Below are 115,343 nucleotides of genomic sequence, written 5' to 3' on the forward strand. Positions count from 1 at the left end.
ATGAAAGGGATTTTAATGAGAGTGACAGGATCCATGCTGGGTCTTCCCATGTCTGAAGAATACTTATTTTCAACAAGATCATATATGAATGACCAGTCGATGGCTTTATCAATAAGCCTGAGCATGTGGTCCTGTGGAACCAGATCGTCCATGCTCACAAACTGCATCTGTTCGCGTTTTCTTTCGGTATTAGAAGTCATCATAAAGGCAATCCCCATCCCCAACTTTGATACTTCTATTATACCAGAAAAAGCGCCTCAAGCCCAGATAAATACTGAGTTTCCGGCACTTTTATAAAGAAAAATCCACGGCAGATGCCGTGGACTTTGTCTACAGTCTGACCCTTGCAGAGATCAATCTGCAAGGGTTTTCTTTATTTCATCTATATTGTCCAGGGACATTATTTTTTCTGTGAGCTCATCAGCATCTTTTTTATTCCATTTATGTATATCATGTCGGCATTTGAGAACAGAAGACGGGTCGACACTGAACTCCTTAAGACCAAAGGATATAAGAAGAGGTATAAGGAGAGGATCCGCTGCGGCTTCTCCGCACATCCCCACGGGAATTCCCGCATTTTTTCCGCAGCCTATAATATGCCTTACAGATCGCAGAACTGCAGGATGGAAGGGGGAGTCCAGATAGGACAGGCCGCTGTTTCCTCTGTCTGCGCACATGGTATATTGTATGAGGTCGTTGGTGCCAATGGAAAAGAAATCCGCTTCCCTGGCAAGGATATCCGCAATAAGGCTGGCGGAAGGGGTCTCTATCATGCAGCCGATCTCGATATTTTTATCGTAAGGAATATGCTGCCCATCAAGCTCAGTCTTAATGTCTTCCACCATGCTTTTTACAGAGCGAAGTTCTTCTATGCAGGTCACAAGAGGAATCATTATCTTGACCTTTCCGTAGGCGCTGGCCCGAAGAAGGGCCCTAAGCTGCAGGGAAAAGCGCTGCCTTTCTGCCAGGGAATACCTGATGGCCCTAAGTCCCAGAAAGGGATTTTCTTCCTTTTTAAGGTTGAGATAGGGGATATCCTTATCACCGCCCACATCCAGGGTTCTGACGATGACGGGCCGGCCCTCCATCATCTCCGCTATTTTCTTATAGGCTTCGAACTGTTCCTCCTCGGAGGGCTCTGCCTTTTTATCCATAAAAAGAAATTCTGACCTGAATAGACCTATGCCTTCGCCGCTTTGTTCAAGAACTCTGGCGGCTTCCTCAGGGGTTCCTATATTGCAGAAAAGGGAAAGCTTTTGGCCGTCGGCGGTTACGGTTTCTTTTCCAAGGTACTGGGAAAGACGGGCTATTTTCCGCTGCCTTTTTTGGAAGAGCTCGCTGTATTTATCCAGTTCCTCCCGGTCCGGATTTATAAGTGCCAGTCCCTGATCTCCGTCAACAATGGCTGTATCCCCATCCTTTGCTAATTCAAGGACCCTTTCTGCGCCGCAGACAAGTGGTATTTCCATTGCTCTTGCTATGATGGCGATGTGGGAGGTTCTGGTTCCTTCTTCTGTGATGATACCGTTTATGTTCTCCCTGACTATCTGCGAGGTCAGGGAAGGTGGCAGATCTCTGGCTACCAGGATTGAACCCTTGGGAACGGATGCTATATCCGTGTCCTTTAGGCCCAGAAGAAGCTTTAGCATGGAATTTCTCACGTCCAGAATATCCGCAGCCCTCTGGCACATCAGCTCATCATCCATACCGGAAAACATGCGGATAAAAATATTGCAGACACTGTCCACAGCTTCTTCGGCGCTATGACCTTCTGCGATAAGCCGAAGCATTTCATCCGACATGGAAGGATCGGAGATAAGAAGGAGCTGTCTGTCCAGGATAAGAGCTTCCTTGGGGCCTGCCTTTTCCTTCAGGCTGTCGGACTTTTCCAGAATTTTTTCTTTGAATGTATTTACTGCTTTTTCGAAGCGCTCTTTTTCGGCAGGAGCATCATTGCAGGTACCGGCTTCGTAGCTAAGGTCCGGGGAGGAAACAACAAATATTTTGCCTGTCCCGATACCGGCTGAAGCTGCCACTGCTGATAGCGTATGTGATGCCATTATCATGACTCCTTTCCTGAAATGAGATTGTAGAGAGCGGATATCTGATCAACTGTGGCAAGATCCTCTGAAAAGGCTGTGGCAGAGCCTGCCGCAGTGCCCATTTTAAGGGCTTCTTCATAGGAACCGCTCTTAAGATATCCTGCGATAAAGCCGGCAACCATGGAATCTCCAGCCCCTACGGAATTTTTGACAGTTCCCTTCGGTGCGGGCATGCTGTAGGCCTTACCCTCTTCTGTCAGAAGAAGAGCACCGTCACCGGCCATGGAAATAAGCACGTTCCTTGCGCCCATATCCCGGAGCTTTCCTGCGTATTCCTTATATTCTTCAATAGTTGTAAGGGTTTTACCGAACATTTCCCCCAGCTCATGGTTATTGGGCTTTATCAAAAAAGGTCGATACTTCAGGACTTTTTTTAGAAGGTCTCCGGTGGCATCCACCACGGTGCGGACATTTTTGCCCTCCAAAAAAGCCAGGATCCTTTCATAGATATCGCTGGGAAGTGAAGAGGGGATGCTGCCCGCCAGTATGAGAATATCCTCATCCTGAAGGCCTCTTATCTTATCAAACAGCTCATTGATGGCAAATTCCGGTATTACCGGACCCTGAGCGTTTATTTCCGTCTCTTCTTTTCCCTTAATTTTGACATTTATTCTGGAAATACCCTCCGGAAGGGTGATGAAATCGGCACCTATCCCGCGCTTTTTGACGCTTTCTTCTATGGCGGTGCCTGTAAAGCCCGCCACAAAGCCCAGGGCGGTGCTGTAATATCCTAAGTTCTTAAGAACAGTTGATACATTGATTCCTTTTCCTCCGAAATAGCACTCTTCGGAAAGGGTGCGGTTGGTCATACCCGCAAGAAGCTCATCTGACATGTGTACAACATAATCGATGGCCGGATTAAAGGTGACTGTGTAGATCATTTTTGCTCCTTTAGAAGACTTTATGCTTATAAAAGTATCTTAACACCTATTGATAACAAAATGGAAATATTCTTAAAAAAGCATAAAACTATAGCGCAATTACGTGAATTAAACTAAAATATTTAATATAGGCTAAATGTCTGAAATTATTTTGCTGCCATAAACCCAGAGTCCTTAAGGAGGCTTATCGTGGAAGAGTTTATTCTGAATAATGAACAGATAGATATTTTAGGTGAGATCGCCAATATCAGTATGGGAAATTCAGCCACTACTCTCAGTATGATGGTTAATAGAAAAGTCGATATCACGACTCCTAATGTAAAGGTCATTAAAAGGAGCGAAGCTCTTGATGACTATGAAAAGACCTGTATTTTTGTGCAGATTCATTATGTAAAGGGCCTTGAGGGAAATAACGTTCTGGTTCTTAAGGAGCATGACGTTAAGGTTATGACTGATCTTATGATGGGCGGCGACGGAACCAATACTGCCGGTGATATCTCAGACCTTCATCTGTCTGCGGCTTCCGAGGCCATGAACCAGATGATGGGTACCAGCGCAACATCCCTTTCATCAATGCTTGGGGTTGCAACGGACATCAGTACTCCCATTGTTAATCAGATAGATGTGGAGAGCATAAAAGTTTTTGAAAAAATGTTTGATACTACTTACGATAAATTTGTTAAAATAGCATTTAGGATGACAATCGGTGACCTGATCGATTCCGTTATGGTACAATTATATCCTACGGAGTTTGCACTGGATATGTGCCAAAAATTTATGAACAAAGGAAAATGATAATAACAAATGAATAAGGCAGAAACATTAGAGATCAAGAAACAGTTTACACCTGAAAGATGCACCATCGACCACATCTGCGCATGCCTTGTGGATCATGAAAAGAACAAGAGGCTTGTTTTCAAAAAGGCCTTCAGACAGCTGCCTGACGAGCAGATGTACAAGTATTTGGATATTTTCCAGCATACCCTTGCAGGAACATTTGGCAAGAACCTTATCAGTCTTGAGTTTCCTCTTGACCAGGAACAGCCGGGAGGTACTCAGGACTTTCTTTTGACCTTAAGAGATTCCCACTTGGAAGAAGACGAGATAATTGACGAGTTCTACGATAAGATAATCGCCAACTATATCAACGGCGAGAACTATCTTATCCTGCTTGTTCATGCCATCTACGACATTCCCGGAGTATCCTCCGACGGAATCCAGATGGAGGACGCTTCAGACAAAATTTATGACTATATTCTCTGCAGCATCTGTCCTGTGAAGCTTTCCAAGGCCGGCCTTGGCTATAACGAGAGCAAAAATGATATAGAGGAGAGATTCCGGGACTGGATCGTGGAGGGACCTTCCAAGGGCTTCCTTTTCCCGGCATTCATCGAGAGGGATATGGATATCCACAATATGCTCTACTTCACCAAGAAGCCCGATGACCTTCAGCCTGAGTTCGTGGAGGCAATGTTTGGAGGAATGGCTCCCATGCCTGCTCCCGAGCAGAAGAATCTCTTCGATGCCCTGGTTCAGGACAGCATCGGTGATGATGCAGACTACGATATCATGAGAAATATCCATGATAACTTAAATGATATGATCGAGGATCACGAGGGAGATCCGGAGCCACTGGAGCTCACCAAGAAGGATGTGAAGCAGCTTCTTGCAGACAGCGGAGTTCCCGCAGAGAGACTTGACTATTTTGACCAGAACTATGAGAGGACTGTGGGAGAAGAGGATGTACACCTTCTTGCCACCAACATCGCCAACACCAAGAAGTTCGATATCGAGACTCCCGATGTTGTGATCAAGGTTAAGCCCGACCGCGCAGATCTTGTAGAGTCCAAGATCATCGACGGCAGACAGTGCCTTGTCATCGCCGTGGATGACCATATCGAGGTCAACGGAATAAATGTTAGAACATTTATGAATAAATAAAAAGAGGCTGCCGTGCTATGTCGCGGCAGTTTTTTTAGTGGATATGAAAAATATGTAGTTGTGATACCCGGAAGATTCAAATCCGCTGAAAGTATAGAAACACCCTGGATATTGATATCAAGGGGCTTTCACGGCATATCCTCGCCAAAAAGCGGCTGCAGAAGTCTAAACTATTTCCGTGTTATACTGTGACAACTACATATTTTTTACATTACTTTTTGCTGTAAGAAAAGTTCTTTAAATCCCATGGTTGACAAATCTATGGTAATTGTTAAAATTTAAATGAACACGTTCATAAAAATAAAAAGGATGATTTCCCATGCCCAAGATTATCGAGAATTTAAGAGAACAGATAGTGGAAGAAGCCAAGAAGCAGCTGATGGAAGGCGGCTATGGCAAGACCACCATAAGAAGCGTAGCTTCTGCCTGCGGGATAGGCGTGGGCACGGTGTACAACTATTTTAAGTCCAAGGAGCTTCTTATCTCAGCCTTTATGCTGGATGACTGGTACAAGTGCACTATCAGGATGAGTGAACTGGACCCTTCGGATACAGATGGCTTTTTCAGGGGCGTTCTGGCAGAACTTAAGGGATTTTCAGAGAAATACAGTTATCTCTTTCAGGATAAGGATGCAGCCTCAGCCCTGTCTTCCGTATATACCGAAAGGCATGAACAGCTTCGCACCATGCTGGCAAGGCTTATAAAACCCGCCTGCAAAAAGGGCACCGGCAGATTTGAGGACGAGAACTTTCTTCCCGTTTACATAGCGGAATCCATCCTGTTTTTTACCATGTCAGAGACCTCAATAGAGGATCAGATGAAAGCACTCAGGCTGCTTGCCTGTGATGAATAATTAGTTATATGAGAAGGAGTAGTGTAATGAGTAGTTTTGAGAATCTTCGAATCGTTGATAACTTCTACCAGACATCACTGTTTTTCCCGATGCCCACTGTAGTTATCAGCACTATCTGTGAGGACGGCACCACCAATCTTGGTCCTTACTCACTGATCCAGCCCTATTATGTGGCCGGAAAGGATTACTACGCGATGCTTCTTAATTGCCGTAATTCTTCCAACACCGCCCAGAATATCTTAAGAACCGGCAAGTGTGCCATCAATTTTATCGACGACAATCCCAAGACCTTCAAAGAGGCAGTGAAGCTCTCATGGCCCGGGGATAAGCCATCAGAGAAGATGCCCAAATGTAATTTCAAATTGGAAAAGAGCCTTATTCAGGAGGAGAATCCCAGCGACATCCGTCCTATGGTAATGACAGATGCCATCGAGGTTCTGGAGTGTACCTGGATGAGAGAGCTGGACGGTGCCGACAAGGATCAGCCCGGCGTTCTTGAGGGCTATGAGGGACCTTATCATGATTTCAACGGAATCACCAGTAAGTTCGGAGCTCATTTCATTCTTAGAATAGACAAGATCCTTATGAAAAAGAAATATTCCGATGCCATTATCAACGGCGTAAAGGCCGGAGACTTCCCGCCTCTTCCCGTGGACTACGGCTACAGGGATTCCAAGAACTTCTGGTTCCACAGGAAAAAGCGCATGAGAGCGGAGCTTTTACAGGTTAGGGAGGCTTCACTTTCATCTGTGAGATATGCGGCAGACAGGGCAGACGACAAGATCAAATTCACCGATGACGCCCTTAAATGCCTTCTGGGAGTGCCCAGAGTATTCCTTCCCGCAGCCCTTAAGGGATGTGTAGAGTGGGCAAGAGAGAACAATGTAGAACTTGTAACCGAAGAGCACATGAAGATAATCAACGACAAGCGTGCTCAGGAAAAGAAAAAGAAATAAGAGGAGAGAAAATTATGAAAGTTGTACTTGCAGGCGCTTACGGCAATCTTGGCGCGGATATTTTCAGATCATTAGTTAAAGAGGGACACGAGGTTGTGGCCCTGGATATGGCTCAGAGAGACATCGGAGTTGATAAGAACTTTACCTTCAGGAAGGTGGATGTTACCAACCCTGAGACCCTGAAGGGAACCTGCGACGGAGCAGACGTTGTCATCACAACCGTAGGTCTTACCAAGACTTCAGCAACAGTTACCAACTACGAGATCGACTATCAGGGCAATCTCAATCTTCTGAATGAGGCTAAAAAGGCAGGAGTTAAGAACTTTACTTACATCTCCGTGATCAAGGCTGACAAGGCTCCCGATGTGCCCATGCTTCATGCAAAATACCTTTTTGAGGAGGAGCTCAAAAAGAGCGGCCTTACCTATGTTATCCACCGTCCTACAGGCTACTTCTACGATATCGTGAAGGTATTCCGTCCCATGGTAGAAAAGGGCCAGGTCACACTTCTTGGAAAGAAGCCTGTTCACGCCAATGTTATCTCCACTGAGGACTTCGGTGAGTTCATCGTTAAGCACATGATGGATGAGAACAAGAGCTACAACGTAGGCGGAAAAGAGACCTACTCCTACGAAGAGATCGCAAATATGTGCTTCGAGGCAGCAGGCAAGCCAGCTGTTATAAAGAGAGCTCCCGAGTGGCTCTTTGATGTTCTTGCCTTTGTTAACAAGCTCAAGAAAAACGGTAAGGAAGCTATCCTTAAGTTCTCCAAGTGGACCCTCACAGAGGAGATGGTGGGAGATACAACCTACGGCGATATGAGCTTCAAGCAGTATATCAAGGACAGCTTCAAGGCCTGATCGGTCCGTTAGAAATAATTAATAGAGAGGATAAGATATGTTCTGGAATTTATTACTTATTATCTGCATTGTATGTGCGATTTTATCATCTGTTGGATTTATCAAATACGTTTACTTTTTATCCATCGGTTATGGCTTTGCCATTGCCGGAGGCGGATTGACAATTCTTGTACTTGCCCTTAAAAACGGCTGGACCGACGGCGTTTTATGGCTTGCCATCCTTCAGGCAGTTCTTTTTGTGGCCTACGGAGCAAGACTTTCAGGCTTCCTCCTTGTAAGAGAGTTTAAGAGCGCCGGCTTCCAGAAGGCTGCCCAAACTGAAATTGAGGGCTTCAAAAAGCTCCCTATCTTCGTAAGCACTCCCATCTGGCTCTGCGTTGCTGTTCTTTACACAGCCCAGGTGAGCCCTATGCTCTACAGATACGCTAACGGCTCCAAGGATGTGACCCTTCCTGTTATCGGCATCGTTATTTCTGTGCTGGGACTTTTACTGGAGTCTCTTGCAGATAAGCAGAAATCCGAGCAGAAGAAGGTTAACCCCAAGATGGTAGCTACCCAGGGACTTTACAAGATCGTAAGATGCCCCAACTACCTTGGGGAGATCATCTTCTGGACAGGAGTATTCATCAGCGGAATCACAACCTACACAGGAATCGGCCAGTGGCTTATGGCTATCATCGCTTATGTCTGCATCGTTTATATCATGTTCAACGGTGCTCAGCGACTTGAGAAGAGACAGATGGCCCGCTACGGAAATGACAAGGAATACAACGACTACGCCGACAAGACACCTATCATTATTCCTTTCCTTCCCATCTATCATCTGAATAAAAAGGCATGATCTATGGAGGGTAAAAAGATGAAGGAATTTTCTGTTCCCATGGCACTGGTGGATTTCATTCCGGTGCTGCTGTTTGCGGTGGCAGCGATCATGCTCCAGAGAGATCTCTACAACAAAATGAGTAAGGGAGCCTTCGCTCTGTTTGCCACAGGCACCATTGATATTATTTTTGCCGGATTTTTAAAGGCTCTGTATAAGCTTCTTTATGCTACCGGAATCTGTGATTTCAAGCCTCTTTCTGAGATGTTTTTCCCGGTGCAGTCTCTGGGATTTCTTCTTGCAGGAATTGGTATTACTGCAATGCTTTTCCACAGACAGGGTGAGGGAGCGGCTCTTAGCGTTGTTCCGCCTGTTTTTTCAGGAACTCTCATATTTGTAACTGCTATGGTCCTTGGCGTTGCACTTATTTATTTTGTTCTTTGTGTTGTTGCAGTGAAAATGAAAAAGCCCCTTATTATAGTGCTCTTTTTCATATCTTTCCTGTGCTACTTATGTATGGGATATCTTTCAACAAGGGATTTTTCACAAAGTTACATGAACTGGATTGCTCAGGCTATCAATATCATTGGTCAGGGACTTCTTGTTACAGGGGTTATTCTTTTAAGAAAGTATGGGTTGGTGGATTTTGTATTAAAAAAATAAAATGACAAAGTGGGGAAAAAGTATGCACGACTTTTTAGTGTCAAATATTCAGCCGGTGTTGTGGGTGATAACCGGTCTTGAGTTTTTGTTTATTGTATTGTTTGCGGGATTATATAAAAGAACAAAAACGACTGTTGTTCTTTGCATGTTACTGACAACTGTGGGCCTGGTGGCAGATGCTTCCCTGATCGCTCTGGGAGGCGTTGTGGGAGAGATACCTCTTTTCCTGGCAAGGCTCAGATTCATCTTTCACGGAGCCCTGGTGCCCCTTATCTTTCCTATCTGCGGATACGGACTTAAGCTGGGGAAAAGAGCCATGTCAGCCCTTTGGGTTTTCACAGCCCTGGTGATGGTCCTTGGTATAGCCCATGCCTTCGGTGTGGACCTTGTTACAGCCTCTGTGGGAGCTAACATCAGACATACCTCCTCAGCCATGACCCCCGGATGGGCAGAAGCCATCAGCAGGCTTCTTTCCTTCGGAACCGTAATACCGCTTATCATCTCAGGTGTTGTGGTCTGGATCAGATTCAAAAATCAGAACCTGTTTTTCTCCGGACTTTTGATGTTTGTGTTCGCGGCTCTGGGCCCTGCAACGGGAAATATGGATCTTTTATTTGTAATCAGTATGTTTGGTGAGCTTTTTATGGTACTCTTTTATTATCTGTATGTTATCAAAGACGAGAAGTTAGAAGAGAATAATAAGAGCGAATACTATGACGAAGAAAAAGCTGTGTCTTGAGGTTATCAAAAGACTAAAAGAAGAATATCCCGACGCTGTCTGTACACTGGACTATTCCCAGGCCTGGCAGCTGCTTATCAGCGTGAGGCTGGCGGCTCAGTGTACGGATGCCAGGGTTGATCTTACAACCCCCAAGCTCTACGCCAAGTTCCCTACGGTAGAGGCCCTTGCTAATGCTGAGGTTTCAGAGATCGAGGAGATCATAAGGCCCTGCGGTCTTGGCAATTCCAAAGCCCGGGATATCTCAGCCTGTATGAAAGTCATCCATGAGAAGTATAATGACAATGTTCCGGACAATATGGAGGAACTCCTGGCCCTTCCCGGCGTTGGCAGAAAGAGCGCCAATCTCATCCTGGGGGATGTGTTTGGCAAGCCCGCCATTGTCACGGATACCCATTGCATAAGGCTTTGTAATCTAATTGGTCTTGTGGATGATGAGAAGGACCCTGCCAAGGTGGAGAAGGAGCTGTGGAAAATAGTTCCTCCCGAGGAGGGGAACAGCTTATGTCACAGATTTGTAACCCACGGCAGAGCGGTATGCGTAGCCAGAAGACCTGACTGCATTAATTGCTGCCTTAAAGATATTTGTAAAACCGGTCGATATATTAAATGAAGAAAAGTTTATAAAAACGTTATTTGACGTATTATTTCATCCTCTATAAAATATCACTTAGCTATTTGATTTTTTATGTGGGACAGATCAGAGAGGTTTTACATATGGATTCTAACGGACTTAGCCCAGAGCAGCAGGCTCTTTTAGCGAGTATAATGTCAAAATCCTCCCAGGCAGGCGGCGGAGGCGGCTTTTCGCCCTCCAGCGTACCGGCGGCAGGAGGAGCAGCGGCCCCGGCAGCAGCACCATCCCCGGCAGATTCCGGCAAGATGCTCAGCCAGGCTGAAATTGATGCCCTTATAGCATCCATGGGCAACTGAAAAATGTTTATTTCGGAAACGCACGTTTACAGTGCGTTTTTTTTTTATGACATCATAAAAAAAGCATAAAAAGAGTATTAAAACGGGTTTTGGCGAGTTGTCAGAATATAGTAAAAGTATTATCATTATATTGTTGAATATGATTGAATAATTCCAAAAATAGAGTCAGAAAGAGGTGAAGTGATGTATATTGCCATGCAGTGCGCTGACAGCAATGGAACACTTAATACAGAGATCTGCACTTTTTATGGGATTAAATACGATTCCAGGTACAGATCGGCTCTTATTTCCACGGAACATTTAAATCACGACTATGTGGTGCCCATCGATCCCAAGGACTATGAGGCAGCGGTTAAGCAGATAATGGCTGCAATGACCGCCCATGCGGATATGATAAATGTTTCGGAGGGCATCGTATGGCGCGGAAGAAAGGGTGAATCCCGTAACGTTAAGCCTCAGAAGATTACTATCACTTTTTAACCGGAATGTATTTAAGGAGATCATATGAGAAAAAATGCAATGGTATGTTATTTTTCAGCAAGCGGCGTAACTGCTACAGTGGCAAAGGATATTGCAGATGCTATCGGAGTAGTTACTTATGAGATAGAGCCAAAGGTAAAATATACCGCAGATGACCTTAACTGGCAGAAGGATGACTCGAGAAGCAACAGGGAAATGAATGATGTTAAGTCAAGACCTGAGATCGGCGGAGAGCCCGCAAATATTGACGGCATGGATGTAATTTTCCTGGGATTCCCCATCTGGTGGTATACCGCTCCGAGAATTATCAATACTTTCCTGGAAGAGTATGATTTCTCCGGCAAGCATGTAGTGCTATTTGCTACTTCAGGCGGCACAGATATAGAGAGGAGCATCAAGGATCTCCAGAATTCCTATACCCGTATCCATTTCGACGGAGGAAAGAAGCTCGATGTGGGAACTCCCAAGCAGGAACTCAGGGCCTGGGCTTCCAAATATGTGTCATAAATTCATTATGTAAGAACTTAAATTGATGGTGTGTTGTGGTTATATAGAAAAAAGGTGTAGTCGCTGGATGGCGTTACACCTTTTTCGCGTATTTGACAACATTTCATCATGATGTATAATTTTGTAGATAGTCTATTAATATAGCAGAGGAGTAAGCAGAGTATGTCAGAAGTTTATAACCATCACGCAATTGAAAAGAAGTGGCAGGAATATTGGGCAGCCAATGATACCTTTAAGACTGATGTTTGGGATTTTTCCAAGCCTAAGTATTATGCCCTGGATATGTTTCCCTATCCTTCAGGAGTAGGCCTGCATGCAGGACATCCCGAAGGCTATACTGCTACTGATATTATGTCCCGTATGAAGCGCATGCAGGGATATAATGTACTACACCCGATGGGATATGATTCTTTTGGCCTTCCTGCAGAGCAGTATGCGGTTACAACAGGTAACCACCCTGCAGGATTTACTGAGAAAAATATAGAGACCTTCTCCGGTCAGCTCAGAGAGCTTGGTTTCGATTATGACTGGTCCAAGATGATCGCCACCAGTGATCCCAAGTTCTACAAGTGGACCCAGTGGATCTTCAAGAAACTCTATGAGAAGGGCTATGCCAAGCATATCGATATGCCCGTTAACTGGTGTGAGGAGCTGGGAACAGTTCTTTCCAATGACGAGGTAATTGATGGAAAGTCAGAGCGTGGCGGATATCCTGTTGTTAAGAAGATGATGAAACAGTGGGTTATCGATCAGCAGGCTTTTGCTGAGGAGCTTCTTGACGGACTTAATGAGATCGACTGGCCCGAGTCCACCAAGGAGATCCAGCGCAACTGGATCGGCAAGTCCACCGGTGTTGAGGTTGATTTCAAGATCGTGGGCGGTGGAGAGTTCTCAATCTTCACAACCTGTATCGAGACTATCTACGGTATTACCTTCATGGTTCTTGCTCCCGACGGAGATATCGTCAAGGGACTTATGGACCGCGTTGAGAACCCTGAAGAGGTTCAGGCTTACATCGATGAGACTCTGAAGAAAAACGACCTTGATCGTACCGACCTTAACAAGACCAAGTCAGGATGCCCTCTTAAGGGTGTTTATGCTGTGAACCCTGTTAACGGCAAGGAAGTTCCGCTGTTTATCGGTGACTTCGTTCTTGCAAGCTACGGTACCGGCGCTGTTATGGCTGTACCTACACATGATCAGAGAGACTTTGAATATGCAGAGGTTCACGGACTTCCTCTTATTCAGGTTATCAACAATACAGAGGGAACTGTGGATGTTTCCGGACATGCCTTTGAGAAGCAGGATTACCTTGGCAAGGGATGCATCCTTATGAATTCTGAGGAATTCGACGGCATGGTTGTCGAGGATGCCAAGAAGGCTATTACTAAGAAGCTTGTGGATATGGGCGTTGCCAGAGAGAAGGTTAACTACCACTTCCGTGAGTGGATCTTTGCCAGACAGCGTTACTGGGGCGAGCCTGTTCCCTGCGTATACAAGGAGGATGGCACCATTGCATTCCTTGATGACTCTGAGCTTCCTGTTGTTCTTCCTGAGCTTGAGGATTACAAGGGACACGGCGGCAAGGCTCCTCTTGAGAATGCCACAGAGTGGAAGGCCTATGACAAGAACGGACTTAAGGGCACAAGAGAGACTTCAACCATGCCCGGCTCCGCAGGCTCTTCCTGGTACTATCTGAGATATATCGATCCTGACAACGACAATGAATTTGCCAATCAGGAGCTTTTGAAGCACTGGATGCCTGTTGATCTTTATATCGGTGGTCCTGAGCATGCAGTAGGACACCTTATTTATTCACGTATCTGGAACCGTTTCTTATATAACGAGGGACTTTCCCCTGTTAAGGAGCCCTTCAAGAAGCTTGTTCATCAGGGCATGATCCTTGGTGAGAACGGCATCAAGATGGGTAAGCGTTTCCCTGAGTTCGTTGTTAACCCCAGCGATATCGTTCGTGAGTACGGCGCTGATACCCTCAGACTCTATGAGATGTTCATGGGACCTCTTGAGGTATCCAAGCCTTGGAACGCAGCAGCAGTTACCGGCGCAAGGAAGTTCATCAACCGTGTATATACATTCTTTACAGAGGCTTCCAATATCGTAGATGAGAACAACGGCAATCTTGATAAAGTTTATCATCAGACTGTAAAGAAGGTTACATCAGACTTTGAGGCTCTTGGCTTCAACACAGCCATCGCCCAGATGATGATCTTTGTCAACGCAGTATACAAGGAAGGCAGCTGCCCAAGAGAGTACGCAGAGAACTTCATCAAGATGCTTTCCTGCATCTGCCCTCACGTAGGCGAGGAGATCTGGCAGGCTCTCGGCCATGACAAGACCATCGCATTCGAGCCCTGGCCTGTTTACGACGAGTCAAAGTGCGTAGAGGACACAGTAGAGATCGCAGTTCAGATCAACGGTAAGGTTAAGGCTACCCTTGCTATCGGCAAGGAGGATCCTAAGGACGAAGTAATTGCCAAGGGCAAGGAGCTCATCGCTGACAAGCTTGAAGGCAAGACAGTTGTAAAAGAGATCTATGTTCCCGGCAGAATCGTCAATATTGTAATTAAATAATATCGGATAAGAAAGGTGTTTCCCTTTGGGGAGGCACCTTTTTTTCATAGGTTCACAAAACCGTGGTATTATAACAATATGTGTAATTTTATTAATGACAGTAGGAGAGTAACTATGGCAGAAAACAATACAGCAGTTGAACGTGGCAAGGTCATCATAAGGACAAGTATTATAGGTATAGTGGTAAATGTGCTGCTTGCGGGATTTAAGGCGATAATTGGACTTGTTACCGGATCCATTGCAATTGTCCTGGATGCGGTAAATAACTTCAGTGATGCGCTTTCATCAGTCATCACTATTGTGGGAACAATGCTGGCAGGGAAGGCTCCCGACAAAAAGCATCCCTATGGCTACGGACGATTGGAATACTTAAGTGCCATGATCATCTCCGTAATAGTTTTATATGCAGGTATCACTTCTCTGGTGGAGTCCGTCAAGGCAATCTTCGCCCATGAAACCCCTAATTACAGCACCATCTCTCTGATAATTATTGCTGTGGCAATAGTGGTCAAGCTTGGTCTTGCAATATTTTTTATCGGAACAGGCAAAAAGATCAGATCAGAATCCCTGATAGCTTCAGGAACCGACGCAAGGTTTGATGCCATCATATCCCTTTCAACCCTGGTGGCAGCCATAATCTTTGTGTTTACAGGACTTTCACTGGAATCCTATCTCGGTGCCATCATTTCTGTTTTTCTTTTGAAAACAGCCTTTGAAATGCTCAGGGATACCATAAGCCAGATTCTTGGTGAGAGAATAGACGGAAACATCTCTAAGGCGGTTAAGAAGACAATCCTGTCAGAGGAAGGCGTTCAGGGTGCTTACGACCTTATCTTCTATGACTACGGTCCTGACAGAGTTATGGCATCAGTGCATATTGAGATACCGGACACTTTTACCGCGGACAGGATCGATGTCATCACAAGAAATGTCCAGGAGAAGGTGTTTCTTGAGCACAATGTGACCCTGGTATCCATAGGCATTTACTCCATCAACACCAAGGATGAGAAGATTGCCAAGGTAAGAAGCGATGTATCAAAGATCATTTCTGCACATAAGGAGATCCTTCAGATGCATGGCTTTTTCATTGATTTCGAGAAAAAGAATATCAGATTTGACCTGGTGGTGGATTTCTCTCCAAACAGAAGAGAGGCATTCCAGAAGGCAATTGATGAGATAAGAGCGGCTTATCCTGATTATAACGTAATTGCCAACATGGATTCAGATTACAGTGATTAATGATATACTATTTATATATGCTCTGAATTTCAGAGCTCAAATGGAGGAGATATTAAGAAAAAAGTATGGCGGGCGGAACTTACGATACCATTAACAGGATTTTTGACACCTTTGCGGTAACCTCAAGAAGCCGATATGTCTATGTTTATGATATGACCAAGAATATAGCGAGATGGTCTCCCAACGCAGTGGATTATTTCGGACTGACCGGGGAGTACGTCTACAATGCCGCTTCGGTGTGGGAGAACAGGATTCATCCTGATGACAGGGACAAGTATACCGAGTACGTGGGTCTTGTTTATGCAGGCAAAAAAGCGGAACCGACCTTTGAGTACAGAGCCAAGAACAAGAACGGTGAATATGTGGTCTGCTCCTGCAGAGGCGTGGTGATCAAGGACTATGCGGGAAGACCTGTGTTCTATGCCTGCTCAATGATCAACAAGGGAATTGTGGACAACAACGATCCCATAACTCTTTTGCCCAACCAGTATGAGCTGCTGAACTATATGAGACAGCTCAAGAACCGCAAAAAGCCCTATGCGATCCTGATGATCAATTTCATTGACTTTGCGGATGTAAACAGACGATACGGTTATATGACCGGTAACAATATCCTTCGGGCCACGGCTGCCAAGCTTATGCAGGAGACCAAGGACCAGGGAAGGACCTACAGGGGCGAGGGAACAATACTTGCCTTTGTGACAGACATCATGTCTGTTGATGATATAAAAAAGCTCTATGGCAGGATGAGGGCCTTCACCAGGGAATCCCTTGTGGTTTCCGGCAAAAAAGTGGGAGCTGAGATCGGCGGAGGCGTTATCTTTGCTGCGGATTTTGCCATAGATGAGCACTCGATATATACCAGCGCCAAGTATGCCCTGGACTATTCCAAGAACCAGAGACACGGCAACCTTATCATTTTCCATAATGATGAGCTGGACAATAAGAGAAGCAGTATCGAACTGGTAGACACCATCAGGAACTGCGTTCTTGAGGGAATGGACGGCTTCTACCTTGAGTATCAGCCCATCAAGGCTGCCAAGGACGGAAGGCTTGTGGGCATGGAAGTATTTGTCCGCTGGAAAAAGGAGCCCTTCGGAACGGTGCCTCCTTCGGAATTTGTTCCCTGGCTTGAGCAGGATCAGACCTTTTACACTCTGGGCAACTGGATACTGGAAAAATCCCTGCTGGATGCCATAGAGATCAGAAAGAATAACAGAGATTTTTACCTCAGCGTCAACCTGGCATTCATGCAGCTTGAGAGATCTGAGTTCAGAACAACTCTGCTGGAGATACTTAGGAAAACTTCCTATCCTGCTACAGGACTGTGCCTTCAGCTGACACAGGGCTCCAGGCAGCTTGGAATGGAACATCTGAAGAGTCAGGTGGAATTCCTGAAGTCCTGCGGTCTTAAGGTGGGACTGGACGTGGCTGATTTTGCTGCCCTGGATCTCACCAGACATCTGCCCATAGATGTTATCAATCTGTCACCGGCCCTTACAGGAGGTGTGACGGATAATCTCACCAGTAAATATGTGGTGGAGTGCATGACGAGCTTTGCCCACAGACTTGGGATCAGAACCTGTTTTACAGGTATAGAAGATGAAGAATCCGCCTTGACAGCAAGGCAGTATCCCATATCTGAGGTCATGGGATATTATTACGGACGCCCCTGCAGTATAGAGGATTTCAAAAAGCAATATCTTAAGAAAGTTATTTCATAGGAGGCTGTATGAGCAGGACCTTCAAGTACATACAATATGAAGATGTACTTAAGTCTTTCAGAGAGTTTCAGAAAACGATTCTGGCTGAAAGGCCTGTTTTCATTGCGCGTCATGGAGATTACGTTCTTCAGATGGAGAGTGTGGATGACAATACTCTCGGTCTTAAGATAATCAACAACGAGAAAAACAAGATAATCCAGAGCAGGACCTATGATGTGAATAAGACCACGGATGAGCTGGTGGCCAGAGGCGTAAGGCATGCCTGCCAGAAGATGTCAGAGCTCAGCGACCAGGAAGTAAACAGAAGGCGAATGCAGGTCTGGAAGTGGTACATCATGGAGTGGCAAAAGAAAAATGCTGATAATACCAAGGAGATGCTTAACAAGGAGCTCATCTGGTCCGAGGAGGGCACTGAGCTTGAGCAGGAGATCCTGGATATCGAGACTTTCCTTCACGGGGACTACCTGAATCTGGGCAACACTCTGGGACTTATAGACAAGTATCTCAATGATGAAAAGCAGAAGGAATGGTTTAAGAAGTTTGTCATTGCCGACATCATGGAGATGACCAGTGAGGATACCAGGGACAGATCCATTGCGGAGACGGAAGAGGCCAATCGTGAGGATGGTATCAAGATTCACACCTATCAGTTTACCGTCAGTGTTGAGGCCACAGACAAGGAACACGCCAGAGCCGCATTGCTGAGTTATCTGGCGGGAGACGAACGCATAAAAGTGCAGAAATAAGCGCTAAAAAATATAAACTTTTGTTTATACTATTTTAATGATTTATTAAGCTAAAGTGACGGTTTTTCCTCTATCTTTTATGAAATTAATGTTATATAATGTTCCCATTAAATGAAAATTTATTACGAAAGCGGCCGGGTTGAGGGGCCCACAAGCACTTTCAGTAAAATCATTTAATCAAAATTTTCTTATGAGATGGAGGAATTGAATAATGAGAAGTTCCGCAAAGACTAAAAAAGGCATGAGTCATGGATGCATCGAGATTATGACTGATGCGATCAAGGCAAAGGAGCAGAACCTATCATACGGTAAGTTTAAGGCTCTTGACATGTTAGGCATTGGAAGCATGCAGGACGAAGATTACAGTTCTGAGTATCATGTTCATTCCGGAAACATAGTTCGCCGCACAGAGCAGACTGAGAAGAAGAAAGCAGTTGCTTTCGTTAAGATCAGACAGGCTTGAGGATGATGAGCTTTACAACTGAATATGCGAATAATAAAAGAGACCACTGATTTCATAGGTCTCTTTTTTGATATCTGAGTATGGTTTTACAGATGGAAAACATGCTTGTTGAGGAACTTGCCCACAACTGTGATGACAGGTCCAAGGAAAAGAGCCATCAGCAGGATTCCGATATTGGGCTTTCCTCCAAGGACAACACCTACTACGATAACAAGAAGGTCATAGGCAATACGGATCACTGCGTAAGGAACCTTTTTCAGTACCTTCTCTGATATGATCTGGGGCATGGCATCATAGGGGGACACGCCCATATTGGCATTGATGTAGAAGGATACGGATATGATAAAGAACAAAAGCGCCAGCACAAAAATCACTGCTCTTGAGGGCATATCTGTGAAATAGTGCTCCGGAATCGTCTTTTCCCATAACCATTTGAAGAAATTGGCGATGTATCCGATAAATACCATGTTTGCAATGGTGCCAAGGCCTATCTGGTTTCTTCCGAAGAGTATTACAAAAATGAACAGGACTGAGTTAAGAAGAAGCTGCCAGGTTCCGAAGAGTATGCCAAGTCTCTCGGATACGGTCCAGTTCATAAAGGTGCAGGGGTCCGTTCCCAGGTCTACCTTTATCAGAAAAGATAAGAAGAATCCCATCAGGAAAACACCTACATTCATGACAATCAGTCGCTTTTTGAAATTGGGCTGATTAAAGTAATTCTTTACATTTTGCATTAAATTGTTCATTGATACTTCCTTTTCGTTATTCTTTACTCTGCTATGTGAAGCGCATAGTAGGAGTTTTTGTAGTTTATAAGGACAGGAGCGTTCACAAAGGCCTCATCTCCCACATAGCAGCGATCGGCCTCCTTGTCAAAGGTATAGGCCCTTCCGTCCGGATCATTGTCGTTGATTATGGCAAGAGCCTGCTCCAGGGTCTCGTCGCCTTTACAAAGATGTATTTTCATATACGTTTCCTTTTTTACAGAATCATGATAAATATAAAAAACAGCAATGGATAGTATAACACTTTACTTAGAGAAGGTTAATAGTTTTTTTACATGTGTTAAGTAAAGGATTGCAATAATGTATGATACAATAATACTAGTGTAGTGTGCCTTTGCGGACTTTTATTCGTAATAGCAATAATTTATTGACGGGATATCTATGGAACAGAAGGATATAAAAGAATTACTTGAAAATGTTAAAGATGGAAAATTGTCTGTAGAGGATGCTCTTTTGCATTTGAAAAAGGAACCCTTTGAGAATCTGGGGTATGCAAGACCGGACCACCACAGAGGCCTCAGACAGGGAAGGGCAGAGGTGATCTTTGGCCAGGGCAAGACCAGGGAGCAGATTGTTGGAATAACCGAGAACCTTATAGCTCACGGCCAAAAGAGCGTTCTGATAACGAGAATGAGCAGTGAAGCCGCTGCCTATTTCAGGGAGCATAAACCTGATTGCGTTTCGGAGTTTTCCTATGACGAAATGGGAAGAGTCGGAATAGCCGGGCAGCAGATAGATTCAGTCCCAAAGGAAGGAAAGATCGTTATTGCCACCGGCGGAACCAGTGATATTCCCGTGGCGGAGGAGGCTGCCAAGACCGCCGAGATCATGGGCAATAATGTGGTAAGGCTCTATGACGTGGGAGTTGCCGGGATTCACAGGCTCTTGGATAAGATTGCCATGGAAGAGATAATGACCGCCAGGGTAATAATCGCCATAGCGGGCATGGAGGGAGCACTGGCCAGCGTCGTTGGAGGACTGGCGGACTGTCCTGTTATCGCGGTTCCCACCAGTGTTGGATATGGAGCGTCCTTCGGCGGGCTTTCAGCCCTTTTATCAATGCTTAACTCCTGCGCCAGCGGAGTCAGCGTTGTCAATATCGATAACGGATTTGGGGCCGGTTACCTGGCCGGAATGATAAATCAAAAATAAGTTTGGGGAGTTTTTCAAAAATGGAGGTTTTACAGATCAGTATTTCAGGCATCATAAGCGGATTTCTTCTGGGACTGCTTATAGGATGCGCATTGGCGGCAGCCTGCTACACGGAGAAGTTTTTAGGTATTATCTTTAAGCCCGTGGAACTTGTTTTGGGGAAGTTTCCGGAGATAACACTGATACTTCCGGTGCTGTTTCATGATAACCCGGAAATTATCTTCTATGTTTGCACCATTGCCACCGCTGGATTTTTCTACGGAAAAATATATAAGGCCCTGGCAGGCACAGATGACAAGCTTCTTGAGATGGCACATATTTTCAGGATGCCCACAGACAGGAAGATCCAGTACATCTTTTTGCCGCAGATCCTGGGAGAACTTAAGGTTTCAGCCCTTATAGGAATTGTCAGGTGCTTCGTGATCGGCATTGCGGCCGGTGTCATCTGTAACATTTTATCTTGAAAAAAGCAGATTAAGTTGGGAGAGGACTAAAGGTGATAATTGAGGTTAAGGAGGTATCCAAATCCTACGGAGACAAGAAGGTTTTGGATAATTTCAGCTTACATATAGAATCAGAGCATACATATATAATTACAGGCCCCTCCGGAACAGGCAAAACAACGCTTCTTAGGCTGGTACTGGGGCTGGAAAAGCCTGATAAGGGCAAGGTCGGACTTCTTGGGGATTACAAGTATCCCTATATAGTCTCGGGCACTGTTTTCCAGGAAGACAGACTCATCGAGAATCTGGACGCCGTTACCAACTGCACCCTGGTCAGCAAGAAGATCTTCAGGGAGACGGTAACGGAGGAGCTTCTGAAGCTCCTTTCCGAGGAGGACATCAGAAAGCCTGTCAGTGAACTGGATGATGGGAAAAGACGTCTGGTGGCCATTGCCAGAGCCTGTTGTATTCCCAATGATGTTTTGATAATGGATGAGCCCTTTTTGGGACTGGATGAAAAGACCAGAGAAAAGGCCATCAGGTTTGTAAGAGACAAGCAGGGCTCGGGGCCCCTTGTAATAGCTACATCTTACACTGAGGGACTGGAGTTTGGCAGAATTATAGAGTTAGAGGGAGATTTTTATGGTAACAAATGATGAAAGCATGAACCGGTTTAAACACAACATTATGGAGCAGGTATGCCGCCTGGAGTGGGAGGGAAACAACGATCCGGAGCATATCGAGCAGCTTATTATGGACATTATTCCCGGTCCTAAGCCTACTTACAGATGCTGTGTATATAAGGAAAGGGAGATTGTAAGACAGAGGATCAGGCTTGCCATGGCCAAGAATCCTTCCTATAATCCGGATTCCAACAATATAGTACAGGTAATAGACCCTGCCTGCGATGAGTGTCCCATCGCGGCTTATTCCGTGACGGACAACTGCAGATTCTGCATGGGCAAGGCCTGCCTTAATTCCTGTAAATTCGGGGCCATCAGCCCCGGTGATACCCATATGCACATCGACCCTGCCAAGTGCAAGGAGTGCGGTATGTGTGCCAATGCCTGTCCTTACAATGCCATCGTGCATCTGGAGAGACCCTGCAAAAAGGCCTGTCCTGTAGGGGCCATCACCTATGATGAGTATGGCTATTGCAAGATAGATGAAGATAAATGTATCCAGTGCGGTCACTGCATTCACAGCTGTCCTTTCGCAGCCATCGGAAGCAAGACCTTCCTGGTGGATATCATCAAGGATATCAAGGCAGGAAAAGAGGTTATAGCCATGTGCGCTCCCGCCACCGAGGGTCAGTTCGGTGATGATATTTCCATGGCCTCCATTAAGGAGGGCTTAAAGAGACTGGGCTTTGCCGATATGGTGGAGGTAGGTCTTGGCGGAGATATGACTGCGGCTTATGAGTCCGCAGAGTGGGCAGAGGCCTACAGAGAGGGACGTAAGATGACCACCTCCTGTTGTCCCGCTTTTATCAATATGTTAAAAAAGCACTTCCCGGATCAGTACAGGGATAACATGTCTACAACAGTTTCTCCCATGTGTGCTATTTCCAGATACCTTAAGGCTACCAGGCCCGGATGTATCACTGTTTTCATCGGTCCCTGCATTGCCAAGAAATCCGAGGCTCAGGACAAGACTGTTTCCGGAAATGCTGATTATGTAGTTACCTATGGAGAACTCAGGGCTCTTATGAGATCCAAGGATGTTAAGTTTGGGCCTGTTTCCAATGAATATCAGGAATCCTCCATCTGGGGTAAGAGATTTGCCACCAGCGGTGGAGTGGCTGATGCTGTTATTGAGTGCATGAAGGAAAGAGGAGAAGATACCTCAGGACTTAAGCTGCATCGCGCCGCCGGAGGAAATGAGTGTAAGAAGGCTCTTACTCTTTTGAAGGTTGGAAAACTTCCTGAGGACTTCATAGAAGGAATGGTATGTCCCGGAGGCTGCGTTGGCGGACCTTCCAGACACAGACATATCACCGAGATCAACAAGGCAAGAGAGAACCTGTTATCTAAAGCGGATGACAGGAAGGTTCTGGAGAATTTAAAGAACTATCCTATGGACAAATTCTCCATGCACAGAGATGGACGATTGTAATTTTTGTTGATACTTTTGCTTTCGTCTTATGAGGCGCAGGTTTATGAAGAAAAGTAAAAATGAGATTGTTCGTGCTATATTCGGTACGTCAGATGATCCAAAGAAGATTGCGGTTAACTGTGTAATGGTCATTTCAACCGCTCTTTGGTCTATTGCCTACGGCTTTTTGATAATAAAGCTTTCTCCTTATCATAATATTTTTACAGGTTTGTTTTACGTACTGAAATATGTTCCGTTTATCCTGACGGCTGCCTTTGGAGGGGCAGTCCCGGGACTAATGGCTGTTCTTATTGTCTTTCTCCAGAAAACTGTGGTTCAGAGCAGTTTCTCTTATCTGACCTTTGCTTATCTTTTGGTGGTTATGGTCATAGAAGCTATGGCCAAGAAAGGATTCTTCAGAAAGTGGCAGACAACCATTCTGGCCGCTGTTATTCAGATGCTTGTTGCCGGAGTATTCTGGGGCGTTATATTGTGGCTCCTTTCCGGCAAACCCCTTTCTTCAATTGATTTCTTTGTTCTTGCCCAATGTTTCCTTAATGAGCTTCCTGACAGCTTCATTTCATGCTTCATTGTTTATTTTGTCTATAAAAAAATTCCGGTGGAAAGGAAGAGACTTATTAACAATGGTAAGTATTACATTGATCCGGAGCTTTTGACGGAAGAAGAAAGATATGAGGTGGGCAACAAGTCAAAGATCGGCAAAGTTATCCTGGGGATAGTTGTTTTTGAAGCTATTGTACTTGGAATTTCTACAGAGGTTGCTTCCAATACTCTGGTTCCAAGCATGAAGATTATCTATGCAGACAGTGAGCAGCCCGGTCCTGACGCTGAGTTCCCTGGGCAGAACAATGAGGACTACAGCCATGTTACCAATGCCGGTATCCTTGAGAGCCGGGTAAGCTTCAGGCTTGCCGCAGAGGCCAGGGATACAGTGGAAGCACAGAAGAATTATGCTCTGGAGGTGGGCTTTAGAAACATTCAGTTCAGCGTAAAGCTTGCAATGCTTATTTCCATTATTGTTATTCCGCTGGCTGCATTTGTGAACAGATATGCCCAAAGAAGAATTGCCGACCCCATCAGATCCCTTTCCAAGGCTGTATCAAGTATTTATAATTCCAGCGACCAGAAGATAAATACCAGTGTCAATGAACTTCACAATCTGGAGATCGATACAGATGATGAGATTGAGGATCTGTATCACTCAGTGGATCTTACCTTCTACAAGCTGGTGGAATATATCGAACTGGTTAAGTCCAGGCAGACCATTGAGGATCAGCTGATTTTGGAGAAGGCCGCAAATGAAGCCAAGTCCAGATTTCTTTCGAATATTTCCCATGAAATCAGAACTCCCATCAATGCGGTTCTTGGTTTTGATGAGATGATCCTTCGCCAGTCCAATGACCCGGAGGTCATCAGGTATGCCACAGATATCCAGAACTCAGGAAAAACTCTTTTGACCCTGATCAATGATATCCTTGATTTCTCTAAGATCGAAGCTGGTAAGATGGAGATAATCCCGGTGGAATATGAACTGGGCTCAGTTATCAATGATCTTGTAAATATGGCAAAGGTCAGGGCTGCAAGCAAGCAGCTTGAGTTTAAGGTGAACGTATCCGAGAGCATTCCTCATATTCTTTTCGGTGATGAGGTTCGTATAAGGCAGTGTGTTACCAACATCATAACCAACGCCATCAAGTACACGGAAAAAGGCAGTGTTACGCTGGATGTTGAATATGAGGATATAGAAACGGATAACCTTGATGAGAGTGATGAGGACAGAATCCTTCTTAAGATAAGGGTTACCGATACCGGAATCGGAATTAAGGAAGAGGATATAGACAAGCTCTCCACAGCTTTTGAGAGAATTGATGAAAAGAGAAACAGGACCATCGAAGGAACTGGCCTTGGCATAAATATCGTAAACAGCCTTCTTTCCATGATGGAATCAAAGCTGGATGTTAAGAGTGTCTACGGAGAGGGAAGCTGTTTTTCCTTTGAGGTTGTACAGAATGTTATAGACAGGGATCCTATAGGCGACTTTAGCAGCGCATACAGAGACAGCGTGGGCAAAACAGACAGGTACAAAGCTTCGTTCCATGCTCCTGATGCAAAGATCCTGGTTGTTGATGACACCAAGACCAATCTGACGGTTATAGAGGGACTTCTTAAACAGACCCAGCTCCAGGTGGATACCGCCACCAGCGGAAGACAGGCCCTTGAAATGGTAAAAGAGAATGTCTATGACATTATCTTCCTTGACCACAGAATGCCTGAGATGGATGGAATCCAGACTTTCCACGCCATGGAAGAGATGTCGGATAACCAAAGTAAGGGCAAGCCTATCATTGCTCTTACGGCCAATGCCATATCGGGATCCAGAGAGATGTACCTTCAGGAGGGCTTTACCGGTTATATGTCCAAGCCTGTTGATCCCGGCAAACTGGAAGAGATGATCATGTCTTATCTTCCTGAGGATAAGATATCCAAACCCGGAGATCCTGATTTTGTACAGGATGAAGAGGCCAATGCAAAAGAAGATGAGGCCATGCAGGAGCTCCTTAAGATAAACGGAATAGACGTTCAGGCAGCTATTTCCAGGTGTGGTTCCGCCACGGCAGCAATAGATGTTATGAATGACTTCATGCTTGCCATTGAAGACAGGGCCAACAATATCGAGCGGTACAAGAATGATGAGGATATAGCCAATTATACGATCTATGTACATGGTCTTAAGAGTTCTGCAAGAGCCATCGGTGCCACATCACTTTCAGAGAAGGCTGAGTATCTGGAAAAATGCGGAAACAAATATGATGTGGATGAGATAGATGCACTCACCGGAGAGCTTCTGGAACTTTACAGAAGCTATCTCACCAAACTGGCGCCTCTGTTTGAGAGAGAGGACGACGACAGAGAACTCATAGATGAAGGGGAACTGGAAGGTGCGTTTGCATCCATTAAAGAATTTGTTGAAGGATCCTATTTTGACAGTGCGGACGATATCATGAAGATGCTGGAAGAATACAGGATTCCCGAGACATCACAGGCCAAATATAAGGAAGTAAAAAGACTTCTTGCAGCGGTTGACAGAGACGGACTTTTAAATATACTTTAATAGTAGTGTCGAATGACGGAAGGGCAATAATATGGATAAGCGCGTTTTACTCATTGGTAATGGCAAAAGCTTTATGGTAAATGCAATTGTTAGAGGCCTTGAGAAGGAGAACTATGTTGTGGACAGCATTGGCTCCGATCCTGAAACCATCAAGACGCTGGAAAACAAGCCTAAGATATATATTCTCTATCTTGGAGATATGACCAAGGATGACTCCAAGCTGTTTGCATATCTTAATGAGGCTATTGATGCGGAGAGGTTCATGCTTTACCTTATTGGTAATAAGGAAGAACTGACTCTGGCCCTTTCTTTTATTTCCAAGGAGAAGGTTCAGGAAACTTATTTGCGCCCTCTTGATGTCAAGCTCCTGGCAGAGCACCTGGATGCGGTTCTGGAGTACAGCTCTGTTGATGAAACTCTTCGAAAGAAGATTCTTATTGTTGATGATGACGGAGCCATGCTCAGAATGATGAGAACCTGGCTCTCCGTAAAATATCATGTATATATGGCAAGCTCCGGCAAGATTGCGCTTTCTTTCCTGGCTCAGAATGATGTGGATCTCATCCTTCTTGATTATGAGATGCCCGTCATGAGCGGCCCCGATGTTCTCAGGGAGATCAGAAATACTGAGAGGATCAAGGATATGCCTGTTATTTTCCTTACAGCCAAGGATGACAAGGAAAGCGTTATGAAGGTTGTGAGTCTTAAGCCTGAGAAATATCTGCTCAAATCAATGCCCAAGGAGAAACTCACCGGGGCCATTGACGACTTCTTTGTTACTCACTCAAGTAGAAAGCTATAACATAAAAGTTTTGGAATAAGTTTTGGGGAAGGGGAAAAATATGATTTCCAAATTGATCGATAAGATTCAGAAGACGGGTGCACCCATCGTGGTGGGCCTTGATCCCAAGCTGGACTTTGTTCCGGAGGGAATCAAAAAGAGATGTTTTGAACAGTTCGGTGAGACACCTGAGGGAGCAGCAGAGGCTTTCTGGGAATTCAACAAGGAGATCATCGACAACATCTATGACGTAGTGCCGGCAGTGAAGCCTCAGATCGCAATGTATGAGGAGCTTGGAATTCCGGGACTTATCACATTTAAGAGAACGGTTGATTACTGCAAAGAGAAGGGACTTCTCGTAATCGGCGATATAAAGAGAGGCGACATCGGCTCAACTTCAGAGGCGTATGCTGTCGGACACCTTGGAGGCGTTAAGATCGGCGACAAGGTATTTAAGGGATTTGACGAGGATTTTGCCACAGTCAACCCTTATTTGGGTTCCGATGGTGTAAGGCCTTTTATTTCTGTTTGCAACAAGGAGGATAAGGGAATTTTCGTTCTTGTTAAGACCTCCAATCCCTCCAGTGGAGAGTTCCAGGACAGACTCATTGACGGAAGACCTCTTTACGAACTGGTTGGTGAGCAGGTAGAGAAGTGGGGCGCTGATTCCATGGATGGTGCATACAGCAATGTGGGCGCTGTTGTGGGCGCAACCTATCCTGAGATGGGCAGGATTCTCAGAGAGATCATGCCTCATGCCTATATCCTTGTTCCCGGATACGGAGCCCAGGGCGGCAAGGGCAAGGATCTGGTTCATTTCTTTAATAAGGATGGCCTGGGAGCCATAGTCAATTCTTCAAGAGGCATCATCGCAGCCTGGAAGAGCGACAGCTACCAGCAGTTTAATGACGGTAAAGTGGGAGAGGCAGCAAGAGCGGCAGTCTTTGACATGAAGAAGGATATTGCCGATGCGCTTTCTTCTAAATAATAATTATATTTTCATATGAAGGAGTTTGAGGGTTATGGAGAGATACAAGGAAGAGTTTATTGAGTTTATGGTGGACAGCAATGTGCTGAAGTTCGGAGAGTTCACACTTAAGAGCGGAAGAAAATCACCGTTTTTCATGAATGCAGGCGCATATGTTACAGGATCACAGCTTCGCAAGCTGGGTGAGTACTATGCAAGAGCTATTCATGATACCTTCGGCCTTGAGTTTGATGTCCTTTTCGGACCTGCCTATAAGGGAATTCCGCTGGCTGTTATCACTGCTGTAGCTATCAGCGAGTTATACGGAAGAGAGATCAGATACTGCTCCAACAGAAAAGAGATCAAGGACCACGGCGACAAGGGAATCCTTTTGGGCTCCAAGCTCCGTGACGGAGACAGAGTTCTCATCATCGAGGATGTTACCACCTCCGGCAAGTCCATTGAGGAGACAGTTCCTATTATCCAGGAGCAGGCTGACTGCGATATCGTTGGTCTTATGGTTTCTCTCAACAGACAGGAGAAGGGCCTTGAGAGCGATATGAGTGCCCTCGATGAGATCAAGGAGAGATACGGTTTCAGTGCCAGCGCCATCGTAACCATGGATGATGTTGTGAGCTATCTGTACAACAGACCTATCGACGGAGAGGTACTTCTCGGCAAGGATATCAAGAAGGCTATTGACGAATATTACGCTGAATACGGCGCAAAATAATTTTTTATAAGGAGGTTTCAATTATGGACGAGCATACCTATAAGGTTCTGGGAGGAACAGGGGCACTTAATATTGCCTTTGGAGTTATTTCTATAATCGCGGGAGTGGCTGCAGGAGTCCTTCTTATAATCAGTGGGGCCAAGCTTCTTGGAAGTCGCAAGAAAATGATAATCTGATGAAAGATAGAAAAACAAAACTTAAGTTAAAACTAAAGAGAAAATTTGAACCTGTAATGGACAAGTACATGTTCACCGATAACAGACACCCGGAGAGAGGCATCATGTCTACTATCCTCGGTGTCATATCGGTGGCTGCACTTGGAACCTCCGTCTTTCTGACTTTTAAGGCAGGAGGCGAGGCTTCTGTAAAATATGCCGCAGCGGCTTTTGTTGCGGCCATTTTTTCTGTTTCGGGATTAATTCTCGGAATAAAGTCAAGATTTGAACGTGATATCTTTAAACTTTTTCCGAATCTGGGGATAGCCCTTAATCTGCTGGCTATCATATTTATTGTTTTTATCCTGATTTTGGGGCTGCGATAAAAACATATTTCTGTGCAAAATAAACATGGCACAATATCTTGTGGTATGATATGATACGTAAGACGAAATAGTGTTTTTTTGTTTAGGAGGAGTGAAATGGCAAAAGTTGGAATAGTAATGGGCAGTGATTCAGATATGCCCGTTATGGCTAAAGCGGCGGAGATTCTTGATCAGTTCGGCATTTCTTATGAGATGAGGATTATTTCAGCTCACAGAGAACCCGAAGAGTTTTTTGAATTCGCCAACACAGCGGAGGAGAAAGGCTTTAAGGTTATCATCGCAGGAGCCGGAATGGCGGCTCATCTTCCCGGTATGTGTGCAGCCATCTTCCCTATGCCGGTTATCGGTATTCCGATGCACACCACATCCCTTGGCGGACGTGATTCACTCTATAGCATAGTACAGATGCCTTCGGGCATACCCGTTGCCACCGTTGCGATCAATGGCGGCGCCAATGCGGGAATTCTGGCAGCCAAGATCCTGGCTACAGGAGATCAGGAGCTTCTCGACAAGCTCAAAGCATATAAGGCTTCTTTGAAGGACAGCGTAGTGGCCAAAGACGCCAGATTACAGGAAGTAGGATACAAGAACTATTGATAAAATCAGCCTGCTTCATGTAAGGCTGTTATATAGAAAAGGAGTAAATATGGCACTGGATTACAAGAAGGCCGGCGTAGATATTGAGGCCGGATACAAGTCTGTTGAACTGATGAAGGAATATGTTAAGGGAACCATGAGACCGGAGGTTTTAGGTGGCCTCGGCGGATTCTCTGGAGCTTTCTCCTTAAAAGACATTAAGAACATGGAGGATCCCGTCCTTTTATCCGGAACTGACGGCGTCGGTACCAAGATAAAGCTTGCGTTCCTTCTTGATAAGCACGATACTATCGGCATTGATGCGGTTGCCATGTGTGTTAATGACGTTGCCTGTGCAGGCGGCGAACCGCTTTTCTTCCTTGATTATATTGCCTGCGGCAAGAACATTCCTGAGAAGATAGCAGCTATCGTTAAGGGTGTTGCTGAGGGCTGCAAGCAGTCTGATGCTGCACTTATCGGCGGTGAGACAGCTGAGCATCCCGGACTTATGCCTGAGGATGAGTATGATGTGGCAGGTTTCGCTGTTGGTGTTGTGGACCGCAAGGATATGATAGACGGCAGCACCATCAAGGCAGGAGATGTTCTTATCGGTGTTGCATCCAGCGGTGTTCACAGTAACGGCTTTTCACTGGTTCGTAAGGTTTTCGATATGACCAAGGAGAACCTTGAGACCTATGTGGATGAGCTTGGAGCTACTTTGGGAGAGACACTTCTTACTCCTACAAGAATTTATGTAAAGATGATGAAATCCATCAAGAATGCGGGAATCAGGGTTAAGGGCTGCAGCCATATCACCGGCGGCGGTTTCTATGAGAATATTCCCAGAATGCTTCCTGATGGAATCAAGGCTGTTGTTAAGAAGGACAGCTATGATATACCTCCGATCTTCACACTTATGCAGAAGAAGGGTGAGATCGAGGACCAGATGATGTACAACACCTTTAATATGGGTCTTGGAATGGTCATCGCAGTTGACCCCGCCGATGCGGATGCGACACTTAAGGCTATTGAGGCTTCCGGTGAGAAGGCATGGATTGTCGGAAATGCCGAGGCAGGAGAGAAAGGTGTAGAACTGGTATGAAGATCGCAGTAATGGTATCCGGCGGAGGAACAAATCTGCAGGCAATCATAGACAGTATAGCTGACGGCAGGATTACCAATACGGAGATCTGCCTTGTTTACAGTAACAATCCGGGAGTCTATGCCATTGAGAGGGCCAAGAAGGCCGGAATTCCCTATGTGGTCAAGAGTCCCAAGGAATTTGCAGACAGAAGTGAATTTAACGATGCACTTTTGAAGATACTTACAGATGCAGCGCCTGATCTCATTGTTCTTGCGGGCTGTCTTGTGGTTATTCCACAGCAGGTGGTCAAGGCTTTCGAGGGCAGGATCATCAATATTCATCCGTCACTGATACCAGCCTTTTGCGGAACAGGCTACTATGGACTTAAGGTTCATGAGAAGGTTCTTGAAAGGGGAGCAAGGGTGTCCGGTGCCACAGTTCATTTTGTGGATGAGGGAACGGATACCGGCCCGATCATTTTACAGAAGCCTGTAATGATCAGGCAGGATGATACTCCGGAGGTTTTACAGAGGAGAATCATGGAACAGGCTGAGTGGAAGATTCTTCCCATGGCCATTGACCTTATAGCCAATAATAAGGTTACTGTTAAGGATCATCATGTTATAATAGAAGGCTATGATCCTGATACATTAGTATGATTTGAGGAGAGGGTATTTAGATGAAAGTTTTGATTGTTGGAGGAGGCGGAAGGGAGCACGCCATCGCTGAGGCTGTATCCAGAAGCAGCCAGGTTGACAAGATTTATTGTGCCCCCGGTAACGGAGGAATTGCTGAGCTGGCGGAATGTGTTCCGATCACTCCCATGGAGTTTGATAAGCTTGTTGCTTTCGCAAAGGAAAAAGAGATCGATCTTACAGTTATAGGAATGGACGATCCGCTGGTGGGCGGAATTGTAGATGCTTTTGAAGCAGAGGGTCTGAGGGTTTTCGGTCCCCGTAAGAACGCAGCCATTCTTGAGGGAAGTAAGGCTTTTTCCAAGGATCTTATGAAGAAGTACAACATTCCTACCGCTGCCTATGAGAACTTCGACAATGCAGAGGATGCCCTCAGATATTTAGAGACTGCCAAATTCCCTATAGTGCTTAAGGCTGACGGCCTTGCTCTTGGTAAGGGAGTGCTTATCTGCCAGGATCTTGAGGAGGCTAAGGCCGGAGTCAAGGAGATCATGCAGGATAAGAAATTCGGAGATGCCGGCAATCACATGGTAATCGAAGAATTCATGACAGGCCGCGAGGTTTCTGTTTTATCATTTGTTGACGGTAAGACCTACAAGCTTATGTCTTCAGCTCAGGACCACAAGAGAGCAGGAGACGGGGATACAGGTCTTAATACCGGAGGAATGGGGAATTTTTCACCCAGCCCCTTCTATACAGAGGAAGTTGACAAGTTCTGCCGCGAGAATATCTATGGCAGGACCGTAGAGGCTATGGCGAAGGAAGGCAGAGAGTTTAAGGGAGTTATCTTCTTTGGACTTATGCTTACACCGGAGGGACCCAAGGTCCTTGAGTACAATGCCAGATTCGGAGATCCCGAGGCACAGGTTGTACTTCCCAGACTTAAGACCGATATTATCGATGTTTTCAATGCCTGCATAGACGGCAAGCTTGCTGAGACCGATCTTGAATTTGAGGATAAGGCAGCTGTCTGCGTAGTACTTGCCAGCGAGGGTTACCCTGTCAGCTACGAGAAGGGCAAGCTCATCAAGGGCTTGGAGAACTTCAAGGGCAAGGACGGTTATTATTGTTTCCATGCAGGAACCAAGGCTACCGCTGAGGGGATAGTTACAAACGGCGGAAGAGTTCTTGGAATTACAGCCAAGGGAGATACACTTGCAGAGGCTAGAGCCAAAGCTTACGAGGCCACAGAATGGGTAAGCTTTGATAATAAATATATGCGTCACGATATTGGAAAGGCTATCGATGAGGCGAAGGAGGTAAAATGATTAAAAAGTTGGGAAAGAAGATAGTTACTTTTGCGCTTTCACTTACTGTTGCAGCTACAGTTTTCGTAGGAGCATCAGTCAGCGTATTTGCTTACACACAGACTACCGGAAAGGTAACATCAGACAACGTTAAGGTAAGATCATCTGCAAGCACCACAGCTTCTCAGGTTTCAAGCCTTAAGAAGGGAGATAACGTTGATATCGTTGATGAGTCAACAGATGCTTCCGGATATGTATGGTACAAGATTTTCGTTAACAAGAGCGAATACGGATATGTAAGAAGCGATCTTGTTACAAAGTCCGGAGATTCAGCACCTAAGACAGCTACATCAACCGGATCAAACACTCAGACAGAGAACAAGTCTCAGGCCCAGGATCTTCCTGCTACAACTGTTACAGCTACCGAGCAGAGAACCGCATCAGTTACATCTGAGAGCGTTAATGTAAGAGGCGGCGCCGGAACAGGTTATGATTCAGTTGGCAAGGTTACTAAGGGTGAGACAGTAACAATCACAGGCGAAGCTACCGACAAGGACGGCAAGACCTGGTATCAGGTGACCTTCGGATCAAACGGCAAGACAGGCTTCGTGAGAAGCGATCTCGTTGCTGTATCAGAGGCAGCTCCCGCTGAGGGCGGAGAGGCAGCTCCTGCAGAAGGCGGCGAAGGTGAGAATACAGAGGCAGCCGAGGGCGGCGAGACCGAAGGCGGTGAGACAGAGCAGCCTGCCGCTACAGCTTCAGATGTTGGAGACGGCACATATTCACTTGTTTACACAGCAGACGAAGAGGGAACCAATACCTGGTATCTCTATGACAACGTTGAGGGCTACAGAGTTAAGGTTAAAAAGCTCATTGAGGCAGCTCAGAGCACAGAGGCCGTTAACAAGCTTGTTTCAACCAATAAGAAATATAAGACAATTGTTGTGATCCTTGCTCTTGTTGCTGCAGCTCTTGCAGTAGCAGTAGTACTTCTTCTTCTCAAGCTCAGAGACGCTATGTACTATGAGGACGAAGAAGAGGAGGAGTTCGACCAGTACGACACAAGAAAGAGACCTTCAAGGGAGCAGGAGCCTGAAGAGGAGAGACCTGCCAGAAGAAGAGAAAGAACAGTAAGACCTGAAGAAGATGAGTCCTTTGCTTCCTCAAGAGTTGCCGAGAGAAGAGCAGCAAAAGAAGAACGTGAAGACAGACCTGCAAGAAGACAGGCTTCAGAGGGTGGTTCCTTCAGAAGAAACAGCGAAGAGAGAACCGTAAGACCTGAAAGAAATCCTGAGGATCGTCCTTCAAGAAGAGCTCCCGAACCTGAGAGACCTTCAAGAAACGCAGCACCCAAGAGAAAGACAAGAAACTTCATCGGTGATGATGACGATTTCGAGTTTGAGTTCCTTGATCTTGATGATGACAAATAATTTGCATATCAGATAGTTTATCTTAGCCCGGAGTGAGCAAAAGCAGCCATTCCGGGCTTTTTCTGTGGGGCTTTAAAATTTTTGTCATATCTGTTATACTAAACATATCACAATCGTTATTTTATTGCGACGGAAGGTGACACTATGATAATAGAAATTGATTTTAACAGTGATGAAGCGATATACGTGCAGCTCTGTAATCAGATAATACTTGGTATTGCGACTTCACAGTTTCACGAGGGGGAACAGCTTCCCAGTGTCAGGCAGCTGGCTGAGACCATCGGTATCAACATGCATACTGTCAACAAGGCCTATTCGATCCTTCAGCAGGACGGATTTGTCAAGATTGACAGGAGGCGGGGAGCCATTATAGCTATTGATATCAACAAGCTCAAGGCTTTGGCCGAGGCCAAACAGGAACTGGCAGTGGTGCTGGCCCGGGCTATCTGCAAGGGGATAGGCAGAGACGAAATTCACAGCCTTGTGGATCAGCTATATGACAATTTTATTGAAAAGATTCAGTGAAGAAAGGATGGCGATATATGGATTCCAAGTTTACAGTAATGGCCGCAGATGCTCTCAGACTTGCCAAGAAAACAGCAAGAAGCCTTAAGCTCAATTATGTGGGCACAGAGCATATTTTGATGGGCCTTATTCTGGAGGACGGAAGTGTGGCTTCCAGAATACTTATCGATAACGGAATAGACGAGAATCGCATGATGGATATGATAAGGGACCTTATCGTTCCGGACAGCAGCGTCAGAACACTTGACAAGGACGGTTTTTCACCCAGAGCCGAGAAGGTTCTTGAGGAAGCCCACAGAATGGCTGAGAGATTCCATGCGGACAAGACCGGCACGGAGCATATTCTTCTTGCCCTTATCAAGGAGGGAGAGAATGTTGCCGTAAGGCTTATCAGCACATTGAATGTACCGGCTCAGAAGATTTATGCCGAGACCCTGGCAGCAATGGGAGAGGATCCCAACCTGGTCAAGGAGGATCTTGGCAGAAAGGCAGCTCCCAAGGCAGGCAAGAAGGCATCTATCCTTGCCCAGTACAGCAGAGATATGACTGCCCTGGCATCAGAGAACAAGCTTGATCCTGTTATCGGAAGAGAGAGGGAGATCAAGAGAGTTATACAGATCCTTAGCAGAAGGACCAAGAATAATCCCTGCCTTATCGGCGAACCCGGTGTAGGCAAGACTGCGGTAGTAGAGGGCCTTGCCCAGAGAATAGCTGCAGGCAACGTACCTCTTACAGTTCAGAACAAGAGACTTATGACTCTTGATCTTTCAGGCATGATCGCAGGCTCCAAGTACAGAGGAGAATTTGAGGAGAGGATCAAGAAGGTCATCAAGGAGGTTGCTGAGGACGGCAACATCATCCTTTTTGTGGATGAGATGCATACCCTTATCGGCGCCGGCGGTGCTGAGGGTGCTATTGATGCCTCCAATATCCTTAAGCCCTCACTGGCAAGAGGCGAGATCCAGATGATCGGTGCCACCACCATCACTGAGTACAGAAAATATGTGGAGAAGGATGCTGCCCTGGAGAGAAGATTCCAGCCTGTCAACGTGGATGAACCCACCAAGGAAGAGGCTACGGATATCTTAAGGGGAATCGTAGGTAAATACGAGGAGCACCACAAGGTAACCGTTACCCCTGAGGCAATCAAGGCCGCAGTGGATCTCTCCGAGAGATATATCAATGACAGAAATCTTCCGGATAAAGCCATTGACCTTATAGATGAGGCTGCTTCCGCAGTCAGACTTCGCACCATGGGCGTTTCACCCAAGATCAGGGAGATTGAGGACAAGATTGCTTCTCTGGATGCGGAGATCGAGAGTGCACTCAAGGCCGGCGACTTCAAGAAGGCCGGTGAGCTCAACAAGGAGCAGAGTACCCTTATGGGCAAGCTCACAAGAGCCAAGGCTGCAGATAAGAAGAAACAGCAGTCCATGGGCTTTGTGGTCAATGAAAATGATATCGCCGAGGTTGTGGCTGAATGGACCAGGATCCCGGTTAAGAAGATTGCAGAGAAGGAGTCAGAGAAGCTCCTTAAGCTGGAGTCAGTACTTCATAAGAGAGTTATCGGACAGGAGGATGCTGTCAAGGCAGTATCCAAGGCCATCAGAAGAGGCCGTGTGGGTCTTCAGGATCCCAACAGGCCCATCGGCTCGTTCCTTTTCCTGGGACCTACAGGTGTAGGTAAGACAGAGCTTTCCAAGGCTCTTGCGGAGGCTATGTTCGGTGATGAGAATGCTCTTATCAGAGTTGATATGTCCGAGTACATGGAAGGCCATTCGGTTTCCAAGATGATCGGATCACCTCCGGGATATGTTGGATATGATGAGGGCGGTCAGCTTTCCGAGAAGGTAAGAAGACACCCCTATTCCGTAATCCTTTTTGATGAAATAGAGAAGGCACATCCCGATATCTTTAACGTGCTCCTGCAGGTTCTGGATGACGGACACATTACTGATGCCAAGGGCAGAAAGGTCAGCTTCAAAAATACTATTCTTATCATGACTTCCAACGTGGGAGCCCAGAGAATTGTGGATCCCAAGAAGCTTGGCTTTGGCGCCGGTAATGATGCCAAGAAGGACTACGAGGATATGAAGTCCGGAGTTATGGACGAGGTCAAGAAGCTCTTTAAGCCTGAGTTCATCAACCGTATAGATGAGATCATGGTATTCCATACCCTCAACGAGAAGGAGATGATGGATATCGTAACTCTTCTTTCCCAGAATCTGGCCAAGAGATGCAAGACCCAGATGGACATCAACCTCACCATTTCGCCTGCGGTCAAGAAGTTCCTTGTTACCAAGCACTCAGATGCCAAAATGGGCGCAAGACCTCTTAAGAGAGCTATTCAGTCCACTATTGAGGATGCCATGGCAGAGGAACTGTTAAAGGGTAATATCAAGGCAGGAATGGACGTTACCGTAGCTCTTAAGGATGACAAGATCACTTTTGTGGGTAAGGACGGCAAGGCCGCCTCCGTGAAAAAAGTTTCTGTCAAGACTACCAAAGCCTCAGGCAGATCCAAGGTGAAGAGCACCGTAAACACCAAGAAACCGGCTTCAAAAAATAAGAAAAAATTAATTTGATAATGGACTGTCATGAATTATAATGATAGTATCATTTAGCAGAACTTATTCATATTTTTTAGGAGGGTCATTATGGCTGTCGTAGAACAGTTGATAAGAGCTGAGCAGGACGGAAGCATCAGCTTCGGCAATTACAAGCTTCCTGAGAAGAAAAAGCTTGAAAACTTTGAGCATAACGGGGATATACTCAAGGTTAAGACATTCAAGGACATCACCAAGCTTGAATGCAATGAAAACTTCATATATGAGTCTGTACCGGGAACAGCGGTTACAGGATTTAAAGAAACAGATAACGGTGTTGAGTTCTCAGTAGAAGGAGAGAATGATGCACAGATAACACTGGGACTTCTGGAAAGTACAGAGTACAGCGTATATGTAAACGGAAACAGCATCGGCAAGATGACAACCAATCTCGGAGGCAAGCTCAATCTTAGCGTAGAGCTCTCCGGAGAAGGGGCTGTATCTGTAAAGGTTGAGAAATAAACTGTGATCATAGGGAGCTTTTCGATTCAGTCGGAAAGCTCCTTATTTAAGAGAAAGTAAAAGTTTTTGTTTGGGAGAAATATATGGCAGTTAAAATGAAAACGGTATTCTTTTGCCAGGAGTGCGGCTACGAGTCCTCCAAATGGATGGGCCAGTGCCCGGGCTGCAAACAGTGGAATACCATGGTGGAAGAGACCGTTAAGCCTGCAGCCAAGGCTGCAAAGGGAATAAGCGCTTCTCAGAGTGAGGGCAAGTTTGTAAAGCCCATGACCCTTAAAGAGATCGTCATGGAGGATGAGGACAGGGCTGATACCCATATTGGGGAGCTCAACAGAGTCCTTGGAGGCGGCCTTGTGAGAGGTTCTCTTATTCTGGTGGGAGGAGATCCCGGTATCGGTAAGTCCACACTGCTTCTTCAGGTGGCGGGCTTTTTATCAGGGGACAAAAAAGAAGTTCTTTATATCTCAGGTGAGGAATCCTTGAGGCAGATCAAGCTTCGTGCCAACAGGATCGGTGAGTTTTCGGATACTCTGAGGTTCATGTGTGAGACCAATCTTTCCAACATCGAGGAGGCTCTTGTCAGGACCAAACCTGAGGTTATCATTATAGATTCCATTCAGACCATGTATAACGAGAATGTGTCTTCCGCACCGGGAAGCGTTTCCCAGGTGAGGGAGTCTACTGCTGTGCTCCTTAGAATCGCCAAGAGCATGAACATCACGGTCTTTATTGTTGGACATGTGACCAAGGAGGGCCAGGTGGCCGGCCCCAGAGTCCTGGAGCATATGGTGGATACTGTGCTCTACTTTGAAGGGGACAGACATGCCTCCTACAGGATCCTCAGGGCTGTTAAAAACAGATTTGGCTCCACCAATGAGATTGGAGTCTTTGAAATGCGTCAGGAGGGCCTTGCAGAGGTTCTGAATCCCTCTGAATTCATGTTGGAGGGAAGACCCGAGAATGCCAGCGGCTCTGTTGTTACCTGCTCTGTTGAGGGAACACGGCCCATCCTTCTGGAGATCCAGGCTCTGGTGTGCCATTCCAATTTCGGATTCCCAAGGCGCCAGGCCAACGGCACCGATTATAACAGGGTGAATCTTCTGATGGCAGTCCTTGAAAAGAGAATTGGATTGTCCCTGGGAGATTTTGATGCCTATGTGAATCTGGCAGGAGGAATGAAGATAGCGGAACCGTCACTGGATCTTGCCATCTGTCTTGCCCTTATTTCCAGCTTCAAGAACAGACCTATCTCCGACGATATCATAGCCTTCGGAGAGGTGGGACTTTCCGGTGAGGTCAGAAGCGTAAACATGGCCGAGAGCAGAGTGCAGGAGGCCAAAAAGCTTGGATTTAAGACCTGTATAGTTCCCAAGGCTCTGGCAGGCAAGTTGAAATCTGCTGTCAGCGGCATTGAGATAATCGGAGTGGCCTCTGTATCTGATGCTATGGATATATTGAAATAGAAAATCATAAAAACATATCGACAAAACAAAAATAATTTCAAATATGATTGATGATATGATTTATAGTCTGTTATGATATACGAGTATGTTGATTATAGATATTTTATGACCTTTTGGGAGAAGATGTGGGATGAAAAAGCTTTCTAGGAGAGCAATCGTAGCTCTGACGGCGTTTTTATTACTTGCTGCACTGGGGAACAGAAGTAATTGTTTAAAGGTTAGAGCATCTGAAAACGAAGAAACATCTAAGGTTATAAATGAAGCAAACAACACCGTGTATGAAATTAATGAGACTAATGGGGATGGAAGTGATGTGTGCTTTTACATTAGGGGAAAGGGTATCGGCGCAGAAATTCCTGCTGAACCCGGTAACTATCCCAGCACTGATTATTCTGATCCGATCAGAATAAATGGGATAGCAAGGAGCACAGATCCCGTTGTTGGCAGTGGATCCGAGGAAAATCTTGGGGAAGATGGATTTACAGCCAGCAATGAAGTCACTTCAGTCTTGGACGCAGTTCCTACTGCTGATGAGATCAGAACAGTTGTCAGCGAGTTTGATCCGGAGAAACATTTTGTTATCTGGTACGTGTACAAATTCGCATCTACCAAGGCACCTAATCAGGATGTCAAAATTCACGTTGATGGAGTAATTAAAATTAGAGAGGCTGATACAGAGCCCAAGGAGCCGGAAGATCCAGAGGAGCCGGAAGATCCAGAGGAGCCGGACCCGGAAGATCCTGCGCCTTCAGACCCTGAAAAGCCGGAGAACCCGGAAAAGCCCGAGGAGCCTACACCGGATGCCCCGAAGCCTGAGGATCCGGAGCCAAAGGAGCCTGAGATTTTGTTTTCAATTGAGACTATGACTCAGGATTCCGATTTTCAGTATGACGGCAAGGAACTTGTTCTCGGCGGCTATGTTATCACTCTTCAGAACCTTAAGAATCCTGAGGAAAAGCTGGTGAGCTATTTTGGCCCCTACGGAGATCCTTTGACAGAAAAAGCGGCAGTGACCGGAGGAGATAGCGGTCAGGTTGCGAAAACGTCAACCTCGGTCACATTCCTTGGAACTACCTATACCGTAAACGTCGGCGGAGCCTATGTGAAAGTCAAAACTCCCGGCAGCTACGAGATTCCTTTTTATTCAGGGGCAGACATAGTGGACCCGAAGGATATCGTAGTTACGGATTCCACAGGAAACAAAGTGGGAAGCGAAGTAAAGCTTCAGGGCAATAATTCAAACGCCAAGGTAAATCAGAGAAAAATAACCATCAAGGCCGGTTCTACAGTTAAAAACGACGACGGCTCAACCCTTACCAATAATGAGGTCACCATATCAAAGGGCAGCCTTATCAAGGGGCACAAGCTCACCGATGTGGTATTTAACGGCAGTCAGACGGGAGTGGGCAGCAGTGTCAATGAGATAACCTCCTATAGGATCGTCGATGAAAATGGCAAGGATGTTACAGCATATTATGCAGTTACCAAGATAAACGGCAAGCTGGTCCTGGTAAATCCCAATACCGGAGAGAACTCCGGAACCACCGATCTTTCAGGAAGCAGCAACACTGAGAATGCTCAGACGGGCAAGAATCTCGGAAAGAACTCGGTAAATACCGTGACCAATATTTCACCCAAACTGGGGGCCGCCAATGAAGTGGATTATACTCCGCAGGTTCTTGGGGCAAGAAGATCTCCCACAGGGGATAAGACCGATGTTTTGGGGAGAATTAACCTGATACTTATTGCCGCTTCTGTATTGGCCTGGGCTGCTGAGGTTCGCAGAAAAACAGCTGAAAAATAAATTCATAAAGTATTAAATTCAAGATAAAAAATGTCGATAAGATTAATGATGAATTCTTATCGACGTTTTTTTGTTGCGTAAATTTAGAAAAAATGCGGGGTTGGAAGTTTATGAAACCAGGTTTGAAAAAAACTTTTTCTGTTGTCCTTATTATTTTGACTATTATTTCTTTTGTTCTTCCCTTCGGAATGTTGAAAGTGGAGGCAAGCGCCAAGGATGATCCCTATACTCAGCTTGCCAAGGGCACCACTGTCTACAACGGCAAGGATTACAAGGGTCAGTACAATCCACTTTTTTATTACCTGAATTATGAGGATTTAAGGCAGGCTTTTGGCACTGATGCTGAAAAGCTTATAGAACATTACGTCATTTTCGGAATCAAGGAAAAAAGGGTCGCTAACAGGCTTATAGGGGATAGTATAGATTACGTTGTTCCCACCGGAAAAGAGGATGTGGTAATCGTTCAGAAAACCACCCATGACAACGGCGGAATGACCTATGCCCAGGAAATACAGGCCAGAAGTATTGCCAAGCAGATTGCTGACAATATCAATGCCAGAGCAGCTGCGATAGATGCCGAAAAACAGGCTGAGGCTGATGCAAAGAACAAGGGCAAGGATAACAGCAAGAAGAGTTCAGGTAAGTCAAAACAAAAGGAAGTAGAGAAGGTTAAAGACATCGAAAAGGTAGCCTATGCTTGCGGCGTTGTAAAGGCCTATTGCGACATCGGAACCTACACCACCGAGGGACAGATATACAGGACAGCCTATGGAGTATTTATCGGAAGAGAGTATTCCTGCGCAGGTTCCACCAGAGCCCTGGGACTTATCCTGGATTACATGGGAATCACCTGGTATCACAAGAACATCAATCAGTGGGCAGACCAGTGGTGTCAGGTAATCGTTGACGGACAGGAGGGCTTTGCAGATCCCCTTATTTCCTGTGCCGGCTATGGCAAGCATCCAAATGAGGGCGGAGATGCCAAGAAATCCTATTCATATGCTTCAGTAAGAAAGAAATTTGACGTATATACACCGATCATCAGATAACACGGAGTTTTGCGGATGAAGAGAGCTTTGGGCCTGTACAACAGAATATTGGCAGCTGCTTTAGCTTTTTTCATTGGAACACTAATCTTCGGAGCAGTTTCTGCCGATGCATATACCGTGACTGTTATTGACTCTGCCACCTTTAACGGAAACAGCAAAATAACCACGGTGCACATAGGAAGCGATGTATATGAGATCACTTCAGGGGCCTTCAGAAATCTGATAAACCTGCGGTCCATAACCGTAAGCGAAAATAACCCCTATTACTCATCCTACAGTAACTGCCTATATGACAAGGAAATGACAGAGCTTTTGTGCTTCCCCGCAGCTCTTTCCGGAGCCTCAATACCTGAGACGGTGGTATCCATAAGAGAGAACGCCCTGTACGGCGTTGCAGATGCCCTTAAAAAGCAGATAAAGGCGGTTATAGAGAATCAGGCCATGGACGGGGCAACCCTTAGTGAGATCCCCGGAGAGCATTTTGTTTACACGGAAAACGGTCTCATGTGGAGAAAAGCCGACGGATCCTTGATCAAGCCTGAGTCTGATCTTATGAAGCAGACTGCAGCTCTTATAGAGGCCTGTACTTCCAAGAACATGGGACAGAAACAGGCCCTCAAAAGGTCCTTTGATTTCCTGGTACAGGCGGTGTCCTACGAAAGAAGTATGGAGACTCCCACAGGCAACTGGACCGGCAGCTACGCCCTGAACATTCTGGAGACGGGAAAGGGCAATTGCTATAACTATGCGGCAGCTTTTGCCTATATTGCAAAAGGCCTGGGCTACGAAACCAAGGTTTGTACCGGAACAGTCACATCTTCCCTCGGAGGAAGAACTCCCCACGCCTGGACAGAGGTAAAAATGGGAGATGAGTGGTTCATATTTGATGCGGAAATGCAGGATGCCAAGGGCGGTGGCTATTACAAGCAGACCTATGGCAGCTATCCCGCAAAACCACTGGAAAAGTCAGCAGCCTATACAATAATCTATTAGTTTTCAGGGAGATTTTGAATGAGAAGAATGCTTGGAATTGCAACGGTAATATCGGGAGCTGTTTTCAGCATATTTGTGCTGAATCTCCTGCTGTACAGCCTTGTTCCTGCCTACAGAGGAGCTCTTATGATGGTGGTGCATCATGCGGATGACAGCATCCCCGTAATATCGGCAGAAGGTGAGAGCACCTTTGATTACGTGGAGCCTGTGGTCATAAATACAGGCACAAAAGAAATTCAAGATGATGAAACAGCTCTTTCTCCAGTTTTTGAAAATTCTCAGGAAAATTTAAAAAAAGATGACCGGAATAAGCCTGAAATTATAGAAAGAACATATTATGAAGACTGCGGAACCGGGCATGGATACTGGGTTATAAAATATTCCGACGGAAGTTATGGAATTGAATAAAAAAAGTGTTGACTTGTGTCGCAGGACGTTATATAATCGAGAATGTCGTCGGGGTGTGGCTCAGTTGGTAGAGCACTATCTTAGGGAGGTAGGGGCCGCGTGTTCGAATCACGTCACTCCGATTGTCAAAAACCGCTCAGTTGAGCGGTTTTTTTGTGTCCATTTTCTCAAAATGAGTGACCAAATAAGAAAAATGAGTGACCAAATCAACCAAATAGCCTTGTTTGCAGGTCTTTACTTAGTGTACTGTTGTTTTCTTTGTTATAATAGCGCGTCATAGTAGAATCTGAATGACCGGCAGTAGCACGAATCTGGTCCTCCGGCATTCCTGCTGTACAAGCGTCTCGAATAGCGCCTCGTCTTTGACAGTGAGTAGATAGCGGTTCGATACCTACTTTCTCACAGTATTCTCTGATTTTTTGATTAACACGGTTGCCTGAAATAGGAAGCATACCATTTCGAGAACTATTGAAGACATAATGCTTCTGAGCATTTAACATATAAGCTTCTTTTAGAATACTTAGAGCCTTATGACGACATCAGCAGATATAATATTAGCAAATTCTGGAGAAGTTTTATACTCTATACGTTTTCTCTCTAAGGTCATGATGTGTCTTCATTTTTTTGCTGTCTTTCTATAAATAAAAATAGCAGTTATGCTTTTTTTTATGCGGATTTGCTTTCTTTTTCCGGCATTTTAACGATTGATTATTAATTGTGCAAGATTATATTGACAACAATCGTAAATTATGAGAATATGGATGAGCGTTAGCAAATGCTAACATGAGAGGAGCTTATTCATGAAGAATAAATTATTATCTACAATTATGGCAGCAGTTATGGGTTTATCAGTAGTGGCTTGCGGAGCTTCAAATGAGACACAGACTGCCTCAAATTCAGTTAATACAGAGACAGAAGTAAATTCAGAAACAGAGGTAAACTCAGAGACAGCTGAGGGTAAGGCGACAGAGGATGCTTCTACAGACGAGATTTCAGCATCTGAGGATGTTTTCCCGCTCACTATCACACACGGCCTTGGCGAGACTGTTATTGAGTCAAAGCCTGAGAATGTTGTGGCAATTGCGTGGGGCAACCCCGATGTACCTCTTGCTCTTGGAGTTATGCCGGTTGGAATTTCAGAGGCCAATTTTGGACCAAGAGATGAGAATGGACTTCTTGCATGGACTGCCAAGGCTTTTGAGGATGCAGGAGTAAAGCCGAATGTATTTGATGATACAGACGGATGGGATTATGAGGCAATTTCAGATTGTGCTCCTGATGTTATCCTTGCAGCTTATTCAGGACTTAGTCAGGAAGAGTATGACAGATTATCAGAGATAGCACCTGTTGTTGCTTATCCTGAGATTGCATGGTCCACAACATGGCAGGAAGAGACAGTAAATGATGCCATTGCACTTGGCATGGAGAAAGAGGGCAGAGCACTGGTTGAAGATACAGAGAAGCTCATTGCTGATAAACTTTCTCAGTATCCCGAGCTCGAAGGCAAGAGAGTTGCTTTCTTCTGGCTTTCAGAGGATGACCTTGGAACCTTCTACATTTACACAAGCAATGATCCAAGAGCTGCCTTCCTTTCAGACCTTGGATTTGTAACACCTGACAGCGTAAAGAGCCTTATCACAAGTGATCAGGATTTCTCAATCACAGTAAGTGCTGAGAATGCAGATCTTTTGACTGATGTAGATATCATCATCACTTACGGAACAGAGTCACTTGTAGATGCAATGCAGGCCGACGGAAGATTTGCAAACATTCCGGCTGTAAAGAACGGAGCATTTGTGCTTCTCGATTCAAATGATGTTCTTGCAGCAGCCAGCACACCAACAGTTCTTTCCATTCCTTATGCAATTGATGACTATTTGAAAGCGCTTAATGATGCAGCAGAAAAAATTCAGTAATTACAAGTTAATAACAGGGCTGGTGGTGGAGATCGCCTTCGTGCTTTTGGGAGTTTTTCTCTCAATATCCTATGGCAGCAAGAGCATTCCTTTTTCGGATGTGACGGGCTTTTTTACAGGGGCACTTACAGATGACTTCACTTCAGCAGTTATCTCAGCCAGAATACCCAGAACAGTTTTTGGGCTTCTGGCTGGTGCTGCGCTCGGGGTATCCGGAGCACTGATGCAGGCTATCACCAGGAACCCTATTGCTGACCCAAGTATCCTGGGAGTCAATACCGGAGCTTCACTTCTTGTGGTAATCGGCATAGCATGTCTTAATATTTCTTCCGGAATAAAGCTTATCGGACTTTCTTTTACGGGGGCTATAATTACAGCTCTTTTTGTATATGGAATCGCATCTGTGGGCTATGGCGGTGCAAACTCGATAAAACTTGCCCTGGCGGGAGCTGCGGTATCAACAGCTCTTGGAGCGCTGGTAAACACCATTATGCTTCCTGATTCACAGGTCATGAAGGAGTTCAGATTCTGGCAGGTGGGCAGCATAAGCGGAGCTACCTGGGATGATGTAAGGCTCCTTATTCCGTTTTTTGTTGTCGGTGCAGGTTGTGCACTTCTTTGCGCATCCCCTTTAAATGCACTGGCTCTTGGAGATGAGATGGCTGTATCCCTTGGGGTAAAGGTTGGACAGATAAGGCTGTTTACTGCGTTTGCAGGAGTGCTTTTATGCGCGTCAGTTACAGCTCTTGCAGGACCTATCGGCTTTGTGGGACTTATGCTTCCACATGTTTGCAGGCAGCTTTTTGACAATGATCTGAGAATAATAATTCCAATGTCCATGATCGGAGGAGCAGGTCTTTTAACCTTTTCCGATGTACTTGGAAGAATACTGGGAAGACCCGGGGAGCTTGAGGTTGGAATTATTACTGCAATAGTCGGCGCTCCGGTATTTATCTGGATCGTTTGGAAGACAAAGGCAAAGGGTATATGACAAATTCAATAGATAATGATTTAAGAAAAATATATAAAAAGCATGACGTTCAGAACGCCTTTTGCATCGTGGCTCTTGTTGTCATCATCGGCATCCTTTCAGTGTTTATGATGACTCTTGGCAATACTGATTATTCGTTAAAAGAGGTGTTTGGATACCTGTTTAGTAATGAAACAAAAGGAGCTGCATATACCATAAAAACCTTGAGGCTTCCAAGAATGCTGGTAGGCGGTTTTGCGGGATTTGCTTTTGGCATTTCAGGATTTACTTTTCAAAATCTGTTAAGAAATCCTCTTGCTTCTCCGGATATTATAGGAGTTACGGCAGGATCCTCTGCGGCAGCTGTTTTCTGCATTCTGATCCTTGGAATAAGCGGCGCGGCTGCTTCCTTTTTTGCCGTGGCAGCAGGACTTATCATAACTACACTGATATTCCTTTTATCAGGAAAAGGACATGCATTCTCAAGCAGGATGATCCTCATAGGAATCGGAATGCAGGCGGTTTTGAATGCACTGATATCATGGATGCTGCTGGTGGGCTCAGAGTATGATGTAGGAACTGCGCTCAGATGGCTTCGCGGAAGTCTTAATCTTGTGCAGATGAGTGATGTGCCGGTAATTGTGACAGTGACTGTTATTTGCAGCGGACTGCTTCTTATATGTAACAGATACCTTCGTATGATGCAGCTTGGTGACGAATATGCAACGACACTCGGAGTACCGATGACAGCAGTAAGAGTATGCTGTATGGTCTGCGCGCTTGTGCTTAGTGCAACAGCGACAGCTGCCACAGGCCCGATCGCATCGGTTGCATTCTTATCAGGGCCGATTGCCCAGAAATGCACCAGGAACGGCAAAAATGCCATGGCTGTTGCAGGCCTTGTGGGAACGATACTTGTTTTTGCATCAGAACTTGTCAGCAAGAACGTTTTTGAGACGAAGTACCCTGTTGGTGTTATAACAGGACTTTTAGGGGCACCGTATCTTCTTTTGTTACTGCTAAACCTGAACAGAAAGGGAGAAAAGATCTAATGGATGGATTTGCACTTAGTCATGATTTCTGTGCCAAGAACATCAGCACGGGATATGAAGAAAAACTGATACTTGAGGATATGAACATCACCATCCCTGCCGGAAAGTTCAGTGTTTTGATCGGACCAAACGGCTGCGGAAAATCAACTTTATTAAAGAGCTTTGCACGTCTCTTAAAACCAAAGTGCGGAAACGTTCTTCTTGACGGAAAATCAATTTACGAACTTCCAACCCAGCACCTGGCAAAGGAGATTGGGCTTCTTCCCCAGTCCCCGATTGTCCCTGCGGGCATAACAGTGGCAGACCTGGTTGCGCGAGGAAGATTTCCTTATCAGAATCTTTTCGGGCAGCTGTCAAAGGCTGACTATGAGGCTATTGCCTGCGCTATGGAAGCAATGGGAATAGCGGAGCTTGCAGATAAGAGTGTGGATTCACTATCCGGCGGCCAGAGGCAGAGAGTATGGATTGCGCTGGTCCTTGCGCAGGACACAGATATCCTTCTTCTCGATGAGCCAACCACCTACCTCGACATTGCATATCAGGTAGAGATCCTGGACTGCCTGGCAAAACTTAACAAATTAAAGAAGACCACAATAGTGGCCATCCTCCACGACATCAACCTATCCATCAGATATGCTGACCACATCTTCGCTATGAAGAAAGGACAGCTCCTTGCAGAAGGAACTCCAAGAGACATCATCACAACCGATCTCATGAAAGAAGTCTACAGCATGGAGAGCTCCATCATCACCGATCCCGAAACCGGAGACCCCTACGTCATCCCAAGGAGCAAAGCCGGCTGATGTTCAAAAAAGTAGTGCCGTCGCAAGGACAATCATTGGAACTTGCTAAAGAGATAACAGGAGAAGTATGATGCTACTTGGGAGGACATTAAAAGATGAACGCAAAATGGATATGGAAACAGGGCAAAAACGGTGAAAACACATGGATGGATCTTGTAAAGAGATTCACGCTTGAAGGCGCACCGGAAAGGGCTATAGCGCAGATAGCTGCCGATTCAAAGTATTGGCTCTATATAAACGGTGAAATGGTCGTAATCGAGGGCGGCATCAAGCGCGGGCCGTCAAGGAACTCTACATATTATGATGAGGTGGATATTACAAGGCATCTTAGTGATGGTGAAAATACGATTGCCGTGCTTGTGTGGCATTTCGGTCAGCAAGGCTTTTCTCACTATTCAAGCGGTATGGGCGGACTGCTGTTTGAAGCGGATATTGACGGCATGATCGTATCGTCGGACAGCTCGTGGAAAATCATGAAGGATCCCGCGTATGTTGTGGCGGACGAAAATGACCTCAAGGCGAATTTCAGGCTTCCGGAATCAAACATATATTATGACGCATCAAGGGCTTTGGGAGAATGGTATATGCCATCGTTCGATACAAGCGATTGGGATAATGCCGATGTTGTCGGTAACGCTGGCACGGATGCGTGGGGCGAGCTAAGAAAGCGTATCATTCCACAGTTTAAGGACTACGGTATTGAGGACTACATAAACAGCGCCGATTATACAGGGTTTACTGCCACAAAGGACACTGTGCTTGAAATGCGTTTGCCGTATAACGCGCAGATAACTCCGTATCTGAAGGTTACAGCACCTGAGGGGAAACGAATAGATATCAAGGCTGATAATTATATCGATACCTTATACGATACGCAAAGCATTATGGCAGTTTATTATACAAAAAATGGAGAGCAGGAATACGAATCGCCAGGCTGGATAAACGGTGAAAAAATGTATTACAGCATTCCCGCAGGTGTTACGGTGCATGAGCTGAAATACCGCGAAACGGGCTATGACACGGAATTTGCAGGCAACTTTGAGTGTGATGATGAATTTTTAAACAAGCTATGGCAGAAATCGCTCCGCACGCTTTATATCACTATGCGCGACAACTTTATGGACTGCCCCGACAGAGAACGTGCGCAGTGGTGGGGAGATGTCAATGTAGAAATGCAGATGATGATGTACTCCCTTGACGAAAAGGCTCTTTTGCTCTACAAGAAGGGTGTGGACGAAATGGCGGGCTGGGCGGAGGATAGTGGCTATATGCTTACGGTGGTTCCGTCAGGAAAGAATCAGTTTGAGCTGCCTCTGCAAAACCTCGCGGGAATATGGGGCTTTTGGTATTACTATGAATATACGGGTGATAAAACAGTACCCGAGCGTGCATACAATATGTCAAAAGATTATCTTTTAAGCTATGCTATGAAGAACGGTCTTGTAGAACATAAAACCGGCAGCTGGGACTGGCCGGACTGGGGCGACAATGCCGATATCGCTCCTATGGAAAACGCATGGTACTATATGGCGCTCACTGCCTGCCGCAGCATGACGGAGCTGCTCGGATACAGCTCTGACCTTCCGCTGTATGATGAGCGCCTTGAAAGCATAAGGGCAAATTTTGACCTTATGTTTTGGAAGGACGGTCATTACTATGACAATACCGAAAACGGCGCACCCGATGACCGGGCAAACGCGCTTGCCGTTCTGTCAGGACTGGCGGATAAGGATAAATACAGCGATATATTAAAAATATTACTCACGACCGAGAATGCGAGCCCGTATATGGAAAAGTATGTGCTTGATGCGCTGTGTAAAATGGGACATATTAAAGAGGCTGTAGACCGCATAAAAAAGCGTTATAAGGAAATGGTTGAATTTGACTACTCCACGCTCTGGGAATACTGGAACAGGGAAGGAACATTAAATCATGCATGGTCGGGTGGTCCGCTTATTACGATGTCAAAGTATATAGCTGGCATCCGTCCGCTTGAAACGGCGTACAGACGCTTTGAAATAAAGCCATATTTGGGCGGGCTGAAGCATATAAAATGCACCGTTCCGTCGGTTGCCGGAGCTATTGTGCTTGAAATAGACGCTGGCGCGGCAATAGAAATGCGTGTCAGAATACCCGAAAACACTACCGCTGAAGTATATCTGCCGCTAATAAACAACGAGCTGCCCCAAAATACGGAGCTTGAATTTACCGTTTTGGACGGTTACGCGCGATTCATCCTCACCGGTGGGGAATACAGATTATGATCTAAAAGTTATTTTTTGCCGATATACAAATAGAAAACCATAACTATGCATGGTACATGATAGTGTCAGATTTATCGCAAGTGGAGGTGCTTTATGAGGATACAACAGAACACGGATGTTCAAATAAATCCTTTCCAAAATCAGGATAATGTCAGGACTGCTGCAGGTGCGGGAAAAACCGCTCATAAGAGTGGTAATCTGTCCTCAGTATCCGGGGCTAATCTCAAGGGTGAAAGTCTTGTTCAGCAGAGGCAGGGCCTTGCAAGAAAGCAGGCACTTAAGGTTGTGTCAGATGCTTTTGGCGGCGAGAAGAAGCTGGATGCTCAGATGCAGGGCATTAAAGATGAGATAAAGCGCCTTCAGGACGAGATCAACGAAAAGACTGCGAACACTATGGAGAATGATGCCAGATTAAAAGAACTCCAGGAAGCATATGGAATTGATCCGGACAGCGAAGAGAATAATGAGCTTTCAAAACTTGCGTTTAAGATAAATAATTCCAAGGATGGCTTATCTGATGAAGAAAAAAGCAAAATGTCAGAGTATCAGCAGCAGGCTTTATATTATGTTGCGAAGAATCAGCAGAATTCACTTGATATAGACAGGGCAAAAGCTCAGCAGATGGGAAATGTTCAGGGCTATGCAGATATGAAAAGAGAACGAGCTAAGTCACAGGATATGCTGAAAGCTCAGGATGAAGCTGAAGATATTATGGAAGCAGCGGGCGAAGAGGCTATAGCTCTTTTGACGCAGGAAGCAGCTGAGCATGTAGATGAAGAGCAGAAAGAGCGCGAGGAAGAGGCCAAAGAGGCTGCCGAAAAGAAGAAAGAAGAGAAGAAGGAAGAAGCAAAGAAACTCGAAAAAGAAGCTATGCAGCAGGAAATGATAGAGAATATTAAGGAACACGCTGCAGAGAGTAATAGGACCAGTGCTGATACCAAACGAGCCATTGCCAGAAGAGAACGTGCAGAAGCTGACAGTATGGGAGCAGAGGAAGCCCAGAGAACTATTATTTCTGAAGGTGCATCTATGGAAGATACGCAGAATGCTGTTAATACTGAGATTACTAATATTCTCAATAAGTTGAGCTTACTTTCAAATGATGTTAAGGGCAGCACTGTTGACAGTCAGATATGATGAATTGTCCATTCATTACAATAATATGTCCATTCATGACATGAATATATAAAGACTAATCTTTATGATGATATGATAAATACAGGGTAATGGTAAAAATGCTTACATGGAGGTCCGTGCTAAGCATTTTTATGTTTTAGGGCGAATTCGAGTTGAGGAAAACGTAAATGGATAAATATCGTTTTGCAGTTTGTGATGACGAGGAAGCTATACGAAACCTGATTGCCGGATGGCTTTCGAAAAGTCCATACGAAGCAGAGATAAAAGAATATGATTCCGGGGAAGAACTGATAAGGGACATAGATGCAGGAGTAAAGTTTGATATCCTTTTCTTGGATATTGCTATGGGTGGAACTGATGGCATTGATACAGCCAGAGAACTGGGAATGAGAGTAGAGAAAAATGGTAGGAGTATGCGTGCTTCCAGGCCACTAATAATATATGTTACAGGGATTCCGGACAGAATGGGAGATGCGTTCGGCGTCAAGGCTTATGACTATTTGCTAAAGCCGGTTTCTCAGCCAGTATTTGAAGGGGAACTTAGGAGAGCCGTTGAAGAATTGAAAAGACTTGATGCGCAGCTTGTATGTGAAACAAGATATGAAGATGCTCAGATTGAACAGTATATTGTAGTTCAGGCAGGCAGAGACACACTAAATTTAAAATACAGAGATGTTATTTATATTGAGAGCAACGGAAGAAAATCAATTATCCACAGTGAGGGAAATGCTTATGATGTGTATAAGCAGATGTCTGAATTTGAAAACGAATTAGGGAAAATGTTCTTTAGGATCCATAGAGGATATCTTGTTAATATGCAGCATATTAAAGGATATTCAAGGACAGAGGTATACATGGATAATGGAGAGTCTCTTATTATTTCAAAATACAAGTATGGGGAATTTATAAAAGCATATATGAATTTTTTAGCCTGAATGATTGGTGGAGCTATGAGTGAGAATGATTTTCGTATTGTTGAACAATTTTATGGAGTAATGATAATACTCGTCCGTGGTTTCTTTTTTCAAGCGCTGATAAATACCTTTGTAAGTGAAGGAATAATGGATAAAGCAAAGAAAATGGTACTCTCAATAGTTGTTACAGTTGAGGGAATCATTTTGTTTGTGCTACCAGTTAAAACGACAGGAGCTTGGACTATTATAAGCTTTCTGACTATATTGGCAGTATTCTTTTTTTATAACAAAACAGTTATGCCAAACATGTTTTTCGTTTACTTTCTGTGGCTCAATATGTTTTTTGTGTGGTATATCGCAAATGTGGTTCTGTCCGATTGTTTATCGGATTGGCTGATAGAGAGCATGGATTATTCTAGGCCGGATGCACTTGCATTTTTCTACAAAAAAATGCTCTTTAATATGAGCATGGAGATTGTTTTTTTAATAGTTGCATTTATTGCTATATATAATTGCATCGCGAAGATATGCAAATTGAGACGGGATATGTCCTGGACCGAAGCATTGTTTCTCTCTATATACTCAGTGGTTTCATATTGCATAGCCTATATGATTGCGCAGGTAATGGTTGTTCCTTTGGATGAAGGAGTGTTTATCCTTCTGGATGAAAAGAGAAACTTAAGGATTGCACTTCCTATACTGGCCTTACTTATATTTATTGGAGAAATGACGGCTATTGCAACATGGCAGAGATACAGAAGGTTATTGGAAGAAGATCTTTTACTTCAGGAGCAGGTCCAGGAACAGGAATATATCCGAAAAAGGATTGAGTATACAGAAAAGTACCATGATCAGATCAGGACCCTCCGTCATGACATGGCTGGGAAACTTATGATTCTAAAGAGCTTTCTCGAAAACGGGAAGTATAATGATGCATCTGAGTTCCTGAGTGAAATGGATGTTGAGCTTAACTCCAATAGCATGAGATTCTTTACAGGTAATCCAGTGACTGATGTAGTGATAAATGAAGCTGCTTTTCAGGCAGAAAAGCTTGGATGTGAGTTTACATGTGATTTCTGTTTTACATCAGATAAAGGAATTAGTGCTGTTGATATGGGGATTGTCCTGAATAATCTATTGGATAATGCTTTGGAAGCTGTTTCAGATATTCCGGAAGACAAACGATATATTAAGCTTTTGGGGAATCTTAAGGACAATTTCTTTTTGATAAAAATAGAAAACTCTTTTGATGGCAAAGTCATCAGAGGCAATGACGGCAGAATAGTCAGCAGAAAAAAAGGAACCGAAGATGAGAATCAGCACGGAATTGGATTAAAAAGTGTTATGCGTATAGCTGATAAATACCTGGGAACTACAGATGTTAAGTCAGAGGCAACAGTATTTGAAGTAAAAGTCATGCTTCAAAGAGCGGCCGGCTGACTATTCGTTACATTATATAGACCGTTCGTTACAAAGCTATTTAAACGCCTTCTTTCATGGACGATACTTGTATTGAAACAAGTATTAGTCCATGAAACGGAGGTGTTTTTTATGATCTTTGGACAAAATTATTTTGATGTCCTGACAAGCAGGATAGGCGGAGCCTCCAATATTTGGAACAGACAGGGACTGTCAAATGTTAACAGCAGGAACAGGACATCCGTAACACGTGGCTCATCCAGAACCACCGGTGTAGGCAGTAATAATAGTTACTACGGGCTTAGCGCCAATACTATCAAAGCTATGAATAACGCCTACAACAACACAGCAAACAGCTCATACAAGGCTGACACAAAGGTCGCAGACGGTGCGGTAAAAGTAGAAAATGCAGGCCGAAAGCTTTCCTATGGCGAGATATACGAGGAAAAGAACACAGACCAGCTCCTTAAGACAGTAAAAAATTTTGTAGAAGGCTACAACGAAGTCAGCGCAAATGCCAGAAACACAACAAGTACAACTGTTAGAAACAGAGCAGGCTGGATGAGGGAAGATGCTCGGGGCAGTGTATCAGACCTCAGAAAGATCGGTATCGGTTATGACAGCAAGACCGGTGAACTCTCTTTGGATGAGGATGTTTTCAAGGGGGCAAATAAAGATGACATAAAGAAAGCTTTTTCCGGAGCAGGTTCTTTTGGCCAGAGAATGCGGAATAATGCATCGCTTACATCCCGGGCAGCGGTTACTGCAAGCAGATATTCAGCAACTACCGGTATATATGGTTCTAATGGACGATATGGAACAAACAATCTGCTTGGCGGATATGGTGGATACGGGTCCCTTCTTTCATCCATGTTCTCCAGCTGGTTCTAATAAATAGTGATAATCATGCGCTTATAACGAGGTAAGAATATATGAAGATAGCAAATAGTGATGTGTACTCAGGTGCAAACTACAGCTATCAAAAGGATTTGACAGCAACAGGCGCAGGAACTAGCGGATTTTTTGCTGGGATTGTAGAGAAGCATATCGAAAAAGAAAAGTCGGATTACACAGCATCCGGTAAAGTACAGACAGAAGATGGCAGGGAAATAAATGTAGACGTTGATGTCAGCATGACCCGAAAGAAAGAACGTGACACATTTATTGCAATGTCATCGCCGTTGGACAACCTTTTTGACCCTCTTATCATCAATTACAATGCTCAGACTTCCGGCCTAAGCGATAAGAAATATAAGTTTGATCTGGATGCAGATGGCAAAGAGGATGAAATCTCCATGACAAAGGCAGGAAGCGGGTTCCTTGCCCTTGACAAAAACGATGATGGAAAGATTAATGACGGCACAGAACTCTTTGGTGTAAAGAGTGGAGACGGCTTTAAGGACCTTGCCGAATACGATACTGACGGCAATGGCTGGATTGATGAAAATGATGAGGTTTTTGACAAACTCAAAGTCTGGAGCAGGACAGATGATGGAAAAGATGAGATGAAGAGCCTCAAAGAAGCTGGCGTAGGTGCAATTTTCCTGGGAGCGGAAGATACGGAGTTTACCCTTGAGGGTGAGGATGGCATTATGGACGGAAAGGTGCGAAAAACAGGTATATTCCTAAAAGAAGACGGCACTGCTGGAACAATCCAGCATGTTGACCTTGCAATAAAGGGCCGTGAATCTGAACTCATGAGTGCTGCAGAGAAACTGGATGAAGTTCTGGAGAAGATGCGCAGCGAGAATTCCCAGCGGAGCAGGCGCAGTAACAACAATGATAATGCAAGACGCCGGGCTCAGAGAGCTGCGAGGCAGAAGAAGCAGCTTGAGGACTATCAGAAGAGGCAGGATCTTAATAAAGAGCTGACAGAGAAAGCTATTGAGCATCGAAAAATGCTATATGGGACATAACGTCGATTCATGACATTGCTATAAAGAAGTGCTGATTCCATTAGGGGTTGCCAGATGCCACAGAAGCTGTATTGTAAACCTGAAAAGAGTAAAAAGCTTATCAAACTATCTGATGACACTGGATACGGGCGAAGTTTTCTCAATTCCAAGAGGAAGATATCAAAGCGTAAAAGAACAATTTAATAATCTTAAAGGCATTTCATGTAACTGATGATGTAAATACCACTTGGTCCTTTCAGGAGAGTGGAGCGGCTCTGAATGACAGATGAGCCGCAGAAAGGAACACTTATGTCAAATACAATAACAAACGGAAACTATTATTACTCGCAGAGTGCATTTGTGCAGAGTGCCCACTATTATTCAAATCAGACCATGGGAAACAACGACTTCCATAGTGCTGTTCTTGAAAAAGATGAGGATTCACCCGAGGTTGTAGATACCCTGGCCAACGAAGAGTCTGCCAAGAAAGGCTATACAAGAGTTATAACAGCAAATGTGTGGAACTCGGGCTATACCGCAACACAGCTGGCAGATGGTAAAACAGCATACTCATATCAGGGCGTGATGCAGAAGTTTGAAATCCGGATTGATGTGAATGGAGACAGCCGCAAATATACAGCGACCGGAACAGATGAAAACGGTAATGAGTTCTCAAAAGAGATTGACCCTTACAACGTGGATCCGACAGATTCAGATTTTACAGAATTTGCGGCACTTTGCTCATATATCCGTGAAACAGAAGACCTTGCAGACGAAGCAATGCAGGCAGTAGATGGAGTAGCCCCTTATGATATCTTTGAGAAAAAGAATTATCTGTCAGAGCTGAATGGTTCTATAAACAACTTCCAAATGATGGGCGTAAGTACACTTGGAGCAGAGCAGCTTCTTTCCCACATAGATAGGCTGATGGAAGTTATGATGACATCAGGAGTTGGTACAGGCATTTCTCCTGAACCGGCAGGAAATGCAACAACATTTGCAGGAGCAAAGATTTGGGGAGATACAGGAAGCTTTGGCACATTTTCAGGAATCCACTTCCAGGCCATAAGTTACTATGGAACCAGAGAAATAGGCGGGACCGAGCCAGCAACTGCAGAGAAGCCTGTTGAGATAAGTGATAAGGAAGAAGATCAGAAAGAGATAGTTACTCCCTTAAATGGAATGAGTTCTATTCCTGTAGGAAACATGAGTTATGTGATGACTGCATCAGAAGTATTTAAACCTGGATCAGAAGAGGCTATAGTAAGAGTTCATGTTGGTGGCAAGAACATCGATATAAACATAAATGATGTAGATCCTAAGAATGCCTCGGCAGTTGAGATGTTTGCATACTGTCAGTATGCAGATGCCCATGATACAGGAACTGGATACACTTTTGGCAGCTACAGTGTGTTAAAAGGGGTCACTGATCCACTTGGGAAATCGGAGTATACTTCACTTGACGAGGCTATCTCTAAAAAAAGCAATTGGAGCAATGCAATTTCCGGTTCCAAGGCTTCTTTTACAAAAGTAAAGACAGACGAGACATATGATGCTTCAGTTCTTCTGAAAATGCTGGAAGATACCGCAAACCTCTTTGTTCCCCAAGGGGGAGATAAGAACCTTGGAGATCTTACTGATGAGGAATGGGAAAAACTCCTTGGCGATACGGATAGAGCTGTCGAAGAGGCAAAAGAGGCCGTTGAAGAAAGGGAACAACAGGAAGAGACCTGAGCAGAGCGGACGAAGCGTCTCATTCAGGAAAACTGGGAAAATGGCAAGATAAAGAAGGCCATGGATGCTTCTGAGTTTAAGAACCCTTATCTTGAGATGGCAAACTACTATCTAAATCAAAGAAAAAAGGAAGCGTAATATTTCTCCGATGTATTATTTAGGGCATCACCATTTTTATAATGGTGGCGCCCGTTTTTTATTGCATCATCTTTGATATAGAAAAATTGATAACATCTATTAACTATTAACAAATATTATCCGATAAACAAGATATAAGGACAACTATACATATTTAAGGCACTTTTTGGATAGAAGCATCATACACGGAGGTAGACAAATGGCTTTATCAAATGTAATGACAAGATCACTTATATCTGCCAGCAGCTCCATGAAACAGGTTAAGGCTCAGCATGCAATAAAGTCACAGATGGAAGGCAAGGCCGGAGTGCTTGAAGCTGAGATTAAGCAGGATTCTGGTAGAGGTGGAGATGTTACTAAAAAGAAAGAAGAACTGGAGCACATACAGAAAAAAGCTACTGAAATAGGCCAGCAGGAAATGTCACAGTTATCTGAGCTTAACAGCAACATGAACGAAGCAGCCAAAGCAGATGCTGAGGAACAAAAGCAGAATGAACGTATTGAAAAGCAGCGCGAGAAGAAACGTGCCGAAAGAAGAGAGCAAGCCGAGCAGCTTCAGGAAAAGATCGCCGAAAAGGATTCCGGAAATGTTCAGATTCCTGGTGAAGGCGAAGAAAAACAGATTACTGTTGCCGGTGTAGAAGTTAAAACTAAGTCTGCATCAACTTATAATACCAGTGTTCCTCATATCGATGAGAGAGTAGCGCCAACAACTCCTTCAGAAGTATCAGCAAGTATTTCAGTTAGTCATAGCGTGGATATAAAGACTTAAATTCTTAAATGTTTATTAATTTGCGTTTATGATTAATGCCTGTTATTTGTGATATGATATAGGTGTCAAAAGTACATAATGCGTGCAAATATATTTGCTGAGCATTATGACTTTATGACCCGAACAATCATGAGGAAGCAGGCAGATATGCCGGATTCCGAATGATTGTAGGATTGCGGGAACGAAGTGGAGCAATCCGTATATCATATCAAGTAACAGCACATGCGGGAGGTACATTATGCCAAGAGAAGAGATGCTTCCAAGTGAAAGCGAATGGATGATCATGGAGGTACTGTGGAGATGCGGCCATGACCTTACATCTGCTGAGATAACAGATAGGCTTCCGAAATCTTCCAAGATGACACAGAGAATGGTAAGGGTCCTGATAAACAGACTTTGCAAGAAGGGAATGCTTACATATACCGTGGATCCTGATGACAGCAGGGTGTATCACTATACAGCTGCAAGGGGAAGAGAGGAGTGTCAAAGGGCAAAGAGCAGTGCTTTTGTAGAGAGCTATTTTGAAGGCAACAGGCTTTCAGCTGCATTTGCATTATTAGATAAAGAAAATCTGTCAGAAGAACAGATTAAGGAACTGGAAAAACTCATAGCTAAGGTCAAGAAGAATAAGTAAAGTCTCAAGGATGAGTGAGGTAAAGGTTATGCAGGAAATGCTGTTATTCTTTAATGAGCTATATAAGTTTTTTGAATTTGTATGCGTCTATTTTGCGACCATACTTGGTTTTTGTGCAATTATATCGATTTTTGTTTTGGGGATCATTATGATTCTGCGGAGCACTCTGCTTTCTAAGAGCGTTTTTGGAAAGGCTGCTTTGTGGTGTCTATTGATTCCTGTTGTTTTTTGTGGGAAGCTTCATGCATATTTTGAGACTTATATTGGATTCAGATTGTTTTACTGGTGGTATCTGCTGTGCAATAAGAGATGGATAAGCTTCATGTATTTTATCGGAATGATCATGGCAGGTATTTGGCTCATCACAAAAAGAAAGAGGCTTATAAACTCAGTAAACCGCTTGTATGATTCAAAAGATTATACTTCTGCTTTTGTGGTAAAGGAGTTTCCGGGTCAGGTGTCATCATTTTGTACAGGCTGCCTTAAGCCGGTAATTGTTATACCGGAAGGCATGTCAAAAGATGAGGCTGATATTGTAATAAAGCATGAAGAAACCCACATCAGACTTGGGCATTTATGGATACTTTTTGCTTATGATATTCTGCGTGCACTCTTGTGGCCAAATCTGTTCCTGCATCTGTGCGTAGGATATATGAAAAGAGATCTTGAGGATATATGTGACACAGTCACGATTCAGAGAAACGGAATAGATGTTTGTGATTACGGCGAGACAATTATTGGATGTGCAAAAAATATGATGGTGGCAAAGAGAAAGCTTGGATGCGAGAGCGGGATGTCTTTTGCCTGGGATGACAGCTATAAGGTTTTGAGAAAGAGGCTGGAACGGATTGTTGAAAGAAAAGCCTATAATCCGAAGGCACTTTCAGCCGGAACATTGGTGGTGACTATTATAATATTTGCTGCCATAGGGATAATTGACGCTAACTCCTACAGAAGAGTGAATGATATCGGCAATATCAGCTCAGTATGTTACACAGATGACATTGAAAATATCTATACAGATTATGACCAATCTGTAGTTTACTATTATGACGATGATTATATCTACGTTGATGGCAAGGCACTATTGGACAATTACCCAGAGGCTTCATCGGGAAATGGATACTTTTATTTCGCTGTTGGTGGCTACTACAAGATTCCTGGAATTGGTGGAGGCTCAGAATGGGGAGAACTTGATGCCGGTGATCTTCATGAGGGAACCATCAAGGTGCCCAATCATACTGAAATTGATATCTGGAACCGAATTATCATGTGGTTATGAGTTAAAGAAAGCGTGAACTACAGAAATGTGCATTTGCTGCACATTTCGTGAGAATATGATGCAGGAGTGAGGAGCAATCTTTGCGAAGCAAACTTAATTATTGCTCCGAATCCTATGAGCAGTGTGCTGCGAATAGGAGGTGGTCATGTGTACGGATGGGATGTTGAAGTAAGAGGTAGTACAACAAGATATCACAAGAATCTTTACGATGCATACGGAAATCATGTTGGGTCTATATCTATATCAAGACCAACAAAACAAACCGGAAAAAAGAAAAAAGCAGCTCTATACAGTTTCAAGCAGGTCTCGTCGCAGGTGCTCGCTGCAAAGACATCAGGAAAAGCAGCACAGGTATCAACGAGCATAAGGATGAAGATAGGTCTTTTGCGTAAGCAGCTAAAGAACGGTGACTATGATGAAGAAGAAATCCTAAGGGCTATACTTCATGCAGAAATGGTCCAGCGTGCCTGCGACAAGAAAAAGAAGAATCTGAAGATGGAAGAACGGGCAGAAAGAGGCATTGAAAGTGAAGAAGAAATGCCGCTTGAGCCGGAAGAAACCATTGATGAAGAGGCTTCTGAGGAAGAGATTAAAGAGCTGGAACAGGAAGAGTTTGAAGCTCTCATGGAAAAGCTTGAAATGGCAGCTGAGGACATGATGGAGATGGCAGAAGAAACAGCTGAGCTTGATGAGGATCTGGATGAGATGGCAGAAGCTCTTTCCGGATCCATGACACCGGAAGACCTGGAGCAACTTAAGGTAAAACACAGATCGGATGAGGCAAGAGACATCTTAAAAGCAGACCTAAAATATCTGAAAGCCTTGTTTGACAGATTACAATCGGAAAAAGAAAATGCAGGGAAAGCCTCATTTGCTGGAGGATATGACAGCGGAGTTTCGTTGTCACTTGGAGGAATGGATATGCCAGTAACCACCACATCATCGCAAAGTATGCCGGTGGAAACAGGTGGATCATTTGATGCCACAGTTTAAACTATTTTTTTACAGATACTGCTAACAAATGTTAATAAAAGGATGCTAGTCGCACTTAGCGAGCAAAGCGAGCTTAGTAAGACTGTATCCGAAGTGAAACGGAGGTGGTATTACATTATGAGTATCGGGATTAACACAAACTATGGGAACTACAACTATGCAGGCGTTAATAATGCTGAGCCTAGCTGGGCAAAGAACGATGAGAAAGATGAAAAGAAGGAATCTGCGGTAAACCAGCAGGGTGCTGTATATGAGAAGACAACCACAGAGAAGAATAGCAAAGAGGATGATTCCAAGGCAATCTATAAGAAATCAGCTACAGACAGAGCAGCTATTGTTCAGCAGATGAAAGCAGCAGAGGAACAACAGAGAAACCAGCTGATGGCTATAGTTCAGAAAACTCTGCAGGGACAGGTAGGTGCATATGGCAAGGCTACAGGAAACAGCATGTGGCAACAGCCTGCTGGTGGAAATATCAAGGTTGATGCGGCTACAAGAGCTCAGGCACAGAAAGATATTTCTGAAGACGGATACTACGGTGTAAAGCAGACATCCCAGAGACTGTTTGATTTTGCTGCAGCCCTTGCCGGAGATGATGTCGACAAGATGAAAGAAATGCAGAAAGCCATGGAAAAGGGATTCAAGCAGGCTACTAAGACCTGGGGACGTGAACTTCCGGCAATATGCAAAGAGACTATGAATGCAGCCAATAAGCTGTTTGAGGATTATTATCAGCAAGCTTCACTAAGCTCGTAAGAACCTCGCTAAGTGAACTTGCATGGCTCGCACTAAGCTCAAAAGAACTTCGCTAAGTGCTCTGCTCAACTCTAAAGAACAGGTGGTTTGATCATAAGAAGGGGGCTGGTGGTTATGGCAGATGGTCTTAAAACATTTTTTAGGGAACTATTAGATCCAAGTCCTATCAAAGAAAAGCACGTTGATCTCACGATGGAGCAGTTTGAAGAGCTTCAGAGAATATTGGAGAACGCCTATGAATATAAACATGCAAGGGTTAAATCTTCTTAACAGACCTATGAGCAAAGCAACGCAGGACCGAATGGAAAGACAGGCCAAGCGTGATAATCAGATAGCCTTCTTTGAAAAGCAGAAGGAAAACCTCAAGAACATGAAAACCAATTCTCTTGAAGATATCCAGAGAAAGCTCGATATGTTCCAACAGTATGATGACCAGATTGATGCAGCTAAAGCCTCATATAACAACTCACAGATGTTCCATATACTGGATGAGGCCAGAGAACGCGGTGAAAAGATTGCTGAAGAAGCTGAGAAGATGGCTCCAAAGACTCCGGAAGAGCGTCGTGAGGAAATGATCGAGGAAGCAACTGGTATCGATAAGGATAAAGGTATTCTTTCTGAAGTCATGGATGAGCTTGAGGACCAGATTGAAGAACTTACCGAAATGGCAGAGGACATGGCAGAGCTTAGCGAGGAGAATCTTGAAGCGCTATCAGATGAAGCTCTTGCTGAAACTGATGCCGCTGCAATAGCTCAGGCGAAGGAAATAAATAACATGCCTGTTGATAAAGCTTTGCCTGAAAGATACAGGCATATTGATTACCACATTTAAGGAATGGATTCCGGGTAATAGCAAAGGAGGGTGGATATATGTCAACAATCAGAGGATATTCACAGAGCAACTATTATGATAGCGCAGATAACGATTATAGCGCATATAACCAAAATGCCAGTTCGTTCCTAGCTGGATTAAGTATCAATTCAGGGAACAGCAATAATAATGGCATCATGGGTGGAATAAACCTCTCAGATTACGCCAGTATAAAGAATGGATCCTATGGGAAACTTGTTAAGGCCTATTATGCCAAGCAGAAGGCTGATGGTGCTTCATCAGGCAGGGATTCATCTGCAAAACTTACTTCCATGGGAAGTGCAGCAGGAACTCTGGCAAAGTCAGCAAGTGCTCTTATGAAGGATTCTCTTTGGGAAAAGAAACAGATCAAGACCAAAGATGAGAAGATGGGCGAAGAGACTACAAAAGAAGATTATGATTGGGATTCAATTACCAAGGCAGTAAAGTCATTTGTTGATAATTACAACAAAACTATCGAGAGTGCCGGTAATTCAAACACCAAAGACGTTTTAAGAAATGCTGCATGGATGACCAAGACCACAAAGTCTACAGAAAGACTTTTGGAACGTGCCGGTATATCGGTAGGTGCTGATAATAAGCTTGAGCTTGATGAGGATGCCCTTAAAAAGGCGGATATCAGTACTTTGAAGAGTGTATTTACAGGTTATAACTCTTTTGCATCAAAGGTTTACGACAAGGCGCAGTCCATGACAAACGCCGCAGCAAGAGCTGGTGGCACGTATACGAGCACTGGAAATTATTCAGATGTGCTGTCATCAATTCTGCCGTCAAATATTGATAAAAAAGAGTGAGCGTGTATTGTGACAGGATTGTAAGGATTTGTGTGATTTTAGCCGATATAAAAATAGATAAATATTTCTGTAATCAAACATAGATCATGTACAAGGAGGTAGATGATTATGGCAGGAATCAATATTACTTCAGTAAACAGACAGGTAAAAGATATTAGTCAGGATATATATGCTGCAAAACTTCAGCGTGACGAGATACAGGCAAAGTCTGCAAACAAGGATGAAAATAATAGTATACAGAATGCTGTTGCCGAGAAACTAAGTGACAAATCTAACGTAAATACTGCTTTCTCAGATACGGCAGCCACCTTGTCTATTTCTGCTTTAGGTGCTGAAGAATTGGAAAAAGTAAGAGATTCCTGGAATAATCATACTGTCAGCGCGTTATATGAAAAAGACATACCGGTAAGCAAAAATGCAGAGGGTGTATATAAAATTGGCGGAGCTTCATTTAATGATGAGGAGTTATCTGCAGCAAGAGATTTGATAACAGGTGTCGGAAGTCAGTTAAAGAATGGATATCTCAGTTACAGAGATTATGCAAAGATGGAAGTAGCGCAGAAGTTTGTTGATAACCGTGCTTACGAAGGCTTTAATGATGATCAGGCCAAAGCTATTAGCAAGGCTATGAAAGACTACAATAATAACCTGATCAGAACTCAGGAAAGGATGCTGGCAAATAAGAAAACCAAGACCAATGATGATCCTGCATCAGGAAAATATTTTGGCATTGAGGTTAATGTGCCAAGTGAAGTAAGAAAATCAACTAATGAGTATGCAAGCACAGATATTGCTACAAACAATGATCTTATTAATATACTTCGTGATAGTATAAAATCACTTGATATAAACGATAAGGACTCAGTATATAAGTATAAAGCACAATATGAAGAAATAATGAGACCTGTATACACGACTCAATATCCTTTGCAAAGGAATTCAGATATTGACGATATTATATCCAAAGATGTAAATGAGATATTGAAACTGAGCAGTAGATTGTAGACACAGAAATTTAAGAAAAATATAGCGGTTAAGTAATTGACTTTATCTCAGGAAATATGTACTATGATGATACAAACAGATGACTAGAGCATCTGTTGACTATGAAGTGTAAATCCCTACTGGCAGGGGGATACATGGAGTCTATGGGCGGGTTTAGTGTGACAACCGCGAGCCAGTTAGGCGTAAGCTGAAAAGAAAACACTTATAATTAAAGCCTCGACGTTACAGTCGGGGCTTTAATTATGGAGGTATATGTGGAAGTAGTAAATAAGATTAAGAAAAACGCAGATGCATACAATAATCTGCTTGGTATAGAGTATTATTTTTGTCTTGGTTATAAGGGAAAAGGATTTGAAGTCAGAGTTCATTTTTCTAAGGAAGAGTTTCATCATCTTGAAGGAATTGGTCAGTTACGTGATTTGAAAATTCACAGTGAAAGTGGAAATAGAACCTTTGATATGGCTTTAGCAGGAGATGTTTTAGAAGATGAACTGAAAAAATCTCATTTTTACCAAAGTGGATGCGTTCAGAATAAAGTGGATTATCTTTATCTTCTAGAACGGATATTTGACGAAGACAATATAGTATTTAGATTCAGAAAATCGATGAAAGGCAGTGGTAAGATAGAAGCTGAGTTGTTTCTGACTTCGGAGTTGGAGATTGGACAGTTCTTTGTATATCTTGATAGAGTCGAAGAATCTGATGAAGAATACTACTGTAGGTCATTTGTGGCTAACCCTGAATTTGATAGAACGCAAGGACATGTAAAGCTTACTACCCTTTGGAGAGAAAAGATAAATCTTGAGACTGGCGAGAGAACTGTTTTGTATAGGTATAAAGATTTCTCACCAGATCAGCTAAATATGTGATTTTCTCACGATATGCGATAAAATATATATTATAGAACGTTAATGCGTAATCGCAATCAGGGAGAAGGGCACATGAAGCAGACATTTACAGCAGATAATACCGGCATAGGAAAGGCCACAGAATATATCCGTAAGATTTTGGAAAATAATGGCATTAAGGGAAAGACAAACAACAGAACAGTCCTGGCTGCGGAGGAATCCATGGCAGAGCTGGTGGCTCATGCAGAAGAAGGCAGTGATCTGGCGGTTAATTCATACTCATTTCTGGGAACCACAATCCTTGAGCTGTCTGCTCGGGGGGAGGCTCTGGATATTCAAAAGACCTTAATACCTTCCGTCCCTGAAGTATGGGCGATTCCTGATACAAATATGAGCACCGGCCTTCGCCGGCTTATCATGGGCAATATGTGCAAAGAACTGAAATACAAGCACAAGGATGGCGTAAATACCATTCAGATGTCAGCCACAATGTCATCCCGTGCCCTGATTTTGACTCTTGGAGCCATGATATGCGCCATGATTCTTGGAATTATTCTCAAGGCAGCAGCTCCCAAGGAGTTTCTTACTGCCCTGGATACCAATTTCCTTACTCTGGTCAAAAATATGTACATGAATGCCCTGAAGGTCATAGCTGCCCCTGTGGTGTTCTTTTCCATTGTGGGATGCTTTTCTAATCAGTCTAATCCCTCAGGCCTTGGACGAATCGGCGCCAAGATCATCGGCCTTTATCTGGTAACCACCATTATCGCGACAATTATCGGAATCGGCGTGTTTTTCATTTTCTGTCCCGGGGATGCTTCGACAGTAGCGGGGGTCACTCAGGATGTCTCTGCATTAACATCTCAGGCAAAAGATATTTCCATTAGAGAAATGATAACCGGCATTGTGCCTTCAAATTTCCTTGCGCCATTTCTTGAGAGCAATATGCTGCAGCTATTGTTTCTGGCTATTTTGACCGGTATTGCCATCGGCCTTATAGGAGACTATTCTGCCAGAATGGCCCAGTGGTTTGAGGGCTGCAATGAACTGTTTCTGAAACTGGCATCTATTATCATGCGTACCACGCCCGTTGCTGTATTCTGCTCGATTTTATCCATGGTGATCAAGATAGGTCCATCATCGCTGATTTCTGTACTAAGTATGTTCGGCACCTTCTTATTTGGCCTGCTGATGATGGTTCTTGCATACTGCATGATACTGATTCTATCGGGCTTTAATCCCTTGCTTTTCTTTAAAAGATACATTCCTACCATGCTCCAGGTCTTTTCCATCGCATCAAGCAATGCATCCATCTCATTGAATATGGAGGCCTGCAAAAAAGAGCTGGGTATATCCCCTGATATTTACAGTCTGTCGATTCCTCTCGGGGCAACCATAAACATGGATGGAACCTGCGTGCTCCTGGCTGTACAGGCCCTGACCATCGCGGAGAATTACGGGATGCATGTTCCTGCAGGCGCGTTATTTGCCCTGGCGCTTTCAATCATATTGATGTCCATAGGCGCTCCCGGAGTTCCGGGCTCCTGTGTGATCATTCTTTCCATGCTTCTTTCCCAGATCGGTGTCCCTGTAGAGGGAGTTGCCTTTGTTATGGGTGTTGGCCCCCTCCTTGGAATGTTTATCAGCATGACCAATTGTCTTGGGGATGTTGTGGTGACCACAGCCGTGGCCAAGAGTGAGAAAATGATAGATCTTAATGTATATCAGAGGAAATGAGTCATAGATAATTTAATCAGAATTGTCCCATATAGGCAGCGAAGGCGACACCGCCCCAGCTGTCTTTATTTTCGGCAAAAATCTTACCGAACTGGCTGATGGGGGTAGGAGTTGCGGTGCCGATCTCCATGGTGGCGGAGGGACGATCATAGGTCTTTTGCACATAATCGGAAAAGGAGCCGTAGATACTTACGGTTCCGGACTCTGAGATGAGTTTGTAGTGGTTGTAGCCGGAGAGGAGAGTTGCCAGAGTCTGGGCCCTTGCGGCGTTTTCCGGGGAATTGATGGCTGCCCCGTAATAAATCACCCGGCCGCAGCTGTGGTAATTGATAAAGGCATAGAAGCCCCTGGCGGTGTACTGAGCCAGGGCATAGGTCTCTGCCTGGTCCATGGCACTGCCCCCGGGATAATGCTCAAAACATGGGGAATGACTGATCTTTTTTGCCTGACCGAATCCCACAGGAAAATTTCTGTTAAGATCAACGCCATTGGCATTGGATTTCATTTTTTCCATTTTTGCTCCGGTTGATATCTGGGCTGCCAGCCAGCCTCTGGTGGCATCGTTGGTGGCGCCGTCATAGCCCCTTTGAGCTATTTCAACACCATCCGGATTGACCATGGGTATCACATGAAAGCAGACATTGGAAAAAAGCTCCGTGTAGGGAATGCCGTTTACATACATGGAATAATAATTGCTGCAGATGTACTCAATGATCTCCATTGTCATCTGGGAACACATATATTCTCTTGCGTGAATTGTGGATTGAATAAGGATCTTTTTGGAAGCGGCGGGATTGCCGATGATCACCACCGGAATATTGCGACCATAGGAGGATGATCCGATACTGGATATCGAGATAATGCCGGGGTACTTGGAGGCCAGAAGACCGATGTCCTCCATCATTTCCCCGTAGGTATACATCTGGTGGTCTGTGAGAACCACATCAGAAGGAATATCAGCGGCAGCAGCCGTGATAGTATGTGAGATAAACAGTATTAGTGAAAATATCAGTGCTAATAGTTGTTTTTTCATATAAATATTTTAAGTTATTATCGTTATAACAGATATGAAAAAACAATTAAAAGTTTGGAGCCTTATTTGGAAGTGAGCTTCCTGATCTCCTCAGCGTTGTTCTTGTTGACCTTGATATAGTCGCAGCCGATATAGTGTTGATTTTTCTTGCCCTGAATGTATCTGACGGCGGCGTCTACAGCGTTGTGGGACTGTGAGATGTAATCGTTAAAAACTGTGCCCACAAGATAGCCGCTTGTGACATAATCAAGGGCCTGGGGCAGGGCATCAACACCAACCACCAGGATGTCTGTTCCTGGCTTGATGCCGGCATCTGTGAGGGCCTCAATAACACCGCAGGCCATGGCATCATTGTTGCACAGAATAAGTTCGACTTCAGGGTAATCCACCAGGGCCTTAGACACCAGCTGTCTGGCAGTTTCCTTGTCCCAGTTGGCAACTCCGGTGTAGATGCAGTCCATATTCCAGCCTTCGTGGGATATGGTGGCAACGGAGTATTCGGATCTGTATCTGGCGTCGATGTTCTCGGGGGCACCTTCTATGAGATAGTACTTGATGGTTTCATCTCCGTTTAGATCAACTGCGGATAAGCCCAGATCAAGGACAAGCTCCCCCTGGTAGATGCCGGACTGTCTTGCGTCACAGCCCACATAGGTCACATCAAGGCCATAGTCCTCCCAGCGGCTCTCCTCAGCGGCCTCCGGCTCTCTGTTGACATAGATAACGGGAATCTTGGCTCCTGCGGCCATATCGGTAATGGAATGAACAATGCTCACATTGACGGGGTTTACGATCAGGGCATCATATTCCTCTTCGACGAGCTGTTTTACCTGAGAAAGCTGTGTATCCTTGTTGTTCTCGGCATCAAGAACAGTGACATTTTCCTGTGAAAATCCAAGCTCTGAAAGGTATTTAACTGTTTCCTCCAAAAAACATGACATGAAATCGTCGCTGAAGGCATAGATAAGAATGCCTATTTTTTTATTTGAAAGATCATCGCTGTTGTCTTCCTGGTTCTTTGCATTACCCGGAGCAAAAAAATCCATAAGTGATGCGCAGCCGCAAAGAGCAGAGCATGAAAAAACCAGGAGAAGTGCGATGATTAGAATCTTTTTCTTCATTCTAATCTTCAACCGTCCCTTTAAAATATTTTTAAGTATAGCAGAAAAGCGCCGGTTTACATATTTTTTTTATGTAAATGAGTGATAAAAAACCATAGTCCCAGAAGCAGAACTATGCCACCCCACAGAAAATGCCTTCCCTGAAGCTGGAAATGCTCAGCTTCTCCGCCTTCCAAGGCATCAAGAGGATCCTGATAAAGAAGAATTCCGGTGGTGAGATTATGGGTGGAGATCCTGATGGTATCGGGCTCATTGTCCAGATCCTTTAAAAGAACACAGTCTCCCATATTGTTGATAAGGACATAGTAGGTCCTGTCCTTGGCTCTGAGATAAAGAGGTATGTCAATTTCAAGGACAGCATCGGAGGATAAGGTGCTTATGGGCTCTGAAGGGGCATCGCCCACGGCTTTAGAGGCTGACATTTCCATGTACAGGCCCTCTGTCAGCATTCCGGTATTCTTTTCCTCTTTTTCTTTGCAGGAGAGAAGCTGACTTTTCAGTTCTTCATTTTCGATATCCGCCGAAATGGTGAGGTTAAAGGTGATGTCAGCGCTTTGGCCCGCAGAAATAACACTCAGTTCCTTGGGAGTAAAGCTTGCTTCCACAAAGTCCTTGTAATTGTCAAAACGAAAATCCGTGGCTGCAACTTCAAAGAGACTCTCTGAATTCGTGGTGATGTTAACAGTCCCGCTTTCATAGGAATAATGCGTGGTTTCGTGCATGAAAACCTCCTGGGAAATGCCGATAATCTCATAATTATATTACAACAATTAACTAAACTTTGATAGAATAATGGCAAAAAATAAAGAGCAAAGAAAATGAATTCCTTGCTCTTGTTTGTATTCTGTTGTATTAGATTATTCAGCTGTTGAAGCCTCTGCTGCTGTATCGTCTGCCAGCTCTACGGAGATCTCTGTTGCTGAAGCATCGGCAGCTGCTGCGGTTTCATCGCTCTTGCCGAATTTGTTGTAGATGACTGAGCCAACAATAGCTGCAACGATGGCGATAATCACCAGGCTGCTTACGATCTTGGCAATTTTCTTTCTCTTTTTCTGCTTCTCGATTCTTTCTTTACGACCGGCTTTTTCTTTTTTGTAAGCGTCTATTTTTTCCTGACTCATAGCTTCCCTCAATCCTTTTCTCATTTTTTGCAATTCCGTGAATTTTTATTCCCGAAACCTTTTACATTATACTACATTTCCTTAAAAATAGTTAAAATTAATTTGTGAAGATTTCTTTTTGGATGTATCTTAGGGGAGGAGAGAATAATTATGAAATACTACTTTGCACCTATGGAGGGGATAACCTTATATCCCCTGAGAAATATACATAACAGCATGTTTGGCGACAGTATTGACAGGTACTACACGCCTTTTATCACTGCTACCCACAATTTCCATTTTAAGAAAAGGGAAAAAAGGGATGCCCTGTTCGAAAACAGTCCTGCCTTCGAAAATGACAAAGGCCGCATCTGCGCTCAGATTATGGCTGGAAGGCCCGATACCTTTTTGTGGGCTGCTGTGGAGATGAAAAAGCTTGGATATGAGGAGGTCAACCTCAATCTGGGCTGTCCCGCCCCTACAGTGGTCAACAGGCACAAGGGCGCAGGTCTTCTTCTGGATACCGACTACCTTGACGGAATGCTTAAGGAGATTTTTGACAAGTTACCTCCGTTTTCAGAAGGCGGAATCGATGTTTCCCTGAAGACCAGGCTTGGCTTTTATGACGAGGATGAAGCAGAAAAGCTCATGGCGATCTACGCCGGGTACCCCATTAAGGAGCTGATCATCCATTCCAGAGTCAGAGAGGATTATTACAAGGGAAGTCCCAGAATAGACGCCTTCTGCAGGGCAGTACAGGTATACAGGGAAAACGGCGGAAAGGCTCCCGTGTGCTATAATGGCAATGTATTCCGGGCTGATGACAAGGAGCTTATGGGTCGGATAGAAGGCATCTGCGACGCCGTGATGCTGGGAAGAGGCATCATGGAAAACCCCGCTCTTGCCAGAGAACTTAAGGGAGGCGAACCCTTAAATGACGCTGAACTCAAGGAGTATCTGGAAAAACTCTACTACGGATTTGCGGAGTATATCCCCGAGGACAGAAACGTGATTTTCAAGATGCTGGAGCACTGGGCCTTTCTTGCGGCCCGCTATCCCGACAGGGAAAAGGAACTGAAGGCCATTAGGAAATCCCGCAGCAAGGGCGAATACTTTGCGGCGGTTAACAATTTTTTTTCTAAGTGATCAGGAGATAAATTGGGAAAAAAGATTATTGGGAAAAATGATATTTATCTGATAGGAATCCTCTTCGGAGTGCTTCTTCTTATGACATTTACTTTGCTTTTTACTGAAAAAAGCGGGAACGAAGTAGTGGTCACCGTTGGTGGGGAAGTCGTAAAGACTTTTCCTCTGGACAAAGATACTGTCTACGAGATCAAGGGAGCCGGCGGCGGAAGGAACCTTCTTGTGATAGAGAACGGAGAGGCGTATCTGAAGGAGGCCAGCTGTCCTGACCATCTTTGCATGAGCATGGGGCGCATACGAAGAGTGGGACAGTGCATTATCTGCCTTCCCAATATGGTTACTGTAGAAATAGTCGGAGAAAAGCAGTCTGAAGATGATTATGATGCCATCGTCGGCTGAGGGAGGTCAGGCTCTTGAATAAGACAGGGAAAATAGCATTATATGGCGTTCTCACAGCGCTGGCCATGATACTCAGTTATGTTGAGTCTCAGATACCGGCTTTTGTTGCTGTGCCCGGAGTTAAGATCGGTCTTACCAATATCGTGGTGGTTACATCTTTGTATATGCTTGGAAATAAGGGAGCTATGGCCATCAACTTTGTCAGAATAGCAGCGGTGGCCCTTCTTTTCGGCAATGCCATGAGTTTTTCCTTTTCTTTTGCGGGAGGAATGCTGGCAACAATAGTCATGATCCTTCTTAAGAAGTCTGGTAAGTTTGCTGTTACCGGAGTCAGCGTGGCAGGGGGACTTTGCCACAATATAGGACAGATTCTTATGGCAATGGTGCTTCTTAACACAAATTCTATTTTCTGGTATCTGCCTGTGCTCTGGGCCAGCGGCATAGTGTCCGGCTTTATCATCGGAATAATCGGAGCTATGGTCATCAGCAGAATCCCACTGGATGAAAATAAATTTTGAAAATTTTGTGAAATTCCGATTTTATGTTGCATATTTTTCTTCTTTATGTATAATATTTCTCGTCAGCATTCAGCTGGCACAATCACAGGAAATCTCCTGATGATATTTCACATTTCATTTTTAATACGCTGCGTTTGTAGTGATGTCTTTTTTGCGTCTATTACTTATGCAGACGTAAGGAAGAAAGGGTATGTAATGAAAGTAAGGGAAAGATTTGAGAAACAAAACAATTCAATCAGGCAGCTGTTAAAAAAGCTGCGCAGACACGACACTATAGTGGTGGCTATTTCGGTGTTTATAGCACTGCTGCTGTGCGGAGGCCTCATTTACCTCAGTACCCCGGTGGTGGCATCCACAACAGTGGAGGAATATCAGGCCAGCAATCAGGAGAGCACTCAGCAGACCAAAGAGAAACTCTCAGAGATCAAGGATTATCTGACAGAGCTGGATAAGCTTGTCTGCGAGAATAAAGAAGGAATTGACTCTATATACGAGACCACAAGTGAGATCAGAGAGATAAACAACAAAGAAGTAAATAATAACGAGATAAATACAGCCAGTGACAGCAGCATTATAAAGAGCACCATCACTGAGAAAATGATAGGACTTGATAAGTCTGTTATTGAGATCCATGACAGCATAGAAAAGACCAACGAAAGGATCACAGAGATCGAGAGACTGATCTCTTCCGAGAGCCAGGATAACAAAAAGGAGATAGCCGACGGCTTTGCGGGAATCAATGAGCAGCTCTCCGTTATCAAGAGTCAGTATTCACAGATTCAGGAGAACAACAGGGCTCTGGCTGATGAGCTGAAAAAGACCGTAAATGACGGAAATACTCAGATCAGCAGCAGCCTCAGTGATAAGTATACTGTACTTATAGATAAACTGTCAGATATGGATAACAAAATGACAGCCAGAAGCAATGAGACCATCGACAGCTTCAAAAGCGATCTGGATGTTTTGAATTCAGAACTTGGCGGTAAGATCGCAGATCTTGGCACCAATCTGGACAACAATTTCGTCAGCTTAAACGGCAGCGTGGATTCAGGCTTTCAGGGAGTAAACAGTAAGGTCACTGCCCTGGGGGATGATATGAAGTCTTTAGACGAGAATATGACAACCCTCAGCGGAAGTATAGACACTAAGTTTGGAAGCCTTGAGGAAAATGTAAGTAACTATAACGACACCGTCGTTAACAAGCTTGATTCCCAGAGTGAGAAGATGACTTCCGACATTTCGGGACTCAAAACTTTGCTGGAGAGTGAGATAGCTTCCGTAAATTCCAAAATTGACCAGGTTTTTCAATCTGTGAGTAATGGTAAAAGTCGCTTGGCATCCGCATTGCTCACTAAAGGCGTAACAGTCGATTCGGATGCCAGTTTTGAGGATCTAGGCAAGGCAATTGAGAGTATCGAAGTAATGGTTCCCGGAGAGATTGAGTATGTAAGACACTATCATGTGGACGGGAAAGGAGAGGTTGTTGAGGGAGACCAGGTTCCCGCTGACAGAAGCGGGGGATGCTTTACCGAAGCAGATTCTCATCATCATGACAATGACACATGCTATAAGAAGGTCACGGAATATTACTATTCCACATCCAAGGGTGTAGAAAACCGTGGCGAGGCCTATACTCTCAATGGTGCGGTATTCTATCATTTTTACTGTAGCTATTGCAATACAAGCTTTGACGGAGAAAACCCTTCTCATATAGAGAGCACCAGGGATATGGGTGTTATCGAGCAGCGTGAAGGCGCTCTTTCAGAGACCAAGGAAACTAAAGAGCTTGATTGTCCCTATAACGGAACAGCGGATTTTTACGGTCTGGGCTGCGGACTTAGAAACGGCGAGATCGTGGAAGCCCATATTGTATATAAGAACAAAGACGAGAGTAATTCTGAGGGGAATGGGGACTAAATCCAGTAATAATGGGCGACCTTGACATATTTTCAGGGGCTGCTATAGAATATACTTTGTTGTATCAGGTATAGCACAGACTTTGTGCAGAATGGAGTATTAATATGACAAAGATAGATATTATTTCCGGTTTCCTTGGAGCCGGCAAGACTACTTTGATAAAGAAGCTTCTTAAGGAAGCTTTGGCAGGAACCAGAGTGGTTCTTATCGAGAATGAGTTCGGAGAGATCGGTATCGACGGTGGTTTCCTTAAGGAGGCAGGAATCGAGATCACTGAGATGAACTCAGGCTGCATCTGCTGTTCACTGGTGGGAGATTTCGAGACTTCCCTGAAGCAGGTTATGGAGCAGTACGCACCGGAGCGCATCCTTATTGAGCCTTCAGGTGTAGGTAAGCTTTCAGATGTTATGAAGGCTATTCAGAACATCGCCGAGGGTAGCGCTGATATGGAGCTTAACAGCGCTGTTACTGTTGTTGATGTTTCCAAGGCCAAGGTTTATATCAAGAACTTCGGTGAATTCTTTATCAACCAGATCGAGAATGCAGGAACCATCATTCTTACCAGAACCGATAAGGCAGATCAGGCCAAGATTGAGACTGCTGTAGAGCTTATTCGTCAGCACAATCCCATGGCTACCATCATTACCACACCTCTTGACCAGATCACAGGTAAAGAGATCCTTGATACCTTCGAGGGCAACAATGACCTTGAGGCTGAGCTTCTTAAGCAGGTAATGGAGGAACAGGAAGAGCATCACCACCATCATCACCATCACGGTGCACACAAGACCGTTGCTGAGGATGGTTCCGTAGTATACAGCGCTCATCATGATCACGACGAGGATGAGTGCGATGATTCTGAGTGCTGCTGTCACCATCACCACGACCATGACGATGATGAGGACGAGCATGAGCATCATCACCATGATCATGACGAACATGATGAGGACGAGCATGAGCATCACCACCATCATCATGACCATGACTATGATGAGGACGAGCATGAGCATCATCACCATCATCATGACCATGACGATGATGAGGACGAGCATGAAAAGGTAGTTCCGCTCTCGCAGAGCTCGCCGGAACACGTTCACACTAGCCTCGAAGAGACCTCGGCAAGTGTTCACAGCCACGATCACGCAGCTCATGATGTATTCACCAGCTGGGGAATGGAGACCCCTCTCAAGTATTCAGCAGAGGAGATCGAGAACATGCTTTCCAAGCTTGAGGACGAGGAGACCTACGGTATCGTTCTTCGTACCAAGGGCGTTGTTCCTACAGCAGACGGCTCATGGATCGAGTTTGACTATGTTCCCGGAGAGGCTGATGTCCGCAAGGGCGCTGCAGATGTAACCGGTAAATTCTGTGTTATCGGATCAAAACTTAAGGAAGAGAACCTTGAGAAGCTGTTCCGCAGACTTTAAGCTATGATAAGGAGAACTAAATTGAAACCTGTATATATAATCAACGGCTTTTTAGACAGCGGTAAGACTGACTTTTTCAGATATACAATAGCTCAGCCCTATTTCAGAACCAAGGGTAAGACTCTTCTTATCGTATGTGAAGACGGTGAGAATGACTACGAGGAGAAGCTTCTTAAGTCCACCAATACTGTTATTGAGAGAATAGAGGACGAGGAGGATTTTGCTCCCGACAAGCTCATTGCCCTGGATGCCAAGCACAATCCAGAGCGTATTCTTGTGGAATACAACGGAATGTGGAACTTCAAGAATATGAAGCTTCCCATTATGTGGAATCTTGAGCAGCAGATAACTGTCATCGATGCTTCCAGCTTCGAGCTGTATTTCAGCAATATGAAGTCTCTTCTTGCCGAGCAGATCAGAAATTCAGATCTTATTTTGTTCAACCGCTGCGACGGTATAGAGGATCTTGCATCCTATAAGAGAAATGTTAAGGCCATCAATCAGAAGGCTGATATCATATTTGAGGACAGGAACGGCGAAGTGGATGTTACTCTTGACGAGGATCTTCCCTTTGATCTCAATTCCGATCCTATTGATCTTAACAATTATGGATACGGAATGTTTTACCTGGATGCTCTTGACCACGTGGAGAGATATGAAGGCAAAAATGTAAGATTCAAGGGTATGGTTCTCAAGCCTGAGGAATTCCCGGACAACAGATTTGTTCCCGGTAGAATGGCTATGACCTGCTGTGCTCAGGATATGCAGTTCTTGGGCTTTGCCTGTGAGTATGACAAGGTAAAAGAGCTTGAGGAGAAGGAGTGGGTTCTTGTAACCGCCAAGGTAGAGAAGCAGTATGTTGCGGAGTACCAGGGAGAAGGCCCTGTACTTAAGGCAATTTCTGTGGAAAAGACTTCCGCCCCCGAGAATCAGGTGATTGACTTTTCTAATCCCGAGCAGTAAAGAATAATCTGTTTTCAGGAGTTTATATGTTTAACTATCTTCCATCACAGTGGATGTTTTTATTCTATTTCTACAGCTTTTGCGGCTGGGTATGGGAATCACTGTATGTTTCAGTTTTAGAAAAAAGACTTGTGAACAGGGGCTTCATGCGAGGCCCCTTTTTACCGTTATATGGATGCGGCGGTGTTATGATGCTTGTGGTGTCCAAGCCCTTTTATGACAGGGTTATCCTGGTGTATGTGGCCGGATGTCTTGGGGCTACACTTTTGGAGCTGATAACCGGTATTCTGATGGAGACTTTGTTTAAGGTCAGATATTGGGATTATCACCACAAGAAGTTCAATTTCATGGGCTACACCTGCCTTGAATCCACGCTTTTCTGGGGGGTGTGTACAGTGGTCTTTACCCACTATCTGCAGCTGCCTATAGAAAAAGTGCTTCTTGCGATTCCTTTGAGGCTTCTCAGTATTGTGACTATCGTCCTTACAGCTCTTATCAGCTTTGACTTTATGATAGCCTTCAAGACAGCCCTTGAGCTTCGCGATATCCTTATGTACATGGAAAAGGCCAAGGCTGAAATGCAGAAGATGCAAAAGCGCCTTGACGGAATCATTGCTTTCGGAGGCGAGGTTGTGAGAACCGGTATCGGCAACAGAGTTGATGCCATCAGCAGTACTCTTGAGAGCACCTTTAGCAGCCTCAGGGAAAAGATGAGACTCAATCCTGCAGCTTACGTTGGAAGCGTGAGAGATGAAGTCGGCGAATTATATGTAAAATACAGAGTAATAATGTCCAGATTCACCCCGCCGCCGGTTAAGAGCTTTTTTGACTGGTACAGAAATCGTACCATTGCCGGCAACCCCACCATGGTTTCCAAGTTCAAATCCAGTCTGGATGAGCTCAAGGAAAAGGCCATGACAAAAATGGGCAAATAATTATAAAAAGAGACAATAAAAAACCTGATGTCGGTGAGAAGACATCAGGTTTTATTGTTATCAAAAATATTAAAAAGTAAAAAGCTTAAGCCATCTTGTTTACAGCCTGTGCAAGACGGGAAACTTTTCTTGAAGCGGTGTTCTTCTTGATGATTCCTTTTGACTCAGCCTTGTCGATAGCAGATGTAGCTGCAAGGAGTGCCTTAGCTGCCTCTTCCTTGTTACCAGCCTCAACAGCTGTTCTAACCTTCTTGATCTCTGTCTTAACAGCTGACTTGATCATCTGATTTCTCTCAGCCTTCTTGCTATTTACCAAAACTCTCTTCTTAGCGGATTTGATATTTGCCATAGTTACCTCCGATTTAATCTAGAAAAATTAAAATTATGTTTGTGTGAGCATTAAGCCGGACACGGACAGTTAATGCTACATACTCTGTCTATTCTAGATGAAATTACGCAAACTGTCAATACATATAATGGATTTTTGAAGCTCTTCATGTTATTATAGGTTGTTGGAAAAAATACTTATGTTTAGGATTGAGGAATTATAGGTGGATCAGAGTAAGATTAGAAATTTTTGTATAGTAGCCCATATCGATCACGGCAAATCAACACTGGCCGACAGAATGATCGAGAAGACCGGCGTTCTTACCAGCAGAGAGATGCAGAATCAGGTGCTGGACAATATGGACATTGAGCGTGAGAGAGGTATTACCATCAAGTCTCAGGCTGTTCGAATGATCTATAAGGCCAAAAACGGTGAAGAATACACCTTTAACATGATAGACACTCCGGGACATGTGGATTTCGGCTATGAGGTTTCACGAAGCCTTGCGGCCTGTGACGGAGCGATCCTTGTTGTTGACGCCACCCAGGGTGTTGAGGCCCAGACCCTTGCCAATGTATACATGGCCCTGGACCATGATCTGGATGTTTTCCCGGTTATCAACAAGATAGACCTTCCCAGCGCCATGCCTGATGAGTGCAAGGATGAGATCGAGGACGTTATCGGAATCGAGGCCCAGGACGCCCCGCTTATTTCCGCCAAGAACGGAATCGGCATAGAGGAGGTTCTTGAGGCGGTTGTGGAGAAGATCCCCGCGCCTGTGGGAGATGCTTCCAAGCCTTTGACAGCTCTTATCTTTGACAGTATCTATGACTCCTACAGAGGAGTTATCGTATTCGTAAGAGTAAGGGACGGCGTTATCAGAAAGGGTATGAAGGTCAGGTTCATGGCGACCGGTGCTGAGGCAGAGGTTGTTGAGGCCGGATATTTCGGCCCCGGAAGATTTATCGCCAGTGATGAGCTTACAGCGGGAGAGGTTGGATATTTCACCGCTTCCATCAAGAATATCAAGGACACCAACGTAGGTGATACCGTAACAGATGTAGAGAACCCCTGCAGTGAGGCTCTTCCGGGATATAAGAAGGTAATGCCCATGGTTTACTGCGGACTTTACCCTGCGGATTCAGCCCACTACTCAGACCTCAGAGATGCTCTTGAGAAATTGCAGCTTAACGATGCTTCCCTTTTCTATGAGCCCGAGACTTCACAGGCTCTTGGATTTGGATTCAGAGCAGGTTTCCTTGGGCTTCTTCATCTGGAAGTAATCCAGGAGAGACTTGAGAGAGAATATGATCTTAACCTGGTAACAACAGCACCTTCCGTTGTTTACAAGGTTCACAAGACTGACGGTACAGTATTTGACCTTACCAACCCCACTAATCTTCCGGATCCTTCCGAGATTGAATATATGGAGGAGCCTATCGTAAACGGTGAGATCATGGTGACCACAGACTATGTGGGTGCAATCATGCAGCTTTGCCAGGAGAGAAGAGGCAAGTACCTCAGCACTGATTATATTGAGCAGACAAGAGCCATCCTGAAATATGAGCTTCCTCTTAACGAGATCATCTACGATTTCTTTGATGCCCTCAAGTCAAGATCCAGAGGCTATGCTTCCTTTGATTACGAGCTCAAGGGCTATGAGAGATCAGAGCTGGTTAAGCTGGATATCCTTATCAACAGAGAAGAAGTTGATGCCCTTTCCTTCATCGTTCACAAGGAAGGCGCCTATGAGCGTGGCCGCAAGATGTGTGAGAAGCTCAAGGATGAGATCCCAAGGCATATGTTTGAGATCCCGATCCAGGCTGCTGTCGGTGGCAAGGTCATCGCCAGAGAGACCGTCAAGGCCTACAGAAAGGACGTTCTTGCCAAGTGCTACGGCGGTGATATAAGCCGTAAGAAGAAGCTTCTTGAGAAACAGAAGGAAGGTAAAAAGAAGATGCGTCAGATCGGTAATGTAGAAGTACCGCAGTCCGCATTCCTTAGTGTCCTTAAGCTCGACAGTGTTGATTGATTAAAAGAGAACAGCTATGAAACAGTTGTCTATTTATGTACATGTTCCCTTCTGCGTAAGGAAATGTCTGTATTGTGACTTCCTTTCCTTTAGCCCAGAGGGCAGCATTGTAACGGATTATTTTGAGGCTTTGAACAAAGAGATAAGTCAAAGCGCAGATAACTACAGAGATTATGAAATAAAGTCGGTGTTCTTCGGAGGGGGAACACCTTCTTTTGTTGACAGTAAGCTTGTGTGCGGCTGTCTTGACAGCATTCGGGCCTGTTTTAATGTCTGTGATGACGCTGAGATCAGCCTGGAGGTGAATCCCGCTTCCGCCATTTTCCGGAAACTTTCGGATTACAGGGCAGCAGGCTTTAACAGAATAAGCATAGGCGCCCAGTCCCTTAATGACAGCGAGCTTAAGGCTATTGGCAGAGCCCATGACAGCAGAGCCTTCTATGATACCTTTGAGAATGCCAGGAAGGCAGGTTTTGATAATATAAATGTTGATGTTATGAGCGCCCTTCCGGGCCAGAGTCTTGAGTCTTATCTGGAGACCCTCAGAAAGGTTATTTCCTTAAGGCCCTCGCATATTTCCGCCTACAGTCTTATCATTGAGGAGGGGACGCCTTTTTATGATATGGACCTGGACCTTCCCGGGGAAGAGACCGACAGGCTTATGTATCATGAGACTAAGAATCTTTTGCAGCAGCACAGGTATCACAGATATGAGATATCCAATTATGCTCTGGGAAAAGAGCATGAGTGCTACCACAATAAGGTATACTGGACCAGGGGGAATTACCTTGGCTTTGGCATCGGTGCTGCTTCCATGGTGGAAAATGTCAGATGGAGCAATCTCCGAAGCATAGATGAGTATATACAAAAAATCGATAACCTTTCTGAAATCAGAGAAAATACAGAACCCCTGGATATTAAGTCCCAAATGGAGGAATTCATGTTCCTGGGGCTTCGTCTGGTGGAGGGGGTAAGCATTTCCGAGTTTAAAAGGCAGTTTGACAAGGATATTTTCGGTGTCTACGGGGATGTTATTTCAAAATATACGGAGATGGGGCTTTTGAAGCTTGACCGGGGATATCTTCATCTTACTGATCAGGGGCTTGACGTAAGTAATACGGTCATGGCAGATTTTTTGTTATAAAGAAGTATTGAATAAATTATCCACTGATAGTAATATTAAGTGCTACATTTAGACAATGTCAGTTAAGGAGCATTAGGTATGAATTACAATTTCTTTGCACTGATTTCAAGAATGAGATATATAGAGCGCTGGGCGCTTATGCGTAATACAAGGACGGAGAATCTTTGCGAGCATTCCATGGAGGTGGCTATGATAGCCCATGCTCTGTGTACCATTGGAAATGTCAGATACGGCAAGACTCTGGATGCGGACAAGGCTGCTCTTGTGGGCCTTTATCATGATGCATCCGAGATAATCACCGGCGATATGCCGACTCCCGTCAAATATTTTAACAAGGAACTCAAGCAGGCTTATAAGGAAGTGGAGGCCATTGCCGACGATAAGCTTTTGGACAAGCTTCCCAAGGATCTTCGCCCTGCTTATGAGAAAATTTTTAAAGGGGACGGCGGCCCCAATGAAGCTTACATGAGAAAGCTGGTAAAGGCTGCCGACAAGCTCTCTGCCCTTATCAAATGTATGGCAGAAGTAAGTGCCGGAAACACTGAGTTTAGGACTGCCAAGGAGAGTACCGAAAAGTCCATAAGAAGCTTGTATCAGGAGCTTCCGGAGGTTTTGGATTTTGTGAATGAGTTCCTTGGGCCCTACGGGGATACCCTGGACGAATTAACTTAATATAGTTGATTTTTGCACTCGATAGCGGCATAATTATCATTGAGACAACATTTGTGCAAATACATTAAAAGTGAGAGGTGTACATGTCTAGAATTGAGGATATCTTAAGGGAGGCAAAGGAAAAAGGGGCTTCAGATGTTCACATTACAGTAGGACTTCCACCTAAAATGAGACTTAACGGGAATCTTATCGCTTTGGATAATTATGACAAGATGATGCCTGCGGATACCAAGCAGATCGCAGATGAGGTCATGAATGAAAAGCAGAGAGAGAAGTTTGAAGAGAACGGACAGCACGATATGTCTTTCTCGATTCCCGGTGTAGGACGATACAGACTCAATGTATTCAGGCAGCGTGGTTCCATAGCTATGGCCTTCAGAGTTGTGGCCACAGAGATTCCCTCAGCGGATACTCTGGGAATCCCTGAAACCGTTATGGACCTGTACAAAAAGAAAAGGGGACTTGTACTGGTTACGGGCCCTACAGGAAGCGGTAAATCCACCACGCTGGCTTCCATAATCGATATGATCAATAACAATAGGGAGGCCCATGTCATCACCCTTGAGGATCCTATCGAATTCACATATCAGCACAGGATGTCCATAGTTAACCAAAGAGAGATCGGAACAGACTCCAACAGTTATGCCAATGCACTCAGGGCCGCACTTCGTGAGGATCCTGATGTTATTCTGGTGGGAGAGATGAGAGATCTTGAGACCATCAGTACAGCCATAACAGCGGCGGAGACAGGACACCTGGTTTTGTCCACTGTTCACACCATCGGAGCTTCCAATACCGTGGACAGACTTATTGATGTATTCCCGCCTCATCAGCAGCAACAGATAAGAATTCAGCTTGCGGGAGTAATTGAAGCGATCATTTCCCAGCAGCTTATGCCCTCGGATGACGGAGTTTCCAGATATGCCGCCTTTGAGGTGCTTCATGTCAACAGTGCTGTGAGAAATCTTATCAGGGAAGGCAAGTCGCACCAGCTGATAACAGTCATGCAGACCAACAGAAAGCTTGGCATGATAACCATGGATGATGCTATTATCCAGATGTACAGAGAACGCAAGATATCTAGAGAAACAGCTCTTCAGTTTGCTCAGGATCCTGAAAACATGCAGATGAAGATGCTTCGATGATTCGCAAATACAGATGCCCACATCATTTTTGCAGTTTTGAATACAAAAATGATGTGGACTTTTTTATTGTTTTGACTTATAATTTCTAACAGTGTTTTTTGTCTAAATAAATACTTTATTACAGGTTTGCAGTTCTTGCGGACTTGATTTTCCATGACAAAACTATTTTGAAAGGTGAATGTGTTAATGTTCAGTTCGATCGTTTCCGGAGCTGTCCATGGCATTACCTCCTATCTCATGCAGGTAGAAGTGGATGTTTCCGATGGATTGCCCGGCTTTAATATGGTGGGCTTTATGAGCGGAGAAGTTCGTGAAGCCAAGGACAGGGTGAGAGTAGCCCTGAAAAATATTGGAATTAAGCTTCCGGCAGCTAAGATAACCGTCAATCTGTCCCCTGCGGACATTAAGAAAGAGGGCATAGTGGTGGATCTGCCTGTGGCGGTGGGAATACTGGTGGCCATCGGCGAGCTTTCCGAAAATGCTCTTAAGGACACGGTGGTCCTTGGTGAGCTTGGACTAGACGGCGAGATAAAAGGAGTGAAGGGCACACTGCCCATCGTCATGAAGGCGAAGGAGATGGGATATAAAACCATTATTCTTCCTAAGGTCAATTCCAAAGAGGGAGCGGTAATTGACGGAATTAAGATAATCGGAGTTTCTTCGATCCAGGAGGCCATCACCTATCTGATGGCAGAGGAAGAAGAGAGGGACAGCGTTATTCCACCCACAAAAGTGGACATAGAGGCCATTTTCAGAGAGGGGGAAAAGGAGAACCTGAAGCTTGATTTTGCTGATATAAACGGTCAGGCCGGAGTCAAGAGAGCGGTGGAGATTGCGGCAGCAGGCTTTCATCACATCCTTCTTATCGGCCCTCCGGGCTCCGGAAAAAGCATGGTGGCCAAAAGAATACCCACCATTTTGCCGCCCTTGTCTTTAAGTGAGAGCCTTGAGGTATCTGCCATCTATTCCGTGGCGGGAATGCTGAAAGAAAACGAAGCTCTCATCACCGGAAGGCCCTTCGTGGCACCCCATCATTTGATCACCGAAACAGCTTTGACCGGCGGAGGAAGTATTCCCCATCCCGGTGCAATTTCTTTATCCCACAGGGGAGTCTTATTCCTGGATGAAATGCCTGAATTTCCCAGAACCAAACTTGATCTCTTAAGACAGCCCATAGAAGACAGAAAAATAAATATTGTCAGGACAAAAGGGACCTTTTCCTATCCCGCGGACTTTATGCTGGCAGGGGCTCTCAATCCCTGCCCCTGCGGCTATTATCCCGACAGAAACAAATGTAAGTGTACCCCTAATGAGATAAGGCGGTACCTGGGGCATATTTCCGGGCCCATCCTTGACAGGATAGATATTTGCGTTGAGGCTCCCAGAGTGGATATTGCGGATCTTTCCAGGAAAAACAGAAGTGCCAATGAGAGCAGCGCCGCCATAAGGGAGAGAGTGCTTGCTGCCAGAAAGAAGCAGCAGGAGAGGTTTAAGGACGGTTATATCAGTTTTAACTCGGAGATGTCCCCCCAGGATATAGAGAAATACTGCAGGCTCGGAGTAAAGGAGAGAAGCTTTCTTGAAAATGCTTTTTGTTCCATGGAACTAAGTGCCAGGGCTTATCACAAGGTTCTTAGAATTGCCAGGACCATTGCAGATATCGAGGACAGCGAGGAAATACGAGAAATACATCTGATGGAAGCTTTGAGCTATCGCATGACCGATGGCAAATACTGGCATCAGCAGGAGGAATAAATGATAAAAGAGAAAAACAGATCAGTAAATATAACAGAAAACGAGTATGCCCACTGGCTTTTTAATATACCGGGAGTGGGCGGAAAGTCCATAGACAAGCTTCTTTGCGGCGGAAGGAGCTGCAAGGAGGTCTATGAGCTGGAAGAGAGGGAACTCATGGCGCTTCTTGATAAAAAGCAGGTGAAAAGCTTTATTGAATCAAGAAATGTCTGGGACTTCGAGAAGGAGAGAGAAAAGCTGAAAAATCTGGGGATCAGGTTTATACCCAGGATAGACCCCGATTTTCCGGAGAAGCTTAAGAATATACCGGATCCGCCCTTTGCCCTGTATGTTAAGGGGGAACTTCCCGACGAAAACAAGCCCTCCGTCGCCATTATCGGGGCAAGGATGTGTTCTGAGTACGGAAGGTTCATGGCAAGGCAGCTGGGAAGAGGACTTGCCATGGCGGGAGTCCAGGTTATAAGCGGCATGGCAAGAGGAGTTGACGGAATAAGCCAGAAGGCAGCCCTGGAGGTGGGCGGCAGTTCCTTTGGAATTGTGGGAAACGGCGTGGATATCTGCTATCCCGAGGATAATCAGCCTCTTTATGATTCTCTTTGTGAAAACGGGGGAGTTATCTCTGAATATCCTCCCGGAACCATGCCCAGGGCCAATTTCTTCCCCATGAGAAACAGGATCATTAGCGGACTTGCGGATGTTGTGGTGGTTGTGGAGGCCAGACTTAAGTCCGGAACCCAGATCACTGTGGACACAGCTCTTGAGCAAGGAAGAGAAGTGGTTGCGCTTCCCGGAAGAGTTACCGACAGACTCAGCGATGGATGCAATCAGCTCATATGCCAGGGCGCAGGCATGGTTCTGGGGACAGAGGATGTATTGGAAAAGCTCTTTGAAGTAAGGAACAGATGCGCAAATGAACGCAATAACGTCAAAAATGCCGAAATTGAGGGTGAGGAGCCTATAGAGATGGAAATTAACGATAAGGAAATAACTATTGAGGATAAAATCCTTGAAAACCTAGATATAATCCCAACTACAGCCGCAAACATACTTGAGGGATTAAGCAGAAACGGTGTCGAAATTACGATACCGGAACTCATGAGAAGGCTCATGGACATGACGGGAAGCGGCACTATTGTGCAGGAAGGCGCGTACTATAGGAAAATACTGGGTGGCACCGCTTGCGCAAAACGTTTCCGGTAACGATACCGAAAACGATTCCGATGCAAAATGTCAATGTGCAATATGTATAAAAACGCAAACGGTATATCATTAAAAGTGCTTAATTGACAAAATAATGCACAAGTTCTACACTTTTTTATAGAGCAACCGATTGCGCAAAGTTGCGCAACCAAGTTTGTAAATGATGGAGGAAAAACAATGAAAAAGAAATTGGTATCAGTTTTACTTGCAGCAGCAATGAGTGCTTCACTTCTTGTTGGCTGTGGTGAGGAAGCAGCTCAGACTGTACAGGAGACAGCTGAGGCAGTTCAGGAGACAGCACAGGATACTGCAGAGGCAGTTCAGGAGACAGCACAGGATACTGCAGAGGCAGTTCAGGAGACAGCAGAGACAATAACAGACTATGGCACAGGCGAGATCAAGATCTGGGTTGCTGATAACGTAGTTGATTTCACCAATGAGCAGGTTACAAACTTTATCGCAGCTAATCCTCAGTTCGCAGGCTACACTGTAACAGTTGAGGCTGTTGGTGAAGGCGATGCAGCCGGCAACATGATCACAGACGTTGAGGCCGGTGCTGATATCTATGCATTTGCACAGGATCAGATCGCAAGACTTGTTACCGCAGGTGCTCTTGAGGTTGTTGAGGACTCTAACGCAGAGGCTATCAAGGCTCAGAACGATGCGGGTGCAGTTGGCGCCGCTACAGTAGGTGGCACACTTTATGCTTATCCTCTTACATCAGATAACGGATATTTCCTTTACTATGATAAGAGCGTTGTAACAGATCCTTCAACTCTTGAAGGCATCATCGCTGATTGCGAAGCAGCAGGCAAGAACTTCTACTTCGAGATCAACTCCGGTTGGTATCAGACAGCATTCTTCTTTGGCGCAGGCGCTGAGCTTACATATGAGACAGATGATTCAGGTAACTTCACAAAGTGCAATTCTACATATGCAAGTGATGCCGGTGTAGTTGCTCTTAAGAAGATCGCAGAGGTTGCTTCTTCCAAGTCATTCCAGAACGGTTCAGCAGTTTCTAACGCTACTAACTGCGCAGCAATCGTTGATGGTACATGGGATGCACAGGCAGCTAAGGATATGTTCGGTGACAACTATGCATGCGCTAAGCTTCCTACATTCGAAGGCGCTGATGGCAAGACATATCAGATGAGTGGTTTCGGCGGATTCAAGCTCCTCGGTGTTAAGCCTCAGCAGGATGAGAACAAGCTCGCTGTTTGTGATGCTCTTGCAGCATACCTTTCAAGCGAAGAAGTTCAGCTTGCAAGATACAATGCAGTAGGTTGGGGCCCTTCAAACCTTAACGCTCAGAAGTCAGACGCAGTTCAGGCTGACGAAGCTCTTTCAGCTCTTGCAGATCAGCTTCAGTACACAATCCCTCAGGGACAGTACCCTGGAGATTACTGGTCACTTGCTACATCACTTGGCGATTCAATCATCTCCGGTGAGATCAAGGCTGACGCTTCAGATGATGACTTCATGAAGGCTCTTACAGACTTCCAGAGTACCTGTGAGAGTTACGCACAGTGATCCATCACAACATTTATATCAGGCCCGGATTCATTAGGTTTCCGGGCCTGTTTTAAACTAAAAACGCTTGCGCATTGGTAAAAGGAGGCAGATGGTATGGCACAGGGCGCGGATAAAAAGAAAAAAAGTGCAGCGTCTTTGTTTTTGGGAGCTCTTGGTAATGGCTTCAAGGAAATAGGGGTAACATTTGTTGAGGGTGATATCAAAACCAAACTCTCATACATAATCTTCGGACTTGGTCCGCTTCTCAGAGGACAGATACTTATTGGGGCCGCTTTGCTTTTAAGTGAAGGCCTGTTTTTCTATTATATGGCAGCATTTGGCTGGCAGTATCTTTCTAAATTTTCAACACTCGGAACAATCGCTACCAAGAAAGTGGGACGAAAAACTGTTTATGGTGACAACAGCTTTTTGATCCTGTTATTTGGCGTTTTATGTATCTTTGCCATAATTGCCTTCGTGGCTATCTGGTATATCAATGTCAGGGAGAATCGCAAGGAAGAGCTTCTTTTAAAGGCAGGCAAAAAGCTTCCTTCCAACAAAGATGTCTTCATGTCACTCTTTGACAAGAATTTCCATAAGACACTTTTGGCACTTCCCGTAACCGGAATCTTTGTGTTTACAGTGCTTCCTATTGTGTTCATGATCCTGGTAGCTTTTACCAACTATGATAAGAACCACCAGTCACCATCCAATCTTTTCACCTGGGTTGGCCTTGAGAACTTCAAAAATCTTGTTTCGTTCTCCGGCGCAGGTATTGGCGGAACCTTTGTACAGGTTCTTTTGTGGACCCTTGTATGGGCACTTTTTGCAACATTCACAAACTATTTCCTGGGCTTGGCAGTAGCCATGCTTATCAATAAAAAGGGAATCAAGTTCAAGAAGCTTTGGAGGACCATTCTGGTTCTTACCATCGCTGTACCGCAGTTCGTATCACTGCTTTACGTAATGAAGATGTTCGCTAATGACGGACTTATAAACGGATATCTGATCAAGTGGGGAATCATCAAAAACTACATTCCTTTCTGGACAGATCCCATGCTGGCCAGAATTACAATCATCGTTGTAAATATCTGGATCGGTATTCCTTACATGATGTTGATCGCAACAGGACTTCTCATGAACATCCCTGAGGATCTCTATGAGAGCGCAAGGATTGACGGCGCCAATCCCTGGCAGATGTTCAGAAGTATCACTCTTCCATATATGCTGTTTGTTACAGGCCCGTTCCTGCTTACACAGTTTACAGGAAACCTCAACAACTTCAACGTTATTTACCTTCTTACTCAGGGTAAGCCACAGTCAGTTAACCTTGCAGAGAAGGCCGGCTACTCAGACCTTCTTATCACATGGCTCTATAAGATGACTGTTAACGACACCAACTACAGAATGGCGGCAGTAATCGGTATCATGGTATTCGTTGTTACAGCGGTGATCTCACTGGTTGTTTACAATATGCTTCCGTCAGTTAAGGATGAGGAGGGCTTCCAATAATGAAATCATACAAGACAAAAAGAGCCATCGGAAATACTATCTGTTATATCATACTGATACTTATCAGCATTATCTGGCTGTTCCCCTTCATAGGGCTTGTGCTTCAGAGCTTCAGATCCTATGCCACTGAGTACGGCGGAATGGTAGACTATCTGGTACCCAAGCATTTTTCACTGGATAACTACAAATTTCTTTTTGACAGCAGCCAGACCAACTACCTTTTATGGTATAAGAACACAATTATCATAGCGGTGTTTGTGTCACTTCTTCAGACCGTGATCCAGCTGTGCGTAAGCTATGCTCTTTCCAGAATGAGATTCGCCGGAAGAACATTCCTTATGAGGTTCTGGCTGATCCTTGGTATGTTCCCGGGATTCCTTACCATGATCTGTCTGTATTTCCTTCTTAAACAGTTTGGACTTACACAGGCAGGTGCTATCCCAGGACTTATCCTTGTATCTGTTGCCAGCTGCGGAATGGGCTACTATGTCTGCAAGGGATATTTTGATACTATCCCCAAGGCCCTTGATGAAGCTGCAATGATCGATGGTGCTACCAGATCCAGGATATTCTTTACCATGATTATACCTATGTCCAAGCCTATCATTATCTACACCGCACTTGTTGCCTTCATGGCTCCCTGGTGTGATTACGTATTTGCTTCCTATGTAGCCTTTGGTCATGACACCAGCTACAACGTTGCTGTAGGTATGACAAGATGGGTATGGACCAATGACTATCAGGGATACTTTACAAGATTCTGCGCGGGCGGCGTACTTGTAGCTATTCCTGTAACACTTCTTTTCATGTTCCTTCAGAAGTACTATGTAGAAGGTGTAACCGGTGGAGCAGTAAAGGGCTGAGAGCACTTGATGAGGTATTGTCGAATCTAGTGCGAACGTGTTCTGGCGAGCGAAGCGAGAGCAGAACTTCCTTAGCAGAACTTCCTTATGAAAAAATGGTGGAACTAAAATGCAAGATTCAAAGATCACTATCGACGACGTGGCTCGAGCCCTCGGTATTTCCAAGACCACCGTTTCCAGAGCGATCTCCGGAAAGGGCAGGGTTGGCAGTGATACCAGGGCCAGGGTTATGGCGTACATAGAAGAACATAATTACAGACCGAATGTCATGGCCAGAGCATTGGCGCAGCAGAGGACCTTCAACATCGGAGTGGTCTGGCCTGATGACTATAACGCTGTAGATCTTCCCTTTTTTCAGCGCTGCATGATCGGCATGAGTGAGATAACCTCAAGCTACGGCTATGACATCATTGTGTCGCTGACTGCGGGAGACGATATAGCGGGACTTAAGAGACTGGTGGAAAACCACAAGGTTGACGGGATTATCCTTACCAGAACCCTGGTTAACGATGCTCCCGCCAGATACCTTAAGGAATGTGGCATTCCTTTCGTGGCTGTGGGTGCCTCCACGGATCCGGACATTATCACCATTGATAATGACAATTTCGATGCCTGCAAGGAGCTCACTGCGATCCTTTTGGGAAAAGGCCTTAAAAGGCTGGCGCTTATCGGAGGCTCCAGGAACCACATCATAACCAGGACCAGATACAACGGATTTATGGCTGCCTTTAATGATGCGGGAATCGAGGCGGATCCGGGACTTATCTATCTGGATATTGATACCAATCTGAAGGTTGCCGGCATTCTGAAAGAACTGTTAAAAAACAATATTGACGGTGTTATCTGCATGGATGATTCCATTGTGGGAGAGGTTATAGCCAGATGCAGGGATGCCCATTTGAAGATCCCTGATGACATCAGAGTGGCCTCCTTCTATAACAGCTCATTATTGGACAGTGTCAATCCTTCCGTCACCTCTCTGAATTTCAACGACCGCAATCTTGGCGCTGTGGCGGCAAGAACCCTGCTTAGCATGATAGACGGCGAGGCCGTTGAGAATCAGGTTCTCAACAACTATGAGGTGATCCTTAAGGAGAGCACAAAATAATACGAGGAGATTTATTTATGAAAATATCTGCGGACTCTAAGATCACTTTTGATCCTGTGAGCCTTTTGGTAGATGGAAAAAGATGGTTTCCCATGATGGGTGAGATGCATTTTAGCAGATATCCCGCCAAGTACTGGGAAGAGGAACTTTGCAAGATGAAGGCCGGGGGAATAGACATTGTTTCCCTCTATGTCATCTGGATACATCATGAAGAAATTCATGGAGAATTTGATTTTACCGGCGACAGGAACCTCCGACTTTTCCTTGAAACGGTTAAAAAATGCGGGTTATACAGCATTCTGAGAATTGGCCCCTGGGCCCACGGAGAAGCCAGAAACGGCGGTTTCCCGGACTGGCTCCTTAAAGACAGCCGGGAAGCCGGCTATGAGGTCAGAACCGACGCGCCTCAGTATCTCTCCCATGTGAGAAAATTTTATGAAAAGACCTATGAGCAGGCCAAAGGCTTTTTTATAAAGGACGGAGGCCCTGTCATCGGTATTCAGATTGAGAATGAGTACGGCCACTGCGGCGGCAAAAATGGCGAAGAGGGTGAACAGCACATGAGAACCCTTCTTGCCATGGCGAAGGAGATAGGCTTTGATACTCCTATCTATACAGCCACCGGCTGGGGCGGAGCAGTGACCGGAGGTATGCTCCCTGTAATGGGCGGCTACTGCGAGGCTCCCTGGGATCCGAGAGTAACTGAGATCGAGCCCAGCGGCAACTACATTTTTACCAGAGAAAGAAACGACCACAATATAGGTTCCGATCACGGCCTGGGAGCAGGAATCACCTTTGATATGGACAAGTTCCCATTCCTTACTGCGGAGCTTGGGGGCGGACTTCAGGTCACAAGACACAGAAGACCCATTGCTTCCGGTACTGACACCGCAGCCATGACCATGGTAAAAATGGGAAGCGGAGCCAACCTTCTTGGCTACTACATGTACCACGGAGGAAGCAATCCTGAGGGCAAGCTCACAACCCTTCAGGAGTCCACAGAAACAGGCTATCCCAATGATCTTCCGGTGCGCTCCTATGATTTCAATGCGCCCCTCAGGGAGTACGGCCAGATGGAGGACACCTATAGACAGGTCAGACTTATTGCCATGTTTGTTCATGATTTTGGAGATGACCTATGTGACATGGCATACACAGAACAGCCCGGTAACCCTCTTAAGCCGGATAATCTCACAGCTCTTAGGACTGCTGTCAGATATAAGCACGTTATTTCCGAGGGTAATGATTATGTATCAGGATATCTGTTTGTGAACAACTACCAGAGAAGATATGAGATGGCAACTCACAGGGATGTGACACTGAAGGTTCATTTAACGGATGATGTAGTTCTTACACAATATGAAACAAGAGATATAGAAAACGGCGACTTTTTCTTCTATCCCTTCTTTTTGCCGGTGGGAGACAAAGCGCTTATAACCATTGAAGCTACTCCCATGTGCATTATTCATGACTATGATGGAAAAGGCCATGATGTATACGTCTTTTATACTGACAATGACAGAGAAGCTGTAGCGGATATATTGGGAAGTCTTTCGGGCCATAAGATCATGGTTCTTACGAAGGAAGAAGCACTGTCCGCCTCCAAGGTGACTGTTTCCGGAAAGGAGCATCTGTTTATATCCGAAGGAGATATCGTATGCTCCGCGCAGGGTGAGCCTTACCTCTACTTCAATGTGGCTGACGAAGAGGAAAAGAAACCTGTATTTAAGTGCTTCCCTGAACCTGAGAAGATCTCCGATAACTTTGAAAAGAAGTCGGGAGCAAAAGAAATTCCAAAATCGAACTTTGCTGACAGCGACGTTTTTGCTGTTTATGAAGGAAAAGAGGAATACACCTGCTCTGCCAAGGCTTCGTGCCCTGAGAACACTGAGCAGGATCAGGAACAGCTGTACAAGATCATGGTTACTGATATACCCTCTGAGCCCAACGAGATCTTCATGGAGATCGAATACGAGGGGGACAAGGCTGAGATGTACAGGGACGGCAAGCTTATTGCCGACAGCTTCTACACCGGACAGCTCTGGGAGATAGGCCTTAAGAGGTTTATTGATTCTGAGGCGGGAAGGCTTTCGTCCTTTGAAGCGGATATTGATATTACACCACTGTTTGAGGATTCGAGAGTTTACCTTCAGGATTGGCCAAAACTCAGGGATGGCAAGGCCTGCGATTTAATTAATATACATTTAATATCTCAATACCGTGTAAAAGTGTAATAAATTGTCGTATAATAGTGTTATCTGGGTAGAGTATGCCCGGATAACACTTTTTGTATATAAGTGAGGTTTATATGAGAAGTGACGGGATAACCATGACCTATTCTGCAATAGTCAGGGATAAGGACAACAAAAAGATCGTGAGAGTCTCGTTTGAGAGGGGAGGTGCTCTGGGAAAGGAAATCGCAGAGGGCCTTCTTCCCGAGTGCAAAATTACAAGACAGAACGGATACTCCCAGGAGGAGATTCTGGGACTTGAAGAATATTTGAGAGCTAATCAGGAGGATATAATGGACAAAGCCAAGGTTATCAGCAATCCGCTGAAATGGCTTTGATCTTCAGGGAAAGCAACCGGAGGGCGGCGCATGCAGTATAATTTTTACTTTGATATCTGCGCTTTGTTTATATTGGCGACAATAGCAATTACCTCTCTGTCCAGAAGGCGGGTACCTGCCTACAGACAGAGGGCTTATGCTGCGCTTTATACCGCCATGCTTGTTGCCACTGTGGCAGAAAGGTTTGAAACGGTCCTCCAGCTCAACCCTTCGCCTGAGCAGCCCTGGTATCATACTGCGGAGATGATCTGCGGATCTATGTATTTCCTGGCCCACCTGGGTACAGCCTATTTTTATCTCATCTATATCAGGGCTATCCTTGATATCTATATCGAATTCAGATCCCTAAAGGACCAGCTTCTTATAAATCTGGGCTATACGATCTGTATTATCATGCTTGTCGTGAACTGGTTTTGGCCTGTAATGTTCTACTATGATGAAAACGGAGTCTATCACAGAGGAGAGTTTATTCTTTTCATCTATGCTATCGCGCTGTATTACATATCCTACGGCCTTTTTACCATGCTCAGATACAGAAGACTTATGAGGATAAAAACAAGACTGGTGGCCACATCCTATGTTTTGTTTTCGATTCTGGGAATCGTGGTACAGTTTTTTATTCCGGTGGTGCTGATCGAGAATTTCTGCAATGCAATCAGCATAACATTGGTCTATATTACTCTTCAGAATCCCTCTGAGATGGTGGATGAGCGTCTCAATATCCTGAACAGGAAAGCGTTTCTTGAGGGTCTGGAACTTAAGACCACAAGAAAGCATCCCCATGCCACGATCTTTGTGACCATCGATAATATCAGAGCCCTCAGCTCAGAGATTGGATACAGCCAGGCTCAGGCTGTGCTTAAGAAAATTGCGAAATACCTTATGGGAGCAGGCAAGGCTGAGTACAGGCTCACCACCTATACCTACAGATATTCGGATTACTGTTTTGCTGTGACGGTTCACAGCCAGGATGATAAAAAAATCAATAAGCTCCTTGAAAGAATAGCAAAAAGGCTGAAGGAACCCTGGAACTCTGCCAATATGGCCATTCACATTGACGGACATTGCTTTGTTATCAAATACCCCGATCACTATAAGACCACTGCTGAGCTTATGAACAGGATCGATATAATCACTGAGGATATAGCAGGTTATCGTGATGTGATCATTGATCTTGACGATCTTAAATACAATGAGATCAAAAAATACAGGGATTATGATGTCCTCGCCAGAGGAAGTCTCGACTCCAAGCGGGCGGTCATCAAATTCCAGCCGATTTTGTCCAAGGTATACAAGATCAATTACAGCGCCGATGTCATATGCTTTTTCCTTGATGAAAACGGCAAAGAGATAGACGTAAGAGAGCATATTCCCGATGTCAGGGTTACCCAGGCTCTTATGGATACGGACGAATATGTTTACAGAAGAGCCTGCAGGGCGCTGGCTTTCTGGAATGCCGGTGATAAAAACGGAAAGTACAGAGCTGTTGTGGGACTTTCCCAGGGGGAGATATCCCGAAATGACTTTGTAAGAAGAATTAAGAAGATCCTTAAGGAAGAGAGGGCGGAGGCCTCCTGGATAAGCCTCAAGCTCACAGAGACAACCCTGGCCACCATGAACAGCGTGGCAGAGAGGAATCTGAAGCTTCTGGGAGATATGAAGGCTTCCATTATCGTAGATAAGTACGGAAGCGGCTACGGCAATCTGGACAGACTTTTGACCCTGCCCATAATGCAGATAAATATCGATCATTCTATCCTGACTTCTGCCATGGAGTCGGAACAGATGAAGATCGTTGCTCAGGGAATCGTTAATCTTTTCCATGACATCAGCCTCTTCGTTGGGGCCTCCGATATTTCCTGCGAGGCAGATAAGGCCATGGCTGAGGAACTGGGATGCGACTTTTTGATTGGAGATTATATGGGAGAGCCCATGAAGGACAGCTCCTATGTGAAGTTTATTGATGCATATTTTGACGAAGGGTAAGTATGGAACTATTACTGAGGCCACAACATTATAATATTACCTTTAATCTGGCGGCTCTTATGCTTATTGCTGTAATTATGTCGATTCATCTGTCCGAGGAAGCGCAGTACAGTAAGCAGAAGCATATTTTTGGTGCCATGGTTGTTGATGCCTTCGTCGTGAATCTTTTGGGGCTTGCCAGTCAGATCTACCTGGCCATTGATGCCTGGAGAGATTTTATTACACCTGAGGGCATAAAATATATCCTTATAGCAGAAAAAGTTTTTATATATCTTCTTCCGTATTTTGCTATGAGATATGTAATGTCTCTGTTCCAGCTTGAACTGGATAATATTCCCAAAATTGCGATCATCGCAATTCCCACTGTCTATGCGGTTGTTTTCTGTTTTAGCGGATTCTGGACTGATTTCTTTTATTTCATCAGCGATGAAGGAAAGGTTGTCTATAGATATCCCCAGGGAGCAACGGTGAATATCGGTGTAATTCTGTACTTTATTTTTGCTACATATTTATTGATCAAATACACAAAGACTCTCAGCAGTGAAAAAGCAATCGCTCTTTGGTTGTTCTATTTTCTGATGATGGCAGGTATCCCTATCAGGATTATGTCGAAGTCGGGATCCGTATTTGAATTCAGTATTTCCATAGCACTGCTTCTTTGCGTTTACACCTTCCAGAACCCCAGTGAGTTCGTGGACAGGATGTCGGGAGCGGGAACGAGAAATGCGCTTAATTTCTATATTTCCACCAGTCTTATCCAGAAAAAGGAGTTTACGATCCTTGGTATCCATGTGGATAAACTGGCTGTTATTCTTGGCGTGGAGCCCATGGAAGCGGCTTCGGATCTTCTCAATCAGATATCCTCATATCTTAAGGAGCTTTGCCCCGACGGAAATCTCTTTTACCCCGGGGAAGCTGATTTTATGATGGTCTTTCCTGATATGACACCGGATGAGAGCGTCATTGAAAAAACCGTGGAGCAGATCAGGAAAAGATTTAAAGAGCCCTGGAAGATAAGAGGGGATGAGATCAAACTCCTGCAGAGTCCTTATACCATCGGATTCCCCGAGGAAGTGGATTCCATGGACAGATACAGCGAAGTGATGTCGGTGCTCAGCAAGGCAATCCTGCGGCAGAACAGGGACATTCTGAGGGTTTCGGACCTCAGCCTTAAGATGGTGGAGCATGACAAGAAGATAGACAATATTGTAAAACATGCTTTGGATGACGGGCATATGGAGGTTTACTATCAGCCCATCTATACCCCTGCCACCGGAAGATTCTCCTCCTGCGAGGCCCTTCTTCGACTTAAGGATCCTCAGCTTGGATTCATTTCTCCCGCAGTCTTTATGCCTATCGCGGAGAGAAACGGCACTATTCTTGCCATAGATAAATATGTACTTTCTTCCGTATGCGAGATGATCTCTACCACTGCGGCCAGGGAGTATGGGCTTGAGTATGTTGAGATCAATCTTTCCATAGTTGACTGTATTCAGACCAACCTTGCCGAGAACGTGCTTAAGACCCTCAGCAAGTATGATGTTAAGCCCTCGGAGATAAATCTTGAGATCACTGAGACCTCCGAAGAGGGCATCAACGCGGTCATGGAGGAAAATGTCCGTAAACTTATGGCTGCCGGCGTGGATTTTTCCATGGACGACTTCGGAACCGGCTATTCAAATATTGCCAGAGTTGCCAATATGCCCGTTAAGATTTTTAAGCTGGATAAGAGCATAATCCAGTCTGCTTTTGATTCCGAAGTGAACTACATGGTTATGTACAACATGGTCAAGATCATCAAATCCCTGGGAAAAGAGATCGTGGCTGAGGGCGTTGAGACCGGAGAGCAGGCAAGACAGATCATCAAACTGGGCTGCAACCATATTCAGGGATTCTTCTACTCAAGGCCTATGCCCAAGGATCAGTTTGTGGAGTTCCTGAAAGAGCATAATTCGTAAATACTTTATTGCAATAAAGAGTCCTTCAGTGTAAAATTTAGAATGCACTTTTTGAATAATACTATAATTGGTAAGGATGGAAATATGGCACTAATTAAGAAACCTGTAACGGGTATGAAGGATATTCTTCCTTCAGAGATGCAGCTTAGAGATTACTGCATCGGAATTATCAAGAAAACTTACGGTGAGTTTGGATTTAACTCAATTGAGACTCCCTGTGTTGAGTCTCTTGCTAATCTTAACAGCAAGCAGGGCGGCGAGAATGAGAAGCTTATCTTCAAGGTTATGAAGAGAGGTGAGAAGCTCAATCTCGAGACCGCAAAAGAGGAAAACGACCTGACAGATTCAGGTCTTCGCTATGATCTTACAGTTCCTCTTGTTCGTTTTTATGCTAATCACGCCAATGAGCTTCCTGCTCCTTTCAAGGCGCTTCAGATGGGCAATGTATGGAGAGCTGACAGACCTCAGAAGGGTAGATATCGTCAGTTCATGCAGTGTGATATCGATATTCTCGGTGAGCCTTCCAATCTGGCTGAGATAGAGCTTATCCTGGCTACCACCACAACCCTTGGAAGACTTGGCTTTAAGGATTTCAAGATCAGGATCAACGACAGACAGATTCTCAAGGCTATGGCTGCCTACAGCGGATTCCCTGAGGAGTCCTATGACAGCGTATTCATTACCCTGGACAAGATGGATAAGATCGGTATTGACGGAGTTTCTGAGGAATTGGTTAAAATGGGCTTTTCTCAGGAGCAGGTTGATAAATATCTTGATCTTTTCAAGGCTGTTGAGGGCAAAGGCGCTGTAGAGGGGCTTTCAGTTATTGCTGACAAGCTCGGCGATTTCCTTTCAAAAGAGGTGGCTGAGGGCCTTACAGAGATTATCAGCAGCGTAGACGGTACCAAGGCTGCTCAGTTTGAGATGGAATTTGATCCTACTCTGGTTCGCGGAATGAGCTATTATACAGGAACTATTTTTGAGGTGGCAATGCCTCAGTACGGCGGAAGCTGCGGTGGCGGCGGACGTTACGACAAGATGGTTGGAAAGTTCCTTGGACAGGATACACCTGCCTGCGGTTTCTCCATCGGCTTTGAGCGTATCATCATGATCATGATGGACGAGGGCTTCAAGATTCCCGGAGAGAGCACCAAGGTTGCTTATCTTATCGAGAAGGGGATCAAGGGCGACAGACTTGCTCAGATCATCGGAGAGGCTCAGAAGGAAAGAGCCGAGGGCAAGCAGGTTCTGGTAGTTCGTATGAACAAGAATAAGAAGTTCCAGAAGCAGCAGCTTTCAGAGCAGGGCTATGAAGAGTTTAAGGACTTCTATGAGAATTCTCTTCAGTAAATAACTGCTACTGTTGAACTTGTACATAATAATAGGAGGATGTTTTGAACGTTCACTCTATAAGGCTGACAGTGTTGGTACTGCTGGTTCTTCTGTCTGCTTTTTTCTCATCTGCTGAGACAGCCCTTATGACCGCCAATAAGGTCAAGATGAAGGCGCTGTCCGAGGATGGAAATAAGAGAGCGGGTCTTGTTCTCAAGATCTGTGAAGATACCCAGAGGATGCTGTCGGCAATTCTGATTGGAAACAATATTGTAAATCTTAGTGCTTCAGCCCTTATGACAATCTATGTTACAGATCGTTTTAAGGTGAGCTACGCTGTAAGTATCGGTACAGGAATCCTGACACTGGTGGTACTTATCATCGGTGAGATCATTCCCAAGACCATAGCGACGGCTCATGCTGAGACAATTTCTCTTTTGTATGCAAGGATCATCCTTTGCCTTATTACGGTGGTGACGCCCCTTAGCTTTATCATCAACGGCATTGCCACATGTATTCTCAGGCTCCTCAGGATCGATACCAGCAGCAGGCAGGCCATGACTGAAAATGAGCTTAAGACCTACGTTGATGTCAGCCACGAGGACGGTGTCATTGAGACCGGAGAGAAACAGATCATTTACAATGTATTTGATTTCAGCGATGCAGTGGCCAAGGATATCATGATCCCCAGAATCGATATGAGCTGCGTCAGCACCGATGCTTCCTATGATGAAGTCATGAAGATCTTCAAGGAAGAGATGTACACCAGAATTCCTGTGTATGAAGGCAACGAGCAGGACAATATCATAGGACTTATCAATATCAAGGACCTTATCCTCATTGAGGATACAGATAATTTCAAGATTTCCGACAATCTTCGTAAGGCATATTATACCTATGAGTTCAAAAAGACCGCCGATCTTCTGATGGAGATGAGAGAAAGGTCACAAAATGTTACCTTTGTTCTTTCTGAGTACGGCACCTGCGTGGGAATGATCACTTTGGAGGACCTTCTTGAGGAGATCGTAGGTGAGATCAGAGATGAGTATGACTCCGACGAGGCCCAGCTTATCAAGGATCTTGGCGGAAACAGATATCTTGTGGAAGGCAATATGAAGCTGGATGATATCAATGACGCCCTGGGAACAGAGCTGGATTCCGAGGACTATGACTCCATCGGAGGACTGATGATCGAGAAGCTGGACAGACTTCCCGGCTACGGCGAGACAGTTACTCTTGATGACGGAACTACACTTACAGCCAGAGGAATCAAGAGAAACAGAATAACCAAGGTACTTATGGTGGTGCCTGAACCAAAATTTCACGAAGATAAGGATTCGGAATAAAAAACTTTTATAATTAATGAAAACATGTTATACTAAATTGATGTATAAACTCGAAAAGTGGTTTTATATCCACATTTTCCGGTAGGAGGCTATTTATTATGAAACACGTTAAATCTTTAGTTACAAGAAATCTTAAGGAATCAATGAAGAAGGGCGGATGCGGCGAGTGCCAGACATCTTGCCAGTCTGCTTGCAAGACTTCCTGCACAGTAGGAAATCAGAGCTGCGAACAGCTTAGCAAGTAATCACCGGTTATTTGATATTCCGGGTATATAATCTTTCACCCGGAAGCATGATAATGTCATGTCGGGCAGCGGTTTTTGGCCGCTGCCAAATTTTTGGTTAGGAGTATTTATGATTCACGCTTATAAGAACAATGGCTATAATATTGTTCTGGACGTAAACAGTGGATCTGTACACGTTGTAGACGACGTAGTATTTGATCTTACTGAGGTAGTGGAAAACAGACTTAAAGAAAAGTATGGCACGGCTGCCACTCAGAATAATAAAGATAATGGCAATGAGTACAATTCTGATGTAGAATGGATATATCGGGATATTTTATCTACCACGGATCTTTCATCCAAATATCCGGAGAGTGAGATAAAAGAAGGCATTGAAGAGCTGATGGAGCTCAGGGATGCAGAGGTTCTTTATACAGATGATGTGTATGAGAACTATGTAGATGAATTTCAGAACAGAGATACGGTTGTTAAGGCCCTTTGCCTTAATATAGCCCATGACTGTAACCTCAGATGCAAATATTGTTTTGCCGACGAGGGAGAGTACCACGGAAGACGAGCTCTCATGAGCGAGGAAGTGGGCAAGGCTGCTCTTGATTTCCTGGTTAAGAACTCCGGCAGCAGAAGAAACCTGGAAGTGGATTTCTTCGGCGGAGAACCTCTTATGAACTGGGAGGTTGTTAAGAAGATCGTAGAATACGGTCGCCAGATCGAAAAAGAGCACGATAAAAATTTCCGTTTTACAATTACAACCAACGGAACACTCTTAAATGATGATATACTTGAATATGTGAACAAGGAAATGGGAAATATCGTTCTTTCCATCGACGGACGTAAGGAAGTTAACGATGCTATGCGTCCCAGAAAAGGCGGCCAGGGCTGCTACGACGATATAGTTCCCAAATTCCAGAAGGTAGCTGAGTCACGTCATCAGCTCAGATATTTCGTACGAGGTACATTCACTCATAATAATCTTGATTTTTCAGAAGATGTGAAGCATCTGGCAGATCTTGGCTTTAAGCAGATCTCTGTAGAGCCTGTTGTAGCCAAGCCTGACGACTGGTATGCCCTTAAGGATGAGGATATTCCCAAGCTCTGCGAAGAGTATGACAAGCTTGCGAAGTTCTATCTTGAGAGACAGAAAGAGGGAAGAGGATTTAACTTCTTCCACTTCAATATCGATCTCGAGGGTGGCCCATGTGTTGCCAAGAGACTTTCAGGCTGCGGCTCAGGTTGTGAGTACCTGGGAGTAACCCCTTGGGGTGACCTGTATCCCTGCCATCAGTTTGTTGGTAATGAAGATTTCATTATGGGCAATGTATTTGATGGAATTACAAGAAATGATCTTCGCGAGATGTTCAAGAAGAGCAATGTATATTCCAGACCCGAGTGTGAGAAGTGTTTTGCAAGGTATTACTGCAGTGGCGGATGCGCTGCCAATGCCTACAACTTCAACGGGGATATCAATACGACATATAAGCACGGATGTGAGCTTCAGAGGAAGCGCATTGAATGTGCGATTATGATAAAAGCGGCTATGGCCGAAGAAGGATAATGGAGGATTTATAGTATGAAACGCGTGAAGTATGTTGTTGCACTACTGCTTGTACTGCTGCTTCTTGGGGGTATCGGTTACACAGCGGTAAACGGTCTGGGACAGGACAAATCAGGATCTCTTAGCAGCATCAATTTAGGTCTTGACCTTGCCGGTGGTGTAAGTATCACTTACGAGGTAGTAGGTGAAGAGAATCCTGACAAAGAGGATATGTCTGATACAATTTACAAGCTCCAGCAGCGTGTAGATCAGTACAGCACAGAGGCTCAGGTTTATCAGGAAGGTTCTAACAGAATCAATATCGAGATTCCGGGTGTTACAGATGCAAACAAGATCCTTGAGGAACTTGGACAGCCCGGTAACCTTTACTTTATAGCAGAGACAGACTCTGAAGGTAACAAGAACTACCAGCTTGATTCAACTTACGGTTTTTTCTATGAGCTTAACAAGAGCTTAGAGGAACTTCAGGCTGAGGGATCAATCGTTCTTACCGGTGAGGATGTTGCGGTATCACAGGCTGCATACCAGCAGGATTCTTACGGAGCAAACGAGGCTGTTGTATCACTTGAGTTCACAGAGAAGGGTGCTCAGGCATTTGCAGATGCAACTACCAAGGCTTTTGCAAACGGTGAGACAATCGGTATCTACTACGACGGAGAGTTCATTTCTGTTCCCAAAGTACAGGCTGCGATCACAGACGGCAAGGCTGTTATCACAGGTATGTCAAGCTACGAGGCAGCAGAGAATCTTGCTTCCATGATCAGAATCGGTGGACTTAAGCTTCAGCTTAATGAACTTCGTTCCAACGTAGTTGGTGCTCAGCTTGGTCAGGATGCTATCAAGACAAGTTTGATCGCTGCAGCTGTTGGATTTGCTCTTATCGCACTTTTCATGATCGTATTCTTCAGAATACTTGGTCTTTCAGCTACACTGGCACTGTCATTCTACTGCGGACTTATCGTCTTCCTTCTTTCCGCATTTGATATGACACTGACACTTCCCGGTATCGCAGGTATCATCCTTTCAATCGGTATGGCGGTTGACGCCAACGTTCTTGTATTCTCCAGAATACGAGAGGAGATAGCTGCCGGTAAACAGGTTGACCTGGCAAGAAAGAATGGTTATAACAAGGCTCTTTCATCAATCCTTGACGGTAACATTACAACTCTTATTGTTGCTGTAGTTCTTAGAATCGGTGGAACAGGTTCCATCAAGGGATTTGCTGAGACACTTATGCTTGGTATCATCCTTTCAATGTTCACGGCACTTGTTGTTACCAGATGCATTACATCAATCCTTTACGGAATTGGTATTCAGGACGTTAAGTTCTACGGCAAGGCTAAGAAAGTTAACGTTATTGACTTTGTTTCAAAGAGAAAGCTCTTCTATGCTATTTCAGCAGGCATCGTTGCCATCGGTATCATCTTCATGGCAGTTAACGGCGCACAGGGCAAGGGAGCATTCAACTACAGCCTTGATTTCGTAGGTGGTACATCTACAACCGTTACTTTCGACAGAGAGTACACACTTTCAGAGCTTGAGAGCACAGTTGCTCCTGAACTTAAGAGCGCTGCAGGCGTTACAGAGCTTCAGATTCAGACAGTATCAGGAACCAATCAGGTTATCTTCAAGACAACAACTCTTTCTGTTCAGGCAAGAGAGGCTATCGAGAACGTTCTTGAAGAGAAGTTTGGCGTAACACCTGAGAATGTTGCAGCAGAGACCATCAGCTCAACAATCAGTGGTGAGATGAGAACAGCTGCTTTAGAGGCTCTTGCCGTTGCTCTTGTTCTTATGCTTATCTACATCTGGATCAGATTCAAGGATATCAAGTTCGGTGCAGCTGCTATTATCGCTCTTGCACATGACGCACTTATTGTTATCGTATCCTATGCTATTACAAGACTTGCAGTTGGTAGCACATTCATCGCTGTAGTTCTTACAATCATCGGTTACTCAATTAACGATACAATCGTTACCTTCGACCGTATCCGTGAGAATCAGCACCTTGCAACCAGCAAGAGTGAGTTCGCTCAGCTTGTTAACAGCTCAGTATCACAGACACTTACACGAAGCTTGTTCACATCAGCTACTACATTCTTCACAGTACTTGCACTTTACATCTTCGGTGTAGCTGATATTAAGGCATTTGCACTTCCTCTTATGGTTGGTGTTATCTGCGGTACATATTCATCAATCTTCATCGCATCACCTATGTGGTACGACCTGAAGACCAAGTTCAAGACCTTCTTCAACAAGGCTGCATAATTTCATAGCTAGTTTATTCCGGGGCGCCGATTTCGGCGCCCTTTTTTTGCCCGGACGGGAATACTGAAGAAGGCCGGAGATAGTTATCTGAGGGGGAACCGTAGCCTAATGAAATAAAATTTTTGTCATAACCCATCGGGATTTATGGCATCGCAGACAACCAGCCATGTTCATTTCACGTAGTTCAGAGAATTCACATGGCTGGTTGTCTGCGATGCTCATAAATCAACCTCAGCGTTATAAAGACAAAAATTTTATTGCATCAGGCCACGTCTCCCACTGCGTTAGTTATTCTCCCGGCCTTCTTCAGTATTCCCTGTGCGTTGAAAGAAATAGGGCTTCCGAAATCGGCATCCCCTGGCAAATTCTCCCAGCTATGAAAACACTACGTGCTGCAGCTCTCCCTTTGGTGAGGAAGCGGGGGGATGGAAAGGGAAGTGGACTATGATTGAGCTTTTTTAATAAAAAAGGAGACATCCACTTCTGAATAAATCACATGCCTAGGGCTATTAAATATTGTTTTGCCGGGAGTTGTCTGCATCAAAAAAGGGAGCAATGATATATACCTCAAAATTCACCTTTTATTCCCTTCTGGCCTTCATAGCACAGGGGGAAAATGCAGCAAGGTACGGAAGGGGCTCATGGCAATAAAAATTTCGTCTTGATAACGTTGAGGATAATTTATGAGTATTACAGATAGACAGCCATGCGATTGTTCTGAACTACGTGAAATGAGCATGGCTGTTCTAGATGTAATGCCATAAATTACCGATAGGTTATGACGAAATTTTTATTGTTATGAGCTCCTCCCATACCTGCTGCATTTCCCCCCGTCCTCTATAAATCCAGTGGGAATAAAGGCGATTTTGAGGTATAATCTAACGTGTGTTTTGGGCAGAAAATGCCTAGTGGAACACAATATTTAATATTTAGGAATGGTGTGATTTATGTCAAAATGGATGATAGCTAATAAGGGCGCAGATTTTGAGGGGATTGCCCGTAAGTTCAACATTTCCCCCATAACTGCAAGACTTATTGCCAATAGACTCATCACCAGCAGGGAGTTTGAGAAAAACCAGTGCACTGATGAGAAGATAGAAGCCTACTTAAACGCAGGAATTGATAAGCTCCATGACCCTTCGGGAATGGCTGATATGGAGAAGGGAGCTCAGGTCATGTATGACAGGATACAGGCCGGGGCCAGGATCAGAGTTATCGGTGATTATGATGTGGATGGAATATGCTCATCATATATTCTTTTGACCGGAATTAAGATGTTTGGCGGAGATGTGGACTGTGTACTGCCTGACAGAATGAAGGATGGTTACGGCCTTAGTATCAAGCTGGTGGATGATGCCCATGCAGCCGGCATTGATACCATAATTACCTGTGATAACGGCATAGCTGCCGCAGAGCAGATAGCCCACGCCAAAGAGCTGGGAATGACTGTTGTGGTAACCGATCATCATGAGGTCCCCTTTGAGGCTTCCGGAGAAGAGGGCAGCGAAGTAAGAAAAGAGATCCTTCCTCCCGCTGATGCGGTTATTGATCCCAAGAGATCCGAAGGGAATTATCCCTTTAAGGAGATATGCGGTGCGGTTGTTGCCTATAAGTTTCTTCAGGTTCTTGCGAAGAAATACAGCACAGATAAGGATGCATACAAGGACTTCTTTACCGAGATGCTGATTTTTGCAGGAATAGCCACAGTGTGCGATGTCATGGAGCTTAGGGATGAGAACAGGATAATTGTCAAGGAATCCTTAAGACTTATTGCTCATACCCGTAATAAGGGCCTCAGGGCACTTATTCACGTGAATTCTCTTGATGAGAACAAAATCACGGTTTATCACTACGGCTTCGTTGTAGGCCCCTGTCTTAATGCCACAGGAAGGCTTGAGCTTGCCACAAGAGCACTGGCTCTTTTTAACGCAGAAAGCGAGAACGAGTCTGCTATTATAGCTGAGGATCTCAAGAACCTCAACGACAGCAGAAAGGACCTGACCAAAGAGGGCGTTGATCAGGCTACAGAGCTGGTGGAGAAGGCTATAGCGCAGGAGGGCATGCCCAAGGTCATCGTAGCCTATCTTCCTACGGTCCACGAGTCCATTGCCGGCATTATCGCAGGCAAGATCAAGGAGAAGTACTACAGGCCCACCATTATCCTTACAGAGGCTTCTGACGGTGGTGCCAAGGGCTCAGGAAGGTCCATTGAGAAGTTTGATATGTTTGAGGAGCTTTCTGCCTGCAAGGACCTTTTTACCAAGTTTGGAGGCCACAAGATGGCAGCCGGACTTTCCCTTCCCAAGGAAAATATCGATGAACTTCGTAGAAGGCTCAACGAAAACTGTACCCTTGAGGGGGATGACTTTGAACCCGTGATCCATATCGATATTGCCATGCCCCTTAAATTTGCGACCATGGATCTTGTCAGGGAGTTCTCAAGACTTGAACCCTTTGGAAACGGCAATTCTAAGCCCCTATTTGCCCATAGAAATGTAAGCCTGTTATCAGGACGTATTCTTGGAAAAAACAAGAACTGCGGCAAATATATCGTCCTTGATGAGGACGGCAACCGTTATGAGATGATGTACTTCGGGAATATGGAGAAGTGGCACCAATTTCTGGCGGCCAAATATGGACAGAGTGCTGTGGATGAATTGTATAATGGGATGGGCAATAATGATATGAAGATTAATATTGCATATTATCCCGATATTAACAGCTATATGGGAAGAGACAGTCTTCAGATCATAATGAATGATTACTGCTGAAGCCCGTAAACAAAAAAAGCCCCTATAACCACAAAAACACACGCTGATGCGTGTGCCTGCGGTTTCTTATGAGGGGGAGATAGTGAATAACTTTTCGTTACTCACTTCATGTAATTATATTAACAAACATTTGTGAAAAAATTGTGTCAAAAATATAAAAATTAGAATTAGCCAGTTCTAAGCTAATTTAAAGGTTAAATTAAGCTATATAATGGCTAAAACGAGCTAAATGGAGGTACAAAAATGAAACTATCAAAATTACTGGAAGAGCTTAAATGCAGCGTAACTGCAGGAAACAGCAGTACTTTAGTGAACCCTGACGAGGTTGAGGTTAAAGACGTAGTCAATGATAACAGAAAAATAGGGGAAGGCTCACTTTTTATCTGTATCAAGGGTGCCAATTTTGATGGACATTCTTGTGCCGTTGAGGCCGCAGAACAGAAAGCTGCCGCAATTGTTGCAGAGCATGATGTGGAGCTTCCTGAGGGCTGCGAGATGCCTGTTGTCAGAGTTGATAACACAAGATATGCCATGGCATTTATCTCAGCAGCTTATTTTGACCATCCCGCCCGCAAGCTTAAGACCATCGGAATAACCGGAACCAAGGGCAAGACCACCACTACATATCTTATTAAGAGCATGCTTGAAAATGCAGGCCACAAGGTAGGACTTATCGGAACTATCGAAGTTATCATAGGAGATGAGCATATTCACGCTGAGAATACCACTCCCGAGTCCTTTGACCTTCAGAGATATATGGCAAAAATGGTTGAGTCCGGCTGTGACAGCGTAGTAATGGAGGTTTCATCCCAGGGACTTATGCTTCACAGAAGCCAGGGATTTATCTATGATCTTGGAATCTTTACCAATATTGAGCCCGATCACATCGGACCTAACGAGCACAAGGATTTCGAGGACTATATGCATTGCAAGGGACTTCTTTTCAAGCAGTGTAAAGTAGGTATCTGCAACGGAGATGACATTCATACAGATGATATCTTGGAGGGACATACCTGTCAGGTTGAGACCTATGGATTCAATGAGGGAGTAGACCTTCGTGCCATCAATCTTGCTTACATCAGAAAGCCCGGAGAACTGGGAGTGTTCTTTGATACAGAGGGGCTCCTCAATATGCACGCAGAGATCAGAACTCCCGGCAGATTCAGCGTATATAACGCCCTTTGTGCCATAGCTGTGGCTAGACATTTCGACTGCACTCCCGACGAGATCGCAGCAGCCCTTAAGGAAGCCAAGGTTAAGGGCAGAATCGAGATGGTCAAGGTATCTGACGACTTTACGCTGATGATCGACTACGCCCACAACGCCATGGCCCTGAAGAGCCTTCTTACTACTCTTAGGGAATATCGCCCCAACAGACTTATCAGCGTATTTGGCTGCGGCGGTAACAGAAGTAAGCTTCGCCGTTTTGAGATGGGCGAAGTCAGCGGAAAATATGCAGACTTTACCATCATTACTTCCGATAACCCAAGATTTGAAGAGCCTGAGGATATCATGAATGATATCGAGACCGGAATGAAGAAGACCGACGGAAAATATATCAAGATCACAGACAGAAAAGAGGCTATAGCCTACGCCATCGAGCACGGCGAGCAGGGAGACATTATCGTCCTTGCTGGTAAAGGCCATGAGGACTACCAGGAGATTAAGGGAGTTAAGTACCATATGGATGAGAGAGAACTTATCCAGGAAATTCTTCAGGAAAAAAAACTTTGATCCTAAAATATAAAGGGCTTAAAATTAATCACATTTAATTAATTAAACTGAAAGGAGGAGGCTGTGGCGTCTTGTGAGTATGCAAATGTAATAATAGATATATCCCATGAGAAGGTCGACAGACTCTTCCAGTACAGGATTCCACCCCATCTCAGAGATAAGATAGAGATCGGTGACTGTGTGAGCGTTCCCTTTGGCAAAGGCAATACCGATAGAAAAGCCTATGTCATTGAGCTTACGGATGAGGCCAACTGGGATCCTTCCAAGATAAAGGAAATAACCGCCATATCCACTGACCATGCTTCTGCGGAGGACATTTCCATCAAGCTGGCAGCCTGGATGAAGAGGCAGTACGGCTCCACCATGATCGCTGCCCTAAGAACAGTCCTTCCCTCCGTAAAAAAGCAGAACAAACTGGTCCACAAATTTGTATCCCTTAAGATGCCTCTGAGGGAAGCCACCGAGTACTACTATGAGTGCGCCGGCAAAAAGAACCAGAGGGCCAGGGAGAGGATACTAAAAGAGCTTCTTGCTACACCTGATGAGCGGATTCCCTATGAGCTCATCACAGAAAAGCTCAATGTGACGGCAGCTACCCTTAAGAGCCTTCAGGACAAGGGTGTTATCAGGATAGAAGAGGAAGAGTACTTCAGAAAACCTGAAGCCTTCGAAAGTTCCAGATACGGAGCCAAGACCCTGAGCGAAGAGCAGAAGAATATCGTAGATACTGTTTCAAAAGACTTTGACGCCGGCAAGAGAGATACCTATCTTATTCACGGCATAACCGGCAGCGGCAAGACGGAAGTTTACATTGCTCTTATCGATGAGATGATAAAAAGGGGCAGGCAGGCCATTGTCATGATCCCCGAGATCGCCCTTACCTATCAGACTCTGATGAGGTTCTACAGGCACTTCGGAGACCGGGTATCGGTAATGAATTCTTCCCTTTCACCGGGAGAGAAGTTTGATCAGATGGAAAGGGCCAGATGCGGCGATATAGATATTATTATCGGCCCACGTTCAGCGCTTTTTACCCCCTTTCCCAATCTGGGAATAATAATAATTGACGAGGAGCATGAATCCTCCTATAAAAGTGAGACCATGCCCAAGTTCCATGTCAGGGAGACTGCCATAGAGCTGGGCAAACTGGTGCCGGGAGGAGCCGCGGTGGTGCTGGGCTCAGCCACACCTTCCCTGGAATCCTATTACAGGGCCCAAAGCGGAGAGTACAAACTTTTTGAATTAAAGAGAAGACTTACCGGGGGATGCCTTCCTACGGTTGAGATGGCGGACTTAAGGCTTGAACTTAGAAGCGGCAACCGCTCCATTTTCTCAAGGAGACTTCAGGAGCTTATTGCAGACAGGCTGGAAAACGGGGAGCAGACCATGCTCTTTATCAACAGAAGGGGAGTTGCGGGATTTGTGTCCTGCAGAGCCTGCGGACATGTGTTTAAGTGTCCCCACTGTGATGTTTCCCTTTCTGAACACAGAGGCGGAAGGCTTGTGTGCCATTATTGCGGCCACGAGGAGATAAAGCCAAAGCTCTGCCCCAAGTGCGGCTCCAAATATGTCTCAGCCTTCAGGGCAGGAACCCAGCAGATAGAGGATGAAGTTAAAAAGTTCTGGCCTGATGCAAGAGTCCTTAGAATGGACGCTGATACCACCAGGACCAAGGGAAGCTACGACAAGATTCTTTCCTCTTTTGCCAACAAAGAGGCAGATGTACTGGTGGGAACCCAGATGATAGTCAAGGGCCATGACTTCCCGGATGTTACTCTCGTGGGCATCCTGGCGGCGGATATGTCGCTGTATGCCAACGATTACAGGGCAAGTGAAAGAACCTTCCAGCTGCTGACTCAGGCGGCGGGAAGAGCCGGAAGAGGTACCAAGCCAGGCAATGTAGTGATTCAGAGCTATCAGCCGGAGCATTACAGCATTCAGACCGCGGCAAAACAGGATTATGAGGCTTTTTATGAAGAGGAAATCGGATACAGAGATCTGCTCAGATATCCGCCTGTTTCCCATATGATGTCTCTGCAGATCCAGAGCAAGGATGAAAACGAGGGAATGCAGTTTGCAAACAGGCTCAGAGCCCTTATGGAGCAGCAGAAGGTTCCGGGAGCTGTTTTCATAGGACCGGCTTTTGGAAGCATCGGGAAAATTAATGATGTTTACAGAATTGCAATTTATGTTAAACTTGATGAATATGAGGGACTTGTCAGATTGAAAGACTTAACGGAAAAATATGTACGTATGCTGGAAGATTCCGGTAAGTTGAGGAATATTACCCTGCAGTTTGACTTTGATCCCATTAACGGATATTAATTCAATTAAATTAGAAGGAGGCCAAAATGGCACTTAGAACCATTAGAGAATACGGAGATGACGTTCTTGCACGTCCCTGCAAGGAGATCAAGGAGGTTACTCCCAGAATCAGAGAACTGGTGGAGGATATGCTTGAGACCATGTATGATGCCAACGGCGTAGGTCTTGCAGCACCCCAGGTCGGAATCCTCAAGAGACTTGTAGTAATAGATGTTTCTCCCGAGGCTGATGATCCCATCATCATGATCAACCCCGTTATCCTTGAGACTGACGGAGAGCAGACAGGCTATGAAGGATGCCTTTCTCTTCCCGGCAAGTCAGGAGTTGTAACAAGACCCAATTATGTTAAGGCCAAGGCTTATGACCTTGATATGAACGAGTACATCATCGAAGGCGAGGAGCTTCTTGCAAGAGCCATCTGCCACGAGCTGGATCATCTTGACGGCCATATGTACGTTGAGAAGGTTGAGGGCGAGCTTGTTAACAACGAAGACCTTGTAGCCGACAGCGACGAGGAAGAGTAATAATCTGTCGGATATGGCAATATCTGATATGCACAAAAAGAATAAAGATAATATAAATTTTATGTACAAAAAGTAAAAAATGTGCTTAATGATGTAAAAGATTTGCATTAATTATGCACATTTTTTTTATTATTATATAATTGCTTAAGGGAAAGATTTATATATAAAGGAGTAAAGAATATGAAGATAAGGAAATTTGCTGCCGGAGCAGTCATATTTTTGTCTCTTTTGTCTCTTAGCGGATGCGGAAGCAAAAAAGTTGACAGCTGGGCCTATAATCACGAACCGACCAAGGAAGTGCTTGCCTTTTACAAGGGTGGCAAGGCCGTATTCAAGGGTGAGGAATACACCTACACCGAGGATGACACTTCAATAGTGGTCAAGGATAAGGACAATTCAGCTTTAGTTCATTGCGTCAAGGACGGTGACGGCATAACTCTTTATGAGAAAACATCATATCATCGCAACGGCGGAGATACCTCCGATGGCATTGTGGGACTTTGGACCCAGAGTAACGGCTGGTCCTATCAGTTCACTGCAGAGGGCAAATTCAGTGAGGATGCCATTTTCTACGGAAGCTACAGCGTTGATGAAAATGAGCAGTGCATCAAGCTTATGTATGACGACCCCATATCGGATGCATATCTTTATTTCACACTGGACGGGGACGAGCTTTTTATCGATTATCCATGGCCTATGGTCAGAACACAGGGGAGTTCAGGCAATTGATCAATAGGCTGTTTATTAGGAATTCAAAGCGCGAAGCGCTTGAAAAATAATAAACTTTTATAAAAGGAGAGGTGTTATGAAAATGAAAAAAGTTTTATCAACACTGCTGACCGGAGTAATGGTATTCTCACTTATGGGCTGTGGCGAGGCAGCAACAACTTCTGCTCCTGCAGAGAATGAGACTACTACAATCGCTGAGACCGCGACTCCTAAGGCAGACGCTCCTGCAGCTGACGCAGCAGGCGAGCAGATCGATCTGACAATGTGGTGCATCGCAACTGAGAGTGATTCTAACCGTCATTCTTACGAAGCAGCTATCGCAGACATGGCCGAGAAGTATCCTAATGTTAACTTCACATGGGAAGCTTTCGAGAACCAGTCTTACAAGACCAAGATCAAGGCAGCTGTATCCGCTAACGAAATGCCTGATATCTTCTTCACATGGTCATGTGCATTCCTCGGCGACTTCGTTTAGGCCGGCAAGGTATATTGCCTCGATGCTGCTTATGAGAACTACAAGCGCGAGCTTCCTGAAGTTATGATGGGCAACTCAACCTACGACGGCAAGCACTACGGTGTGCCGCTTACAATGAACATCGTTGGTCTTTTCGCTAACATGGACCTTCTTGGACAGGTTGGCTACACAGAGATTCCCGGAACTTATGAAGAGTTCATCGCTTGCTGTGATGCTCTTAAGGCAGCAGGAATCATTCCTTTCGGATGCGCAGGAAAAGAGACATGGTGCGTAACTGAGTATCTTGAGTCTGTTATCGAGAAGAGCGCAGGCGCTGACACTCTTAACGAGATCTTCGCAGGCAAGGCTACATGGAACAACCAGGACGTAGCTGATGCTGTTGACACATTCCAGGGTCTTGTAAACAACGGTTACTTCGATCCTTCAGGAATCGGCCTTACAAACGACGAAGTTAAGAACAACTTCATGGCCGGCAAGTATGCATTCTACATGAACGGAACATGGAACTGTGCAGACTTCGCTGCAAACGCTGACTTCAAGGATAAGGTTAAAGTTGGTGAGTTCCCTGTAATCAACGCTGACAAGTCAAAGCTTGGACAGCTCATCGGTGGACCTTCAGACACACTTGCAGTTGCAGCTTCTTCACCTAACGCAGAGTTTGCTGCTGAGTACACATTCGAGCTTGGTAAGCTCATCTGCCACTATGGATACCTTGATGGCTGCGGACTTCCTGCTTGGACACCTTATGGCGACACAAGTTCTGTAAACGAGCTTACACAGACTGTTGCAGGCATCGTTGCAGGCGCTGACACAATGGTACTCTTCGGTGATACAGCTATGACAGCTGATTCAGCTAACACATATCTTTCATATGTTGATCAGGTTTACGGATGCCTTCTTGATGGCAAGCAGTTCATCGACGGACTTTCCAAGGATATCCAGTAATCTGTCATAAGAAATAATCAGTACCATAATTGACAAATGGCCCTTCCGTGCTTCTATCAGAGGAGGCGGAGGGGCTTTTTTTGCAAAAATCTTTATTTAAGGGAAAGAGATATGTCTGAAAAAAGTGGTGTTAGGGAAAAAAGAAAAAGAAAGACAAGTGACGCTATAGCTATCTTTGTATTTTTGCTGCCGGCGCTGCTTCTCTTTATCAGTATTTTGATTGCTCCCATTGCTGTATCCGTATACAGAAGTATGTATGACTGGAACGGCTTTTCAGAGGGCACATTTATTGGCTTTAACAACTATATAGAGCTCTTTACAAACGGATCCATTAAGTTCATGACATCCCTGAAGAACTCAATGATCCTTGCTTTCTTTTCAGTTTTTGTTCAGCTTCCTTTTGCGCTTTTCCTGGCTCTTGTTCTGGGAAGAAAGCCCAAGGGAGAGAGAGTTTTCTTATCTATATTCTTTATGCCGGTTCTGATCTCAACAGTTGTAATCGGTCAGCTGTGGCTCAAGATCTACAATCCTGACTACGGTCTTTTAAACAGATTCCTTGATCTTGTACATCTCGGACAGTTTAAGCATGTGTGGGTAGGAGAGGTTAAGACTGCTCTTGGCAGTATCATCGTTCCTACAATCTGGCAGTACGTGGGCTACCATATGCTCCTTATGTATGCGGGAGTTAAGGGTGTATCCACAGAGCTCAGAGAAGCTGCAATGCTTGATGGCGCAACACCCTGGCAGATTGATAAATACGTGGTTATTCCTATTATCAAGCCTATCATCAGAGTAAGCGTTATCTTTGCGGTAACAGGTTCCCTCAAGACCTACGACCTTGTTCGTATCCTTACAGAGGGCGGACCTTTCCAGACTACAGAGGTACCAAGTACATTACTTGAAAATATGCTGTTCCTCAGAAACAGATACGGAATGGGAAGCACCATATCGGTTATGCTGATCCTTCTGTGCTTTGCTTTCGCACTTCTTATAACGGCAGCATTTAAAGAAAAGGAATAATGATGATGAAAGTTAAGAAAGCTATAGTTTTTATAATTCTTGCCATATGGGTTATTGTGAACATCTTTCCTATCTACTTCATGTTCACTTTTTCCCTCAAATCCAATGAAGAAATCTTCGGAGCAAATGTCCTTGGTCTTCCCAAAGAGTGGCTGTGGTCAAACTTCACAACAGCTCTCAACACAGGAAACATGGCACTTTACTTCTTTAACAGTATACTTGTTACTGTAGCTGCGATCTTTATCTCTATATTTGCAGCTATGATGGCAACCTACGCCATCACCAGAATCAGGTGGAGATTCAGTAAGCTTACCAATGCCTTCTTCATGC

General features: G+C 44.8%; 107 protein-coding genes, 1 tRNA gene and 2 pseudogenes (1 of these 110 running past the window's edge). 99 read left to right on the forward strand and 11 right to left on the reverse strand.

Annotated elements, in window-relative coordinates; all coding sequences use genetic code 11:
- The 3 genes and pseudogenes from T359_RS19505 to pfkB all read right to left on the reverse strand — a co-directional run.
- Window positions 1–203, reverse strand: a pseudogene (locus T359_RS19505) (IS5/IS1182 family transposase); the annotation flags it as partial.
- Between the two features lie 150 nt (window positions 204–353).
- Complete coding sequence (ptsP, locus tag T359_RS0105950; RefSeq protein ID WP_035783953.1) at window positions 354–2,060, reverse strand: phosphoenolpyruvate--protein phosphotransferase; 1,707 nt, start codon at window positions 2,058–2,060, stop codon at window positions 354–356.
- A 2-nt stretch (window positions 2,061–2,062) separates the two neighbouring features.
- Window positions 2,063–2,983, reverse strand: coding sequence for a 1-phosphofructokinase (pfkB, locus tag T359_RS0105955; RefSeq protein WP_026516668.1), 921 nt, complete (start codon window positions 2,981–2,983; stop codon window positions 2,063–2,065).
- Between the two features lie 189 nt (window positions 2,984–3,172).
- Here pfkB and fliY point away from each other — a divergent pair, with 189 nt between their 5' ends.
- From fliY to T359_RS0106040, 17 genes are all read left to right on the forward strand, one after another.
- The gene (gene fliY, locus T359_RS0105960; protein WP_026516669.1) at window positions 3,173–3,778 is read left to right on the forward strand and encodes a flagellar motor switch phosphatase FliY; all 606 of its coding nucleotides are present in this window, start codon (window positions 3,173–3,175) and stop codon (window positions 3,776–3,778) included.
- A 9-nt stretch (window positions 3,779–3,787) separates the two neighbouring features.
- The gene (locus T359_RS0105965; protein WP_026516670.1) at window positions 3,788–4,924 is read left to right on the forward strand and encodes a DUF4317 domain-containing protein; all 1,137 of its coding nucleotides are present in this window, start codon (window positions 3,788–3,790) and stop codon (window positions 4,922–4,924) included.
- 319 nt (window positions 4,925–5,243) lie between these two features.
- Window positions 5,244–5,777 (forward strand): TetR/AcrR family transcriptional regulator, encoded by a 534-nt coding sequence (locus T359_RS21380; protein WP_051545029.1) that lies wholly within the window; start codon window positions 5,244–5,246, stop codon window positions 5,775–5,777.
- Window positions 5,778–5,803: 26 nt separating this feature from the next.
- Window positions 5,804–6,733 (forward strand): hypothetical protein, encoded by a 930-nt coding sequence (locus T359_RS0105975; protein WP_026516671.1) that lies wholly within the window; start codon window positions 5,804–5,806, stop codon window positions 6,731–6,733.
- 14 nt (window positions 6,734–6,747) lie between these two features.
- Entirely contained in the window at window positions 6,748–7,593 is an 846-nt protein-coding gene (locus T359_RS0105980) for an SDR family oxidoreductase (RefSeq protein ID WP_026516672.1), read from the forward strand.
- Between the two features lie 37 nt (window positions 7,594–7,630).
- Window positions 7,631–8,434: a DUF1295 domain-containing protein gene (locus T359_RS0105985; protein WP_026516673.1), complete on the forward strand. Its 804-nt coding sequence runs from the start codon at window positions 7,631–7,633 to the stop codon at window positions 8,432–8,434.
- An 18-nt stretch (window positions 8,435–8,452) separates the two neighbouring features.
- A complete protein-coding gene (locus T359_RS0105990) occupies window positions 8,453–9,076 on the forward strand; it encodes a hypothetical protein (protein WP_026516674.1) in 624 nt (207 codons plus the stop codon).
- A gap of 22 nt (window positions 9,077–9,098) precedes the next feature.
- Window positions 9,099–9,815: a hypothetical protein gene (locus T359_RS19515; protein WP_155840013.1), complete on the forward strand. Its 717-nt coding sequence runs from the start codon at window positions 9,099–9,101 to the stop codon at window positions 9,813–9,815.
- Window positions 9,790–10,428, forward strand: coding sequence for an endonuclease III domain-containing protein (locus tag T359_RS0106000; protein WP_026516675.1), 639 nt, complete (start codon window positions 9,790–9,792; stop codon window positions 10,426–10,428). The genes T359_RS19515 and T359_RS0106000 overlap by 26 nt, the downstream gene beginning before the upstream one ends.
- Before the next feature lie 104 nt (window positions 10,429–10,532).
- On the forward strand, window positions 10,533–10,748 hold the full coding sequence (locus T359_RS0106005; protein WP_026516676.1) for a hypothetical protein: 216 nt from the start codon (window positions 10,533–10,535) through the stop codon (window positions 10,746–10,748).
- A gap of 183 nt (window positions 10,749–10,931) precedes the next feature.
- Window positions 10,932–11,228, forward strand: coding sequence for a hypothetical protein (locus T359_RS0106010; protein WP_026516677.1), 297 nt, complete (start codon window positions 10,932–10,934; stop codon window positions 11,226–11,228).
- A gap of 24 nt (window positions 11,229–11,252) precedes the next feature.
- Complete coding sequence (locus tag T359_RS0106015; RefSeq protein WP_026516678.1) at window positions 11,253–11,735, forward strand: flavodoxin; 483 nt, start codon at window positions 11,253–11,255, stop codon at window positions 11,733–11,735.
- A gap of 162 nt (window positions 11,736–11,897) precedes the next feature.
- Entirely contained in the window at window positions 11,898–14,327 is a 2,430-nt protein-coding gene (gene leuS / locus T359_RS0106020; protein WP_026516679.1) for a leucine--tRNA ligase, read from the forward strand.
- A 114-nt stretch (window positions 14,328–14,441) separates the two neighbouring features.
- Window positions 14,442–15,566, forward strand: a complete 1,125-nt coding sequence (locus tag T359_RS0106025; protein ID WP_026516680.1) for a cation diffusion facilitator family transporter — start codon at window positions 14,442–14,444, stop codon at window positions 15,564–15,566.
- A gap of 65 nt (window positions 15,567–15,631) precedes the next feature.
- Window positions 15,632–17,290 carry a sensor domain-containing phosphodiesterase gene (locus tag T359_RS0106030; RefSeq protein WP_026516681.1) on the forward strand — a complete coding sequence of 553 codons (1,659 nt, stop codon included), beginning with the start codon at window positions 15,632–15,634 and terminating at the stop codon, window positions 17,288–17,290.
- Window positions 17,291–17,298: 8 nt separating this feature from the next.
- Window positions 17,299–18,036, forward strand: a complete 738-nt coding sequence (locus T359_RS0106035) for a hypothetical protein (protein WP_026516682.1) — start codon at window positions 17,299–17,301, stop codon at window positions 18,034–18,036.
- Between the two features lie 211 nt (window positions 18,037–18,247).
- On the forward strand, window positions 18,248–18,499 hold the full coding sequence (locus tag T359_RS0106040) for a hypothetical protein (protein WP_026516683.1): 252 nt from the start codon (window positions 18,248–18,250) through the stop codon (window positions 18,497–18,499).
- 86 nt (window positions 18,500–18,585) lie between these two features.
- Here the strand turns inward: T359_RS0106040 and T359_RS0106045 are convergent, their stop codons facing one another.
- Window positions 18,586–19,245 carry a YczE/YyaS/YitT family protein gene (locus T359_RS0106045; protein ID WP_035783883.1) on the reverse strand — a complete coding sequence of 220 codons (660 nt, stop codon included), beginning with the start codon at window positions 19,243–19,245 and terminating at the stop codon, window positions 18,586–18,588.
- A 23-nt stretch (window positions 19,246–19,268) separates the two neighbouring features.
- Entirely contained in the window at window positions 19,269–19,466 is a 198-nt protein-coding gene (locus T359_RS0106050) for a hypothetical protein (protein WP_026516685.1), read from the reverse strand.
- 199 nt (window positions 19,467–19,665) lie between these two features.
- Here T359_RS0106050 and larB point away from each other — a divergent pair, with 199 nt between their 5' ends.
- From larB to T359_RS0106170, 24 genes are all read left to right on the forward strand, one after another.
- Window positions 19,666–20,436, forward strand: coding sequence for a nickel pincer cofactor biosynthesis protein LarB (larB, locus tag T359_RS0106055; protein ID WP_026516686.1), 771 nt, complete (start codon window positions 19,666–19,668; stop codon window positions 20,434–20,436).
- A gap of 20 nt (window positions 20,437–20,456) precedes the next feature.
- The gene (locus T359_RS0106060; RefSeq protein WP_026516687.1) at window positions 20,457–20,900 is read left to right on the forward strand and encodes a hypothetical protein; all 444 of its coding nucleotides are present in this window, start codon (window positions 20,457–20,459) and stop codon (window positions 20,898–20,900) included.
- 32 nt (window positions 20,901–20,932) lie between these two features.
- On the forward strand, window positions 20,933–21,535 hold the full coding sequence (locus T359_RS0106065) for an ABC transporter ATP-binding protein (protein ID WP_026516688.1): 603 nt from the start codon (window positions 20,933–20,935) through the stop codon (window positions 21,533–21,535).
- Window positions 21,522–22,994, forward strand: a complete 1,473-nt coding sequence (locus T359_RS0106070) for a 4Fe-4S dicluster domain-containing protein (RefSeq protein WP_026516689.1) — start codon at window positions 21,522–21,524, stop codon at window positions 22,992–22,994. The genes T359_RS0106065 and T359_RS0106070 overlap by 14 nt, the downstream gene beginning before the upstream one ends.
- A gap of 43 nt (window positions 22,995–23,037) precedes the next feature.
- Window positions 23,038–26,106, forward strand: coding sequence for a response regulator (locus T359_RS21385; protein ID WP_051545031.1), 3,069 nt, complete (start codon window positions 23,038–23,040; stop codon window positions 26,104–26,106).
- Window positions 26,107–26,137: 31 nt separating this feature from the next.
- On the forward strand, window positions 26,138–26,908 hold the full coding sequence (locus T359_RS0106080) for a response regulator (RefSeq protein WP_026516690.1): 771 nt from the start codon (window positions 26,138–26,140) through the stop codon (window positions 26,906–26,908).
- 40 nt (window positions 26,909–26,948) lie between these two features.
- Entirely contained in the window at window positions 26,949–27,875 is a 927-nt protein-coding gene (gene pyrF / locus T359_RS0106085; RefSeq protein WP_026516691.1) for an orotidine-5'-phosphate decarboxylase, read from the forward strand.
- Window positions 27,876–27,909: 34 nt separating this feature from the next.
- The gene (gene pyrE, locus T359_RS0106090) at window positions 27,910–28,587 is read left to right on the forward strand and encodes an orotate phosphoribosyltransferase (protein WP_026516692.1); all 678 of its coding nucleotides are present in this window, start codon (window positions 27,910–27,912) and stop codon (window positions 28,585–28,587) included.
- 23 nt (window positions 28,588–28,610) lie between these two features.
- The gene (locus T359_RS22745) at window positions 28,611–28,763 is read left to right on the forward strand and encodes a hypothetical protein (RefSeq protein WP_026516693.1); all 153 of its coding nucleotides are present in this window, start codon (window positions 28,611–28,613) and stop codon (window positions 28,761–28,763) included.
- Window positions 28,763–29,128 carry a DUF6142 family protein gene (locus tag T359_RS0106100; protein WP_026516694.1) on the forward strand — a complete coding sequence of 122 codons (366 nt, stop codon included), beginning with the start codon at window positions 28,763–28,765 and terminating at the stop codon, window positions 29,126–29,128. The genes T359_RS22745 and T359_RS0106100 overlap by 1 nt, the downstream gene beginning before the upstream one ends.
- 96 nt (window positions 29,129–29,224) lie before the next feature.
- Window positions 29,225–29,725, forward strand: coding sequence for a 5-(carboxyamino)imidazole ribonucleotide mutase (gene purE, locus T359_RS0106105; RefSeq protein WP_026516695.1), 501 nt, complete (start codon window positions 29,225–29,227; stop codon window positions 29,723–29,725).
- Window positions 29,726–29,780: 55 nt separating this feature from the next.
- Entirely contained in the window at window positions 29,781–30,806 is a 1,026-nt protein-coding gene (purM, locus tag T359_RS0106110) for a phosphoribosylformylglycinamidine cyclo-ligase (protein ID WP_026516696.1), read from the forward strand.
- Complete coding sequence (gene purN / locus T359_RS0106115; protein WP_026516697.1) at window positions 30,803–31,447, forward strand: phosphoribosylglycinamide formyltransferase; 645 nt, start codon at window positions 30,803–30,805, stop codon at window positions 31,445–31,447. Before purM ends, purN begins: the two co-directional genes overlap by 4 nt.
- A 20-nt stretch (window positions 31,448–31,467) precedes the next feature.
- Entirely contained in the window at window positions 31,468–32,751 is a 1,284-nt protein-coding gene (gene purD / locus T359_RS0106120) for a phosphoribosylamine--glycine ligase (RefSeq protein ID WP_026516698.1), read from the forward strand.
- Entirely contained in the window at window positions 32,748–34,160 is a 1,413-nt protein-coding gene (locus T359_RS0106125; protein WP_026516699.1) for an SH3 domain-containing protein, read from the forward strand. The genes purD and T359_RS0106125 overlap by 4 nt, the downstream gene beginning before the upstream one ends.
- Before the next feature lie 144 nt (window positions 34,161–34,304).
- Window positions 34,305–34,685 carry a GntR family transcriptional regulator gene (locus T359_RS0106130; RefSeq protein WP_026516700.1) on the forward strand — a complete coding sequence of 127 codons (381 nt, stop codon included), beginning with the start codon at window positions 34,305–34,307 and terminating at the stop codon, window positions 34,683–34,685.
- A 17-nt stretch (window positions 34,686–34,702) separates the two neighbouring features.
- Window positions 34,703–37,270, forward strand: coding sequence for an ATP-dependent Clp protease ATP-binding subunit (locus T359_RS0106135; RefSeq protein WP_026516701.1), 2,568 nt, complete (start codon window positions 34,703–34,705; stop codon window positions 37,268–37,270).
- A 72-nt stretch (window positions 37,271–37,342) separates the two neighbouring features.
- A complete protein-coding gene (locus T359_RS0106140) occupies window positions 37,343–37,753 on the forward strand; it encodes a hypothetical protein (RefSeq protein WP_026516702.1) in 411 nt (136 codons plus the stop codon).
- An 83-nt stretch (window positions 37,754–37,836) separates the two neighbouring features.
- Window positions 37,837–39,216, forward strand: a complete 1,380-nt coding sequence (gene radA / locus T359_RS0106145; protein ID WP_026516703.1) for a DNA repair protein RadA — start codon at window positions 37,837–37,839, stop codon at window positions 39,214–39,216.
- A 130-nt stretch (window positions 39,217–39,346) separates the two neighbouring features.
- Complete coding sequence (locus tag T359_RS22750; protein WP_026516704.1) at window positions 39,347–41,020, forward strand: hypothetical protein; 1,674 nt, start codon at window positions 39,347–39,349, stop codon at window positions 41,018–41,020.
- A gap of 110 nt (window positions 41,021–41,130) precedes the next feature.
- Complete coding sequence (locus T359_RS21395; RefSeq protein ID WP_051545033.1) at window positions 41,131–42,069, forward strand: hypothetical protein; 939 nt, start codon at window positions 41,131–41,133, stop codon at window positions 42,067–42,069.
- 15 nt (window positions 42,070–42,084) lie between these two features.
- The gene (locus T359_RS0106160; RefSeq protein ID WP_026516705.1) at window positions 42,085–43,062 is read left to right on the forward strand and encodes a transglutaminase domain-containing protein; all 978 of its coding nucleotides are present in this window, start codon (window positions 42,085–42,087) and stop codon (window positions 43,060–43,062) included.
- A gap of 18 nt (window positions 43,063–43,080) precedes the next feature.
- Window positions 43,081–43,470: a hypothetical protein gene (locus tag T359_RS0106165; protein ID WP_026516706.1), complete on the forward strand. Its 390-nt coding sequence runs from the start codon at window positions 43,081–43,083 to the stop codon at window positions 43,468–43,470.
- A gap of 49 nt (window positions 43,471–43,519) precedes the next feature.
- Window positions 43,520–43,592: transfer RNA gene (locus T359_RS0106170), tRNA-Pro, on the forward strand.
- An 84-nt stretch (window positions 43,593–43,676) separates the two neighbouring features.
- On the opposite strand, the gene T359_RS23430 is transcribed toward T359_RS0106170, so the two are convergent.
- Window positions 43,677–43,988 (reverse strand): tyrosine-type recombinase/integrase, encoded by a 312-nt coding sequence (locus T359_RS23430; protein WP_442856218.1) that lies wholly within the window; start codon window positions 43,986–43,988, stop codon window positions 43,677–43,679.
- Between the two features lie 282 nt (window positions 43,989–44,270).
- Here T359_RS23430 and T359_RS0106180 point away from each other — a divergent pair, with 282 nt between their 5' ends.
- The 23 genes from T359_RS0106180 (at window position 44,271) to T359_RS0106285 (ending at window position 67,404) form a co-directional block, all read left to right on the forward strand.
- A complete protein-coding gene (locus T359_RS0106180) occupies window positions 44,271–45,386 on the forward strand; it encodes an iron-siderophore ABC transporter substrate-binding protein (protein WP_026516708.1) in 1,116 nt (371 codons plus the stop codon).
- Window positions 45,361–46,377 (forward strand): FecCD family ABC transporter permease, encoded by a 1,017-nt coding sequence (locus T359_RS0106185; RefSeq protein ID WP_330370157.1) that lies wholly within the window; start codon window positions 45,361–45,363, stop codon window positions 46,375–46,377. The genes T359_RS0106180 and T359_RS0106185 overlap by 26 nt, the downstream gene beginning before the upstream one ends.
- A complete protein-coding gene (locus T359_RS0106190) occupies window positions 46,374–47,408 on the forward strand; it encodes a FecCD family ABC transporter permease (RefSeq protein WP_035783886.1) in 1,035 nt (344 codons plus the stop codon). Before T359_RS0106185 ends, T359_RS0106190 begins: the two co-directional genes overlap by 4 nt.
- Complete coding sequence (locus T359_RS0106195) at window positions 47,408–48,211, forward strand: ABC transporter ATP-binding protein (protein WP_026516711.1); 804 nt, start codon at window positions 47,408–47,410, stop codon at window positions 48,209–48,211. The genes T359_RS0106190 and T359_RS0106195 overlap by 1 nt, the downstream gene beginning before the upstream one ends.
- 95 nt (window positions 48,212–48,306) lie before the next feature.
- Window positions 48,307–50,475 carry an alpha-L-rhamnosidase-related protein gene (locus tag T359_RS19535; protein WP_051545035.1) on the forward strand — a complete coding sequence of 723 codons (2,169 nt, stop codon included), beginning with the start codon at window positions 48,307–48,309 and terminating at the stop codon, window positions 50,473–50,475.
- 93 nt (window positions 50,476–50,568) lie between these two features.
- Window positions 50,569–51,612, forward strand: coding sequence for a hypothetical protein (locus tag T359_RS0106205; RefSeq protein ID WP_026516712.1), 1,044 nt, complete (start codon window positions 50,569–50,571; stop codon window positions 51,610–51,612).
- Window positions 51,613–51,779: 167 nt separating this feature from the next.
- Window positions 51,780–52,547, forward strand: a complete 768-nt coding sequence (locus tag T359_RS0106210) for a LytR/AlgR family response regulator transcription factor (RefSeq protein WP_026516713.1) — start codon at window positions 51,780–51,782, stop codon at window positions 52,545–52,547.
- A 15-nt stretch (window positions 52,548–52,562) separates the two neighbouring features.
- Window positions 52,563–53,966 carry a sensor histidine kinase gene (locus T359_RS0106215; RefSeq protein WP_197027064.1) on the forward strand — a complete coding sequence of 468 codons (1,404 nt, stop codon included), beginning with the start codon at window positions 52,563–52,565 and terminating at the stop codon, window positions 53,964–53,966.
- Window positions 53,967–54,077: 111 nt separating this feature from the next.
- The gene (locus T359_RS0106220; RefSeq protein ID WP_026516715.1) at window positions 54,078–54,836 is read left to right on the forward strand and encodes a flagellar filament capping protein FliD; all 759 of its coding nucleotides are present in this window, start codon (window positions 54,078–54,080) and stop codon (window positions 54,834–54,836) included.
- Window positions 54,837–54,877: 41 nt separating this feature from the next.
- Window positions 54,878–55,861 carry a hypothetical protein gene (locus T359_RS21400; protein ID WP_051545037.1) on the forward strand — a complete coding sequence of 328 codons (984 nt, stop codon included), beginning with the start codon at window positions 54,878–54,880 and terminating at the stop codon, window positions 55,859–55,861.
- 28 nt (window positions 55,862–55,889) lie between these two features.
- Complete coding sequence (locus T359_RS23435; RefSeq protein ID WP_081795426.1) at window positions 55,890–56,072, forward strand: LytTR family transcriptional regulator DNA-binding domain-containing protein; 183 nt, start codon at window positions 55,890–55,892, stop codon at window positions 56,070–56,072.
- A 47-nt stretch (window positions 56,073–56,119) separates the two neighbouring features.
- On the forward strand, window positions 56,120–57,574 hold the full coding sequence (locus tag T359_RS0106230) for a hypothetical protein (protein ID WP_026516716.1): 1,455 nt from the start codon (window positions 56,120–56,122) through the stop codon (window positions 57,572–57,574).
- 337 nt (window positions 57,575–57,911) lie between these two features.
- Complete coding sequence (locus T359_RS21405; RefSeq protein WP_026516717.1) at window positions 57,912–58,484, forward strand: hypothetical protein; 573 nt, start codon at window positions 57,912–57,914, stop codon at window positions 58,482–58,484.
- A 238-nt stretch (window positions 58,485–58,722) separates the two neighbouring features.
- Window positions 58,723–59,118 (forward strand): BlaI/MecI/CopY family transcriptional regulator, encoded by a 396-nt coding sequence (locus tag T359_RS0106240; RefSeq protein ID WP_026516718.1) that lies wholly within the window; start codon window positions 58,723–58,725, stop codon window positions 59,116–59,118.
- A gap of 148 nt (window positions 59,119–59,266) precedes the next feature.
- Window positions 59,267–60,400: a M56 family metallopeptidase gene (locus T359_RS0106245; RefSeq protein ID WP_026516719.1), complete on the forward strand. Its 1,134-nt coding sequence runs from the start codon at window positions 59,267–59,269 to the stop codon at window positions 60,398–60,400.
- Between the two features lie 147 nt (window positions 60,401–60,547).
- On the forward strand, window positions 60,548–61,393 hold the full coding sequence (locus T359_RS0106250; protein WP_026516720.1) for a hypothetical protein: 846 nt from the start codon (window positions 60,548–60,550) through the stop codon (window positions 61,391–61,393).
- 117 nt (window positions 61,394–61,510) lie between these two features.
- Complete coding sequence (locus tag T359_RS0106255) at window positions 61,511–62,149, forward strand: hypothetical protein (RefSeq protein ID WP_026516721.1); 639 nt, start codon at window positions 61,511–61,513, stop codon at window positions 62,147–62,149.
- A 114-nt stretch (window positions 62,150–62,263) separates the two neighbouring features.
- Window positions 62,264–62,419 (forward strand): hypothetical protein, encoded by a 156-nt coding sequence (locus T359_RS22395; RefSeq protein WP_155840017.1) that lies wholly within the window; start codon window positions 62,264–62,266, stop codon window positions 62,417–62,419.
- Window positions 62,385–62,981: a hypothetical protein gene (locus T359_RS0106265; protein ID WP_026516722.1), complete on the forward strand. Its 597-nt coding sequence runs from the start codon at window positions 62,385–62,387 to the stop codon at window positions 62,979–62,981. Before T359_RS22395 ends, T359_RS0106265 begins: the two co-directional genes overlap by 35 nt.
- 38 nt (window positions 62,982–63,019) lie before the next feature.
- Window positions 63,020–63,814 carry a hypothetical protein gene (locus tag T359_RS22095; protein WP_242839058.1) on the forward strand — a complete coding sequence of 265 codons (795 nt, stop codon included), beginning with the start codon at window positions 63,020–63,022 and terminating at the stop codon, window positions 63,812–63,814.
- 108 nt (window positions 63,815–63,922) lie between these two features.
- The gene (locus tag T359_RS0106275; RefSeq protein WP_026516724.1) at window positions 63,923–64,819 is read left to right on the forward strand and encodes a hypothetical protein; all 897 of its coding nucleotides are present in this window, start codon (window positions 63,923–63,925) and stop codon (window positions 64,817–64,819) included.
- Window positions 64,820–65,073: 254 nt separating this feature from the next.
- A complete protein-coding gene (locus T359_RS0106280) occupies window positions 65,074–65,688 on the forward strand; it encodes a PBECR4 domain-containing protein (RefSeq protein ID WP_026516725.1) in 615 nt (204 codons plus the stop codon).
- A 72-nt stretch (window positions 65,689–65,760) separates the two neighbouring features.
- A complete protein-coding gene (locus T359_RS0106285) occupies window positions 65,761–67,404 on the forward strand; it encodes a dicarboxylate/amino acid:cation symporter (RefSeq protein WP_026516726.1) in 1,644 nt (547 codons plus the stop codon).
- A 16-nt stretch (window positions 67,405–67,420) separates the two neighbouring features.
- Here T359_RS0106285 and T359_RS0106290 read toward each other — a convergent pair whose 3' ends face one another.
- From T359_RS0106290 to T359_RS19550, 4 genes are all read right to left on the reverse strand, one after another.
- On the reverse strand, window positions 67,421–68,437 hold the full coding sequence (locus T359_RS0106290; protein WP_081795434.1) for a M14 family zinc carboxypeptidase: 1,017 nt from the start codon (window positions 68,435–68,437) through the stop codon (window positions 67,421–67,423).
- Window positions 68,438–68,499: 62 nt separating this feature from the next.
- On the reverse strand, window positions 68,500–69,558 hold the full coding sequence (locus tag T359_RS0106295; protein ID WP_026516728.1) for a substrate-binding domain-containing protein: 1,059 nt from the start codon (window positions 69,556–69,558) through the stop codon (window positions 68,500–68,502).
- Window positions 69,559–69,614: 56 nt separating this feature from the next.
- Window positions 69,615–70,280: a hypothetical protein gene (locus T359_RS0106300; RefSeq protein ID WP_026516729.1), complete on the reverse strand. Its 666-nt coding sequence runs from the start codon at window positions 70,278–70,280 to the stop codon at window positions 69,615–69,617.
- Window positions 70,281–70,415: 135 nt separating this feature from the next.
- Window positions 70,416–70,679 (reverse strand): hypothetical protein, encoded by a 264-nt coding sequence (locus tag T359_RS19550; RefSeq protein ID WP_035783887.1) that lies wholly within the window; start codon window positions 70,677–70,679, stop codon window positions 70,416–70,418.
- Between the two features lie 150 nt (window positions 70,680–70,829).
- On the opposite strand from T359_RS19550, the gene T359_RS0106310 reads away from it, so the two are divergent.
- From T359_RS0106310 to T359_RS0106340, 7 genes are all read left to right on the forward strand, one after another.
- Window positions 70,830–71,804 carry a tRNA dihydrouridine synthase gene (locus T359_RS0106310; RefSeq protein ID WP_026516730.1) on the forward strand — a complete coding sequence of 325 codons (975 nt, stop codon included), beginning with the start codon at window positions 70,830–70,832 and terminating at the stop codon, window positions 71,802–71,804.
- Window positions 71,805–71,816: 12 nt separating this feature from the next.
- Window positions 71,817–72,203 carry a NusG domain II-containing protein gene (locus T359_RS19555; RefSeq protein ID WP_051545038.1) on the forward strand — a complete coding sequence of 129 codons (387 nt, stop codon included), beginning with the start codon at window positions 71,817–71,819 and terminating at the stop codon, window positions 72,201–72,203.
- 14 nt (window positions 72,204–72,217) lie between these two features.
- Window positions 72,218–72,721 (forward strand): Gx transporter family protein, encoded by a 504-nt coding sequence (locus T359_RS0106320; protein ID WP_026516731.1) that lies wholly within the window; start codon window positions 72,218–72,220, stop codon window positions 72,719–72,721.
- Window positions 72,722–72,916: 195 nt separating this feature from the next.
- Complete coding sequence (locus T359_RS0106325; protein WP_026516732.1) at window positions 72,917–74,638, forward strand: apolipoprotein A1/A4/E domain-containing protein; 1,722 nt, start codon at window positions 72,917–72,919, stop codon at window positions 74,636–74,638.
- Window positions 74,639–74,742: 104 nt separating this feature from the next.
- Window positions 74,743–76,065, forward strand: a complete 1,323-nt coding sequence (locus T359_RS0106330) for a CobW family GTP-binding protein (RefSeq protein ID WP_026516733.1) — start codon at window positions 74,743–74,745, stop codon at window positions 76,063–76,065.
- Between the two features lie 3 nt (window positions 76,066–76,068).
- Window positions 76,069–77,028, forward strand: a complete 960-nt coding sequence (locus T359_RS0106335; protein ID WP_026516734.1) for a TIGR03943 family putative permease subunit — start codon at window positions 76,069–76,071, stop codon at window positions 77,026–77,028.
- Between the two features lie 26 nt (window positions 77,029–77,054).
- Window positions 77,055–77,963: a putative ABC transporter permease gene (locus T359_RS0106340; protein WP_026516735.1), complete on the forward strand. Its 909-nt coding sequence runs from the start codon at window positions 77,055–77,057 to the stop codon at window positions 77,961–77,963.
- 85 nt (window positions 77,964–78,048) lie between these two features.
- Here T359_RS0106340 and rpsT read toward each other — a convergent pair whose 3' ends face one another.
- Window positions 78,049–78,312 (reverse strand): 30S ribosomal protein S20, encoded by a 264-nt coding sequence (gene rpsT, locus T359_RS0106345; RefSeq protein ID WP_026516736.1) that lies wholly within the window; start codon window positions 78,310–78,312, stop codon window positions 78,049–78,051.
- Between the two features lie 202 nt (window positions 78,313–78,514).
- On the opposite strand from rpsT, the gene lepA reads away from it, so the two are divergent.
- The 28 genes and pseudogenes from lepA to T359_RS0106485 form a co-directional block, all read left to right on the forward strand.
- A complete protein-coding gene (lepA, locus tag T359_RS0106350; protein WP_026516737.1) occupies window positions 78,515–80,323 on the forward strand; it encodes a translation elongation factor 4 in 1,809 nt (602 codons plus the stop codon).
- Between the two features lie 16 nt (window positions 80,324–80,339).
- Window positions 80,340–81,467 (forward strand): radical SAM family heme chaperone HemW, encoded by a 1,128-nt coding sequence (gene hemW / locus T359_RS0106355; protein WP_026516738.1) that lies wholly within the window; start codon window positions 80,340–80,342, stop codon window positions 81,465–81,467.
- 78 nt (window positions 81,468–81,545) lie between these two features.
- Window positions 81,546–82,139: a 5'-deoxynucleotidase gene (yfbR, locus tag T359_RS0106360; protein WP_026516739.1), complete on the forward strand. Its 594-nt coding sequence runs from the start codon at window positions 81,546–81,548 to the stop codon at window positions 82,137–82,139.
- Between the two features lie 83 nt (window positions 82,140–82,222).
- Complete coding sequence (locus T359_RS0106365) at window positions 82,223–83,284, forward strand: type IV pilus twitching motility protein PilT (RefSeq protein WP_026516740.1); 1,062 nt, start codon at window positions 82,223–82,225, stop codon at window positions 83,282–83,284.
- 186 nt (window positions 83,285–83,470) lie between these two features.
- A complete protein-coding gene (locus tag T359_RS0106370) occupies window positions 83,471–85,039 on the forward strand; it encodes a YifB family Mg chelatase-like AAA ATPase (protein WP_026516741.1) in 1,569 nt (522 codons plus the stop codon).
- Window positions 85,040–86,239 (forward strand): DNA-processing protein DprA, encoded by a 1,200-nt coding sequence (dprA, locus tag T359_RS19560; RefSeq protein ID WP_051545040.1) that lies wholly within the window; start codon window positions 85,040–85,042, stop codon window positions 86,237–86,239.
- A 129-nt stretch (window positions 86,240–86,368) separates the two neighbouring features.
- Window positions 86,369–87,769, forward strand: coding sequence for an extracellular solute-binding protein (locus T359_RS0106380; RefSeq protein WP_155840019.1), 1,401 nt, complete (start codon window positions 86,369–86,371; stop codon window positions 87,767–87,769).
- Between the two features lie 96 nt (window positions 87,770–87,865).
- Window positions 87,866–89,263, forward strand: a complete 1,398-nt coding sequence (locus T359_RS0106385) for a carbohydrate ABC transporter permease (protein WP_026516743.1) — start codon at window positions 87,866–87,868, stop codon at window positions 89,261–89,263.
- A complete protein-coding gene (locus T359_RS0106390; protein WP_026516744.1) occupies window positions 89,263–90,126 on the forward strand; it encodes a sugar ABC transporter permease in 864 nt (287 codons plus the stop codon). The genes T359_RS0106385 and T359_RS0106390 overlap by 1 nt, the downstream gene beginning before the upstream one ends.
- A 109-nt stretch (window positions 90,127–90,235) precedes the next feature.
- On the forward strand, window positions 90,236–91,234 hold the full coding sequence (locus T359_RS0106395) for a LacI family DNA-binding transcriptional regulator (RefSeq protein WP_026516745.1): 999 nt from the start codon (window positions 90,236–90,238) through the stop codon (window positions 91,232–91,234).
- 17 nt (window positions 91,235–91,251) lie between these two features.
- Window positions 91,252–93,468 (forward strand): beta-galactosidase, encoded by a 2,217-nt coding sequence (locus tag T359_RS0106400; protein WP_026516746.1) that lies wholly within the window; start codon window positions 91,252–91,254, stop codon window positions 93,466–93,468.
- Between the two features lie 74 nt (window positions 93,469–93,542).
- Window positions 93,543–93,803 (forward strand): hypothetical protein, encoded by a 261-nt coding sequence (locus T359_RS0106405; RefSeq protein WP_035783888.1) that lies wholly within the window; start codon window positions 93,543–93,545, stop codon window positions 93,801–93,803.
- Between the two features lie 30 nt (window positions 93,804–93,833).
- Window positions 93,834–95,789 (forward strand): EAL domain-containing protein, encoded by a 1,956-nt coding sequence (locus tag T359_RS0106410; RefSeq protein WP_026516748.1) that lies wholly within the window; start codon window positions 93,834–93,836, stop codon window positions 95,787–95,789.
- Window positions 95,790–95,791: 2 nt separating this feature from the next.
- Window positions 95,792–97,747 carry an EAL domain-containing protein gene (locus T359_RS21410; protein ID WP_081795438.1) on the forward strand — a complete coding sequence of 652 codons (1,956 nt, stop codon included), beginning with the start codon at window positions 95,792–95,794 and terminating at the stop codon, window positions 97,745–97,747.
- An 84-nt stretch (window positions 97,748–97,831) separates the two neighbouring features.
- Window positions 97,832–99,097, forward strand: a complete 1,266-nt coding sequence (gene hisS / locus T359_RS0106420; RefSeq protein WP_026516750.1) for a histidine--tRNA ligase — start codon at window positions 97,832–97,834, stop codon at window positions 99,095–99,097.
- Between the two features lie 44 nt (window positions 99,098–99,141).
- Entirely contained in the window at window positions 99,142–100,425 is a 1,284-nt protein-coding gene (locus T359_RS0106425) for an HlyC/CorC family transporter (protein WP_026516751.1), read from the forward strand.
- A gap of 98 nt (window positions 100,426–100,523) precedes the next feature.
- A complete protein-coding gene (scfA, locus tag T359_RS19570; RefSeq protein ID WP_013281386.1) occupies window positions 100,524–100,670 on the forward strand; it encodes a six-cysteine ranthipeptide SCIFF in 147 nt (48 codons plus the stop codon).
- A 109-nt stretch (window positions 100,671–100,779) separates the two neighbouring features.
- A complete protein-coding gene (gene scfB, locus T359_RS0106435) occupies window positions 100,780–102,222 on the forward strand; it encodes a thioether cross-link-forming SCIFF peptide maturase (protein WP_026516752.1) in 1,443 nt (480 codons plus the stop codon).
- 15 nt (window positions 102,223–102,237) lie between these two features.
- Window positions 102,238–104,490, forward strand: coding sequence for a protein translocase subunit SecD (secD, locus tag T359_RS0106440; RefSeq protein ID WP_026516753.1), 2,253 nt, complete (start codon window positions 102,238–102,240; stop codon window positions 104,488–104,490).
- A gap of 947 nt (window positions 104,491–105,437) precedes the next feature.
- Window positions 105,438–107,261 carry a single-stranded-DNA-specific exonuclease RecJ gene (gene recJ / locus T359_RS0106445; RefSeq protein WP_026516754.1) on the forward strand — a complete coding sequence of 608 codons (1,824 nt, stop codon included), beginning with the start codon at window positions 105,438–105,440 and terminating at the stop codon, window positions 107,259–107,261.
- A gap of 243 nt (window positions 107,262–107,504) precedes the next feature.
- Window positions 107,505–108,995, forward strand: coding sequence for a UDP-N-acetylmuramoyl-L-alanyl-D-glutamate--2,6-diaminopimelate ligase (locus tag T359_RS0106450; protein ID WP_026516755.1), 1,491 nt, complete (start codon window positions 107,505–107,507; stop codon window positions 108,993–108,995).
- A gap of 63 nt (window positions 108,996–109,058) precedes the next feature.
- Window positions 109,059–111,320 (forward strand): replication restart helicase PriA, encoded by a 2,262-nt coding sequence (gene priA / locus T359_RS0106455; RefSeq protein ID WP_026516756.1) that lies wholly within the window; start codon window positions 109,059–109,061, stop codon window positions 111,318–111,320.
- 26 nt (window positions 111,321–111,346) lie between these two features.
- Window positions 111,347–111,844: a peptide deformylase gene (def, locus tag T359_RS0106460; protein WP_026516757.1), complete on the forward strand. Its 498-nt coding sequence runs from the start codon at window positions 111,347–111,349 to the stop codon at window positions 111,842–111,844.
- A 180-nt stretch (window positions 111,845–112,024) separates the two neighbouring features.
- On the forward strand, window positions 112,025–112,573 hold the full coding sequence (locus T359_RS0106465; RefSeq protein ID WP_026516758.1) for a hypothetical protein: 549 nt from the start codon (window positions 112,025–112,027) through the stop codon (window positions 112,571–112,573).
- Window positions 112,574–112,649: 76 nt separating this feature from the next.
- A complete protein-coding gene (locus T359_RS23260; RefSeq protein ID WP_026516759.1) occupies window positions 112,650–113,048 on the forward strand; it encodes an extracellular solute-binding protein in 399 nt (132 codons plus the stop codon).
- Between the two features lie 42 nt (window positions 113,049–113,090).
- Window positions 113,091–113,993, forward strand: a pseudogene (locus T359_RS0106475) (ABC transporter substrate-binding protein); the annotation flags it as partial.
- 111 nt (window positions 113,994–114,104) lie between these two features.
- A complete protein-coding gene (locus tag T359_RS0106480; RefSeq protein WP_051545042.1) occupies window positions 114,105–115,013 on the forward strand; it encodes a carbohydrate ABC transporter permease in 909 nt (302 codons plus the stop codon).
- On the forward strand, window positions 115,013–115,343 hold the 5' portion of the coding sequence (locus T359_RS0106485; protein ID WP_035783891.1) for a carbohydrate ABC transporter permease. It continues 497 nt past the right edge of the window; the window shows 331 of its 828 coding nt (coding positions 1–331); it begins with the start codon at window positions 115,013–115,015; the stop codon falls past the right edge of the window. Before T359_RS0106480 ends, T359_RS0106485 begins: the two co-directional genes overlap by 1 nt.

It is taken from the genome of Butyrivibrio sp. MC2021 (genome assembly GCF_000621605.1).
Classification (GTDB): Bacteria; Bacillota; Clostridia; order Lachnospirales; family Lachnospiraceae; genus Butyrivibrio.

What these genes read in the sequence shown, in the direction of transcription:
- T359_RS22395 (WP_155840017.1), top strand. Translation starts at nt 62,264, where the DNA reads ATGGCAGATGGTCTTAAAACATTTTTTAGGGAACTATTAGATCCAAGT.
- T359_RS0106220 (WP_026516715.1), top strand. Translation starts at nt 54,078, where the DNA reads ATGATCTTTGGACAAAATTATTTTGATGTCCTGACAAGCAGGATAGGC.
- larB (WP_026516686.1), top strand. Translation starts at nt 19,666, where the DNA reads ATGGAACAGAAGGATATAAAAGAATTACTTGAAAATGTTAAAGATGGA.
- T359_RS0106140 (WP_026516702.1), top strand. Translation starts at nt 37,343, where the DNA reads ATGGCTGTCGTAGAACAGTTGATAAGAGCTGAGCAGGACGGAAGCATC.
- T359_RS21400 (WP_051545037.1), top strand. Translation starts at nt 54,878, where the DNA reads ATGAAGATAGCAAATAGTGATGTGTACTCAGGTGCAAACTACAGCTAT.
- rpsT (WP_026516736.1), bottom strand. Translation starts at nt 78,312, where the DNA reads ATGGCAAATATCAAATCCGCTAAGAAGAGAGTTTTGGTAAATAGCAAG.
- T359_RS0106290 (WP_081795434.1), bottom strand. Translation starts at nt 68,437, where the DNA reads ATGAAAAAACAACTATTAGCACTGATATTTTCACTAATACTGTTTATC.
- T359_RS0106240 (WP_026516718.1), top strand. Translation starts at nt 58,723, where the DNA reads ATGCCAAGAGAAGAGATGCTTCCAAGTGAAAGCGAATGGATGATCATG.
- T359_RS22750 (WP_026516704.1), top strand. Translation starts at nt 39,347, where the DNA reads ATGAAAAAGCTTTCTAGGAGAGCAATCGTAGCTCTGACGGCGTTTTTA.
- T359_RS0106080 (WP_026516690.1), top strand. Translation starts at nt 26,138, where the DNA reads ATGGATAAGCGCGTTTTACTCATTGGTAATGGCAAAAGCTTTATGGTA.
- T359_RS0106365 (WP_026516740.1), top strand. Translation starts at nt 82,223, where the DNA reads ATGTCTAGAATTGAGGATATCTTAAGGGAGGCAAAGGAAAAAGGGGCT.
- secD (WP_026516753.1), top strand. Translation starts at nt 102,238, where the DNA reads ATGAAACGCGTGAAGTATGTTGTTGCACTACTGCTTGTACTGCTGCTT.
- T359_RS0106400 (WP_026516746.1), top strand. Translation starts at nt 91,252, where the DNA reads ATGAAAATATCTGCGGACTCTAAGATCACTTTTGATCCTGTGAGCCTT.
- T359_RS21405 (WP_026516717.1), top strand. Translation starts at nt 57,912, where the DNA reads ATGGCTTTATCAAATGTAATGACAAGATCACTTATATCTGCCAGCAGC.
- T359_RS23260 (WP_026516759.1), top strand. Translation starts at nt 112,650, where the DNA reads ATGAAAATGAAAAAAGTTTTATCAACACTGCTGACCGGAGTAATGGTA.
- T359_RS0106000 (WP_026516675.1), top strand. Translation starts at nt 9,790, where the DNA reads ATGACGAAGAAAAAGCTGTGTCTTGAGGTTATCAAAAGACTAAAAGAA.
- radA (WP_026516703.1), top strand. Translation starts at nt 37,837, where the DNA reads ATGGCAGTTAAAATGAAAACGGTATTCTTTTGCCAGGAGTGCGGCTAC.
- T359_RS0106450 (WP_026516755.1), top strand. Translation starts at nt 107,505, where the DNA reads ATGAAACTATCAAAATTACTGGAAGAGCTTAAATGCAGCGTAACTGCA.
- T359_RS0105975 (WP_026516671.1), top strand. Translation starts at nt 5,804, where the DNA reads ATGAGTAGTTTTGAGAATCTTCGAATCGTTGATAACTTCTACCAGACA.
- pfkB (WP_026516668.1), bottom strand. Translation starts at nt 2,983, where the DNA reads ATGATCTACACAGTCACCTTTAATCCGGCCATCGATTATGTTGTACAC.
- T359_RS0106040 (WP_026516683.1), top strand. Translation starts at nt 18,248, where the DNA reads ATGAGAAGTTCCGCAAAGACTAAAAAAGGCATGAGTCATGGATGCATC.
- T359_RS0106030 (WP_026516681.1), top strand. Translation starts at nt 15,632, where the DNA reads ATGGCGGGCGGAACTTACGATACCATTAACAGGATTTTTGACACCTTT.
- T359_RS0106370 (WP_026516741.1), top strand. Translation starts at nt 83,471, where the DNA reads ATGTTCAGTTCGATCGTTTCCGGAGCTGTCCATGGCATTACCTCCTAT.
- T359_RS21385 (WP_051545031.1), top strand. Translation starts at nt 23,038, where the DNA reads ATGAAGAAAAGTAAAAATGAGATTGTTCGTGCTATATTCGGTACGTCA.
- yfbR (WP_026516739.1), top strand. Translation starts at nt 81,546, where the DNA reads ATGAATTACAATTTCTTTGCACTGATTTCAAGAATGAGATATATAGAG.
- T359_RS0105990 (WP_026516674.1), top strand. Translation starts at nt 8,453, where the DNA reads ATGAAGGAATTTTCTGTTCCCATGGCACTGGTGGATTTCATTCCGGTG.
- T359_RS0106100 (WP_026516694.1), top strand. Translation starts at nt 28,763, where the DNA reads ATGAAAGATAGAAAAACAAAACTTAAGTTAAAACTAAAGAGAAAATTT.
- T359_RS0106410 (WP_026516748.1), top strand. Translation starts at nt 93,834, where the DNA reads ATGCAGTATAATTTTTACTTTGATATCTGCGCTTTGTTTATATTGGCG.
- T359_RS19515 (WP_155840013.1), top strand. Translation starts at nt 9,099, where the DNA reads ATGCACGACTTTTTAGTGTCAAATATTCAGCCGGTGTTGTGGGTGATA.
- pyrF (WP_026516691.1), top strand. Translation starts at nt 26,949, where the DNA reads ATGATTTCCAAATTGATCGATAAGATTCAGAAGACGGGTGCACCCATC.
- T359_RS0106070 (WP_026516689.1), top strand. Translation starts at nt 21,522, where the DNA reads ATGGTAACAAATGATGAAAGCATGAACCGGTTTAAACACAACATTATG.
- T359_RS19535 (WP_051545035.1), top strand. Translation starts at nt 48,307, where the DNA reads ATGAACGCAAAATGGATATGGAAACAGGGCAAAAACGGTGAAAACACA.
- T359_RS0106325 (WP_026516732.1), top strand. Translation starts at nt 72,917, where the DNA reads ATGAAAGTAAGGGAAAGATTTGAGAAACAAAACAATTCAATCAGGCAG.
- T359_RS0105965 (WP_026516670.1), top strand. Translation starts at nt 3,788, where the DNA reads ATGAATAAGGCAGAAACATTAGAGATCAAGAAACAGTTTACACCTGAA.
- T359_RS0106310 (WP_026516730.1), top strand. Translation starts at nt 70,830, where the DNA reads ATGAAATACTACTTTGCACCTATGGAGGGGATAACCTTATATCCCCTG.
- T359_RS0106005 (WP_026516676.1), top strand. Translation starts at nt 10,533, where the DNA reads ATGGATTCTAACGGACTTAGCCCAGAGCAGCAGGCTCTTTTAGCGAGT.
- T359_RS0106255 (WP_026516721.1), top strand. Translation starts at nt 61,511, where the DNA reads ATGAGTATCGGGATTAACACAAACTATGGGAACTACAACTATGCAGGC.
- T359_RS0106215 (WP_197027064.1), top strand. Translation starts at nt 52,563, where the DNA reads ATGAGTGAGAATGATTTTCGTATTGTTGAACAATTTTATGGAGTAATG.
- scfB (WP_026516752.1), top strand. Translation starts at nt 100,780, where the DNA reads ATGATTCACGCTTATAAGAACAATGGCTATAATATTGTTCTGGACGTA.
- purN (WP_026516697.1), top strand. Translation starts at nt 30,803, where the DNA reads ATGAAGATCGCAGTAATGGTATCCGGCGGAGGAACAAATCTGCAGGCA.
- def (WP_026516757.1), top strand. Translation starts at nt 111,347, where the DNA reads ATGGCACTTAGAACCATTAGAGAATACGGAGATGACGTTCTTGCACGT.
- T359_RS0106035 (WP_026516682.1), top strand. Translation starts at nt 17,299, where the DNA reads ATGAGCAGGACCTTCAAGTACATACAATATGAAGATGTACTTAAGTCT.
- T359_RS0106015 (WP_026516678.1), top strand. Translation starts at nt 11,253, where the DNA reads ATGAGAAAAAATGCAATGGTATGTTATTTTTCAGCAAGCGGCGTAACT.
- T359_RS22095 (WP_242839058.1), top strand. Translation starts at nt 63,020, where the DNA reads ATGTCAACAATCAGAGGATATTCACAGAGCAACTATTATGATAGCGCA.
- T359_RS0106160 (WP_026516705.1), top strand. Translation starts at nt 42,085, where the DNA reads ATGAAGAGAGCTTTGGGCCTGTACAACAGAATATTGGCAGCTGCTTTA.
- hisS (WP_026516750.1), top strand. Translation starts at nt 97,832, where the DNA reads ATGGCACTAATTAAGAAACCTGTAACGGGTATGAAGGATATTCTTCCT.
- T359_RS0105980 (WP_026516672.1), top strand. Translation starts at nt 6,748, where the DNA reads ATGAAAGTTGTACTTGCAGGCGCTTACGGCAATCTTGGCGCGGATATT.
- dprA (WP_051545040.1), top strand. Translation starts at nt 85,040, where the DNA reads ATGATAAAAGAGAAAAACAGATCAGTAAATATAACAGAAAACGAGTAT.
- T359_RS0106180 (WP_026516708.1), top strand. Translation starts at nt 44,271, where the DNA reads ATGAAGAATAAATTATTATCTACAATTATGGCAGCAGTTATGGGTTTA.
- T359_RS0106045 (WP_035783883.1), bottom strand. Translation starts at nt 19,245, where the DNA reads ATGAACAATTTAATGCAAAATGTAAAGAATTACTTTAATCAGCCCAAT.
- T359_RS21380 (WP_051545029.1), top strand. Translation starts at nt 5,244, where the DNA reads ATGCCCAAGATTATCGAGAATTTAAGAGAACAGATAGTGGAAGAAGCC.
- T359_RS0106285 (WP_026516726.1), top strand. Translation starts at nt 65,761, where the DNA reads ATGAAGCAGACATTTACAGCAGATAATACCGGCATAGGAAAGGCCACA.
- purD (WP_026516698.1), top strand. Translation starts at nt 31,468, where the DNA reads ATGAAAGTTTTGATTGTTGGAGGAGGCGGAAGGGAGCACGCCATCGCT.
- T359_RS21395 (WP_051545033.1), top strand. Translation starts at nt 41,131, where the DNA reads ATGAAACCAGGTTTGAAAAAAACTTTTTCTGTTGTCCTTATTATTTTG.
- T359_RS0106185 (WP_330370157.1), top strand. Translation starts at nt 45,361, where the DNA reads ATGATGCAGCAGAAAAAATTCAGTAATTACAAGTTAATAACAGGGCTG.
- purE (WP_026516695.1), top strand. Translation starts at nt 29,225, where the DNA reads ATGGCAAAAGTTGGAATAGTAATGGGCAGTGATTCAGATATGCCCGTT.
- T359_RS0106330 (WP_026516733.1), top strand. Translation starts at nt 74,743, where the DNA reads ATGACAAAGATAGATATTATTTCCGGTTTCCTTGGAGCCGGCAAGACT.
- T359_RS19550 (WP_035783887.1), bottom strand. Translation starts at nt 70,679, where the DNA reads ATGAGTCAGGAAAAAATAGACGCTTACAAAAAAGAAAAAGCCGGTCGT.
- T359_RS0106230 (WP_026516716.1), top strand. Translation starts at nt 56,120, where the DNA reads ATGACAGATGAGCCGCAGAAAGGAACACTTATGTCAAATACAATAACA.
- T359_RS0106245 (WP_026516719.1), top strand. Translation starts at nt 59,267, where the DNA reads ATGATTCTGCGGAGCACTCTGCTTTCTAAGAGCGTTTTTGGAAAGGCT.
- T359_RS0106265 (WP_026516722.1), top strand. Translation starts at nt 62,385, where the DNA reads ATGAATATAAACATGCAAGGGTTAAATCTTCTTAACAGACCTATGAGC.
- T359_RS0105985 (WP_026516673.1), top strand. Translation starts at nt 7,631, where the DNA reads ATGTTCTGGAATTTATTACTTATTATCTGCATTGTATGTGCGATTTTA.
- T359_RS0106205 (WP_026516712.1), top strand. Translation starts at nt 50,569, where the DNA reads ATGAGGATACAACAGAACACGGATGTTCAAATAAATCCTTTCCAAAAT.
- T359_RS0106385 (WP_026516743.1), top strand. Translation starts at nt 87,866, where the DNA reads ATGGCACAGGGCGCGGATAAAAAGAAAAAAAGTGCAGCGTCTTTGTTT.
- T359_RS0106060 (WP_026516687.1), top strand. Translation starts at nt 20,457, where the DNA reads ATGGAGGTTTTACAGATCAGTATTTCAGGCATCATAAGCGGATTTCTT.
- recJ (WP_026516754.1), top strand. Translation starts at nt 105,438, where the DNA reads ATGTCAAAATGGATGATAGCTAATAAGGGCGCAGATTTTGAGGGGATT.
- T359_RS0106125 (WP_026516699.1), top strand. Translation starts at nt 32,748, where the DNA reads ATGATTAAAAAGTTGGGAAAGAAGATAGTTACTTTTGCGCTTTCACTT.
- T359_RS0106210 (WP_026516713.1), top strand. Translation starts at nt 51,780, where the DNA reads ATGGATAAATATCGTTTTGCAGTTTGTGATGACGAGGAAGCTATACGA.
- T359_RS0106130 (WP_026516700.1), top strand. Translation starts at nt 34,305, where the DNA reads ATGATAATAGAAATTGATTTTAACAGTGATGAAGCGATATACGTGCAG.
- T359_RS0106135 (WP_026516701.1), top strand. Translation starts at nt 34,703, where the DNA reads ATGGATTCCAAGTTTACAGTAATGGCCGCAGATGCTCTCAGACTTGCC.
- T359_RS0106405 (WP_035783888.1), top strand. Translation starts at nt 93,543, where the DNA reads ATGAGAAGTGACGGGATAACCATGACCTATTCTGCAATAGTCAGGGAT.
- leuS (WP_026516679.1), top strand. Translation starts at nt 11,898, where the DNA reads ATGTCAGAAGTTTATAACCATCACGCAATTGAAAAGAAGTGGCAGGAA.
- T359_RS0106340 (WP_026516735.1), top strand. Translation starts at nt 77,055, where the DNA reads ATGTTTAACTATCTTCCATCACAGTGGATGTTTTTATTCTATTTCTAC.
- T359_RS0106395 (WP_026516745.1), top strand. Translation starts at nt 90,236, where the DNA reads ATGCAAGATTCAAAGATCACTATCGACGACGTGGCTCGAGCCCTCGGT.
- T359_RS0106335 (WP_026516734.1), top strand. Translation starts at nt 76,069, where the DNA reads ATGATAAGGAGAACTAAATTGAAACCTGTATATATAATCAACGGCTTT.
- T359_RS0106390 (WP_026516744.1), top strand. Translation starts at nt 89,263, where the DNA reads ATGAAATCATACAAGACAAAAAGAGCCATCGGAAATACTATCTGTTAT.
- T359_RS0106010 (WP_026516677.1), top strand. Translation starts at nt 10,932, where the DNA reads ATGTATATTGCCATGCAGTGCGCTGACAGCAATGGAACACTTAATACA.
- T359_RS0106050 (WP_026516685.1), bottom strand. Translation starts at nt 19,466, where the DNA reads ATGAAAATACATCTTTGTAAAGGCGACGAGACCCTGGAGCAGGCTCTT.
- T359_RS21410 (WP_081795438.1), top strand. Translation starts at nt 95,792, where the DNA reads ATGGAACTATTACTGAGGCCACAACATTATAATATTACCTTTAATCTG.
- pyrE (WP_026516692.1), top strand. Translation starts at nt 27,910, where the DNA reads ATGGAGAGATACAAGGAAGAGTTTATTGAGTTTATGGTGGACAGCAAT.
- ptsP (WP_035783953.1), bottom strand. Translation starts at nt 2,060, where the DNA reads ATGGCATCACATACGCTATCAGCAGTGGCAGCTTCAGCCGGTATCGGG.
- T359_RS0106195 (WP_026516711.1), top strand. Translation starts at nt 47,408, where the DNA reads ATGGATGGATTTGCACTTAGTCATGATTTCTGTGCCAAGAACATCAGC.
- hemW (WP_026516738.1), top strand. Translation starts at nt 80,340, where the DNA reads ATGAAACAGTTGTCTATTTATGTACATGTTCCCTTCTGCGTAAGGAAA.
- T359_RS0106480 (WP_051545042.1), top strand. Translation starts at nt 114,105, where the DNA reads ATGTCTGAAAAAAGTGGTGTTAGGGAAAAAAGAAAAAGAAAGACAAGT.
- T359_RS0106025 (WP_026516680.1), top strand. Translation starts at nt 14,442, where the DNA reads ATGGCAGAAAACAATACAGCAGTTGAACGTGGCAAGGTCATCATAAGG.
- T359_RS0106275 (WP_026516724.1), top strand. Translation starts at nt 63,923, where the DNA reads ATGGCAGGAATCAATATTACTTCAGTAAACAGACAGGTAAAAGATATT.
- T359_RS22745 (WP_026516693.1), top strand. Translation starts at nt 28,611, where the DNA reads ATGGACGAGCATACCTATAAGGTTCTGGGAGGAACAGGGGCACTTAAT.
- T359_RS0106300 (WP_026516729.1), bottom strand. Translation starts at nt 70,280, where the DNA reads ATGCACGAAACCACGCATTATTCCTATGAAAGCGGGACTGTTAACATC.
- T359_RS0106190 (WP_035783886.1), top strand. Translation starts at nt 46,374, where the DNA reads ATGACAAATTCAATAGATAATGATTTAAGAAAAATATATAAAAAGCAT.
- scfA (WP_013281386.1), top strand. Translation starts at nt 100,524, where the DNA reads ATGAAACACGTTAAATCTTTAGTTACAAGAAATCTTAAGGAATCAATG.
- T359_RS0106465 (WP_026516758.1), top strand. Translation starts at nt 112,025, where the DNA reads ATGAAGATAAGGAAATTTGCTGCCGGAGCAGTCATATTTTTGTCTCTT.
- T359_RS0106165 (WP_026516706.1), top strand. Translation starts at nt 43,081, where the DNA reads ATGAGAAGAATGCTTGGAATTGCAACGGTAATATCGGGAGCTGTTTTC.
- T359_RS0106295 (WP_026516728.1), bottom strand. Translation starts at nt 69,558, where the DNA reads ATGAAGAAAAAGATTCTAATCATCGCACTTCTCCTGGTTTTTTCATGC.